General features: G+C 72.6%; 81 protein-coding genes. 49 read left to right on the top strand and 32 right to left on the bottom strand.

The window, feature by feature from the left end:
• Positions 1-115: 115 nt before the first annotated feature.
• Positions 116-916, bottom strand: coding sequence for an SDR family NAD(P)-dependent oxidoreductase (locus tag GIS00_RS17840; RefSeq protein ID WP_196073341.1), 801 nt, complete (start codon positions 914-916; stop codon positions 116-118).
• Positions 917-997: 81 nt separating this feature from the next.
• On the opposite strand from GIS00_RS17840, the gene GIS00_RS17835 reads away from it, so the two are divergent.
• The 4 genes from GIS00_RS17835 to GIS00_RS17820 all read left to right on the top strand — a co-directional run bounded on the left by GIS00_RS17835 (position 998) and on the right by GIS00_RS17820 (position 4,553).
• On the top strand, positions 998-1,708 hold the full coding sequence (locus tag GIS00_RS17835; RefSeq protein WP_322098087.1) for an HAD family hydrolase: 711 nt from the start codon (positions 998-1,000) through the stop codon (positions 1,706-1,708).
• A gap of 81 nt (positions 1,709-1,789) precedes the next feature.
• On the top strand, positions 1,790-2,080 hold the full coding sequence (locus GIS00_RS17830) for a metal-sensitive transcriptional regulator (protein ID WP_154769819.1): 291 nt from the start codon (positions 1,790-1,792) through the stop codon (positions 2,078-2,080).
• Between the two features lie 60 nt (positions 2,081-2,140).
• Complete coding sequence (locus tag GIS00_RS17825) at positions 2,141-2,344, top strand: heavy-metal-associated domain-containing protein (protein ID WP_154769818.1); 204 nt, start codon at positions 2,141-2,143, stop codon at positions 2,342-2,344.
• Position 2,345: 1 nt separating this feature from the next.
• The gene (locus GIS00_RS17820) at positions 2,346-4,553 is read left to right on the top strand and encodes a heavy metal translocating P-type ATPase (protein WP_154769817.1); all 2,208 of its coding nucleotides are present in this window, start codon (positions 2,346-2,348) and stop codon (positions 4,551-4,553) included.
• 48 nt (positions 4,554-4,601) lie between these two features.
• On the opposite strand, the gene GIS00_RS17815 is transcribed toward GIS00_RS17820, so the two are convergent.
• Positions 4,602-5,039, bottom strand: a complete 438-nt coding sequence (locus GIS00_RS17815) for a MarR family winged helix-turn-helix transcriptional regulator (protein ID WP_196073340.1) — start codon at positions 5,037-5,039, stop codon at positions 4,602-4,604.
• A 72-nt stretch (positions 5,040-5,111) separates the two neighbouring features.
• Here GIS00_RS17815 and GIS00_RS17810 point away from each other — a divergent pair, with 72 nt between their 5' ends.
• The 7 genes from GIS00_RS17810 (at position 5,112) to GIS00_RS17780 (ending at position 11,744) form a co-directional block, all read left to right on the top strand.
• Positions 5,112-5,753, top strand: coding sequence for an MBL fold metallo-hydrolase (locus GIS00_RS17810; protein WP_154769815.1), 642 nt, complete (start codon positions 5,112-5,114; stop codon positions 5,751-5,753).
• Between the two features lie 75 nt (positions 5,754-5,828).
• Complete coding sequence (locus GIS00_RS17805) at positions 5,829-6,182, top strand: VOC family protein (protein WP_407666883.1); 354 nt, start codon at positions 5,829-5,831, stop codon at positions 6,180-6,182.
• Positions 6,183-6,278: 96 nt separating this feature from the next.
• Entirely contained in the window at positions 6,279-7,469 is a 1,191-nt protein-coding gene (locus GIS00_RS17800; protein WP_154769813.1) for a CapA family protein, read from the top strand.
• Positions 7,470-7,513: 44 nt separating this feature from the next.
• On the top strand, positions 7,514-8,455 hold the full coding sequence (locus GIS00_RS17795) for a quinone oxidoreductase family protein (protein ID WP_154769812.1): 942 nt from the start codon (positions 7,514-7,516) through the stop codon (positions 8,453-8,455).
• Positions 8,456-8,542: 87 nt separating this feature from the next.
• A complete protein-coding gene (locus tag GIS00_RS17790; RefSeq protein ID WP_154769811.1) occupies positions 8,543-8,908 on the top strand; it encodes a YciI family protein in 366 nt (121 codons plus the stop codon).
• A gap of 13 nt (positions 8,909-8,921) precedes the next feature.
• Entirely contained in the window at positions 8,922-10,166 is a 1,245-nt protein-coding gene (locus GIS00_RS17785) for an RNA polymerase sigma factor (RefSeq protein WP_322098085.1), read from the top strand.
• 63 nt (positions 10,167-10,229) lie between these two features.
• Positions 10,230-11,744 carry a dihydrolipoyl dehydrogenase family protein gene (locus GIS00_RS17780; protein ID WP_154769809.1) on the top strand — a complete coding sequence of 505 codons (1,515 nt, stop codon included), beginning with the start codon at positions 10,230-10,232 and terminating at the stop codon, positions 11,742-11,744.
• A 14-nt stretch (positions 11,745-11,758) separates the two neighbouring features.
• On the opposite strand, the gene GIS00_RS17775 is transcribed toward GIS00_RS17780, so the two are convergent.
• On the bottom strand, positions 11,759-13,234 hold the full coding sequence (locus tag GIS00_RS17775) for a glycosyltransferase family 39 protein (RefSeq protein WP_154769808.1): 1,476 nt from the start codon (positions 13,232-13,234) through the stop codon (positions 11,759-11,761).
• A 74-nt stretch (positions 13,235-13,308) separates the two neighbouring features.
• On the bottom strand, positions 13,309-14,364 hold the full coding sequence (locus tag GIS00_RS17770; protein WP_154769807.1) for a glutathione S-transferase family protein: 1,056 nt from the start codon (positions 14,362-14,364) through the stop codon (positions 13,309-13,311).
• A 367-nt stretch (positions 14,365-14,731) separates the two neighbouring features.
• Between GIS00_RS17770 and GIS00_RS17765 the strand changes: the two genes are divergently transcribed.
• Positions 14,732-14,947 (top strand): hypothetical protein, encoded by a 216-nt coding sequence (locus GIS00_RS17765; RefSeq protein ID WP_154769806.1) that lies wholly within the window; start codon positions 14,732-14,734, stop codon positions 14,945-14,947.
• Positions 14,948-15,014: 67 nt separating this feature from the next.
• Here the strand turns inward: GIS00_RS17765 and GIS00_RS26975 are convergent, their stop codons facing one another.
• Positions 15,015-15,962: a DMT family transporter gene (locus GIS00_RS26975; RefSeq protein ID WP_196073339.1), complete on the bottom strand. Its 948-nt coding sequence runs from the start codon at positions 15,960-15,962 to the stop codon at positions 15,015-15,017.
• A gap of 516 nt (positions 15,963-16,478) precedes the next feature.
• On the opposite strand from GIS00_RS26975, the gene GIS00_RS17755 reads away from it, so the two are divergent.
• Positions 16,479-19,562 carry a helix-turn-helix transcriptional regulator gene (locus GIS00_RS17755; RefSeq protein WP_154769804.1) on the top strand — a complete coding sequence of 1,028 codons (3,084 nt, stop codon included), beginning with the start codon at positions 16,479-16,481 and terminating at the stop codon, positions 19,560-19,562.
• On the opposite strand, the gene GIS00_RS17750 is transcribed toward GIS00_RS17755, so the two are convergent.
• A complete protein-coding gene (locus tag GIS00_RS17750; RefSeq protein WP_154769803.1) occupies positions 19,544-22,558 on the bottom strand; it encodes a helix-turn-helix transcriptional regulator in 3,015 nt (1,004 codons plus the stop codon). The two genes, GIS00_RS17755 and GIS00_RS17750, sit on opposite strands and share 19 nt — an antisense overlap.
• A 159-nt stretch (positions 22,559-22,717) precedes the next feature.
• Between GIS00_RS17750 and GIS00_RS17745 the strand changes: the two genes are divergently transcribed.
• Together GIS00_RS17745 and GIS00_RS17740 are read left to right on the top strand one after the other, a co-directional pair.
• Positions 22,718-24,649: a M13 family metallopeptidase gene (locus GIS00_RS17745; protein WP_154769802.1), complete on the top strand. Its 1,932-nt coding sequence runs from the start codon at positions 22,718-22,720 to the stop codon at positions 24,647-24,649.
• A 367-nt stretch (positions 24,650-25,016) separates the two neighbouring features.
• The gene (locus GIS00_RS17740) at positions 25,017-25,220 is read left to right on the top strand and encodes a cold-shock protein (protein WP_154769801.1); all 204 of its coding nucleotides are present in this window, start codon (positions 25,017-25,019) and stop codon (positions 25,218-25,220) included.
• 77 nt (positions 25,221-25,297) lie between these two features.
• Here GIS00_RS17740 and GIS00_RS17735 read toward each other — a convergent pair whose 3' ends face one another.
• A complete protein-coding gene (locus GIS00_RS17735) occupies positions 25,298-26,089 on the bottom strand; it encodes an Fpg/Nei family DNA glycosylase (RefSeq protein WP_322098084.1) in 792 nt (263 codons plus the stop codon).
• Positions 26,090-26,305: 216 nt separating this feature from the next.
• Positions 26,306-27,802 carry a dihydroorotase gene (locus GIS00_RS29055; protein WP_322098083.1) on the bottom strand — a complete coding sequence of 499 codons (1,497 nt, stop codon included), beginning with the start codon at positions 27,800-27,802 and terminating at the stop codon, positions 26,306-26,308.
• A gap of 163 nt (positions 27,803-27,965) precedes the next feature.
• Between GIS00_RS29055 and GIS00_RS17725 the strand changes: the two genes are divergently transcribed.
• From GIS00_RS17725 to GIS00_RS17640, 18 genes are all read left to right on the top strand, one after another.
• The gene (locus tag GIS00_RS17725; protein ID WP_154769800.1) at positions 27,966-29,414 is read left to right on the top strand and encodes an FAD-dependent oxidoreductase; all 1,449 of its coding nucleotides are present in this window, start codon (positions 27,966-27,968) and stop codon (positions 29,412-29,414) included.
• Between the two features lie 182 nt (positions 29,415-29,596).
• Entirely contained in the window at positions 29,597-30,661 is a 1,065-nt protein-coding gene (locus GIS00_RS17720; protein WP_154769799.1) for a class I SAM-dependent methyltransferase, read from the top strand.
• A 61-nt stretch (positions 30,662-30,722) separates the two neighbouring features.
• Complete coding sequence (locus GIS00_RS17715; protein WP_154769798.1) at positions 30,723-30,989, top strand: hypothetical protein; 267 nt, start codon at positions 30,723-30,725, stop codon at positions 30,987-30,989.
• The gene (locus tag GIS00_RS17710) at positions 30,986-31,774 is read left to right on the top strand and encodes an SDR family NAD(P)-dependent oxidoreductase (RefSeq protein ID WP_154769797.1); all 789 of its coding nucleotides are present in this window, start codon (positions 30,986-30,988) and stop codon (positions 31,772-31,774) included. Before GIS00_RS17715 ends, GIS00_RS17710 begins: the two co-directional genes overlap by 4 nt.
• Positions 31,775-31,908: 134 nt before the next feature.
• Complete coding sequence (locus GIS00_RS28480; protein ID WP_196073338.1) at positions 31,909-33,273, top strand: Rid family hydrolase; 1,365 nt, start codon at positions 31,909-31,911, stop codon at positions 33,271-33,273.
• A gap of 97 nt (positions 33,274-33,370) precedes the next feature.
• Entirely contained in the window at positions 33,371-33,736 is a 366-nt protein-coding gene (locus tag GIS00_RS17700) for a VOC family protein (protein ID WP_154769795.1), read from the top strand.
• Position 33,737: 1 nt separating this feature from the next.
• Complete coding sequence (locus GIS00_RS17695; protein WP_154769794.1) at positions 33,738-35,186, top strand: amidohydrolase family protein; 1,449 nt, start codon at positions 33,738-33,740, stop codon at positions 35,184-35,186.
• Positions 35,171-36,712, top strand: a complete 1,542-nt coding sequence (locus tag GIS00_RS17690; RefSeq protein ID WP_196073337.1) for a class I adenylate-forming enzyme family protein — start codon at positions 35,171-35,173, stop codon at positions 36,710-36,712. Before GIS00_RS17695 ends, GIS00_RS17690 begins: the two co-directional genes overlap by 16 nt.
• Positions 36,709-37,407, top strand: a complete 699-nt coding sequence (locus tag GIS00_RS17685; RefSeq protein ID WP_154769792.1) for an aspartate/glutamate racemase family protein — start codon at positions 36,709-36,711, stop codon at positions 37,405-37,407. The genes GIS00_RS17690 and GIS00_RS17685 overlap by 4 nt, the downstream gene beginning before the upstream one ends.
• A 124-nt stretch (positions 37,408-37,531) precedes the next feature.
• A complete protein-coding gene (locus tag GIS00_RS17680) occupies positions 37,532-39,271 on the top strand; it encodes an ABC transporter substrate-binding protein (RefSeq protein ID WP_154769791.1) in 1,740 nt (579 codons plus the stop codon).
• A gap of 25 nt (positions 39,272-39,296) precedes the next feature.
• On the top strand, positions 39,297-39,824 hold the full coding sequence (locus GIS00_RS17675) for a carboxymuconolactone decarboxylase family protein (protein ID WP_196073336.1): 528 nt from the start codon (positions 39,297-39,299) through the stop codon (positions 39,822-39,824).
• Position 39,825: 1 nt separating this feature from the next.
• Entirely contained in the window at positions 39,826-40,548 is a 723-nt protein-coding gene (locus tag GIS00_RS17670; protein ID WP_154769789.1) for an alpha/beta fold hydrolase, read from the top strand.
• A complete protein-coding gene (locus tag GIS00_RS17665; protein ID WP_154769788.1) occupies positions 40,545-41,345 on the top strand; it encodes an alpha/beta fold hydrolase in 801 nt (266 codons plus the stop codon). Before GIS00_RS17670 ends, GIS00_RS17665 begins: the two co-directional genes overlap by 4 nt.
• Positions 41,342-42,394, top strand: coding sequence for an ABC transporter permease (locus GIS00_RS17660; RefSeq protein ID WP_154769787.1), 1,053 nt, complete (start codon positions 41,342-41,344; stop codon positions 42,392-42,394). Before GIS00_RS17665 ends, GIS00_RS17660 begins: the two co-directional genes overlap by 4 nt.
• A complete protein-coding gene (locus tag GIS00_RS17655) occupies positions 42,394-43,320 on the top strand; it encodes an ABC transporter permease (protein ID WP_154769786.1) in 927 nt (308 codons plus the stop codon). The genes GIS00_RS17660 and GIS00_RS17655 overlap by 1 nt, the downstream gene beginning before the upstream one ends.
• A 95-nt stretch (positions 43,321-43,415) precedes the next feature.
• Entirely contained in the window at positions 43,416-45,515 is a 2,100-nt protein-coding gene (locus GIS00_RS17650) for an ABC transporter ATP-binding protein (protein WP_154769785.1), read from the top strand.
• A 64-nt stretch (positions 45,516-45,579) separates the two neighbouring features.
• On the top strand, positions 45,580-47,031 hold the full coding sequence (locus GIS00_RS17645; protein ID WP_154769784.1) for an amidohydrolase family protein: 1,452 nt from the start codon (positions 45,580-45,582) through the stop codon (positions 47,029-47,031).
• 91 nt (positions 47,032-47,122) lie between these two features.
• Positions 47,123-47,983, top strand: coding sequence for an IclR family transcriptional regulator (locus GIS00_RS17640; protein WP_154769783.1), 861 nt, complete (start codon positions 47,123-47,125; stop codon positions 47,981-47,983).
• A gap of 765 nt (positions 47,984-48,748) precedes the next feature.
• Here the strand turns inward: GIS00_RS17640 and GIS00_RS17635 are convergent.
• On the bottom strand, positions 48,749-50,236 hold the full coding sequence (locus GIS00_RS17635) for an MmgE/PrpD family protein (RefSeq protein ID WP_154769782.1): 1,488 nt from the start codon (positions 50,234-50,236) through the stop codon (positions 48,749-48,751).
• Positions 50,233-51,066 carry a cyclase family protein gene (locus GIS00_RS17630; protein WP_407666884.1) on the bottom strand — a complete coding sequence of 278 codons (834 nt, stop codon included), beginning with the start codon at positions 51,064-51,066 and terminating at the stop codon, positions 50,233-50,235. The genes GIS00_RS17635 and GIS00_RS17630 overlap by 4 nt, the downstream gene beginning before the upstream one ends.
• A 242-nt stretch (positions 51,067-51,308) precedes the next feature.
• Between GIS00_RS17630 and GIS00_RS17625 the strand changes: the two genes are divergently transcribed.
• On the top strand, positions 51,309-52,562 hold the full coding sequence (locus GIS00_RS17625; protein ID WP_154769781.1) for a CaiB/BaiF CoA transferase family protein: 1,254 nt from the start codon (positions 51,309-51,311) through the stop codon (positions 52,560-52,562).
• 20 nt (positions 52,563-52,582) lie between these two features.
• On the opposite strand, the gene GIS00_RS17620 is transcribed toward GIS00_RS17625, so the two are convergent.
• Complete coding sequence (locus GIS00_RS17620; protein ID WP_154769780.1) at positions 52,583-53,452, bottom strand: HpcH/HpaI aldolase/citrate lyase family protein; 870 nt, start codon at positions 53,450-53,452, stop codon at positions 52,583-52,585.
• Positions 53,453-53,511: 59 nt separating this feature from the next.
• Here GIS00_RS17620 and GIS00_RS17615 point away from each other — a divergent pair, with 59 nt between their 5' ends.
• A complete protein-coding gene (locus GIS00_RS17615) occupies positions 53,512-54,711 on the top strand; it encodes an MFS transporter (protein WP_154769779.1) in 1,200 nt (399 codons plus the stop codon).
• Between the two features lie 28 nt (positions 54,712-54,739).
• On the opposite strand, the gene GIS00_RS17610 is transcribed toward GIS00_RS17615, so the two are convergent.
• The 3 genes from GIS00_RS17610 to GIS00_RS17600 are packed head-to-tail and all read right to left on the bottom strand — an operon-like array spanning position 54,740 to position 58,295.
• Positions 54,740-55,750: a zinc-dependent alcohol dehydrogenase family protein gene (locus GIS00_RS17610; protein ID WP_322098081.1), complete on the bottom strand. Its 1,011-nt coding sequence runs from the start codon at positions 55,748-55,750 to the stop codon at positions 54,740-54,742.
• Positions 55,751-55,800: 50 nt separating this feature from the next.
• Complete coding sequence (locus GIS00_RS17605) at positions 55,801-57,099, bottom strand: xylulokinase (protein WP_154769778.1); 1,299 nt, start codon at positions 57,097-57,099, stop codon at positions 55,801-55,803.
• A complete protein-coding gene (locus GIS00_RS17600; RefSeq protein ID WP_154769777.1) occupies positions 57,096-58,295 on the bottom strand; it encodes a winged helix DNA-binding domain-containing protein in 1,200 nt (399 codons plus the stop codon). The genes GIS00_RS17605 and GIS00_RS17600 overlap by 4 nt, the downstream gene beginning before the upstream one ends.
• Positions 58,296-58,350: 55 nt before the next feature.
• Between GIS00_RS17600 and GIS00_RS17595 the strand changes: the two genes are divergently transcribed.
• Positions 58,351-58,698, top strand: coding sequence for a hypothetical protein (locus GIS00_RS17595; protein ID WP_154769776.1), 348 nt, complete (start codon positions 58,351-58,353; stop codon positions 58,696-58,698).
• On the opposite strand, the gene GIS00_RS17590 is transcribed toward GIS00_RS17595, so the two are convergent.
• The 3 genes from GIS00_RS17590 to GIS00_RS17580 all read right to left on the bottom strand — a co-directional run bounded on the left by GIS00_RS17590 (position 58,682) and on the right by GIS00_RS17580 (position 61,615).
• Positions 58,682-59,980, bottom strand: a complete 1,299-nt coding sequence (locus GIS00_RS17590; RefSeq protein ID WP_154769775.1) for an RNA polymerase sigma factor — start codon at positions 59,978-59,980, stop codon at positions 58,682-58,684. The two genes, GIS00_RS17595 and GIS00_RS17590, sit on opposite strands and share 17 nt — an antisense overlap.
• Positions 59,981-59,985: 5 nt before the next feature.
• Entirely contained in the window at positions 59,986-60,345 is a 360-nt protein-coding gene (locus GIS00_RS17585) for a YciI family protein (protein WP_154769774.1), read from the bottom strand.
• Between the two features lie 166 nt (positions 60,346-60,511).
• Positions 60,512-61,615: a TerC family protein gene (locus GIS00_RS17580; protein WP_154769773.1), complete on the bottom strand. Its 1,104-nt coding sequence runs from the start codon at positions 61,613-61,615 to the stop codon at positions 60,512-60,514.
• 373 nt (positions 61,616-61,988) lie between these two features.
• On the opposite strand from GIS00_RS17580, the gene GIS00_RS17575 reads away from it, so the two are divergent.
• On the top strand, positions 61,989-62,555 hold the full coding sequence (locus GIS00_RS17575; RefSeq protein ID WP_154769772.1) for a YceI family protein: 567 nt from the start codon (positions 61,989-61,991) through the stop codon (positions 62,553-62,555).
• A 134-nt stretch (positions 62,556-62,689) separates the two neighbouring features.
• Here the strand turns inward: GIS00_RS17575 and GIS00_RS17570 are convergent, their stop codons facing one another.
• From GIS00_RS17570 to GIS00_RS17540, 7 genes are all read right to left on the bottom strand, one after another.
• The gene (locus GIS00_RS17570; protein ID WP_322098080.1) at positions 62,690-63,853 is read right to left on the bottom strand and encodes a PucR family transcriptional regulator; all 1,164 of its coding nucleotides are present in this window, start codon (positions 63,851-63,853) and stop codon (positions 62,690-62,692) included.
• Between the two features lie 10 nt (positions 63,854-63,863).
• Positions 63,864-64,877 carry a zinc-dependent alcohol dehydrogenase gene (locus tag GIS00_RS17565; protein ID WP_154769771.1) on the bottom strand — a complete coding sequence of 338 codons (1,014 nt, stop codon included), beginning with the start codon at positions 64,875-64,877 and terminating at the stop codon, positions 63,864-63,866.
• A 45-nt stretch (positions 64,878-64,922) separates the two neighbouring features.
• Complete coding sequence (locus tag GIS00_RS17560; RefSeq protein ID WP_154769770.1) at positions 64,923-66,152, bottom strand: hypothetical protein; 1,230 nt, start codon at positions 66,150-66,152, stop codon at positions 64,923-64,925.
• 470 nt (positions 66,153-66,622) lie between these two features.
• The gene (locus GIS00_RS17555) at positions 66,623-68,257 is read right to left on the bottom strand and encodes a hypothetical protein (protein ID WP_154769769.1); all 1,635 of its coding nucleotides are present in this window, start codon (positions 68,255-68,257) and stop codon (positions 66,623-66,625) included.
• Complete coding sequence (locus GIS00_RS17550; protein ID WP_322098079.1) at positions 68,254-69,159, bottom strand: FAD:protein FMN transferase; 906 nt, start codon at positions 69,157-69,159, stop codon at positions 68,254-68,256. The genes GIS00_RS17555 and GIS00_RS17550 overlap by 4 nt, the downstream gene beginning before the upstream one ends.
• Positions 69,160-69,161: 2 nt before the next feature.
• Entirely contained in the window at positions 69,162-69,740 is a 579-nt protein-coding gene (locus GIS00_RS17545; RefSeq protein WP_230313776.1) for an FMN-binding protein, read from the bottom strand.
• 333 nt (positions 69,741-70,073) lie between these two features.
• Positions 70,074-70,853: an aminoglycoside 3'-phosphotransferase gene (locus tag GIS00_RS17540; RefSeq protein ID WP_322098078.1), complete on the bottom strand. Its 780-nt coding sequence runs from the start codon at positions 70,851-70,853 to the stop codon at positions 70,074-70,076.
• A gap of 82 nt (positions 70,854-70,935) precedes the next feature.
• Between GIS00_RS17540 and GIS00_RS17535 the strand changes: the two genes are divergently transcribed.
• The 3 genes from GIS00_RS17535 to GIS00_RS17525 all read left to right on the top strand — a co-directional run bounded on the left by GIS00_RS17535 (position 70,936) and on the right by GIS00_RS17525 (position 72,842).
• Positions 70,936-71,682, top strand: coding sequence for a type 1 glutamine amidotransferase family protein (locus tag GIS00_RS17535; protein WP_154769766.1), 747 nt, complete (start codon positions 70,936-70,938; stop codon positions 71,680-71,682).
• An 18-nt stretch (positions 71,683-71,700) separates the two neighbouring features.
• Positions 71,701-71,940, top strand: a complete 240-nt coding sequence (locus tag GIS00_RS17530; protein ID WP_154769765.1) for a mycoredoxin — start codon at positions 71,701-71,703, stop codon at positions 71,938-71,940.
• Positions 71,941-72,284: 344 nt separating this feature from the next.
• Positions 72,285-72,842, top strand: a complete 558-nt coding sequence (locus GIS00_RS17525; RefSeq protein WP_154769764.1) for an adenylate kinase — start codon at positions 72,285-72,287, stop codon at positions 72,840-72,842.
• A gap of 28 nt (positions 72,843-72,870) precedes the next feature.
• Here the strand turns inward: GIS00_RS17525 and GIS00_RS17520 are convergent, their stop codons facing one another.
• From GIS00_RS17520 to GIS00_RS17510, 3 genes are all read right to left on the bottom strand, one after another.
• A complete protein-coding gene (locus GIS00_RS17520; protein WP_154769763.1) occupies positions 72,871-73,977 on the bottom strand; it encodes an MBL fold metallo-hydrolase in 1,107 nt (368 codons plus the stop codon).
• Between the two features lie 69 nt (positions 73,978-74,046).
• Positions 74,047-74,649: a DUF1003 domain-containing protein gene (locus GIS00_RS17515; protein WP_322098077.1), complete on the bottom strand. Its 603-nt coding sequence runs from the start codon at positions 74,647-74,649 to the stop codon at positions 74,047-74,049.
• 82 nt (positions 74,650-74,731) lie between these two features.
• The gene (locus tag GIS00_RS17510) at positions 74,732-75,541 is read right to left on the bottom strand and encodes an SDR family oxidoreductase (RefSeq protein WP_154769762.1); all 810 of its coding nucleotides are present in this window, start codon (positions 75,539-75,541) and stop codon (positions 74,732-74,734) included.
• Positions 75,542-75,711: 170 nt separating this feature from the next.
• Between GIS00_RS17510 and GIS00_RS17505 the strand changes: the two genes are divergently transcribed.
• From GIS00_RS17505 to GIS00_RS17490, 4 genes are all read left to right on the top strand, one after another.
• On the top strand, positions 75,712-79,311 hold the full coding sequence (locus GIS00_RS17505; RefSeq protein WP_154769761.1) for a S8 family peptidase: 3,600 nt from the start codon (positions 75,712-75,714) through the stop codon (positions 79,309-79,311).
• A 55-nt stretch (positions 79,312-79,366) separates the two neighbouring features.
• Positions 79,367-80,128: an SDR family NAD(P)-dependent oxidoreductase gene (locus GIS00_RS17500; RefSeq protein WP_154769760.1), complete on the top strand. Its 762-nt coding sequence runs from the start codon at positions 79,367-79,369 to the stop codon at positions 80,126-80,128.
• Positions 80,129-80,217: 89 nt separating this feature from the next.
• Positions 80,218-81,954 carry an ABC transporter transmembrane domain-containing protein gene (locus GIS00_RS17495; RefSeq protein ID WP_154769759.1) on the top strand — a complete coding sequence of 579 codons (1,737 nt, stop codon included), beginning with the start codon at positions 80,218-80,220 and terminating at the stop codon, positions 81,952-81,954.
• The gene (locus tag GIS00_RS17490) at positions 81,951-83,723 is read left to right on the top strand and encodes an ABC transporter ATP-binding protein (RefSeq protein ID WP_154769758.1); all 1,773 of its coding nucleotides are present in this window, start codon (positions 81,951-81,953) and stop codon (positions 83,721-83,723) included. Before GIS00_RS17495 ends, GIS00_RS17490 begins: the two co-directional genes overlap by 4 nt.
• 16 nt (positions 83,724-83,739) lie before the next feature.
• Here GIS00_RS17490 and GIS00_RS17485 read toward each other — a convergent pair whose 3' ends face one another.
• From GIS00_RS17485 to GIS00_RS17470, 4 genes are all read right to left on the bottom strand, one after another.
• On the bottom strand, positions 83,740-85,452 hold the full coding sequence (locus tag GIS00_RS17485) for a signal peptidase I (protein ID WP_154769757.1): 1,713 nt from the start codon (positions 85,450-85,452) through the stop codon (positions 83,740-83,742).
• A 67-nt stretch (positions 85,453-85,519) separates the two neighbouring features.
• Positions 85,520-86,161, bottom strand: a complete 642-nt coding sequence (locus GIS00_RS17480) for a hypothetical protein (RefSeq protein WP_154769756.1) — start codon at positions 86,159-86,161, stop codon at positions 85,520-85,522.
• 362 nt (positions 86,162-86,523) lie between these two features.
• Positions 86,524-87,168, bottom strand: a complete 645-nt coding sequence (locus GIS00_RS17475) for a VOC family protein (RefSeq protein WP_154769755.1) — start codon at positions 87,166-87,168, stop codon at positions 86,524-86,526.
• 4 nt (positions 87,169-87,172) lie between these two features.
• Positions 87,173-87,718 (bottom strand): VanZ family protein, encoded by a 546-nt coding sequence (locus GIS00_RS17470; RefSeq protein ID WP_154769754.1) that lies wholly within the window; start codon positions 87,716-87,718, stop codon positions 87,173-87,175.
• Between the two features lie 121 nt (positions 87,719-87,839).
• On the opposite strand from GIS00_RS17470, the gene GIS00_RS17465 reads away from it, so the two are divergent.
• Both GIS00_RS17465 and GIS00_RS17460 read left to right on the top strand, forming a co-directional pair.
• Positions 87,840-88,226 carry a VOC family protein gene (locus GIS00_RS17465; RefSeq protein ID WP_196073335.1) on the top strand — a complete coding sequence of 129 codons (387 nt, stop codon included), beginning with the start codon at positions 87,840-87,842 and terminating at the stop codon, positions 88,224-88,226.
• Positions 88,227-88,246: 20 nt separating this feature from the next.
• Complete coding sequence (locus tag GIS00_RS17460) at positions 88,247-88,588, top strand: DUF2200 domain-containing protein (RefSeq protein WP_322098076.1); 342 nt, start codon at positions 88,247-88,249, stop codon at positions 88,586-88,588.
• A 17-nt stretch (positions 88,589-88,605) separates the two neighbouring features.
• Here GIS00_RS17460 and GIS00_RS17455 read toward each other — a convergent pair whose 3' ends face one another.
• Positions 88,606-89,697: a carboxylate-amine ligase gene (locus tag GIS00_RS17455; protein WP_154769752.1), complete on the bottom strand. Its 1,092-nt coding sequence runs from the start codon at positions 89,695-89,697 to the stop codon at positions 88,606-88,608.
• 61 nt (positions 89,698-89,758) lie between these two features.
• Between GIS00_RS17455 and GIS00_RS29050 the strand changes: the two genes are divergently transcribed.
• From GIS00_RS29050 to GIS00_RS17440, 3 genes are all read left to right on the top strand, one after another.
• Positions 89,759-90,424, top strand: a complete 666-nt coding sequence (locus GIS00_RS29050) for a helix-turn-helix domain-containing protein (protein WP_322098075.1) — start codon at positions 89,759-89,761, stop codon at positions 90,422-90,424.
• A 216-nt stretch (positions 90,425-90,640) separates the two neighbouring features.
• Positions 90,641-92,044, top strand: a complete 1,404-nt coding sequence (locus tag GIS00_RS17445) for a hemolysin family protein (protein ID WP_154769751.1) — start codon at positions 90,641-90,643, stop codon at positions 92,042-92,044.
• Entirely contained in the window at positions 92,041-93,087 is a 1,047-nt protein-coding gene (locus tag GIS00_RS17440) for a hemolysin family protein (RefSeq protein WP_154769750.1), read from the top strand. Before GIS00_RS17445 ends, GIS00_RS17440 begins: the two co-directional genes overlap by 4 nt.
• The last annotated feature ends 186 nt before the right edge of the window (positions 93,088-93,273 follow it).

The raw sequence follows: 93,273 nt of genomic DNA, 5'->3' as shown, positions 1-93,273 counted from the left end.
AATGACCACGAGTGTCAGCGAAGTATTGACACATCAAGTGTCAGCGAAGTCGTGACACAACACAGTGAGCTATAACTCACTGGGTGCAGGACGTTGGCGCAGGTTAGGGCGGCTGTCAGTCGGCGAAGAGGGCGGGGGTCACCGACACCTGGCTGAAGCCGCCGTCGACCGGGAGGTTGATGCCGTGGATGTGCCGGGCGCCGTCGGAGACCAGGAAGAGCAGCGCGCCGGCGACGTCCTGCGGGGTGCCGATGGAGCGGTCCGGAGTGGCCTCGGTGACGGTCGCTGCCAGCACCTTGTCGGCCATGGACGCGGCGATCATCGGGGTGTCGGTGAAGCCGGGGGAGAGCGCGTTGACCCGGATGCCCTGCGGCGCCAGCTCGGCGGCGAGGGAGGCAGCCAGCGTGGCGATGCCGGCCTTCGACGCGGCGTAGACGCCCTGGTAGCCGGTCGGTCCGAGGGAGGTGCCGGAGGCGATCAGCACCACCGCGGATCCCGGCGCGAGATGCGGTTTCGCCGCGCCGACCAGGAACACCGGCGCCTTGAGGTTCACCCCGATGACCCGGTCGAAGCTCTCCGGGGTGACGTCCTCGACGGCTGCCGTCTCGAAGATCCCGGCGCAGCAGGCGAGGATGTGCAGCCCGCCGAACGCCTCCAGCGCGGCCGCCACGATCGCCTGCGGTGCCGACGGGTCGAGCAGGTCGGCCGGGAAGGTCCGGACGTCGAACTCCCCGGTGGCGGCAGCCAGCGCGTCCAGGCCGGTCGGGTCCCGGTCGGTGGCCAGCACCTGTGCACCGGCCGCGGCCAGGTTCATCGCCACGGCGAGCCCGATGCCGGAGGCGGCCCCGGTCACCACCGCCACCTTGCCGCGCAGGTCGACGGACATCGGGGACACGGGTGGGTAGGACGCGGTCACAGGCTCTCCTCCGGGCTCGACGATCATGGTATGCAGGCAATCCGCTGTCGCCGCGGGGCGGATCCGGAGTACAAACGTGCCGTGGACATCCCCGGCGGCCTGCGGCAACCCGGCCAGACACTCATCTTCGACGCCGACGACACGCTCTGGGAGAACAACAAGCTGTTCGAGCAGGTCATCGCCGACTTCATCGGCTGGCTCGACCACCCGACCCTGGACCGGGACGCGATCCGGGCCATCCTGGACGACATCGAGCGCGCCGACACCGCCGTGCACGGCTACGGCAGCGCCGTTTTCCTGCAGTCCCTCGCCGCCTGCTTCCGCACCCTGCGGGAGCGCCCGGCCAGCAGCGAGGAGATCGCGCACATCGAGGAACTGGCGGTGGCCTTGCTGGAGCACCGCATCGAGCTGATGCCGGGGGTGGCCGACACGCTGACCCTGCTCGGCGGCCGGCACCACCTGATGATGCTGACCAAGGGCGCGCAGGCCGAGCAGCAGGCCAAGATCGACGTGTCCGGGCTGGCCCCGCACTTCCGCAGCGTGCACATCGTCCGGGAGAAGGACGAGCACACCTATCGCTCGCTGCTCGGCGAGCGGTCCCTGGACCCGGCCACCACCTGGATGATCGGCAACTCGCCGCGCTCGGACATCCTGCCGGCGCGGGCCGTCGGCATGCGCGCCGTGCATCTGCCCAACGTGCACACCTGGGTGCTGGACCACGCCGACCTCGACCCGGCCGACACCGGCATCCTCACCCTCACCCGGTTCACCGACCTGGCCGACCACTTCTGACCCTCCCCGGCCGGGCGTTCCCGGCGGGCCTGTTCCGGAGGTCACTGGCGATCCATACCCTAGGGGGGTATGGTGTGCGGCATGGCAGCGCATCCCGGGTACATGGGCCAGAAGGACGACTACCTCAAGCGACTCCGGCGCATCGAGGGGCAGGCCCGTGGCCTGCAGCGGATGGTCGAGAACGAGGAGTACTGCATCGACATCCTCACCCAGGTGTCGGCGATGACGAAGGCACTGCAGTCGGTCGCCCTGGGCCTGCTCGACGAGCACATGAACCACTGCCTGGTCGAGGCGGCGGTGGCCGGCGGGGCGGAGAAGGACGCCAAGCTCAAGGAGGCGTCCGACGCCATCGCCCGGCTGGTCCGTTCCTGAGACCGCTGTTCCTGCCCTGACCGGGCGCACCACCATTCACGAGACGAGAGAGGCACGACCATGACTGTTGCGACCTACACCGTGACCGGGATGACCTGCGGGCACTGCGTGTCCGCGGTGACCGAGGAGGTCTCGGCGATCCCGGGTGTCAGCGGCGTCGAGATCGACCTGTCCACCGGCGCTGTCGTCGTCACCTCCGAGCACGACCTCGAGCGGACCGCGGTGGCCGCGGCCGTCGACGAGGCCGGGTACCGGTTGGTGTGACATGACCCCGGTCGAACTCGACATCCAGGGCATGACCTGCACCAGCTGTGCGGCCCGGATCGAGAAGAAGCTGAACCGGATGGACGGCGTACAGGCCACGGTCAACTACGCCACCGAGCGGGCGACCGTGACGTTCGACCACATCACGGTTCCCACCGAGGATCTCATCGCCACCGTCGCGAAAGCCGGTTATTCGGCGTCGGTCCCGGAGCCGGAGGCCGAGGACGACTCCGGCGCGGAGATCGCCGGTCTGCGACGCCGACTGGTGGTCACGGCCGCGCTGTCGGTGCCGGTCGTGGTGCTGGCGATGGTCCCCGCCTGGCAGTTCGACTACTGGCAGTGGCTCTCGCTGGCGCTGGCGCTGCCGGCGGTGCTGTGGGGCGGCTGGCCGTTCCACAAGGCCGCCGCGGTCAACGCCCGGCACGGCGCCTCCACCATGGACACCCTGGTCAGCATCGGCACTCTCGCCGCACTGGCCTGGTCGGTGTACGCGCTGGTCTGGGGGCACGCCGGCATGATCGGCATGACCCACGGCTTCGAGTTCACCCTGCAACGGGGTGACGGCGCCGGGCAGATCTACCTGGAGGCCGCCGCCGGCGTGACCACCTTCCTGTTGACCGGCCGGTACCTCGAGGCCCGGGCCAAGCGGCGGTCGGGTGCGGCGCTGCAGGCGCTGCTGCACCTGGGGGCGAAGGAGGCCCTGCTGCTGCCCGACGGTCCCGGCTCGACGGCCGAGATCAGCGTGCCGGTGGAGCGTCTCGCCGTCGGCGACCACTTCGTGGTGCGGCCCGGTGCGGCGATCGCAACGGACGGCGTGGTGGTCAGCGGGCACTCCGCGATCGACACCTCGCTGCTCACCGGTGAGTCGGTGCCGGTCGAGGTCGCGGCCGGGGACACGGTGATCGGTGCGACGGTGAACACCGGCGGCCGGTTGGTGGTGCGGGCCACCCGGGTCGGCAAGGACACCCAGCTGTCCCGGATCGCGACCCTGGTGGAGCAGGCGCAGAGCGGCAAGGCGCGGGTCCAGCGGTTGGCGGACCGGATCTCCGGCATCTTCGTACCGGTGGTGCTGGGCATCACCGTGCTGACCTTCGCGGTGTGGCTGCTGGCCGGCGGCGGAGTCGGCGGAGCGTTCACCGCCGCGGTGGCCGTGCTGATCATCGCCTGCCCCTGTGCGCTCGGGCTGGCGACGCCGACCGCGTTGCTGGTCGGTACCGGCCGCGGCGCCCAGCTCGGGATCCTGATCAAGGGGCCGGAGGTGCTGGAGTCCACCCGGGAGGTGGACACCGTGGTGCTGGACAAGACCGGCACGGTGACCACCGGGGTGATGACGCTGCACGAGGTCATCGGCGAGGACAGGGATCTCGTGCTGGCGGTCGCCGCCGCGGCGGAGCAGGGATCGGAGCACCCGATCGCCCGCGCGGTGGTCACGGCGGCGCAGACCTCCGGGCTCGCCCTGCCGGTGGTCCACGACTTCACCTCCACCGCCGGCCTGGGCGTGCGCGCCGCCGTCGACGGGACCGGTGAGGTGCTGGTCGGCCGGCCGCAGTTGCTGACCGACGCGGGCCTCGACCTGCCCGCCGACCTCGCCGCCGCCTTCGAGGAGGCCGGACGCAGTGGCCGCACCGTGGTCGCCGTGGGCTGGTCCGGTCGGGTCCGGGGTCTGCTGGTGGTCGGCGACGAGATCAAAGCCGATGCGGCACAGGCGGTCCACCGGCTGCGCGCGCTGGGGCTGACGCCTGTGCTGTTGACCGGTGACCACGCGGCCGCCGCGCAGGCGGTGGCCCGCGAGCTCGGCATCGACGAGGTGGTCGCCGGGGTGCTGCCGGAGGGCAAGGTCGCCGAGATCGAGCGGTTGCAGGCGCAGGGCCGCACCGTCGCGATGGTCGGTGACGGGGTGAACGACGCCGCGGCGCTGGCCACCGCCGACCTGGGGATCGCCATGGGCACCGGGGCCGACGCCGCCATCGAGGCGGCCGACCTGACCCTGGTCCGCGGCGAGCCCGGGCTGGTCGCGGACGCGATCCGGCTGTCCCGCCGCACCCTCGCGGTGATCAAGGGCAACCTGTTCTGGGCCTTCGCCTACAACGTCGCCGGCATCCCGCTGGCCGCGCTCGGCCTGCTGAACCCCATGTTCGCCGGGGCGGCGATGGCGTTCAGCTCGGTCTTCGTGGTGACCAACAGTCTGCGACTGCGCCGCTTCCGGTAGCACCATGACCGTTGCCCGGCACCGACTTTTGTTGTCGGGCAACGGTTGTCACTCCGGCATCAGACCGCCGGCCAGCCGGTGCAGCAGGTCCGGCACCTGTTCGAGCACTGCCCGCTGATCGGCGTCCAGGTGGTGTTCGATGGCGGCCGCGATCAGGCCCGCCCGCCGGTCCAGCTCCAGGCGCAGCGTCGCCAGCCCCCCATCCGTGAGCACCACCAGGCGGGCGCGCTGGTCCCGCGGATCGGGCTCCCGCCGCACCAGCCCCTCGGCCTCCAGGTCGGGGATGGTCGCCTGCAGCGTCTGGTGCCGGACCTGCCGCCGGTCCGCGAGCTCGGCCACGGTCAGCGGCCCCTCACGCATGAGGAACCCCAGCGTCTGCGCGCGGTGCTCCGGCATGGCGCCGGGCCGGCCGCGCCCGGCCCGCACGAAGGCACCCACCGCGGCGCGCAACCGGTCGGCGAGATCGTCGGTCCCGGTGCTCGGCATGCGGTGACGATAGTCGGCCCGGACGCAGACGTACAGTTGACCTGTATACAGCTCGCCTGTATACATGAGGTCATGGTTGCCGTCACGAAACATGCCCATGCCACCGTCGTCCTCGGAAGTGCCGGGTGCACACTGCTTCTCGATCCCGGCGTGTTCACCACGAACGCCGCCGACCTGCTCGCCACCGCCGACGCGGTGCTGATCACCCACGACCATCCCGACCACATCGATCCGGCGGTGATCTCGGCAGCGCTGGCCGACCGCCCGGAGCTGCCGCTCTACGCGCCGGCCGCGGCCGCCGCGCTACTCGGCGACCTGGCCGGCCGCGCCACCGTCGTCACCCCGGGCGACACCTTCGATGTCGCCGGGCTCTCGGTGCAGGTGGTCGGCAGCGGCGCGCACGCCGTCATCCACCGCGACCTGCCGCCGATGTCCAACGTCGGCTACCTGGTGGACGGCGTCTACCACCCGGGCGACTCCTACGACGTGCCCGATGCCGAGGTCGACACCCTGCTGCTGCCGACCAGCGGCCCGTGGACCAAGCTCGGCGAGGCCGTCGACTTCGTCCGCGCGGTCGGCCCGCGGCGCAGCGTGCAGATCCACGACGGCATGTACAACGAGATCGGCCGTGGGTCGATCGGGAACTTCCTGGCCCCGCTCACCGGCGGCCGCCCGCTGCTCTCGCCGGCGCCCGGGGAGACGATCGAGGACTGACCGGCTGCGGCTGCGGCGGGTCGGGGTGATGATCGATCGGGAGAAACGAACCGATCGAGAACCGAGGTGACGGCCGTGCGGGCCATGAAGATCACGACGAACATCCCGGTGCCGGACATCGAGCAGGCCCGGCCCTTCTGGTCGGACTTCCTCGGCCTGCGGGACGAGGAGTTCAACCTGGGCTGGGTGGCCCGGTTCACCGATCCCGACTCAGGTGCGCACGTCCAGCTGGTCACCGGCGACCGCACCTCACCGGCCGACTCGCAGTTGTCGGTGCACGTCGACGACGTGGACGCCGCCTACGCCGAGGCGCTCGCGGCCGGCTACGAGATCGTGCACCCGCTGACCACGGAGGAGTGGGGCGTGCGGCGGTTCCTGGTCCGGTCGCCGGACGGCACCGTCGTCAACCTGGTGGCCCACCGGTCCTGACCCGGACCGGTGGACCGGCCCGGCGAACGGGTGGGTCCGGCCCGACACACCGGGCGACACGGCGGCGGGCGGCGGCGGGTGTGCCACGGTGCCGGGATGACGCAGCGACGGCGCCCGTGGCCGGCGGCGGTGGTTGCCCTCGCCCTGCTGGCCGCGGGCTGCGGGTCCGGCGCCGCCGGGGAGGCCGGCCCGGTGGTGACGGTGACCGAGCGGACCACGGTCGTGGCGTCCGTCGTGGTGAGCGGGACCAGTTCCACGGCATCAGACGCCGTCGTGGCGACCACCCGGACCCCCTCGTCGACCCGACCGACTTCCTCGTCCCGCCCGCCGGCCACCAGCACCGCTCCGCCGGAGGGCACCTTCACCCTCGCGCTGGCCGGGGACGTGAACTTCTCCGAGCGCACCCGCGACCGGCTCGACGACCCGGCCACCGCCTTCGGGGTGGCCGCCGCCGGGCTCGCCAGGGCCGACCTGACGATGCTGAACCTGGAGACCGCCATCACCGAAGCCGGTGAGCAGCAGGACAAGTCGTACACGTTCCGGGCTCCGGCGTCGGCGCTCGACGCATTGTGGGGTGCCGGGGTGGACGTGGCGACGATGGCCAACAACCACGCCGCCGACTACGGCGCGAGCGGCCTGCAGGACACCCTGGCCGCCATCGGGGGCTCCGATCTGCCGGTGATCGGCGTCGGCGCCGACGCAGCCGCGGCGTACGCACCGTTCGAGACCACCGTCCGCGGGGTGCCGCTGTCCGTCTTCGCGGTGACCGCGGTGCGCGAGCAGACCCTGGCCAACTTCACCGCCGGGCCCGACAGTGCCGGGGTGGCCAGTGCTTTCGAGCCGGAGCTGGTCGCCGGGGTGCGGAAGGCCGCGAAGGCCGGCCGGACGGTGGTGGTCTACCTGCACTGGGGCACCGAGTACGAGGCCTGCCCGGACGGTGACCAGCAGGCGCTCGCGAACGAGTTGGCCGCGGCCGGGGCGTCGGCGGTGGTCGGGACGCACGCCCACGTGCTGCAGGGGGCCGGCTGGCGGTCCGACGGCGTCTACGTCGCCTACGGCCTGTCGAACTACCTGTGGTGGCGCTCGTTCGGCAACGAGCAGGACGACAACGGCGTGCTCACGCTGAGCTTCACCGGCAGGAAGGTGACCGCGGCGTCCTTCGCGCCGGCGCACCTGGACGACGCCGGCATCCCCGTCCCGGCGACCGGCGCCACCCGCGAGAGGATCCTGCAGCAGTGGGACGACGACCGGGAGTGCGCCGGCCTGGCCGCGGCGCCGCCGCGCTGAGGGTTCCTTCCCGTCCGGCCGCCCCGGTTCCTAGGGTGGGAACCATGCCCCGCGCGATCACCTACGCCGAGTACGGCGACCCTGATGTGCTGACCCTGGTCGACGAACCCCTGGCCGAGCCGGGCCCGGGGCAGGTGCGGGTGCGGGTGGCCGCCACCGGGGTGAATCCGTTCGACACCAAGCTGCGACGGGGGCTGTTCGCCGGCGGGAAGCCGATGGCCACCCCGAAACGGGTGGGCCGGGACCTGGCCGGCACCGTGGATGCGGTGGGCAGCGGGGTCGACGGGCTCTCCGTCGGTGACCGGGTGGTCGGCAACGTCAACGGCGGGACGTCCGCGGAGTACGTCGTGGTCAAGGCCGACGGCCTGCTGCCGGTACCGGAGGGCATGGACCTGGTCATCGCGGCGGCGATCCCCGGGGCCGGGTCGGCGGCGGTGCGGGCGCTCGGCCTGGCCCGGGTGCAACCCGGGCAGGTGGTGTTGATCCACGCAGCGTCCGGCGGGGTCGGCTCGTTCGCCACCCAGCTCGCGGCGGCCGCCGGCATCACCGTGATCGGCACCGCCTCGGCCGGCAGCCAGGACTACCTCGCGGAGCTCGGGGCGATCCCCGTCGTCTACGGCGACGGCTGGGAGGACCGGGTGCGCGCCGCCGTCCCGGCCGGCGCCGGCATCGACGCGGTCGTCGACCTGGCCGGCACCGGCGTCATCGAGGGATCGCTGGCCCTGGTGACGGCCGGCGGCCCGGTGGTGACGCTGAACGACTTCTCCGCGAAGGGTCCCGGGGTGATCGTGTCCTCCGGCGGCGAGCCCGGCTTCGAGAACGCCCTGCGGGATGCCGTCGACGCGGTGGCCGACGGCCGGGTGACCGTCCGGATCGACCGGACGTTCCCGCTGGAACATTTCGCCGACGCCCACCGCCTCTCCGAGTCCGGGCACGTCAGGGGCAAGATCGTCGTGGCGGTGGCAGCGGATCCTGAGCAATCCTGACCCCACCTGTCGAGAACCGCGACCTCGCTCCGACCAACAGGCGAGAGGCCCGGAGCACCGGGTCCGACCACCACGAGGGAGACGATCATGAAGTACCTGCTGAGCCTGTACGGGAACAAGGAACTGTGGGCCTCGATCCCGGCGGAGGACTGGCCCGGGATCATCGCCACCCAGGACGCGTTCAACGCCAAGTACGCGGCCACCGGCGAGATGATCGCCGCCTACGGCCTGGCCGAGGAGGACCAGGTCAAGGTCATCCGGGTGCGCGACGGGAAGGCCACCGTCACCGACGGGCCGTACGTGGAGGCGAAGGAGTTCATGGGCTCCACCTCCATCCTCGACGTCGAGTCGGAGGAGCGGGCGCTGGAGATCGCCGCCGATGCACCGTTCGCCGCCTTCCGGTCGGTCGAGCTGTGGCCGCTGCTGCACGAGGCCGCGCAGAACCAGCAGTGAACCGACACCAGCAGTGACCGACCGCCGGCTCGAGGACCTGCTGCGCGAACTCGCGCCGCAGGTCCTCGCCGCGATGCTGCGGCGGCACGCCGCCGGCGCGGGCTTCGACGTCTGCGAGGACGCCACCCAGGAGGCGCTGCTCGCGGCGGCGACGCAGTGGCCGGCGCAGGGCGTCCCGGACAATCCGCGGAACTGGCTGGTGGCCGTGGCCGGCCGCCGGGTGATCGACGAAATGCGCAGCGAGAACGCCCGGCGCCGTCGGGAGGACGCCGTGCACGCCGGCCACCCACCGGCCGAGATGGTCGCCGCCGCAGCGGATGCCGCCCGGGCGTACGACGTCGACGACTCGCTGCGGCTGCTCTTCCTCTGCGCCCACCCGGACCTGCCCGAGCCGGGCAGGGTGGCGCTCACCCTGCGGGCGGTCGGCGGCCTGACCACCGCGCAGATCGCCGCGGCGCACCTGGTCCCGGAGGCCACCATGGCGCAGCGGATCAGCCGGGCGAAACAGAAGCTGGCCGGGCGGCGGTTCGAGCTGCCGGCCGAGGCCGACCACCGGGAGCGGCTGGGCACCGTGCTGGCGGTGCTCTACCTGGTGTTCAACGAGGGCTACAGCACCTCGCACGGGAACGCGCTCACCGCCGTCGATCTCAGCGACGAGGCGATCCGGCTGACCCGGATGCTGCACACGCTGCTGCCGTCCGACCCGGAGGTCACCGGGCTGCTGGCGTTGATGCTGCTCACCGACGCCCGGCGGCCGGCGCGGACCGGGGACGACGGCGAGTTCGTGCCGCTGGAGGAGCAGGACCGGACCCGCTGGGACCGGGGCCGGATCGCCGAGGGCACCGCGCTGCTCGATGCGACGTTCGACCGTGGATCGGTCGGGCCGTACGCGGTCCAGGCCGCGATCGCCGCGCTGCACGACGCGGCGGACAGCACCGACGTCACCGACTGGCCGCAGATCCTCGGCCTGTACGCGGTGCTGGAGCGGATCGCTCCGGGCCCGGTGGTCAGCCTGAACAAGGTCGTCGCCGTCGCGCAGGTCCGCGGCGAACGGGCCGCGCTCGAACTGCTCGACACGGTCGCCGCCGATCCGCGACTGGCCGGCAGTCACCGCCCGGCCGCGATCCGGGCCCATCTGCTCGACCGGCTGGGCGATCCGGCGGCGGCGGACGCGTACCGGAGCGCCGCCCGCGGGGCCGGCAACCTCCGGGAGCGCCAGTACCTGCTGCTGAAGGCGGCGCAGGTCGGCAGATCCTGATCCGCCCGGAGGCCCCCGTGCCCGCCCCGTGTCAGGGACCGGAACAGGGATACCGTCAACGGCATGAGCACGAACGGGAATGCCGCCCCCACCGACACCTACGACGTCGTCGTGATCGGCGGCGGGCCGCCCGGGGAGAACGCCGCGCAGTACGCGATCCAGGGCACCGACCGCACCGCGGTGATCGTGGAGAAGGAACTCGTCGGCGGCGAGTGTTCGTACTGGGCCTGCATGCCGAGCAAGGCGCTGCTGCGGCCGTGGGAGGTGCTGGACAACGCCCGGCACCTGCCCGGCGTGCAGTCGCTGGTCGGCGACAAGCCGCTGGACGTCCGGGCGGTGCTGGCCCGCCGCGATTCCATCACCTCGGTCGACAGCGGCAAGCCCTTCGGCCACGACGACGGCTCCCAGGTGCGCTGGGCGAACGGCGCGCACATCGACGTGGTGCGCGGCACCGGGCGGCTCGCCGGCGAGCGGACCGTGACCGTCACCGCGGCCGACGGCACCGAGCGGACCCTGCACGCCCGGCACGCGGTGGTCCTCGCCACCGGCACAACCGCGGCCGTGCCGCCGGTGCCCGGGTTGCGTGAGGCGCTGCCGTGGACCTCCCGCGACGTGACCAACCTGCATCAGGTGCCCGGCCGGATCGCGGTGATCGGCGGTGGTGTGGTGGCCTGCGAGGCGGCGACCTGGCTGCGGGCGCTGGGCGCCGAGGTGACGATCATCGGATCGGCGCCGCGGCTGCTGGCCCGCAACGAGCCGTTCGCCGGAGACCTGGTGGCGCAGCGCTTCTCGGAACTCGGCATCGACGTCCGGCTCGGCGCCTCGGTGGATGCGGTGGAGCGGCCGGCGCCGGAGGACACCGGCGTCGGTCACCTGCACGGCGGCCCGGTGACCGTGCGCTTCGGCGGCGACTCGGTCGAGGTGGACGAGGTGCTGATCGCCGCCGGACGGATCCCGGCCAGCAGCGACATCGGGCTGGACACCGTGGGTCTCGCCGATGCCACCGCCGACTCGAAGGGCTATCTCCCGGTCGACGACCAGCTCGCCGTGGTCGGCGCGACCGGCCAGTGGCTCTACGCCATCGGTGATCTCAACGGCCGGGCGCTGCTCACCCACATGGGCAAGTACCAGGCACGCATCGCCGGCACCGTCATCGCCGCCCGCGCCGAGGGTCGCCCGTCCACCGGCCCGTGGTGCACCGACCGGGCCGACCACGGCATCGTGCCTCAGGTGACCTTCACCGACCCGCAGGTCGGCTCCGTCGGCCACACCGAGAAGGAGGCCAGGGACGCCGGTCTCGACGTGGAGACCGTCGAGTACGACATGGCCTCGCTGTCCGGCACCTACCTGCAGCGCGACGACTACCGCGGCCGGGCGCAGATCGTCATCGACACGCAGCGGGACGTGCTGGTGGGCGCCACCTTCGTCGGACCGGAGATCGCCGACCTGGTGCACGCCGCCACCGTCGCGATCGTCGGCGAGGTGCCGCTGCCGACGCTGTGGCACGCGGTCCCGTCCTACCCGACCCCCAGCGAGATCTGGTTGCGGCTGCTGGAGACCCGGTACAACCCGTCCTGACCGAGTCGCCCCGCTCAGCCGAGATGGGTGAGCAGCGGCCAGATCTCGGACCAGGGCGCGGTGCGGCCGGTGCACAGCACGATCGGTGCCCCCTGCTCCTCGTTGTCCACCCCGACGCCGTTGTCCAGCGTCCCGGCGGTCCGGCACGCACCGAGCAGGGCGGCCGCGGCGGGCGGCGGCGGTTCCCCGACATAGACGGTGGCGGTGGCACTCTCCGGTGGCGGCCCGAGGTCGCCGAGTGCGTTGTGCCCGCTCCACACCTGGGTGATGCCCAGTGCCGGGCCGTACCGGGCCACGGCGCCGGCCTCGCCGTAGTTGACGGTCACCACCACCGTTCCCGGCCCGGAACCCCGCACCACCGCGGCGATCTGCGCCACGTACTCCGGCCAGCCGATGCTGTCCCGGGCGACCTGGTTGATCATCGGCACCGGGGTGCTGCCGACCAGTGACACCGGCACCAGCGGCAGGGCGATCACCGCCGAACCCAGCGTGCTGATCCCGATCGCGGTCCGGGCCGCCGACCGCCACCGGCGCCGGGCGATCACGGCGGCGGCCGGCGCCCAGCCGATCGCCAGCACCACCGACACCAGTCCGAGCGGGTAGTAGAACTGGGCCCCGGAGACGAAGGTCAGCACGACGAGCACCGGCAGCGCGACGGCCAGGGCGCGGATCCGCCGCCAGGCAGCCCGGCGCCACAGGGCGACCAGCCCGACCACCCAGACCACCGTCAGCGGTGGCCCCACCAGCAGTGCCAGGAAGGGCCACATGACCGCTCGGACCTCGCCGGCGTTCCGGTCGGCGAGCGCACCGCCCATCTGCAGCTGCGGCCAGTCGTTGCCGGCCTGGTACAGCAGGTTCGGCACCGCGAGCAGCAGGCCGATCCCGATCCCGGCCCACAGCCACCGGTTCCCCAGCACGCGCCGCGGCCCGGCGACGAGCAGGCCGACGGCCACCGCGGCGAGCAGCATCGCGACCAGCAGCTTGTTGAACGTCGACAGCCCGGCGAGCGCACCGACCGCGAGCCACCACCGCGGGTCCCGCAGCAGGGCCCGGATCACCAGCAGCCCGATCAGCGGCCAGACCAGCAGGTCGACCGTGGCCGTGAGCAGCACGTGCCCGAAGGCGAGCGGGATCGACGCGCCGACCACCGAGGCGGCGCACCACCGCTGCGCCGCCCGGCTGCCGCCCACCTCCCGGGTGATCGCCACCAGCACCGGTACCGACAGCGCCGCGCAGAGCACGGCGGGGAGGCGGAGGAACCAGGGCTCGTCGACGATCGACGCGAGGGTGCGGGCCAGCCAGGGGGTCAGCGGCGGCTGGTCCACGTAGTTCCAGGCCGACGGCAACATCCGGAAGTACAGCTCGTCCCGGTGGTAGCCGTAACCCTGCGCGGTGACCAGCAACACCACGGCCAGCGCGGCGGCGGCCGTCAGGACGGACCCGCGCGGAGCCCGGATCCGTCGGACGGGTGCTGCTGGACCGGCCGCCACCACACCACCTCGCTCGGGCCGAGCGTAGAGCAGGCGATCATGGCCACCGAGCGGCGCGGGGTGTCAGGTACCTGTCAGCCGAGCGGTACCCAGTGGTCGGCGGGCACGATCTCCGACGGGATCGGCGGCGGCGGCGGGGTGCCGTCGCCGAACGGCCGGCCGCTGAGCTCCTCGCGGTGGTGCGGGGTCAGCCAGTTCGTGAGATCCGGTCCGTCCGGCACGATCTGCGTCGGGTTGATGTCGGTGTGCACCACGTAGTAGTGCCGCTTGATGTGCACGAAGTCGATGGAGTCACCGAACCCCGGCGTCTGGAACAGGTCCCGCGCGTAGGCCCACAGCACCGGCATCTCGGACAGCTTCTGCCGGTTGCACTTGAAATGGCCGTGGTAGACGGGATCGAACCGGACCAGGGTGGTGAACAGCCGGACGTCGGCCTCGGTGATGGTGTCGCCCACCAGGTACCGCTGCGTGGCCAGCCGCGCGGTGAGCTGGTCCAGCCGGTCGAACAAGCGGGTGTACGCCTTGTCGTAGGCCTCCTGCGAGCCGGCGAACCCGCAGCGGTAGACGCCGTTGTTGACGTCCTTGAAGATCCCCAGCGCGACCTCGTCGATCTCCGCGCGCAGGTGCTCCGGGTAGAGGTCCGGGGCACCTTCGCGGTGGAAGGCCTTCCACTCGGTGGACAGGTCCAGGGTGATCTGCGGGTAGTCGTTGGTGACGACCGCACCGGTCGGGATGTCGACCATCGCCGGCACCGTGATCCCGCGCGGGTACTCCGGGTCGCGTCGGAAGTAGGCGTCCTGCAACCGCGGGATGCCGAGTACCGGGTCGACCCCGCCGGGGTCGAGATCGAAGGTCCAGCTGCGCTTGTCGTGCGTCGGACCGCAGATGCCCATGGACAGGACGTCCTCCAGGCCGAGCAGCCGGCGGACGATGATCGCCCGGTTCGCCCACGGGCACGCCCGGGCCACCACCAGCCGGTAGCGCCCCGGTTCGACCGGGAAGCCGTCGCGCCCGTCGGCGGTGATCCGGGTGGTGATGTAGTTCGTGTCCCGCTTGAACTCGGTCCCGCCGGTCACGTACGCGCCCTTGGTCGAGAACTCCTGGGTGCCGCTGCTGGTCTCCGTGGTCATGCCCGTCCTTCCGCCCGCTGTCCACCACCAAGTCTATGCGCAGGCATGGAAATTGGCAGCTCGCTGGTCCGGTTCCCCGGGCGGGGTCCCGTCATTCCGGTGCCGCAGGGCACGGGTACGCCGGCCTGGCGTCCCGGCAGCGGAACCGTGGTCGCCGCGTTCTGCTCCCCGAACGAGTGGCCGGGAAGGCGAACGGGTGACCGATTGCACCCGTTCTGCCGGTTCTGGGGTGTGAGAACCCTGATGGGGGGAAGATGGTGTTTGCCCGGAGATCACTGTGTGCAATACCTGCAATTCCTACGTGCAGTGCAGTGCAGTGCGGGTGGGCAACGGGGGACGGCAGGCACAGGGGGACAGGAGCGATCGGATGGAAGCGGACGGCACGAGCGAGGACCGACTCGCGGCCTGGCTCGCCGCGCAGATCAGCGCGCACGACCGGGGTGAGCTCACCGACGACCAGGTGTCCCTGCTGGACCAGACCCTGCCGACCTGGCGGGACCCGCGAACCCGCAGCCTCTACGGACTCCCGCCGGCCGGTCCGGCCGCGCCGCAGGCCCGCGCCGGTGAGGGCATCCCGGACTGAGGGCATCCCGGACTGAGGGGAACGGTCCGTACCGCGGCGGGGCCTGCCCGGTGACGTGGCGGAGCGGTCAGCGGGGCGCGATCGGCGCGACGACCTCGGTGGGTCCCGCTCCTTCCCGGCCGACGGCGGACGGCCCGGTCCGATCCGAAGCGGCGCGTCGTGCCGGCAGCTCGACGACCAGCACGGCACCGATCAGCAGCACCGCCCCGACCACGGTCGAGGTGGTCAGCGGCGCGCCCAGCACGGCGGCAGTGACCCCGGCGACCGCCGGTTCCAGGGCGAGCAGCACGGCCGCCCGGCTCGCCGACACCCGCGCCTGACCCCAGCTGAGCAGCAGCATCGCCGCTGCGGTGGCCAGCACGGCCAGGAACAGGACCGCGGCCCAGGCACCCGGTGCGGACGGCAGCTGCGGCAACGGCCCGGAGCCGGTCAGCGTCCCGCCGACGGCGACCACGGCCAGGGCCAGCACGGCGACCGTCACCACCTGGATGCGGGCGTAGGCGGCGCTGGTGGCCGGGGTGCACCAGCGGGAGAGCAGCACCAGGTGCACACCCCAGAGCGCCGCGGACACCAGGGTGAGCAGCTCACCCGGGCCGAACCCGCCGCTGCGGAAGGAGAGCAGGGCCAGCCCGCCGACGGTGACCAGCACGCCCGTCCAGATGGTCCCGGTGATCCGCTCGCGGAAGACCAGCCAGGCGGTCAGCGGCGCGAACACCACCAGCAGGCTGGTCAGGAAGCCGGACATCAGCGCGTCGGTCATGGTCAGCGCCCACGCCTGCAGCAGGAAGCCGGCACCGAGCACGGCGCCGAGCGCCACCGCCCGCCGGCGGTCCCGGCCGGTGATCCGGGTTGCCCGGCGTCCCCGGGACCTGACCGCTGCGACGGCGACGAGGACGACGGCGCCGAGACCGAACCGCCAGGCCACCAGGTCGGCGGCGGCCATCCCGTCGACGGCGTGCTCGGTGACGGCGAAGGTGACGCCCCAGATCAGCGCGGTCGCCAGCAGCGCGATCACCGGGAACCGCCCCGCGGGCCCTGATCGGCCCGGTCGGCGCAGCGGTCGCCCCGGATCGGGTGGTGCGGGGCGTGCGGGCAGCGGATGGTGCGGCGTCGGACCATGGCCACCAGAGGTGGACCGGGGAGCCCGGTGATACGGCATCGAGCCCACCGGCCCCGGCTGTGGCACCCGGATCACCCGGACGCCGGAGCCGGCCGCGCCGATGACCGGGCGCGCGGCACCGTCCGGAACGGTCCGCACCCGGGCGGGGCGGAAGGCTGCGGCCGGCGGAGTGAGGGTGGCATGCAGCTCCGGTCCGCGGGCGGGGAGCAGCGGGGTGGTGGGCACGGGAGTTCCTCTCGACGACCGGCGGGACCGTCCGCGCCGTGTGCCCACCATCGGTGCCGGGTGCTGCGCGGCGACTGAGCAAGACCTACCCAATTCGTCGAGGGGCAGTGTCCTGACCTGGGCCGGAGCAGTCAGATCCGTGCGCACCACCGTCGGGTCCGGTGAGATCGGGCGAGCATCCACGGCATGGCCCATCCACACCGGCACCCGCTGCCGCAGCCGGTCCCGGCGGCGGTCCACGAGATCGCCGGCCCGTCCGGCCCGGTCCGCCTGCCGCCGTTGGCCGGCCGGCTGCTGGCGGTGCTGCTCGACCGCCCGGGAGCGGAACTGAGTACCGGCGAGATCGCCATGGTGCTGTGGCGGGACACGGACCGGCCCGCCGAACCGGCGGCCGCCGTGCACACGGCGATGGGACGGCTGCGTGCCGCCCTGCCCGCCGGTGCGGTGGCCCGCGGGCGCCGCGGCTACGTCCTGGCCGAGCCGCCCGAGGTGGTCCGCCGGCTGCCCGCACCTGGTGCCCGACCCGTGCCCGGTGCCCGACCGGCGCTCCGCCCGGTCCCGTCCGGCCCGGCGGGCGGGCCGACCACGTCGGCATCCCGGGCCGGGCCGGGATCGGGGCCGGAGCGGCCGTCGGTCGGGCGGGCGGCGGAACGCGAGGACTTCGTCGGGCTGCTGACCACCGGCGGGCCCGGGTTGCTGCTGCGCGGCCCGGCCGGGATCGGCAAGACCCACCTGGCCGAGGACCTGCTGGCGACCGCGGAGTCGCTGGGGTGGCCGACGGTGCTGCTCCGCTGCCGGTCGGCGATCGCCGACGTCCCGCTGGCGGCGTTCGCGCCGCTGCTCGGCGGTGACGGGGTCGCACCCGGTGCCGACGGCGGGCCGCTCGCGCTCCTGCTGGCGGTCCGCGGCGCGATCGGGAGGTGGCGGGGCGCCGGGCGGCTGCTGATCGGCCTCGATGACGTCGACATGCTGGATGCCACCTCGCTGCTGTTGCTGGACCAGCTCATCGCGGAACGCGCGCTCCTCCCGATCGCCACCAGCCGGTCCGGCGCCACCCTGCCGGAGACGGTCGCCCGGTGGTGCGACGAGGGCTCGCTGGTCGTCCGCGAGGTGGCGCCGCTGTCCGCCGGGCAGGCGGCCGAGCTGGGCGCGACGGTCACCGGGGACGCATTGAGCCCGGACGAGTCGGCGCGGCTGCACCGACTGGCCGGCGGCAACCCGCTGCATGCGCTGGCGGTCATCCGGGCCGGTGCGCACCGTTCCGGGGCGGCGCCCGGGGTCGGCCTGCGGGAGTTCGTCGCCCGGCGGTTGCAGGGGCTCTCCGGCGTCGAGGAGAACGCCCTCCGGCTGATCGCGCTCGGCGAGCCGCTCTCGCCCGCGATGGCCGAGGAACTCGTCGGCGAAGAGGTGCTGACGGTCCTGGAGCGGGACGGGCTGATCGCGGTGGCCGATCACCGGCTGCCCGGGAAGGACGTCCGCAGCACGGATCTCGGGGTCGCCCACCCGCTGTACGGCGAGGTGCTGCGGGCCGGTACCTCGCCGCTGGCCGCCCGCGCCGCGTACCGCCGCTTGCTCTCCGCTGCGGAGCGCGTCCCGGAGGCCGGCCGGCCCGGCCCGCTGCGCCGGGCCGGCTGGGCGTCGGAGTCTGGCCTCGGCTGCCCGCCGGAGGTGCTCGCCGCCGCTGTCGCCGAGGCGGCGCGGGCCGGCGATGCCGATGCCGTGGAACAGCTCTCGCGGCTCGCCTGGGTCGACCACCAGGTCATCGGGGCCGGCGTCCGGTGGCTGTCCACCGCGCTCGACCGGCATCCGGTCGACGCCGACCGGCGGTCCGCCCGGATCGCGGTGCTGGCAGCCGCCCGCCGCGGCGGGGCGGAGGACCGGATGGCGGCCGAGCTGCTGCGGTTCCGGGAACTGCTCTGGTGCGTCGGCGACGTCCCCGCGGCCGGTCAGCTGGTCCGGGACTGGTCGGCCAGGGCCGGCGCCGAGGGCGGGATGGGCAGGGCTGCAAGCGCTCTCGCGCTGGCGCTGCAGGGTCGGGCGGAACGGGCCCTGGACCTGTCGCTGCCACTGGTCGATGCCGAGCGGCCGGCGGTCCGTGCGGCGGCGTCCCTCGCCGCCGTCCGGTCGCACACCCATCTCGGTGCTTTCGACGCCGCGCTGCAGCTCATCGACGGGTACGAACGGGCGGGCCGCTCCGACGGGGTCGAGGACGACCACTGGTCCGGTGCCCTGCTCGGCGAGGCGGCCGCGGGCCTGGACATCGCTGCGGCACAGGTGCTCCCGCTGATCCAGGCCGGTCGCTGCCGTGAGGCGGAGACCGTCGCGGCCGAGGTGCACGAGCGGGCCCGGACGACCGGCAACCGGGTGGCCCGCGGGACGGCGGCGCTGATGTGGGGGGAGGCACTGGCCTTCCGTGGCCTGCTGGTCCCCGGTCTCGCGCGGCAGCTCGAGGCGGTGTCGCTGTTCCGGGTGGCCGGGCACCGGGTCCGGGAGCGCTGGGCCTGCGAGTTCGCCGTGCTGCTCGCCGCGACCATCCGTGAGGACGCCACCGTGGATGCCCTGCTGCAGCGCATCTCGGAGTTGGTGGAGCTACCCGGGATCTGGGGTCACCGCGTCGATTTCGCCCGCGCCGAGCAGTCCGCGTCCCGGCGGGACATGTCCGGTGCGGTGACCCACCAACGCCTGGCGGTGATCGGAGCGAGGAGGAACGGTGCCGTTTTCGAAGAGTCCTACATGGCCGATGCGATCGTGTACTTCGGTGACCCGGGGGAGGTGGTCGGCCGGATGTCGGAGCTGGGCGACCGGCTCGGCGGGCTGGCGGCCGTGCTGGCCGGTGCCGCACGTGGCATGCACCGCCGGGATCCCGCAGTGCTGCAGGAGTTCTCGATGCAGTTGCACGACTGCGGGGTCGAGGACTACGCGGTCCGGGCGGCCGCCTGCACGGCGGAGGCATGGGCCGCCGCCGGTGACCAGCGCTCCGCCACCGGGTGGGCCGGACGGGCCGCCGAGTGGATGGCGGTGTGCGAACTCGGCAACGCGACGGTGCCCGCGCCGCTGCTGCTGGTCGAGCCGTTGACCTCCCGGGAGCGGGAGATCGCCGACCTGGCCGCCGGTGGCGCCGGTTCCCGGGCGATCGCGGAGCGGTTGATGCTGTCCCCGCGCACGGTCGACAACCATCTGGCCCGGGCCTACGACAAACTCGGCATCAGGTCCCGGACGCAGCTGGCCGGGGTGATCGGCGCGCCCGGTGGCTACAGCACCGGACGCTGAGCGTGCCGACCCGCCTGCTCCCGCCGGGCGAGCGAGACCTCCCGACCCAACTCGGATCTCGAGTTGATGCCGAGCTTGCCGAAGATCCGCCGGAGATGGTTGTCCACCGTCCGCTGCGACAGGAAGAGGGTGCTGCCGATCTCCCTGCTGGTCATCCGGTCCGCGACCAGCTCGGCGATCTGCCGCTCCCGGTCGGTCAACGCCTGCAACAGGCTGCCGCCGTGGGAGCCGGTGGGGGACCCGCCGTCCTCGGACCGGCCGGGGCGGACCACGGTCGGCCGGGACAGCGCGGCCCGGGCCTGGCCGGCGGACACCTGTGCTCCGCAGCGTTCCAGCACGTCGGCGGCCGAGGCGAACGCACGGTCGGCCTCTGCCCGTCGTCCGGCGGCCGCGAGCACCCGGCCGAGCACCGTGCGGCTGCGTGCCGCCTCCACCGGCGTACCGGCGGCCGCGGCCGACTCCTCGGAGGCACGGGCCTCGGCGAGCGCCCGGTCGGCGTCGCCCCGCGCGAGGTGGAGCAGGGCGCCCGCCCGGTGCGCCCACACCGGGCCCAGGCCCGGGCCGACCTGCGCGGCCACGGACGAGGCCGCAGCGGCGGCCGCCGCCGCGGCATCCAGGTCCCCGCGGCCGATCTCGGCGGCGGTCAGCTCGCAGAGCGCGGCGCACCGCCAGAACCCGCCGATGGCCATCACCTCCGGGCCGCCGCACTCGGCCAGCAGCAGGTCGGCGGCGGCCGCCGGGTGGCCCTCGTCCTGCAACACCCCGGCGAGCACGAAGGCCGGGTACCCGCTCAGTACGTTGTCCTGCAGGGCGGTCATCAGCGCCCGGCTCTCCTCGGCGTGCCGGCGGGCCGCGACCAGGTCGCCGGCGACGAGGTCGGCGAAGGCGAGGTTCATCAGGGTCCAGGACAACCGGAAGCCGTCGCCGGACAACCGGGTCGTCTCCACGGCGCGGCGGAGTCGTTCCAGTGCGTCGTCGAGCCTGCCGAGCATGGTCTCGGCGAAACCCCGTCCCAGCTCCAGCACCGGGATCGCCGGCCGGCGGCCGGACAGCCCGGCCACCCGGACCCCTCGGTCGGCCAGTTCCACCAGGTCCTGCCAACGCTCCAGGTACATCGCGGCGAAGACCAGGAAGACCAGGGTGTCGTGCTGCCCGCCCAACCCGGCATCCGGCAGCACGGCGACCAGCGCCAGCGCGTCGTCGAAGGCCGCCCCCGATTCCTCCTGCGGCCGCCCGGTGAACGCCAGGTCGAAGGCGACGAGGGCCAGCCCGGCCGCCAGTGCGCCGCGATCGTCCAGCTCCCGGGCGGTGGCCACCACCCGTGGCGCCCACCGCGTGCGGGCCGGGTTGTGCCGGAAGAAGTCGCCCGTGGCCAGGCCGAGCATCACCTGCAGCGCCGCGGGTGACGACGGGTCCGGCAGCCGGCGCAGGGTGTCCTGCAGCCGCGCCTCCGCCTCGGCCCCGCGCCCGAGCAGGTACTCGAGCTCCGCACAGCGCAGGTCGATCCCGACACCGACCGGGTCGACCGGGCCAGTGTCTGTCGGGGCTGTCGGGGCTGTCGGGCCTGTCGTGGCGGCCGGGGCGTGCCGGACCCGGTGCAGGTCGGCGGCGGTGATCAGCCGATCCCGGGCCGCCTCCAGCCGCCCGGCCGCGGCCTCCGCAGTGGCCAGCTCGACCAGGACCGGCACCTTCTCCGGGTGCCCGTCGCCGAGCAGGCCGGCGGCGGAGGACAGTCGTGCGACGGCGGTCCGCGGGGCGGTGGACAGGGCAGCGGCGGCGGCACGCCGCAGCACCTGCACCGCCTGCAGGTCGCCGGGTGCCGCGCACAGCGCCAGGTGATGTGCGGCCACCGCGTCGCCCAGGCCGGCGGCGAGGGCGTGGTCGGCGATCCGCCGGTGCGCCGCCAGCCGCCACCCCGGGCCGGTCCCGTCGTAGACGGCTGCCCGGATCAGCGGGTGCCGGGACGAGAAGCGGCGCAACGTCAGTGCGGCATCGGCGGGCCGGATCAGGTCGGCCTCGACCAGCACGTCGATCGCCACCCGGGTGCGGTCCGACCCGGGATCCAGACCGGCGGCGACGGCGGCCGGGCCGATGTCGAACGGGTCACCGGCGACCGCGGCGCCGCGCAGCAGTGCGACGGCGTCCTCCGGCAGCCGGTGCAACTCGCCGTCGACGAGTGCGGCGACCGCCGCCGGGGTGCCGACGGGGTCGTCGACGGTCTCCGGTCCGGGCGGCCCCGCCGGCCCCGCCGGCCCGCGGGTCAGGGCCTCCACCAGCAACGGCACCCCGCCGCTGAGCCGGTGCAGCCGGCGGGCCGCCCGTTCGTCGCCCTCCCCGGCCAGCGCTGCCGACTCCTGGACGTTCAGCGGCGCGAGATCCCACCGCCGGCCGCGTGATCCACCCACGGCCGCGGCGATCTCCTGGGCCAGGTTCTCCGGCAGCGGGGTGCGGCGTGCGGCCACCACGAACAGCACCCGGCCGCCCGGCGGCCGGCGGAGCAGGGCGGCCAGCAGATCCGCCGAGGCCGGGTCCGCCCACTGGACGTCGTCGAGCAGTACGACGCACGGCCGGCGCCGGCCGCGGACGGAGAGCAGGGATCGCACCGCCTCCTGGATGCGCAGCCGGTCCTCGGCGCCCGCAGGCCCGCCGCCACCCTCCGCGGTACCGGCCACCGGGTCGGTCAGGAAGAGATCGAGATCGGCCCGCAGCGCCGTCGCCCGGCTGCCGAGGGCGTGGGCCGACGGCCCGAGCGCGTCGATCCAGCAGGCGTACGGCAGCTCCTGCTCGTACTGCGACGAGCGGGCGCCGACCACCGCGATGCCGCGGTCCCGGGCCTGGTCCCGGATCACCTCCAACAGCCGCGTCTTGCCGATGCCGGGCTCGCCGGACACCAGCACCACCGTCGGGGCCGTCCCGTCCAGCAGCGTCCGCAGCACCTCGTCGATCCGGCGCAGCTCCGACGCGCGGCCGAGCAGCGGCCGGTCCGGGGCGTCCATGAGGACATCCTGATCATGGAGCCGACTGTTGTCACCCCTCGCCCGCCCGGTTGTCACCCCTCGCCCCACCGGTGTCAGCTTCACCCCGCCGGGACCGGCGGTAGCGTGACGGACAGGACGGCCCGTGGACGTTCCGGGCCGAGCGAGAGGAGCACCGGCATGACCCAGGGCACCACCGTGCGCCCGCAGGACGACCTGTTCGCCGCGGTCAACGCGGACTGGACGGCATCCACCGAGATCCCCGACGACCAGTCGATCCACGGAGCGATCCACGAGCTGCGGGACGCGGCCGAGGACGCCTGCCGGACGATCATCGAGCAGTGCGCGGCGGCCCCCGGCGCGCCCGGCGGCCCGTCGCAGCTGATCGGCGACCTGTGGACCAGCTTCATGGACGTGGCCGCGGTCGAGGAGCGCGGCTTCGCGCCGATCGCCGACGACCTGGCGAAGGTGCGGTCGCTCACCGACGTGGTCGGCTTCCTGCGGCTGCTCGGCGAGCTGCAGACCGGCGGCGTGTCCGGCGTCTTCGGCTATGCCGTGGACAACGACGCCGACGACCCGGAGCACTACCTCCCGCACCTCTACCAGGGCGGCCTCGGGCTGCCCGACGAGTCCTTCTACAAGGCCGACGAGTACGCCGCCATCCGGACCGCCTACGTCGGCCACATCGAGCGGGCGCTGACCCTGGCCGGTATCCCGGACGCCGCCGACGTTGCCGCCGACATCATGGCGCTGGAAACGGATCTCGCGGCCGGGCACTGGGACCGGGTGCGCTCCCGTGACCGCAGCCAGACGCACAACCCGATGACCTACGAGCAGCTCACCGACCTGCTGCCGGCGGAGTACTGGACGGCCTGGCGGGAGGGCATCGCCGCGGGCGAGAAGGCGCTGTCCCGGGTCGAGGTGATGCAGCCCGGCTTCTTCGAGGTGCTGCGCACGCTGCTGGTCGACGAACGGCTGGGGCAGTGGAAGAACTGGCTCACCTTCAAGGTGGTCCGCAGCCTGGCGCCGTACGGGCCGGCCGCGCTGGTCGAGGAGAACTTCGACTTCTACGGGCGCACCCTGTCCGGCACCCCGCAGCTGCGCGAGCGGTGGAAACGCGGGGTCGCGCTGGTCGAGGGCGCGGTCGGCGAGGCGCTCGGCGAACTCTATGTGCAGCAGCACTTCTCGCCGACCGCCAAGGAGCGGATGGACGAGCTGGTAGGTCACCTGTTGGCGGCCTACCGGCACAACATCGTCGCGCTGCCGTGGATGACCGAGGCCACCAAGGAACGGGCGCTGGACAAGCTGGCCACGTTCAACCCGAAGATCGGCTATCCCACCACCTTCCGTGACTACGCCGGACTGGTGATCGCGGCCGACGACCTGCTGGGCAACGTCCGCCGGTCGACCGCGGGCGAGTGGGCGCGCGAGCAGGACAAGCTCGGCACCGAGGTGGACCGCGACGAGTGGTTCATGACCCCGCAGACGGTCAACGCCTACTACAACCCCGGGATGAACGAGATCGTCTTCCCGGCGGCGATCCTGCAGGCCCCGTTCTTCGACCCGTCCGCGTCGGACGCGGTGAACTTCGGCGGGATCGGCGCGGTCATCGGCCACGAGATCGGGCACGGCTTCGACGACCAGGGCTCCAAGTACGACGGCACCGGTGCGCTCAAGGACTGGTGGACCGGCGACGACCGGGCCGCCTTCGAGGCCCTGACCGGGCGGTTGATCGCGCAGTACGACGCGCTGTCGCCGGCCGGGGCGGACGGCCGGCACGTGAACGGATCCCTGACCATCGGCGAGAACATCGGCGACCTGGGCGGACTGGGCATCGCCTTCCAGGCCTGGCGGATGGCCGCCGGCATCCCGGACGGCGATCCGGTGGACGCGACCCAGGCGCAGGCCTTCTTCGCCAACTGGGCCCGGGCCTGGCGGACGAAGACCCGTCCGGAGGAGGTCCAGCGGCGGCTCGCGCTCGACCCGCACTCGCCGCCGGAGTTCCGCTGCAACCAGGTGGTGCGCAACCTCGACGAGTTCTACGCGGCGTTCGACGTACAGCCGGACGACGAACTGTGGCTGGATCCGGCGGAGCGCGTGCGGATCTGGTGAGGTCCGGCTCCTGCGCCGCTGGGCCTCGCTCCCGGTGCGCTGTGCCGCCCGTCACGCCGTTTCGGCAGGTACGGGCGTCGGAGCGGCGTACCGTGGGGTGAGGCAGAGGTCGACGCGGCGCCGGTGCGCACCCGACCGGTCGCAGTGCGCCATCGCCCGGCCTCGCCATCCGTCGCGGGTTGTGCGACACTGTTCACAGTTGGAACAGCAGGATCCGTGTTCTTCTTTGTTTTTCCGTGTCACACGCCGTGACCCCCCGGGGCCAGGGTGCAGCGCCGATGAATCTCGAAGACCTCGACATCGATGGCCAACTACCGATTCCGGGCAAGGTGCCCGGATGACATCGATCTCTCAAGGAGATTCAGCAATGGCACAGGGAACTGTGAAGTGGTTCAACGCGGAGAAGGGCTACGGCTTCATCACCCCCGATGACGGCAGCGCCGACGTCTTCGTGCACTACTCGGAGATCCAGACCACGGGTTACCGCACCCTGGAGGAGAACCAGAAGGTCACCTACACCGTCGGCCAGGGCAACAAGGGCCCGCAGGCCACCGCGGTCAGCGTCGTCTGAGACATCTGATCTGATCGGGAGCCCCGGTCGCCGGTCCACACGGACCGCGACCGGGGCTTCCGGCGTTTCCGGGACCGTCAGACGGCCTGGCAGCGGGGGCACCAGAAGAGGTTCCGGCCGACCATCACCTCGGTGGCGACCGGCGTGCCGCACAGTCGGCAGGGCAACCCGGTGCGCCGGTACACGTAGACCGCCTCGGCCCGGCTCAGCGCGCCGCGCTTGCGCGGCCGGTCCTCCGGGCGGACGGTGACGATCCGGCCGGACCGCACCCCGGCCTTCATCAGGACGACCAGGTCCTCCCACATCGCGTCCCAGGTCCCGCGATCCAGCAGCTTCCCGGCGCGGAACGGGTTCACCCCGTGCCGGAAGAGGATCTCGGCCCGGTAGACGTTGCCGATCCCGGCGACCACCTTCTGGTCCATCAGCAGCGCGCCGATCGCCGTGCTGCTGCGCGAGATCCGGTGGAACGCACGATCCGGCTCGGCATCGGCGCGCAGCGGGTCCGGTCCCAGCCGGGCGAGCAGCGCGGTGAGCTGCAGCGGGTCGACCATCTCGCAGGCGGTGGGCCCACGGAGGTCGGTCCAGGCGTCCTCGGTGGTCAGCCGCAGGCGCAGGGCGCCGCGGGGGTCCGGCGGTTCGCCGGTGCCGGCGGTGAACTTGCCGAACAGGCCGAGGTGGATGTGCAGCACCTGCCCGCCGCTGTAGTGGTGGAACAGGTGCTTGCCGACGGCCTCGGCCCGGTGCAGCGTGTGCCCGTCGATCGATGCCGGATCGAAACGGCCCTGCGGACTCTCGGCGTGCACGACCTGCCCGCCGAACACCTTCCGGTGCTCGCGGGCCAGCCGGTGCAGCGTGTGCCCCTCAGGCACGGTCGCCCCGGTCCGGGCGCCCGGCCCCGCAGTTCTCGATCACCCCGGCACTCTAGGTGCTCCCCCCGACACCCCGCCCCCACCCGCCCCCGGCGCGAGGATCTTCTTCGCAAGCGCGCACGAAAGTGGCGACTCCTGCCCCACCCGTCCCATTTCGCGCAACTTCACACGCGTCGAGGATCTTGATCCTCGCGGGACGGGTGGGGGGGAGGAGGGTCAGCGGCCGGTGGGGCGGTGCAGGTACTGGCCGACGGGCTCGCCGACGACCACGCCGTCGGTGACGATCCGGGTGCCGCGGAGGAAGACGTCGTCGACCCGGGCGGTCATCGGGATGCCCTCGAAAGGCGTGTAGCCCTGGGTGCTCTCGGAGTCGGCGGCGTGCACGGTCCAGGAGGTCGACGGGTCGACCAGCACCACGTCGGCGTCCTTGCCGACCTCGATCGCGCCCTTGGTGGGCAGGCCGTACCGGGCCGCCGGGTTCGCCGAGAGCAGCTTCGCCATCTTCCCGTAGGACAGGCCGCGCTTGGAGCCTTCGGTGACCAGGGCCGGCAGCAGGTACTCGGTACCGCCGAAGCCGGACTTCGCCAGCCAGACGTCCTCGGTGTCCTCGCCGAACTTCGACTCCGCCTTGCAGCACGCGTGGTCGGAGACGACCCAGTCGACATCACCCGCCAGCACGTGCGTCCAGAGCGCCTCGACATCGGCCGACGAGCGGAGCGGCGGGTTCACCTTGCCGCCGACGCCGTGCGCGGTGTCGTAGCTGGTGACCAGGTGGCCGATGGTCACCTCGCGGCGGAAGTCGACGTGCGGGAAGGTCGCCTGCATCAGCATCGCGGCCTCCATGGCCACCGCCGAGGACAGGTGCAGCAGGTTGATCGTCGGCAGCCCGGTGGCGTGCGCCAGGTACGAGGCGATGGTGACGGCCAGTCCCTCGGAATGCGGCGGCCGGGAGGCGCTGTAGGCCTCCAGGCCGGTCAGCGAGCCGTCCTCCTCGACGATCTTCGTGTAGGCGCGCATGATCTCGGCCGTCTCGCAGTGCAGCGATAGCGAGACCTGGTCCGCGACATCGGCCGGCAGCGCCTCGCGGGCCGCCTGGATGCCGCGCATGACGAACTCGAAGTGGGCGTAGTCGTACGACTCGTCCTCCGGGATCATCAGGAACGAGGACTGGCTGGACGACCGGCCGTGCAGCCCGTGGCTGCCGTAGAACATGAAGATCTTGAACGACGTGATGCCGTGCTCGGAGATCAGCGCCGGGATCTCCGAGATGTGCTCCTTGGACATGGGTGCCAGGTGGAAGGCGTAGTCCACGTGGGCGCGACCCTGCGCCAGGGACAGCATCTCGGGCACCAGGTCGGCGTACGCGCCGCCCTTGTTGAGGTAGTACTGCCCGGACCGGAAGTAGGTCAGGCCGGTGGTCACGCCGCCCTGCGCCGCCGCCCGCGACTCGGTCGCGGTGTCCTCCTCGAGCGGGTTGTAGATGCCCCAGTGCTGGTGGGCGTCCACCACGCCGGGGAAGGCCAGCCGGCCGCGACCGTCGACGACGGTGGTCGAGGGACCGGCGGCCAGGTCCGGCCCGATCTCCGTGATCACCCCGCCGGAGATGGCGATGTCGCCGGCCGCCGGCTCGTCGCTGCCGTGGTGCACCACGAGCACGTTGCGGATGACGGTGTCCGGGACCGATGCGGGTTCCGGGCTCACTGCTGCAGACACGTTCCTACCTCCTGGGGGCGATCTGGGGTCGATGGTGGGCCATATCGGCGCGATTTGTCACGCTGTGCGGGACGCTGTTTCGACAGCCGTAACAAATGGGAGGTTAGCTGTCCTCAGTGAACGGCGGATCACCCGCCCCCGCACACACCGAGGAGAAACACGGATGAAGCCGGACGAGGGCCCGGATCTGCTGGTGGCGGGCGCGGGTGGCGGGCTCGCCGGCGCGCTGCGGGCCCACGGACTGGGCCTGTCGGTGCTCGTCGTCGAGGCGGGCGCGGCATTCCGGCGCAGCAACAACACATCGATGTCCACTGCGATGATCCCCGGCCCGGGCTCCCGCTTCCAACGTGAAGCCGGTCTCACCGACTCCCCGGAGACCTTCCTGGCCGACGTGCGGCGCAAGACGCACGACGACGTCGACGAGGTGGTGGCCACGACGGTCGCCGGCGTGGGCGCCCGGCTCGTCGAGTGGCTGGCCGACGACATCGGTCTGCCCATCGAGCTCGTCACCGACTTCGACTACCCGGGGCACAGCGTGCACCGCTGCCACACCGTGCCCGGCCGCTCCGGCGCGTCGATGCTCGGCATGCTGGCCGACGCCGTGGAGCAGGCCGGCATCGACGTGCTGGCCCCCGCGCGGCTGGTCGACGTCGCCCCGGCGGTCGACGGGGTGACCGTCGCGACGCTGGAGTACCCGGACGGCAGCACCGAGCAGATCGGGTGCGGTGCGGTGCTTCTCGCCACCAACGGCTACGGTGCCGACCAGGAGCTGGTGCAGCGGCACATCCCGGAGATCGCCGGCGCCGTCTACCACGGCAGCGAGCACTCGCGGGGGGACGCGCTGCGCATCGGCGAGCGGCTGGGAGCGGCCACCGGCTACCTGGACGGGTACCAGGGGCACGGCGGGCTGACCGCCGGCACCGGCACGCTGACCACCTGGGCCACCGTGATGCTCGGCGGGGTGGTGGTGAACCGGGACGGCGAGCGGTTCGCCGACGAGACCCAGGGCTACTCGGAGTTCGCCCGGCTCGAGCTCGGTCAGCCGGACGCCTTCGCCGCCGTGGTCTTCGACGAACGGATCCACCTGGCCTGCAGCGTGTTCGAGGACTACCGGCAGACGCAGCTGATGAACGGGCTGCGCAGCGCCGACACCCTGGCCGGCCTCGCGGAGCAGCTCGGCGTCCCGGCCGGGTCACTCACCGCGACCCTCGAGCAGGTGGCCACCGTGGTCACCGGCGGTGCGGCCGATCCGCACGGCCGCACCGGCTGGCCGGCGGCACCCCTGCAGGGACCCTGGTACGGCGTCCGGGTGCAGCCGGCGCTGTTCCACACCCAGGGCGGCCTGCGGGTCGACGACGGCGCGCGGGTGCTGGACGGGGCCGGGGCCCCGATCCCGGGTCTGTACGCGGCCGGCGGCGCCGCCGTCGGCATCTCCGGCCACGGTCCGGCCGGATATCTGGCCGGCAACGGCCTGCTGACCGCGCTCGGGCTGAGCTTCGTTGCCGCCGAGACCGCTGCGCAGGCCGCCGCTGTCGTCGCCGATCCGGCAGGCGGCGCGACCGGCGTCACCCCGGACGTTACGTCTGGGTTACCGCTCGCCCGCAGCCGTTGACCTGACGGTCGCGAAGGTCCAGTCTCAAATTTGGAACAGCGTTCCACAGGCGGGAACGAATCCGGACGAATCGGAAAGTCTGTCGACCGGCACCGAGGCCGGGCGGCGGGACCAGCACCACCAGCAAGCACCGAGCACCAACCCGGGCACACCGGGCCACGGTCGTGGAGAAGGGTCGATCCATGAAGACAGGTCTCACCCAGCGCGGACGCGCTCACTTCGCCTTCCTGGCAGAGATGGCCGGCTGGTCCGGGCGTGAGCTGCAGAAGGCGGCCGCGGCCGACCTGGCCACCGCCCTGGAGAGCGTCGAGCTGCCGGAGAACACGCAGGCGAAGCTGAAGAAGGGCTACGAGCTGCTGGAGCCCTCCGCTGCCTTCGCCTGGGACCGCTTCTACACGCGGGTCTCCGGTGAGCACCAGTACGTCGCCGCGCTGGAGGCCTACGAGGACGGGGTCACGGCGATCGAGGCCGAGTACGCCGACCAGGCCGACGCCGGCGGCACTCTCGTGCTGGACGAGTCCGTCGCGGCACCGAAGTACTGGACCGACACGGAGTTCCACCTCGCGCCCGGCGGCTGGGAGGGCCACCCGCGGATGGGCTTCATGATCCACGACTACATCTACGACCTGCTCTTCGCCACCGGCGGTGTCGGCGCGGTCAAGCCGGGCGAGAGCTTCGCCGACCAGCGCTACGTCACCGCCAAGGAGGGCCGCAAGGACTCCTATCGCAACATCCTGGAGCTCGGCGTCGGCACCGGGCGCATGGCCTCCGCGCTGCAGCGCGCCTGGCCGGACGCGCAGATCCACGGCGTCGACCTGGGCGAGAGCGAGCTGCGGCACGCCAAGCTGATCGCGGCGCGCAACGGCTGGAAGTGGGACCTGCGCCAGGCCGCGGCCGAGGAGCTGCCCTACGACGAGGGCACCTTCGACATGGTCGCCGCCTTCATCCTGCTGCACGAGGTCCCGGTCCCGGTCGCCAAGCAGATCATCGGCGAGGCCTTCCGGGTGCTGGAACCGGGCGGCGAGCTGATCATCGGCGACGTCGCCCCGTACACCCAGCAGGAGTCGCTGTTCCGATCCGTCGTCCTTGACTGGGAGACCGACCACCGCTGCGAGCCGTTCTGGCGCGGCGCGCTCCTCATCGACCGCGGCCAGATCTTCCGCGACGCCGGCTTCGTCGAGGTCGAGGAGTACGGCGTCGGCCCGGGCAACTACCCGTGGGTGACCCGCGGCGTCAAGCCCGCCTGACCCGACGCTTCGCAGTTCTGCCAGAAATAGCGACAACACAGACAGAGAAGGAAGTCCCGGTATGGTGCGCACCGCGCCGAGTTACCTGCACCAGGCCACGGTGGAGGACGTCGCCCGCATGGTCGAGTCCCTCACCGAGGAGCTGTGGATCCTGCGCGACCGGGTGGTCGTGCTCGAGGAGCTGCTCGAGGCCAAGGATGTCGTGAAGGTCGCCGAGATTGACGGGTTCGAGCCCGACGAGAAGGCGCACGCCCGGCTCGCCAAGGACCGGTCCCGTCTGGTCCGCCGCGTCCTCGGCGCCCCGCTGGCCCGGCAGGAGTGGTCGTGACCTCCACCGTTCCCGCCGAGCTGTCCCCGGCCCTGGGCAGCGCCCTGGACCTGGCCGGCCGTACCGTGGTCATCACCGGCGCCAACAGCGGCATCGGCGCGGCCGTCGCCCTCGGTCTGGGCCGGATGGGCATGAACGTGGTCGGCGTCGCCCGCCGCACCGACAAGCTGGAGGCCGTCGGCCTGGCCGCCAAGGAACAGGGCAGCACGTTCCTGGCCGTCGGTGCCGATGTGACCGACGAGGACCAGCTGGCCGCCGCCATGGACCGGACGGTCGAGACCTTCGGTGGCATCGACTGTGTCGTCGCCAATGCCGGTATCGCCGCGGTCCAGCCGGCGCTGGACATGCCGGCCGAGGACTTCCGGTCGGTGCTGGACGTCAACATCAGCGGTGTCTTCCTCACCGCGCGCACGGCCGCCCGCCGGATGACCGGCGGCGGCACCATGGTGCTGACCAGCTCCAGCTTCGCCAAGCGCGGCTTCAACGACTGGGCCCCGTACAACGCCTCGAAGGCCGCGGTGAGCATGCTGGCGCAGACGCTGACCCAGGAGTGGGTGGCCAAGGGCATCCGGGTCAACGCGATCGCCCCGACCGCCACCCTCACCGACGTCAACCGGGCGCTGTTCGAGAACCCGGACTTCTCCGCCGGTGTCGTGGCCGGGATCCCCAGCGGCCGGATCATGCAGACCGAGGAGCTGGTGCTGCCGGTCGCCTTCCTGCTCAGCCCGCGCAACCAGATGATGATCGGCCAGACCTTGTTCGTCGACGGCGGCCAGGCGCTGTAACGCCTGGCGCAGCCGACCTCGGGAGTGCCCGCCGCTCCCGGGGTGATGCCGCCGTGCCCGCACCACCCTGTACCACCCCGCCATATGCCGTACCAGCACCACATCCGCACATGAGATCCCAGGAGCCAGCACAGGTGTCCAGCAAGCGCGTCGCGCACAACGTCCCCGGGGCGGACTTCCCCGAGTGGTACCCGAGCAGCTCGGTGGTCACCGCCGGGCCGTACGCCTTCACCGCCTCGATGAGCGCGGTCGATTTCGCCACCGGCGTCGCACCGGCCGCCTCGGTGTCCCCGGGCCTGCCGCGCACCACCGGGCACCCGGTCAAGCTGCAGGTCCGGGAGACCTACCGCCGGCTGTCCGCCGCCCTCGGTGCGGTGGGATCCTCGCTGGAGGCCGGTGTCTCGATCAACCAGTGGCAGCCGACCTTCCGCGGTGACGCCGTCCGCGACGACTCCGCGCAGAACGCATACGTCGAGCACTGGGAGGCCTGGCGGGACGTCGCGCACGCGTACATCCAGGGCCGCAACGAGTTCCTGATCGACGACCGCCCGGCCAGCTGCCTGCTGCCGGTGGACCGGCTGGTGGCCAAGGACTCGCTGATCGAGATCCAGCTGGTCTCGCTGCTGGACGACTCCGGGATCAGCAAGCGGGCCTACGCGCACGACGTGCACAACCCGCTGGGCGGCTACTCGGTCGGCATGGAGGCCGGCCCACTGCTGTTCAGTGCCGGCTTCATCCCCACCGACTTCGAGTCCGGCCTGCACCCGAATGCTCGCGTGCCGCAGCACATCTGGTACGGCAACCAGGTCGCGGCGGAGACCGCGGAGACGCTCCGGCAGATCCGTATCACCATGGAGTCGGCCGGCGCCGACTGGGCCGACGTGGTCAAGGTGGTGCTGTACCTGACCCCGGAGGGCATGCGGAACCTTCCCGCCGTGGAGGAGGTCTGGCAGCAGAACTGGCCGGACAGCCCGCCGGCCCGGGCCATCGTCCCGGTCAGCGGCATCGGCGGGGTCAAGGGCGGCAACGTCGAGATCTTCGTGATCGTCGCCCGCCGCGACGCCGGTGGCGACCGCGAGGTCATCACCGCGCCGGACGCGTTGCCGGCCATCGGCCACCAGGTGCAGGCCATCCGGTCCGGCGAGTTCCTGTTCCTGTCCACCCAGCTCGGCCGGTCGGCCGACGGTCCGCTGCCGGCGGCGGTGGCCGCGCAGGACGGACTGCCGTTCACCCGGCGCGCGCTGGTGGACCAGGTGCGGGCCATCCACGAGGACGTCGCGAAGATCTGCGCCGCAGCGGGCACCTCGATCGAGAACACCGTCAAGGCCGACCTGTACCTCACCGACTTCGGTGACCTGGCCACGCTTTTCGAGGTCTGGCCGGAGCCGTTCACCGACGGCCTGCCGGCCGCCGGCTTCTTCGAGGTCCCGCCGGGATCGCTCGAGGTGCCCGGCTGCACGGTCGCCGCCGACATCATCGTGCACTGCCCGCAGGGCTGAACCGGCGCCGGCGACGCACCGAAGAGCACAACAACTCCACGAGACACCCCGTACAGCAAGCACTTCCGGTACCACCCCCCGAGAGGACAGCACAGCAGTGATCAAGGCCATCCGCGGCATCAACATCAAGGTCCGCGACCAGGACAAGGCGAAGGCGTTCTGGACCGAGCAGGTCGGACTCGAGGCCATCTCGGACACCCCGATGCCGGACTTCCTGCCCAAGCGCTGGCTGGAGACCCGCGGTGTCGACGGCGGCGCGATGATGGTGCTCAACTGGCCGATCTTCGACGAGGTCGAGTTCTTCTCCGGCATCACCTTCATCTGCGACGACGTGCTCGCCACCGTCGAGGAGCTGACCGCCAAGGGCGTCGAGATCGTCACCGCCCCGATCAAGGCCGGGTTCGGCTGGTGGGCCACGTTCAAGGACCTCGACGGCAACGTCTTCGTCCTGCGCGAGGGCTGAGATGGGCGACCGCCGGCTGTTCCGGCCGAAGTGGGTGCTCACCCCGGACGGGATCCGGGAGGGCGCGAGCGTGCTCGTCGAGGACAACCGCATCACCGCGGTGCTCGACGCCGGCGCCGACCTGTCCGGGATCGACGCCGAGGTGGTGGAGCTGGCCGACCAGCTGCTGATGCCCGGCCTGGTGAACACCCACACCCACGTGGGTGCCGGACCGGTCGGCCGCGGCATCTCCGAGGACTACCCGCTGCCGGACGGCATGCCGTTCTACGTCCCGCTGTCCCGGCTGTGGCGATGGGCGTACCAGGAGCGGTTCCGGGAGAGCTTCCGGGCCGTCATGGAGTGGGACACGCTGGGCATGCTGCGCAGCGGCACCACCACCATCGTCAACCACGCCTCCACCGACATCCACGGCTACCTGGACATCGCCGCCCGCAGCGGCATCCGGACCTGGACCGGGCCGACCATCCCGCTGGACGTCACGCACCGGCTGGGCCAGCTGGACCGCACCGCCGGCGACGGCAGCGCGGAGCGGCCGGACAGCATCAGCGGTGACAAGCAGAACTCCGAGCTCGCCGAGCTGGAGGAGATGTTCGCGACCTGGGACGGCGCCGCCGACGGCCGGATCCGCATGCTGCTCGGCCCAGCGGCCGTGCACACCGACGAGTTCTCGGTGCTGCAGGGCGTCGCCGAGGCCGCGCAGCGGCTGGACTGCCTGGTCACCACCCACCTGTGCCAGGCACCGGGCGAGCTGGCCGAGACGCAGCGCAAGTACGGCACCACCCCGCTGCGGGTGCTGGAGCGGGCCGGGCTGGCCGACGACCGGCTCATCGCCGCGCACGCCACCTACCTGCCGGTCGAGGACTACGAGCTCGCCGCGAGCTCGGGCATCACCATCGCCCACTGCGCCTCGCGCAAGGCGAAGGAGGCGCTCACCTCACCGTTCCAGGTCTTCCGGGACGCCGGCATCAAGGTGTCCCTCGGTACCGACGGCTTCAGCTGCGACATGGTCGAGGAACTCACCCTGGCCACGACTCTCGGCAAGATCGCCACCGGTCGGCTGCACACCCCGGCCTCGGCCGAGGTGCTGGAGATCGCCACCGCCGGCGGCGGCCGGGCACTGCACCGCCCCGACCTCGGCGTCATCGAGGCCGGTGCCCTGGCCGACCTGGTCGGCATCTCGCTGGCCGACGCCGCCACCTGGCCGGTGTTCGACCCGATCCAGACGGTCGCGCTGTACGCCAGCGGCCGTGACGTCCGGCTGGTCGTCGTGGACGGCGAGATCCGGGTCCGCGACGGGGCCGTCGTGGGTACCGACATCGCCGCCCTGCGTGCGGCCGCGGACACCGCCCTGCAGGAGATCTGGTCCACCGCGGTGGACGAGGGCCTGCTCACCGAGGTGCTGCCCAGCACTTCCCGACGGAACGGAGCCGTGCCGTGCCCGACCTCCTGACCCGGGTCGCCGCCAACGCCCACCGGCTGGCCGACGCCCCGGCCATCGACAGCCCGTCCGAGGGCCGGCTCACCTGGGGCGACCTGGGTGTCCGGATGGACGAGCTGGTGGCCGGTTTCCGCGCCCGTGGCCGGGTGCCCGGCGAGGCGATCGGCATCGGCGTCTACCGCGGCACCATCGGCATCCAGCTGTACCTGGCCGCGCAGGCGGCCGGGCTGCGCCCGGTGCTGCTCGGCATCGGCCTCGGCGAGCACCTGGTCGGCGCCATCCGCACCGCCGGCATCACCGAGCTGTTCTGCGGCCCGGAGCTGACCGGCGCGCCGGAAGCCGCTGCGGCGACGGGCATCCCGCTGTTCACCGTGGACGGACCGGCGGTCCTGGCGCAGGTGTCCGGCACCCCGGACGCCACCCGCAACTGGGTGGAGCGCACCGATGACGAGGTGTCCGCGATCCAGTACTCGACCGGCACCACCGGTGTGCCCAAGGGCATGGTGCGCAGCGTCGGCGCGGACTTCTGGGACGCGGTGAACCGGAACCTCTGCATGCGCACCCGGCACTCCGAGCGGTGGATCTGCGCCAGCCCGACCAACATCAACGTGGCCATCGGCGCGCTGCGCTGCATGATCCTGATGGGCGGCTGCATCGTCGCGCTGGACGAGGTCTCCCCGGAGACCATCGAGCTCGCCTCCCGCGACGGGGTCACCATCCTGCCGCTGCAGGCCCCGGGCTGGCGGTCGCTGCTCGCCTCCGGCGTCGCCGACCTGCTGCCGGAACGTGGTCTGCGGGTGGCGGTCTCGACCGGCCAGCGGACGCCGGGCCCGATCATGGACGCCCTCGGCGCCCTGGTCGGCGACCGTGGTGAGGTGGTCAACAGCTACGGGCTGACCGAGACCAGCACCATCGCCACGCTGACCAGCTCGATGCCGGCCTACGGTGCGGACTTCGTCGCCGGCACCCCGGCGCCGCTGGCGAACGTCGAGGTCGCGCCGTTCTCCGGTGCGGTCGCCGATGCGGGCTCCCGCGGTGAGATCCGGGTGCGCGGCGTCGCCGTCAGCCCGGGCTACGTGCTGCCGACCGAGGAGGGCCAGTCGAACGTCGGGACCGCCGCCGACGGCTGGTTCTACACCGGCGACGTCGGCGACTGGAACCCGGACGGCACACTGTCGGTGCTCGGCCGCTGGAAGGACGCGTTGGTCGTCGCCGGCAAGTACGTCTTCCCGTACGAGCTGGAGACGCTGGTCGGCAACCTGCCCGGCGTCGACGAGGTCGTCGTGCTGGACGACGGACACGGCCTGGCCGTGGTCGTGCAGCCGGCGGCCGGCGCGGTGATCGACGCCGCCGCGGTGCGCGACGCCGTGGCCGGCCGGGCCCCGGTGGTGCCGTCGGTGTCGGTCATCGACATCATGCCGCGCAACTCGTCCAGCAAGATCAACCGCGGTGACCTGCGGGAGCTGTTGCTGGCCGGGTCGTCCCGGCTGTCCCCGCTGACCGACCCGGAGCAGTCCACCGTGGGGGCCGGCGCGTGACCGGCCCGCTGCGGCTCCGGGTGATCGCCCCCGTCCGGCTGCCGGACGAGGCGATCGGTGCGCGCCAGGCCCGTTACCGGGAACTGGCCGGCCCCGGCTTGCAGGTCGACCTCGACCCGCTGACCGGACCGGACGCCCCGCGGGCCCTGGACGACGCCGCCGCGGTGGAGGCCTCGATCGCCTGCGTGCGTGCGCAGGCCGAGGCGGTGACCCCGGACGTCGCCGACATCGTGCTGCCGGACTGCGTGCTCGACCCCGGTGTGATCCCGGGGGCGGCGTCGCAGGTACCGGTGCTCGGCATCCTGCAGCTGGTCGGGTCGCACCTGGCCGCGCTGCAGCAGCCGTTCACCGCGGTCACCCGGAACCGTCCGATCGCGGACGAGCTGCACCGCAAGGCCGGTGAGTACGGCTTCGGGCACCTGCTGCTCGAGACCGACGTCATCGACGGTGGTATCGAGCTGATCTCGGACGAACCCGAGTGGGTGCGTCGGCTCTCCGCCGTCGCGGTCCGCCGGGCCGCCGAGGGCATCGGCACCGTCTTCAACGGCTGCTCCGCCGTCGCCGTCCCGCCGGGACTGGCCGCCGGGGTCGCCGTCATCGACCCGACAGCGCTGGCCCTGCAACTGCTCTCGCTGTCCCGCTCGACCGGCCTGCTGCCGGTCGTGCACCCCGCTGCGCAGCCGGTCCCGGCCTGACAGCACCCGTACTGCCGTTACCCCGTACTGCCGCCCTGCCGCGCCACCAGCACCACCTCTGCAGTACCCCGAGCACCCGCCCTGTCCCCATCCCCGTCTCACCCGCACCGGAGGACACCACCCGATGACGATCAACGCGCGCGCGGTCAACCGTCGCCGCTTCTTCCAGCTCGGCGCCGCCGCCACCGGCACCCTGCTGCTCGCCGCCTGCGGCGGCACGACCGACACGCCTGCCGCCACCGGAACCGGGACCTCCGGCGGGGCATCGGGTTCCGGCACCGCTGCCGCCGGCACCAGCAGCTCCGTCGCCCCCAGCGAGCTGGTCTCGGTCGACACCAGCCCGATGACCGGTGTCCCGTCCGGCGTGCAGCTCGCGCCGACCCAGGAGGCCAGCTTCGCGCTCAGCAACCTGCCGGCGTCGATCGACCCGCACGTCACCGGCGGCTACCCCCGTCGGTTCGACATGTACGAGATGCTCACCGACGTCAAGCCGGACACCGGCGCGCCCCGGCCGTTCCTGGCCACCGAGTGGGAGCAGATCGACGACACCACCTGGGAGTTCACCCTCCGCGACGGTGTCAAGTTCCACGACGGCAGCCCGCTGACCGCCGAGGACGTGGTGTTCAGCTGGACCCGTGCCTCCGGCGAGAACTACGCGATCAAGTCGCAGATCAGCACCTTCAAGTCGGCGACCGCGGTGGACGACACCACGGTGCGCATCGTCACCTCGTCGCCGGACCTGCTGATGCCCAAGCGCGCGGCGCAGATCGGCATCATCCCCAAGGCCTACTACGAGGGCCTGGGCGCCGATGCCGAGGCGCGGGACGCGGCCTTCGCCGCCGCCCCGGTCGGCTCCGGCCCGTACAAGTTCGTCGAGTACTCCACCGAGCGCGCGGTGGTCGAGAAGGCCGACACCACCTGGCGCACACCGACCCTCACGAAGATCACCTTCCTGTCGGTGACCGACACCGGGTCGCAGATGAACAGCCTGCTGGCCGGCGACGTGCAGTACGTCAACATCATGCCGCTGACCAGCATCGCCCCGCTGACCGCGGGCGGCGCCACGCTGATCAACATCACCAAGGGCAACGACCTCGGCGCGTTCATGGACGAGGTCGACATGAACGGTGCGGTGAAGACCGGCCCGATGGGCAACGCCACCGTGCGGCAGGCGTTCCAGCACGCCATCAACAAGAAGGAACTCGTCGAGCAGGTCCTGAAGAACTCGACCTACAACGACAACGGCCAGCTGATCGGTCCCGGCCTGACCGGGTTCAACGACGCGCTGTCCGAGTTCGCCTACGACCCGGAGAAGGCCAAGTCCATGCTGGACGAGGCCGGCTTCCCGGCCCCGGCCGACGGCAGCCCGCGGTTCACGATCACCATGGCCTCCGCCTTCGCCGGCCCGGGCTCGGTGCGCCGGCTGGTCGGCGAGTACTTCGCCAACGCCATCACCCAGCTCGGCGTGCAGGTGGACTACACCGCGCTCACCGACTCCACCCTGCAGCTGGACTACTTCTACAACCGCCAGCAGCGGCCGGACATCTACCACTTCGGGCTCTTCACCCGGCCCTACATGGACGCCGCCCGCGCCTACACCTACTTCACCACCGACGGTGGCGGCCTGCACATGACCGACGACGAGTTCGACGAGCTGTACACCAAGCAGCTCTCGCAGTTCGACGAGGCGGAGCGGGCCGAGACCCTCGACCGGATGGCCGAGATCATGCAGGAGAAGTCCTGCTTCCTCTTCGCCTGCGGTGACGTCTGGATCGACGCCGCCGGCAAGGGCCTGCGTGGCCTGACCCAGTGCGACGCCCAGACCGACCAGTACTACAGCGCGCTGTACATGGTCGAGGCCTGAGATGACGGCAGGACGCGTGGGGGTCGTGCCCAGGGTCACGGACTGGTCCGTGGACCCGGAGACCGCGGAGGCGGAGGCGAAGGCGGTGGCCCTGTTCGGTCACGTCTCGGACCTGTTCGCCGCGCTCGGGCACGCCCCCACCGTCCTGTCCGGATGGATCGACCTTGTCCGCCGGCTGCGCACCGATCTCTCGGTCGACCCGCGGCTGCACGAGCTGGTGGTGGTGCGGGTGGCCGGGTCGATCGGCGCCACCTATGCCGAGACCGCGCACCGCCGACTGGCTCTGAAGGCGGGCGTGCGACAGGAGCAACTGGACGCGATCGACCTGACGGCGACCGCGCAGACCTCGGCGGAGTTCGACGACACCGAGCGGGCGGCCCTGCTGCTGGCGGCCAAGGTGGCGGCCGCCACCGCCGGGCCGGACGACGTGCTGACCCTGATGGAGCTGATCGGCGAGCGGGACGCCACCGAACTCCTGGTGATCGCGGCGTTCTACTGCTGCGTCGGCCGGATCACCAACGCTCTCGGCGTCGTCCCGATGGGCGGCGGGTGACATGAGCGCCGCCCCGGCCACACCGACGGTCGTGCTGCTGCACGGCTGGCTCTGCGACGCCACCGACATGCGGCCGCTGGCCGCACGGCTGGTGCCGCACCTCGCGGTGACGGTGCCGGACCTGCCCGGGCACGGTGCCCGGGCCGCGCTGCGGTCGGAGAACCCCTGCACCATCGCCGATCTCGCTGACGCGGTGCTCCGCGGGCTGCCCGGTCCGGGCCCGCTGTTGGTGGTCGGGCACAGCCTCGGCGGTGCCGTCGCGCTGGAGATCGCCGCGCGCGTGCCGGAGCGGATGACCGGCCTCGTGCTGCTGGACACCACCTGGGCCGTGGTGCCGCCCGCGCCCGAGGTGATCGCGGCCCCGCTGGAGGGCGACGGCTACTTCGCCCGCCGGCAGGCGTTGCAGCACAAGCGGATGGACCTGCACCCGGCCGGAACCGCCCTGCCCGCGGCCGATCCCGGTACGGCCGCGGACATCTTCCGCGACCTGATGACCTGGCCCGGCCCGCAGCGATTGCGGACGGCGGGCTGCCCGGTGCTCGCGGTGTTCTCCGGCGCGCACCGGGCCGCCGCCGTGACCGCGGACCAACTGCCCGGCGTCCGCGCGAGGGTGCTCCCGGACTCCGGACACTGGCTGATGCTGGAGCGCCCGGACGAGGTCGCCGCTCTGGTCCTGGATCTCGCCGCCGATCACCGGCGCCCGGCGGTCGGGGCCGGCGCATGAGCGGCCCGATCGTCCTGGTGCACGGTGCCCAGCACGGCGGCTGGTGCTGGCGACGGGTGCTGCCCGGCCTGCGCTCCGCCGGCCACGAGGTGCATGCGCCGACCCTCACCGGGCTCGCCGACCGCGCCCACCTGCTCACCGCCTCCACCGGTCTGTCCACCCACATCGATGACGTCGCAGCACATCTGGAGGCCGAGGAACTGACCGACGTCACCCTGGTCGGGCACAGCTACGGCGCACTCGTCGTCACCGGCGTGGCCGACCGGCTGCCCGGGAAGGTGCGCACCGTCGTGCTCTTCGACGGGCCGGTGGCCCGGGCCGGCGAGTCCGGGGTGGACCTGCACCCCGCGGCGCACGTGTTCCTCTCGCGGGAGACCGTGGTGGACGGCATCCCGGTGATCCCGCCGTCCGACGGCAGCTCCCTCGGCCTGGACCCGGACGATCTGGCCTGGGTGCGCCGCCGGTTGACCCCGCAGCCCGCCCGCGCCGTCCGGGAAGGTCTGCCGCACAGCGGGACCGACCGCACCTCGACGATCCGGCACTGCTTCATCCGGACGCAGCGGGCCGACGGGTCGGACTCCGCTCTCCCGGACCGGGCCGCCGGGCCGGGATGGACGGTCCGCACCGTCCCCGGCGGTCACGACGCGATGATCACCCGCCCCGGCGAGGTCGTCGCCGTCCTGCACGAGCTCGCGGAGCTGCCGCCGCCCGACACCGCCGAACCCACGCACCAGCACCAGCCGCACGAGTTGTTCGACCGGACACCCGCCGAGTCCGCCACCGGAGGTACCGCATGACCATGACCGCGCCGCCCGGGAGCACGGGCGACCCGCTCGCCACGCTCGCCGAGGAGAACGTCACCGCCGCGCAGCGCCGGGCCGTCCGCCGCGCCCGGTTCCGCGGCGGATCCGGGTGGGTGTTCGCCGCCCGCACCGTCGGCCGGCTGATCCTGGTCATCTTCGGCGTGCTGACGCTGCTGTTCTTCCTGCTGCGGGTCAGCGGTGACCCGGCCTCCTCGCTGGCCGGTCCCGACGCCACCGCCGCCGAGGTGGAGGCGGTCCGGGTCCGGCTCGGGCTGGACGCGCCGCTGTGGGGGCAGTACATCGACTTCCTGCGCGGCGCCGTCGTCCTCGACTTCGGCAACTCCTACCGGATGTCCGGCGACTCGCTCTCGCTGGTGCTGGAGAAGCTCCCCGCCACCATCGGTCTCATCGCCGTGTCCTACCTCTTCGCGATCCTGGTGGCGCTGCCGCTCGGCATGATCGCAGCGCTCACCCGCAGCCGGATCTACGCCCGGTTCGTCGACACGGTGGTCGTCGTCGGCCAGTCCGTCCCGGTCTTCGCCGTCGCCGTGGTGCTGGTCTACCTGCTCGGCGTCGAGGCCGGACTGGTGCCGACGCTGGCGGACGAGGGCTTCTCCTCCGGGTTCGCCGCGCTGATCGTCCCGGTCTTCTGCCTGGCCATGCACCCCATCGCGCAGCTCCTCGAGCTCACCCGGGCCGGCCTGCAGGAGTCCATGCGGGAGGACTTCATCCGCACCGCCGAGTCCAAGGGTGTCGCCCCGTGGCGGGTCGTCTCCCGGCACGCCATGCGCCCGGTCGGTACCGCCCTGCTCAACGTCACCGGGCTGGACCTGGCCGCGATGCTGAGCGGCGGCGTGGTGGTCGAGTCGATCTTCGCCTGGCCCGGCATCGGTCCGGTGCTGGTGTCCTCGGTCTCCAACCGCGACTACCCGATGGTCGCCGCCGCCACCTTCGTCGTCGCCGTGCTCGTCGTGCTCATCAACTTCGTGGTCGACCTGATCTGCCGCCGGCTCGACCCCCGCACCCGGAAGGCGGACGCCTGATGGTCACCGTGCTCCCCACCCCCGATCCCGCCCCGGCCGCGCCGCCGCCCGCCGCGGCCACCGATGCCGTCCCGCACCGCTCGCAGACCGCGGCCCGCGCCTTCTTCACCCGCCCCAGCGGGGTCATCCCGCTGGTCGTGCTCGCCGTGATCGGGCTGTCCGCGATCTTCGCGCCGCTGATCACCCCGTACGACCCGAACCACCAGGACCTGATCAACCCGCTGCTGCCGCCGTCCTGGCTGCCCGGCGGGTCGTCGACGCACCTTCTCGGCACCGACGAGCTCGGCCGGGACATGGCCACCCGGCTCGTCTACGGCGCCCGCACCGCACTGGCCCTGTCGCTGTCCGCCGCGACCATCAGCGCGATCGTCGGCACCATCGTCGGCCTGCTGGCCGGCATGTACCCGAAGTGGGTCGGCTCGGTCGTCATGTGGCTGGCCGACTCGCAGATGGCCTTCCCCTACGTCGTGCTCGCCCTCGTCGTCATCACCGTGCAGGGCAACTCGATCCCGTCGCTGCTGTTCGTGCTGACGCTGTTCGGCTGGGTGCAGTTCGCCCGGGTGGTGCGGGCCGAGGTGCTGCGGGTCAAACACGCGGACTACGTGCTCGCCGCCCGGGCGGCCGGCAGTTCCGGGATGAAGATCGTCTTCCGGCACGTGTTGCCCAACGTCAGCTCCCCGGCGCTGGTGCTGTGGACCTTCCAGGTGGCCGGCGTGCTGCTGCTGGAGAGTGCGCTGTCCTTCCTGGGTCTGGGCATCCAGCCGCCGACGGCGGACTGGGGCACGATGTTCGCCTCCGGCCGGGCCTTCATCATCACCAACCCGTGGAACTGCATCCTGCCGGGGCTGGCCGTGATGATCGCGGTGCTCTGCGCCAACCTGCTCGGCCGCACCCTGCGCACCGTGCTCAACCCGAGACTCCGATGACCGCCGCCACGACCTCCGGTCCGGCCACCGCCGGAGCCGGGACCGCGCCACGATCCCGCCGCCGCGGGCGGAGCACGAGTGAGGACCCCAGCACCATGAACACGTCGACCACCTCCGCGACCACCGCAGTCCTCGAGCCGGACAAGGGAGCGGGCACCCTGCTCGCCGTCGAGGACCTGCACACCGTCATCGACCGACGCGGCCGCAGCACCAGTGCGGTGGACGGGGTCTCGCTGACGGTGGCGCCCGGCGAGGTGGTCGCCCTGGTCGGCGAGACCGGGTCCGGCAAGTCGCTCACCGCGCTGTCGGTGCTCCGCCTGCTGCGCGCGCCGGTGCGGCTGGCGTCCGGCCGGATCACCTTCGACGGCAAGGATCTGGCGACCATGTCGCCGCGCCAGGTGCGGGCCGTGCGCGGCAACGGCATCGGCATGGTCTTCCAGGACCCGATGACCGCGCTGAACCCGTACCACACCGTCGGTGCGCAGCTGGCGGAGACGATCCGGCTGCACCGCCGCGTCCCGCGGGCCGAGCTGCAGCCGCTGATGGTCTCGCTGCTCACCGAGGTCGGCATCGTCAACCCGGCGCTGCGACTCACCCAGTACCCGCACGAGCTGTCCGGCGGCACCCAGCAGCGGGTGATGATCGCGATGGCGCTGGCGAACCGCCCCAAGCTGCTGATCGCCGACGAGCCGACCACCGGCCTGGACGCCACCGTGCAGGCGCAGATCCTGGAACTGATCAAGGATCTCGCGGCGGCGCGGGACATGGGCGTGCTGATCATCACCCATGACCTGGGCGTGGTCGCCGGGATCAGCGACCGCACCGTCGTGATGTACGCCGGGCAGGTCGTCGAGTCCGGCGCCACCCGGGCGGTGCTGCGCGCGGCACGGCACCCGTACACCCGGGCCCTGCTCGAGGCGACCCCCCGGCTGGACGAACGGGCCGGCCGGCTCGCCTCCATCCCGGGCAGCCCGCCGGAGATCGGCCGGTTCCCGCAGGGCTGCCGGTTCGCCCCGCGCTGCGGCCGGGTGCAGGACCGGTGCCACACCGAGATGCCGCTGCTGCAGCTGGGTGTCGCCACGGCGGAGGGCACCGTCGCGCGGGACCAGGTGCGCTGCCACTTCCCGGAGGCCGAGGCGGTGCCGGTGGTGGACGCACCGATCTCCCCGGAGTCCGGTCTGCCCGAGGTCGAGGCCCCCGCCACACCCTCGCTCGAGAAGGACGCCGCGTCCGACGACCGTCCGGTCGCCGTCGACGCCGCCGGCGTGCAGCGGTACTTCACCACCCGGCGCGGCGTCACCAAGGCCGTCGACGGGATCGACCTGAGGATCCGGGTCGGCGAGACCCTGGGCATCGTCGGCGAATCCGGCTGCGGCAAGTCCACCTTCGCCAAGCTGCTGGCCGGGCTGGACCGGCCCACCGGCGGCGAGGTCGCGCTGCACCCGGGGGAGCCGGCGCCGGCCGGGCGGGCCGGGGACCGCGCGTACGTGCAGTTCGTCTTCCAGGAAACCTTCGGCTCGCTGGACCCGAGACGGACGGTGGCGCAGACCATCTCCGAGCCGCTGGAGAACCTCACCGATCTCGACAAGAAGGCCCGCGCCGACGCGATCGCCGAGGTGATGGCCGCCTGCGGTCTGCCCGCGGGCGTGGCCGGTCGTTACCCGCACGAGCTCTCCGGCGGCCAGCGACAGCGGGTCGGGATCTCGCGCGCGCTGGTCACCCGGCCGACCGTGGTGGTGATGGACGAACCCATGTCGGGGCTGGACGTCTCGGTGCAGGCGCAGATCGTCAACCTGCTGCAGGACCTGCGCGAGGAGTACGGCATGACCACCGTGCTGGTCTCGCACGACGTCGGCGTCATCCGGCACCTGGCCGACCGGGTCGCGGTGATGTACCTGGGCCGGGTGGTCGAGGTGGGCGAGGCGGAGCAGCTGCTCACCCACCCGCAGCACCCGTACACCGCTGCGCTGATCTCGGCCGTGCCGCTGCCCGATCCGGAGCTCGAGGCCGCCCGCACCCCGATCCCGTTGCGCGGCGACGTCGGCGATGTCAACCCGCACGCGGGTTGCCCGTTCTCCGCCCGCTGCCCGGCGGCGACCCAGGTCTGTCTCGACACCCGGCCCGTACTGGCCGATGTCGGGTCCGGGGTGATGGCCGCCTGCCACCACCCCGGGTCGGTCACCGTCTCCTCCTGACCTGCTGCTCCGCTCCTGATCTACAGAGTTTTCCCTCCGTCACGAGAAATAGGAACCGCCTGCGATGCCCGACGACCTCGAACAGACCGAGAACACCTGCGACCTGCTGCTGCGCGGCACCGTGCTCACCGTCGACCCGGAACGCCGGGTGCTCACCGACGGCTGGGTGGCGATCCGGGCCGGCATCATCGTCGGGGTGGGCAGCGGGGAGTCCCCGTTCGTCGCGGCCGAGACCGCCGGCAGCGCCGGGCATCTGATCATGCCGGGCCTGGTCAACACGCACACCCACCTGGTGCAGGGCTGCATCCGGTCGATGGCCGAGGGCACCCGGTTCGAGGAGCGACTGTTCGGCTTCTACTACCCGATGACCGGCGCCGCCGGGCAGCAGGACTCCTACTGGTCCGCGATGACCCCGGTGCTCGACCTGCTCCGCTCCGGCGTCACCACCACCGCCGACGACCACTTCACCCACGTCGACACCCGTTCCATGGACGGTGTTCTCGGTGCTCTCACCGATGCCGGCCTGCGGGCGCGGGCGGCCCGGCTGACGGTCAACGACGAGAACGCGGTGCCGCCGGGGATGCGGGAGAGCGTCGACGTCGGGCTGGCCGAGACCGACCGGCTGGCGGCCGAGTGGAACTCGCCGACCCTGTCGGTGACCGCCACCTCGATCGGCATCACCTACGTGACGCCGGACGACCTGCACCGCCTCTACGACTGGACCGTGGCGCACGGCGAGCAGTTCGACATCCACGTGCCGTCGATGATGGACAAGAAGTACCTGGCCGAGAAGCGCGGCTGGCACGGCGGTTCCATCGAATGGCTGGCCAAGGAGGACATGCTCGGGCCGAACACCATCGCCATCCACGCCCAGGGCATCCGCGAGGGCGAGGCGCAGCTGATGGCCGACGCCGGCGCCGCGGTCTCGCTGGTGCCGGACATGGAGCTGGTGCTGGGCATGGTCACCTTCGACTCGCGGGCCTACCAGGCCGCGGGCGTCACCATCGGCCTCGGCCTGGACGGCCCGGTCGTCGCCTACGGCCACAACATGTGGCTGGCGCTGCGCGGCTACCTGATGGCGCAGCGGATCGGCGACTCGGCCCGCAAGCTGGTCGGCGGCGACGCCGGGCGGTTCGGTGACGAGATCCTCTTCGGGATCGCCGAGAAGGCGATCGAGCTGGGTACCCTGGGCGGCGCGCAGGCACTGGGCCTCGCCGACCGGATCGGTTCGGTCGAGGTCGGGAAGGACGCGGACCTGCTGCTCATCGACCTGGGCAACGCCACCACGCTCGCCCCGTCCGGCATGCTGCTCGCCAACCTGGTGTGGGCCGGCGGTCCGGGGCCGGACGTGATCGAGCGGGTGCTGGTGCGCGGCCGCACGGTGATGCGGAACGGCGTCAGCACCGCGATCGACCACCGCGAGGCCGTCACCAAGGCCAACGAGGTGCAGTCGCGGCTGCTCACGGCCACCGGCAGCGATCGTTTCCTGGGCCGGGGGTCGACGTGGCGGTGGTAGCGTCCCTGGGTCCGTTTCTGATGGTGCACGGTCCGAAGTCGCACGGTCCGGTGGCACACCGGCCGGTCCACCGGGGTGGGAGGTCGTCCGCATGAGCGCCGTCGACGGCATCGCCCCCAACGGCACCGACACCGGACCGCTGACCCCGGTCGGCGCCGGGGCGCCGGAGGAGCAGCGGGGCAGCCAGACCGTGGCCGCGGTCGAGCGGGCGGCGGACGTGCTCCTCTACTTCACCCGCGGCAACGGCCCCTCGCTGGGTATCACCGACATCGCCGCCGGGCTGGGCCTGTCCAAGGCCGCCGTGCACCGGGTGCTGGCCTCGCTGCGCACCCGTGACCTGGTGGAACTCGACGAGAACACCCGCAAGTACTCCCTGGGCCCGATGGCCGTCGTGCTCGGCCTGGCCGGACTGGACCGGCTCGACGTGCGCCGCACGGCCGCCGCCGAACTGCCGGCGCTGTCCGCCGCGACCGGGGAGACGGCGACGCTGTCCATCCGGGCCGGCGGGACCCGGGTGTACGTGGACCAGGTCACCCCGGCCCGCGAGATGATCATGTCGGTGTCCATCGGGGTGCCCTACCCGCTGCACGCCGGCGCGTCGTCCAAGGCGTTCCTGGCGTTCCTGTCCGACGAGGAGATCCAGGACTACCTGGGTGCCGGAGGCGGGGCGCTGACGCCGATCACGCCGTCCACGGTGACCGACGTGCCGAAGCTGCTCGCCGACCTGGAACTGATCCGCGAACGCGGCTGGGCGGACTCCACCGGGGAGCGCCAGTCCGGCGCCGCCTCCGTCGCCGCGCCCGTCCGTGACCGCACCGGCAAGCCCGCCGCGGTGATCAGCGTGTGCGGCCCCGCCGCCCGCTTCGCCGAGGAGAAGGACCGCGCGGTCAGCGAGCTCCTCGCCTCCACCGAGCGGCTCTCCATGACGCTCGGGTTCCGCCGGCCCTCCTGATCCCCGGGCGCGGCTAGTTCGGCGTTCCAGCTGGAACGCCGGGTCGCCCTTCGGGTGGTCCGGCCCAGGACGCCCCTGATCAGGGGTTGGCAGCGGGGAAACGCTGTCGGTCCGGTCGCCTCTGGGGTAGGCCGGTCCAGGGAGTCCCTGAACAGATCGAGTGTGGGATGGCCGGGTATTCGGGTCGCCGCTCGTGGTGGTCGGGGTCAGGGACGCCCTGACCAGGTGCAGTGTGGGGTGGCCGGGTGCCCGGGTCGCCACTGGTGGTGGTCGGGTTCGGGGAGGCCCTGACCAGGTGGAGTGGGGGGTCGCCCGGGCCTTTCGGGTCACCTGCGGTGCTGGTAGGGCCGGGCACCTGACGTCAGTGGCCGTTCAGCGACAGTGGCCGTAGTTCAGGGGACCGGGAAGGGGCGAAGCCTCGTTCGGGACCTTCCTGGGCCCTGCAGCGACAGGGTGTTTCGGTTCCGGGGCCTTCTCGAGCCCGCAGCGGGTCTGGAGAGCCCGGGAACTCACCGATGCCCCTGGCCGGCCGACTTCCGGACTCGTGCTCCGGAGCCCGACCTCCGCAACCCGCCTCCGGCGCGTCTTCCAGGCGTAGTTCTCCCTGAACCCCGACCACTGCGCGCGGCGAGAGGCCATCCTCTGGTGAGACTCCCCGTTCGTTGGCCCGAAAACCGTGTGCAGCACGGTGAAATGGCCAACGAACCCTAGCTCCGCCGCTGTCCGGGCCGCCCGGAGAAGCAGCCGGCCGGCCCCCGGGAGCGGTCAGGAAGCGGTGTCGGGGACGGCGGTGAGGGCGGCGTCCAGGGCGTCGAGGCCGGCGCCGGGGAGTTGGAAGACAGCATCCGAGATGGCAGTCGCCGCACCGGCTCCCAGCCCGCCGGCGGTGCAGTTGTCGGTGAACTTGGTGCGCAGCTCGGCGTCGGTCAGCGGGTTGCCGGGGCCACCACGGTTCTCCAGGACCTGGACCGTCAGCTCGCGACCGTCGACCGTGCGCACCCGGGCGATCGCCGGGAACTGGTGCGGGTAGATCGCGTCACAGGTGGCGTCGCCGCGCACGGTGACGGTGGCCATCAGCGCCCGGCGGGCCGGGTCCTGGGCGAGGGCGTCGGTGTAGTCGGACAGCCCGGCACCGAGCCCGCTGCCGCCGAACAACCCCACCGCGAAGGCGTACGGACCGGAGAACTGTGCCTGGTAGGCGGTCTCGGGCCGCTGCTTGACCTCCAGCGGCTCGCCGATGGTGCGGACGATGGCCGACGGCACACCGATCTCCACCGCCGCCACGTCCCCCGGGCGCAGTCCCTGCGCGGCCAGCTCGCGGCCGGCGTCGACCACGGTGTGGGTGAAGTGGTTGGCGGGGTAGGGCTTGAAGAACACCCCGGGCACCGCCCAGTCCGTGCCGAGGCCGGCGATCACCGCGGCCGGATCGGCGGCATCCCGGAGGAACGCCTCGAAAAGCCCGAACCGGCCCTCCAGCGCGGTCGGTGGCCCGGTCAGCCCGCGCCGGGCGAGATCGGCGGCCACCACACCGGAGTGGGCGGCCCAGCCGCAGTGCAGGCGCTTGACGGTGCCGCCGGTGCGGTTCGCCTCGATGATCCCGCTGGCGGTGGACGCGGCGACGGCCAGGGCGTGCGCGACGATGTCGCGGACCTCGGCATCCGGCATCCCGGCCGGAGCACCGGCCACGGCGGCCGCCGCGGCACTGCCAAGGGCACCGCAGATCGACGTGGCGTGCTGGCCGTGGTCGAACCAGAGGTTGGCGCCGGCGTTCTGGTCGTAGCCGGCCATGCCGATCCGGATGCACACCTCGATGCCGACCGCGATGGCCGTCAGCAGGGTGTCACCATCCGCGTCGGCGGCCTGAGCGGCGGCGAGAGCGGCCGGGACGACCGAGGCCGACGGGTGCAGCACCGACGGCAGGTGGGTGTCGTCGTAGTCGAGACTGTGTGCCAGCACACCGTTACCGAACGCGGCCCAGGACGCGGAGGTGCGGCCGGCACCGATCGCCAGCGCCCGCGCCGGGCCGCCCTGGTCCCGCACGAAGTCCAGCGCCGCGGCCGAGGTCGGCAGCGGCAGGGCGGCGACGCACAGGCCGAGCACGTCCAGCAGCCGGCCCTGCACCGAGGTCGCGACCTCGTCGGGGATGCCGCGCCGCAGGGCGTCGGTGGCGAAACCGGCCAGCGCGTCGACCAGGCCGGCGTCCGGGAGTTCTTGTGCGGCACCGGCTGTCGGGCCCGGCAGGCTCACCGTCATCGGAGCACCACGGCCAGCGGCCGGACCGGGGAACCGGTGGCGCCGACCAGGTGCAGCGGGATCGCGACGAACAGGAACTCGTGGTCCCCGGCGGCGGCGATGCCCTCCAGGTCCATGGTCTCGATCAGGTTGATGCCGTGCTCGACCAGCAGCACCCGGTGCGCCGGCAGCAGTCCGTGGCCGGCGCCCGGTGCCAGCATCTCGAAGGCGATCGAATCGGCGCCCAGGGCCGACGGCGAGAACGACGCCAGGTACTCCGCTCCCGCCGTGGAGATGCCGGGTACGCCGGTGGCGTGACCGACGTAGGCGTCCCCTTGGTCCCAGAGCTTCCCCCAGCCGCTGCGGATCAGCACCGCGTCGCCCGGGCGGGGGCGCACGCCCTGTCGCTCGAAGGTGGCATCCAGCTGCTCGACGGTGATCTCGTGCCCACCGGGCAGCTGGTCCAGTCCGAGGGCGGCCGGGACGTCCAGCAGCAGACCGCGGGTGAGCAGCGGGCGCACCGCGTGGATGCCGAGATCGGTGAAGAGTCCACCGGTCTGGGCGGTCGCCGCGTCGGCACCGCCGAACAGCTTGCCGTCCTGCGAGACGTGCGCCACGGCGTCCATGTGGGTGCCGACGTGCGTGCCCATGCTGATGATGTCCGCCGCGGCGGAAGCGCCGTCGGCGCGGCACATGTCGCCGTGCCGGCGGGTCAACGCGTGGGTGTACTTCGGGTGGTTGGGCGACTGCGGCATGCCGGTCCGGTAGGGACGTGCCAGGTCGTGCACCGTCGCCGATCCCAGCGGGCCGAGCACCTTCTCGAGCGGGCTCGGGTCGAGATCTGTCAGCACGTCCGTCACGCACGAACTCCTTCGGGGGCGGGAGACCGGGTCGGGCGGGCGGTGCCAGCGGCGACGGGATCGCCGCTCCACCCCCGTGTTCCACTTGTTGGAACAGTGTCCCGTTCTCTGTGACAACGCTAGCGGTTTGCTTCCCTCAGGACAACAGTCTGTGATCCACTGTGTGGAACGTCGTTCCAATCCTGCGCGGGTGGTCGATCAGCCGCCAGGAATCCCCGAGGAGAGCGCCCCGCATGTCGTCGTCCGTCACCCAGCAGGATCCCGCCCTCCCGGAGCCGGCGGTGACCGTGCCGTCCGACGGACCGCTGGCCGGCCTGCGGGTGCTGGACATCTCCACCATCCTGGCCGGGCCGCTGGCCTGCCAGATCCTGGGTGACTTCGGCGCCGATGTGATCAAGATCGAGCACCCGCAGCGCGGCGACGGGATGCGCGGGCACGGTCCGGCCAAGGATGGCGTGCAGCTCTGGTGGAAGATGGTCGCCCGCAACAAGCGCACAGTGGCCCTCGATCTCGGCAAGCCCGAGGGTGCCGAGGTCTTCCGGGCGCTGGCCGCCACCGCGGACGTCGTCGTGGAGAACTTCCGGCCCGGCACGCTGGAGCGCTGGGGGCTGGGGTACGACCGGCTCACCGAGCAGAACCCGGGCCTGATCCTGCTGCGCATCACCGGTTTCGGGCAGACCGGGCCGTACTCCGCGCGGCCGGCCTTCGGCACCCTGGTCGAGTCGATGAGCGGTTTCGCCGCACTGACCGGGCAGCCCGACGGCCCGCCCACCCTGCCGTCCTTCGGCCTGGCGGACTCGATCGCGGCCATGGCCGGATCCTCGGCGGTGCTGACCGCGCTCTACCACCGGGACGCCCGCGGCGGCACCGGTCAGGTGATCGACCTCTCGCTGCTGGAGCCGATGATGACCGCCGTCGGGCCCGGTGTGCTGATCGCCGACCAGCTGGGCACCGACCAGCCGCGCACCGGCAACCGGTCGGTCAACAACTCCCCGCGCGACGTCTACCGCACCCGGGACGACAGCTGGGTGGCCATCTCCACCAGTGCGGACACCATCGCGGCCCGGGTCATGCACCTGGTCGGCGGCGGCGCGTTGACCGAGGAACCGTGGTTCGCCACCGGCCGGCAGCGGGCCGAGCACGCCGATGAGCTCGACGCCTACGTCGTGCCGTGGATCGCCGCCCGGGACCGGGACGAGGTGATCGCCGCGTTCGCCGCCGCCGGTGCGGCCGCGGCACCGATCTACCTTCCGTCCGATCTGCTGGACGACCCCCAGGTGGCGGCCCGCGAGATGATCACCACCGTCGAGGATCCCGAGCTCGGGCCACTGCGGATGCAGAACGTGCTGTGGCGGATGTCGGAGACGCCGGGCCGGGTCCGGCACACCGGCCGGCCGATCGGCGAGGACACCACGTCGGTGCTCGCCGAGGTCGGGATCAGCGGGGAAGCGGTGGAGGACCTGCGGGCCGCCGGGATCGTCCGCTGACCGCGGTGCCCGCGACCGGCTCAGCGGCCCGGCCCGAGCAGGGTCTGCGCCGCGCGCACCACGGCCAGGTCGATCATCGTGCCGTCGGCGCCGACCACCGCACCGCGACCGTCCGCATCGGCGCGACGGAACTCGTCGACCAACGCTCGCGCAGCGGCGATCGCGGCCTCGTCCGGGGTGAAGGTGGCCCGCAGGACCGGCAGCTGGGCCGGGTGGATCGCGGTCCGGGCGCCGAAGCCGAGCGCGCGCAACCGGGCGGTGGTCACGGCGAGTCGGTCCAGGTCGCGGAAGTCGGTGCTGGTCGATCCGATCGGCGCGGGCAGGCCCGCCGCCGCGGCGGCGACCACCACGGCGGACCGTGCGGGCAGCAGCTCGATCTCGTCCGGGCCGGGCAGCAGGCGCAGCTGCGCGCGCAGGTCCGCCTCGCCCATGCCGAGCCGGCGGACCCGCGGGCAGCGGGCGATCGCCGCCACCGCGAGCAGCCCGGCGGCCGACTCGATCAGCGGGACCAGGCCGACGGTGCCCTCGGCCAGTCCGGCCGCGGACTCCAGGCCGGACAGCCGGACGTCGAGTTCCAGCAGGTCACGCGGGTCCTCCGGTTTCGGCACGAACAGCCCGGCCAGCCGCGGGTGGACCAGCAGCGGCAGGTCCGTGCCGATCCGCGACGGGTCGATCCGCACCCAGATCTGCGGCTCGCCGATGCCGCCGGGCTGCTGCAGGAACGCGGCCACTGCGGCGACCGCGGCCTCCTTCGCCGCCGGCGCCACCCCGTCCTCGAGATCCAGCACCAGCGCGTCCGCGCCCTTGGTCAGTGCGCCGGCGAAGCGGGCGGGTGCATCACCGGGGACGTAGAGGTAGCTCAGCGGCTCGGACGCGGCGGCGGCAGACATTGGAACAGTGTTCCATCCTCAGGAACGCGACGGAACATCGCCGGAAAGGGTCGGATGAGATGACGACAACACCGACCCGGACCACCGCGCTGCGGGGTCCGGTGGTGCTGCTGTTCGCGGTGGTCACCGCGGTGGCGGCCGGAACCCTGTACTTCGGGCAGCCGCTGGTGGAGGAGATCCGGGCCGATCTCGGGGTCAGCGAGCAGGCGGTCTCGATCACCATCGCGCTGACCCAGATCGGATATGTGGTCGGGCTGCTGCTGCTGGTGCCGCTCGGCGACCGGGTGGACCGGCGCAAGGCGCTCGGCGTGCTGCTCGGACTGCTGGCGTTGGCCCAGGTCGGGGTGGCGCTGGCACCGTCGCTGGTGCTGCTGGACATCGCCGTGGTGCTGGTCGGGCTGACCGCCTGCGTGGCCCAGCTGACGGTGGCGACCGCAGCCAACATGGCGCCCGAGCAGACCCGGGGCCGGGTGGTCGGCACGGTGATGAGCGGTCTGCTGCTCGGCATCCTGCTGGCCCGCACGGTGGCCGGCTGGATCGGCGAGTGGGGCGGTTGGCGCGCGGTCTACTTCGTCGGCGCCGGACTGGTGCTGGTCACCGGAGCGGCGGCGCTGCGGGTGGTCCCGCGGTCGAAGCCGCTGGTCACCGGCAGCTACCGGGCGCTGCTCGCATCGATCGGGGCGCTGGTCCGCGACCTGCCGGTGCTGCGGGTCCGGGCGGCGCTGGGTTTCGCGCTCTTCGGCGGGTTCAGCGTGCTGTGGACGCCGCTCGGGTTCCTGCTGAGCGCGGAGCCCTACGGCTACAGCACCGCGGTGATCGGCTCCTTCGGGCTGATCGGGGCCGGTGGCGCGGCGGCGGCGATGGTGGCGGGCCGGATCACCGACCGGTTCGGCCCGGTGGTGCTGACCCTGGTCACCACCACCGTCCTGGTCCTGGCCTGGGCCCCGCTGCTGCTCGGCGGCACGCACCTCTGGGCGCTGATCGTCGGCATCCTGGTGCTCGATCTGGCGGCGATGGGCCTGCACATCACCAACCAGAGCGAGATCTACGCGCTCGACCCGGCGGCCCGCAGCCGGCTGACCGCGGCCTACATGGCGACCTACTTCCTCGGCGGCGTGGTCGGCTCGGCGGTCGCCGGACTCGCCTGGACGCACGGCGGCTGGGGTGCGGTGTGCGCGGTCGGTGCCGGGTTCGGCGTGCTGGCCGTGCTGCTCGGCCTGCTCGCCGTCCGGATGCGGCGGCGCGCGCTCAGCCGGTGACGGTGCTGGGCCGGCCGGCGGCGCGCGCTCAGCCGGTGACCACCTGCACCTTGCGGCCGGTGCCGGCCCGGAACAGGTCGACCGCCGCGGCGTAGTCGGCCATCGGGATCCGGTGGGTGATGAAGTCGGCCGGGTCGATCACCCCGGTGGCGAACAGGTCCGCCGCCCGCTCGAAGCTGTGCAGCACCGCCATCGACCCGGCGATGGTGATCTCCTGGTGGTACACGGTATACGGGTTGAACCGTGCCACTGCGTCCGTCGCGGAGACGCCGAACTGCAGGTAGGTGCCGCCGCGACCGACCCGGGTCAGGCCGTCCTCGATCGCCGGGACCGCGCCGGAGCAGTCGATCACCACGTCCCACCCGCGCGGGTGGTCCCCGGCCACCTCGTCGGCCGAGGTCGCCGTCGCCGTGCAGCCGAGATCCGCTGCGCCGGCGAGTCTCCCGGTGTTCCGGTCGAGCACGGTCACGGTGGCCGCGCCGGCCTTCTTGGCCAGCTGCAGCATCATCAGGCCCATCGTGCCGGCGCCGTAGATCAGCACGTGGTCCGCCAGTGCCATCCGCAGCACGTCGTACCCCCGGATGGCGCACGCCAGCGGCTCGATCAGCGGGGCGTCCCGGGTGTCGACGTGCTCCGGCAGTCGGACGCAGTTCGCTGCCGGGGCGGCGACCAGTTCGGCGGCGCCACCCGGTGCGGTCACCCCGAGCGAACCCCAGCGCTCGCACTGGTTCCCGCGGGCGCGGCGGCACTGGTAGCACTGCCCGCAGTACAGCGACGGGTCGACCGCGACCCGGTCGCCGACCGTGATCCCGAACAGGTCGTCCTTGTCGCCCGCGCCGACGGCGACCACGGTGCCGGCGAACTCGTGGCCGGGCACCGTCGGCCAGGACCGGGCGAGATCACCTTCCAGGATGTGGATGTCGGTACCGCAGATGCCCGCGGCGGCCGGCGCGACGATCACCTCGCCGGGGCCTGGGGTCGGGTCCGGCAGCTCGCCGATCTCGATGGTCTCCGGCGCGGTGAACAGGACGGCCTTCACGGGGGTGCTCCTTCGTTGCTGGTGTGGCGGGGTGGTGGTGTGACTGCGCGTCAGAGGTCCGCATGACCGGCGAGCAGGGCAGCACCGTCGGCGGAATCCCCGTCGGCCGGCAGGATCTCGCGGCCCAGTGCGGCGCCGAGCAGCGATCGCCACAGCGGTGAGGAGGCGCCGCGGCCGCCGGCCGCTACCCGCGCCGGCAGCACGCCGTCGGTGACAGCGGCGGCCAGGCCGGTCATCTCGCCGGCCACCCCGGCCAGGACGGCACGGGTCAGGTCGGCCCGCGTGTGATCGGCGCGCAGCCCGGTGAAGGATCCGCCCGCGGCGTGGTCGCCGTCCCGGCCGCCCTGCAGGTGCGGCACGAACACCGGACCGCCCGTGCCCGCGCCGGCCACCTCCGCCAGCAGGTCGTCCACGCTGCGTCCGGCGATCCCGGACCACCAGGTCAGCGCCAGACCGGCGGCGTGGATGGAGTCCAGGCGCAGCCAGGTGTCGGGGAGCGCATGCCGGAAGGCGCCGGGCACGGCGTGGTCGCTCGCCGAGATCGCGACTCCGGAGGTGCCGAGCGAGAGTCCCAGCGCACCAGGTGCTGTCACGTCCAGGGCGATGCCGAGGGCGGCCTGGTCCCCCGCCCCGCCGACCACCGGGGAGCCGAGCAGCCGGCGCAGCACCGGGTCGCCGTCCGGGAGCGCCGCGATCTCGCCGGTCACCGCGGCCGAGGGCAGCACCGGCGGCAGCCGGTCGAGGTCGATCCCGCAGCCGGCGGCCAGATCGGAGTCCCACTGCCCGGACCGGGTGTCCAGCAGGGCGGTCGCGGAGGCGTCCGCCGGCTCGGTGGCGTACCCGGCGCCCAGCCGCAGCCGGACGAGATCCTTGGGCACCAGCACCTTCCGGGTCCGGCTCAGCACCTCCGGTTCGTGCGCCCGGAGCCAGCGCAGGTGGGCCGCGGTGAAGGCGGCCAGCAGCGGATTGCCGGTGACGTCGACGTGCTCCGGGTGCGCCGCGTTGTACGCCGCACACAGCTCGGCGGCCCGGCGGTCGGACCACAGGATCGCCGGACGCAGCGGCCGGTCGTCGGCGCTCAGCAGCGTGGTGGTGTGCATCTGGCCGGTCAGCCCGATGACCGAGTTGCCGGCGGTGACCGCGGGATGGTGGTGCAGCAGCGCGGTGAGCGCCTCACCCACCGCCCGCCACCAGTCGTCCTGGTCCTGCTCGACCCGGTCCGGTGCGGGATGGGCGGAGGGGTAGTGCGAGGAGCGGAATGCGGTGCGCTGCTGCGACTCCTGGTCGTGCAGGGCGACCTTCACCGAGCTGGTGCCGATGTCGACGCCCAGCCGGAAACGTCGGGTCATCCGGCGAGCTCCTTCTCCAGCGGTGTCCGGAAGGACGGTACGACACCGCGGCCACCCAGCCGAACCTGCAGGTCCGCCACCTGCGCGGCGACGGCCGCGGTGCCGGCCCGGCCGATCCGGGTCAGCAGCCGGTGCGCCACCTCGCCGTCCTTGCGGACTGTCCACCCGCCGACCACGCCGCCGTTCCACCAGATCGTCGGCCCGATGTTGCCGTTGCGGTCGAAGAGCGGCGTGCGGTCGATGTCGAAGTAGAAGTCCCGGTCCTTCCACCCCATCGCAGTCGGGTCCAGGGCCGGCAGCAGGTTCGCCACCGGTGCGGGTGTCGGCTCCGGATCCAGGTCGCCGGGCAGCACGAAGCCCGGCGCACTGCCCTCCAGTTCGACCTCGACGGCGCCGAGAGCGGCCAGGGCGGCGCGGGTCTCGCCCAGGTTCCAGCCGGTCCACCACTTCACGTCGGCCTCGGTGGCCGGGCCGAACCGTCGCAGGTACAACCCGGCCAGGTCCCGCCGGGCGTCCGCCGGGTCGAGCTCGGGCAGCCCGTCCGGCCAGAACGCGCGGCCCGGTTCCCAGCGGTGCCGGCGCGAGGCCCAGTCGCCCTGCGGCCGGCCGCGGACGATCCGGCCCTCGCAGCCCAGCCCGACCAGCACCATGCTGGTGATAGCCTGCCGGGCGTCCCACGGCTGGTTGCCGGTCGGCAGCATCGCGGTGCGCAGACGTGGCTCCAGGGCGACGATCTCGGCCGCGGTGGCCACGCCCAGCTGCTCCACCGCGGCCGCCGCGCCGTCGGCCACCGACCGGATCCAGGCGGTGAGGTCGATGTCGCCGAGCTCCGGATCCGTGGGCCCGCGCAGCAGCGACTCCAGGCGCCGCCATGTGCGGGCGGCCACCCCCAGCGACGCACCGGCGTGCACCACCGGCACCGAGGCCATCGGCACCACGAACAGCGTGCGGCGCATCGCCATCATCCGGACCACGGACCGGTCGTCGTGCAGCGCCGTGCCGACGCCCTCGATCGTCAGGTGGGGATCGCGGGCCAGCACCGACAGCGAGATGGACGCCGGGTCGGTCGCGTGCAGCCCCAGCACGCCGTCGGCGGCGGCGAGGACGGAACCGGCCGGGTGCTCGGCGGCGAGGTGGTGCCGGGTCAGCAGCCGGGCGCGTCGGGCGGTGGTGGTGAACACGGGCGACCTGGGCATCGGGTCCGATCATGCCGGACCCTGCCGTCCGGCCACCGCAGGGTTACCGTCGCACATGACCGTTGCCGAGTCGCCCGGGACGGGCCCCGGCTGGGTGCCGTCCGCGTGCACCCTGCCGACCACCGAGCAGCCGCTGCGCGCGGCGGAGTTCGACGAGGTGTTCGCCACTGATGTGCTGGCCGTGCACGCCGGGCCGGACGAGGTGCGCCTGGAGCTGCGCCCGGACGCCGGAGTGGCGGCCCGGGTGGCGGGGCTCGCGGTGCGGGAGACCTCCTGCTGCTCCTTCTTCACCTTCGACCTGCACGCCGCGGACGGCCGGGTGGAGCTGACGATCCGCACCGGACCGGCCCACCGTGAGGTGCTGTCGGCGCTGGCCGACCGGGCGGTCAGCCGCAGTCGCTGATCCGCCGGCGCAGGTGCCGCACCTCGGCAGGGTTGCGGGCCAGGTCCAGTGCCGTCCGCAGGGCAGCACGTGCGTCGTCGGTACGGCCGTCGCGGAGCAGGAGTTCGCCGTGGACGGCGTGGAACAGGTGGTAGTCGTCCAGCTCGCGGATCCCGTCGAGCAGCGCCAGCCCGGCCCGCGGGCCGTCCGCCATCGCCACGGCCACCGCATGGTTCAACGTGACCACCGGTCCCGGACGGACCCGGGCGAGGTGCCGGTAGAACGTCGCGATCGCCGGCCAGTCGGTGTCCGCCGCGGTGCGTGCGATCGCGTGCTGCTCGGCGATCAGCGCCTGCAGCTGGAACGGTCCGGGACTGCGCCGGTGCAGGGCCGCGGCCAGCACCCGCCGTGCCCGGTCGATCATCGGCAGGTCCCAGCGGGTGCGGTCCTGGTCGTCCAGCAGCACCAGCTCGTCGCCGGACACCCGGGTCGCCGACCGCGCCTGCAGGAACAGTTGCAGGGCCAGCAGCCCCTCCACCTCGGCCAGTGCTCCTGCGGCGGTGGCGGTGTCGGGGTCGAGTTGGTCCCGCAGCAGCGCGGTCAGCCGGATCGCCTCGTCGGTCAGCGACACCCTGGTCACCGCACCGTCCCCACGGGACAGGTAGCCCTCGTTGCAGATCAGGTACAGCACGTCGAGCAGCGCACCGATCCGCTCGGTCGGATCGGCCGGCACCACCAGCGGGATGCGGGCGTCCCGGATCTTCTTCTTTGCCCGGACGATGCGCTGCGCCATGGTGGCGGTCGGCACCAGGAACGCCGCGGCGATCTCCTCCGTGCTCAGGCCGCCGACCAGGCGCAGCGTCAGCGCCACCTGCACGTCGGCGGCCAGCGCCGGGTGCGCACAGAGCAGCATCAGCCGCAGTCGCTCGTCCCCGGTCTCCCGGTGGTCCTCGATCTGCACCGGAACCACCTCCCCGGCCGCGAAGTCGTCGGTGTCGGAGTCGTACAGGTCGGGCGCGGCCGCCGCCCACCTGCGCCGGGCGGCGGCCGCCCGGCGGAGCAGGTCGATCGCCCGGTGCGCGGCCACCGTGTGCAGCCAGGCCACCGGCCGGCCCGGGACGCCGTCGGCGGGCCAGCGCTCGGCGGCCGTGATCACTGCGTCCTGGAAGGCCTCGTCGGCCAGGTGCAGGTCGCCGAACCGCGCCGTGAGCAGGGCGATCAACCGCCCGCCGTCCTCCCGGACCGCGGCAGTGAGGGCCTGGTGGGTGGTTCCCGGCGCCGCCGGCCCCTGGTCGGCCGGCATCCGGTTCAGCCGGCGTCCGGCCGGTAGGTCAGCGGCCGGACCTCCACGAGAGCGTCCGGCAGCGGTACTGCCTTCGCCAGCTCGAGCGCAGCGTCCAGATCGTCCGCCCTCACCAGGTAGAAGCCGCCGAGCTGTTCCTTGGTCTCGGCGTAGGGGCCGTCCAGCAGGGTGTCCACCGCGCCGCCGGACCGGCGCACGGTCGTCGCGCTGGTGCTGAGCTGCAGGCCGCCGCCGGTCACCCAGTGGCCGCTGTCGATCAGCTGCTGGTTGAAGGCCAGCCAGCCGGCCATCATCTGCCCGTGCTCGGGCGTGCCCGGCTCCGGCGCGTCCGTCTCCTCGCGGTAGATCAGGATCATGTACTCCATGGCGGGTCTCCTCCATCGCGATGTGCCGGGCCGTGCGGCCCGTCCGCACCCATGACGCAGCGCCGGTTCCGGATCGACAGCCGTTCTGCACCGAATTCTGCTCCTGCCCCCGGAACGCCGAACGGGCCGCTCCCGGTGAGGGAACGGCCCGTTCGGATCGTGTGGACTACTCGCGCGAGGGCGGCGTCTTGGTCAGACCCGGCCCGCCGGGGTTGACCCCGCTGCCCGGCAGATCGGCGCCGGGTCCGTCGCCGGCCGAGGTGATCGCACCACCACCGCCGTCCGGCCCGTCGGGTCCGGCGAGTTGTTCGGTCCCGGTGTCCTCGTCCTCCTCCTCGGGGAGGGGCTTGAGGATCGACCAGACGATGGAGACCGCCAGGGCCACCACGATCACGATCAAGGAGACCCAGGACGGGATCTCCGGGATCGAGGTGGAGATCATCTTGTGCGAGGCCTGCAGGATCAGCTTCACGCCGATGAAGGCGAGGATGAATGCCAGACCCTTGCCCAGGTAGTGGAACTTCTTCAACAGCCCGGCGAGCAGGAAGTACAGCGCCCGCAGGCCCAGGATCGCGAAGGCGTTCGAGCTGTAGATGATGAAGGTGTTGTCGCTGACCGCCAGCACCGCGGGGACGCTGTCGACGGCGAAGATCAGGTCGGCGGCCTCGATGGCGGCGACCACCGCGAGCAGCGGGGTGGCGACCCGCTTGCCGGCCTCCTTGATGAAGAACTTCGTGCCGTGGTACTCGTCCGACACCGGGTAGAACTTGCGCAGCAGGCGCACGCCGATGTTCTTGCTCATGTCGGCGTCCTCGTCGTCCTGCTCGCGCAGCAGCTTGAAGGCGCTGTAGATGAGGACCGCCGCGAAGACGAACAGGATCACCGTGAACTGGTTGACGATCGCGACGCCGGCGGCGAGGAAGATGCCGCGGAAGATCAGCGCGCCGATGACGCCGTAGAACAGGACCCGGTGCTGGTACTCACGGGGCACCGCGAAGTACCCGAAGATCAGGGCGAAGACAAACAGGTTGTCGACGGAGAGCGATTTCTCCAGCAACCAGGCGGTGGTGAACTCGACACCCGCCTCGGAGCCCATGGTGGCGAAGATGACGCCGGCGAAGATCAGCGAGAGGCCCACCCAGACGGCGGACCAGATCGCGGCTTCCTTGAACTTGATGACATGTGCGCCGCGGTGGGCGAGCAGGTCGATCGTCAACATGATGACGACGACCGCGCCGAACGCGAGCCAGCCCCACAGCGGGACGGTCATGTGGCTGCTCCTTCTCGGATGCTGGGGAACTCTCGGATGACTGGGGGATCTGTTGGATCTGGTGGATCTGGTGGATCCGCGGCCCGGGACCGGGGCACCGGCCGCTCACCTGACCCAGGATGCCTGCCGACAGCTTGCGGAACCAGCGCAACATCCGGCTGACATCGTCGGGTCGGACTGCCGGAGTCCGGCAAGATGACCGGAGCCCGTGGGGCCGTCGACGCACGCGCCGGTATCAGCGACGGCGACCGGCGCTCCTGATCCGCGTCGGAAAGTACGAGCCGGGACGGAACCGAACCCGGGTGTCACGAGTCCGATCACCACCAGCCGGGAGCACCGGCGCACCACCGATCGAGCTGCAGGAGGCACCACCATGGCGCGTACCGCCACCGTCGACCGCACGGTCACCGCCTGCTCCGTCCAGGGGCTGACCGCCGGCCGCTGGACGATCGAGTGCTCCCGGTCCGCGCTCAAGGTGTCGGTCAAGGTCGGCATCTTCGCCACCGCCACCGGCCGGTTCGGCCGGGTCACCGGCCAGGTCGAGCTGGCCGAGGACCACCTGGCCAGCACCGTCGAGGTCGCCGTCGACACCCGCTCGCTGACCAGCGGCAGCTCGTCCATGGATGCCCTGCTGCACGGCGCCGGGATCATCGACAGCGAGGCCAACCCGACCATCAGCTTCGTCTCCCGCGCCCTGCGGCCGGCCGGTCAGGACGGCCGCTGGCTGCTCGACGGCCTGCTGACCACCGACGGCGCCGTCCTCGACGTCACGCTCGACATGGCCGACCCGACCCTGGCCGCCGACGGCGCCCTCGAACTGCATGCCGTCGGCCAGCTCTCCAGCAAGGACGCCGTCCGCCTGCTCTCCCACCCCGGCGTCGAGAAGATCCTCGGCCGCACCATGGCCCTCGACCTCGTGGTCGTGGTGGTCAAGGACTGAGCCCACCCCCCACCCGGCGCGAGGATCATCATCGCCTGCGCGTGTGATCGTGCCCCTTTTGGTACAGGTGGGACGGTTGTCGCCATTTTCCTACGCGCAAGCGATGAAGATCCTCGCGCGGGGGCGGGTGGGGGTCAGGGCCAGCCGAGCAGGCGGGCGCCGAGGACGGCGGTCTGCAGCGTGAATCGTTCGGCGGGATCGGCCGGGTCGTGGCCGAGCAGGGCGGCGATCCGCTCCAGCCGGTAGGTGAAAGCGCGCACCGACAGGTGCAGACGGCGGGCGGCGGCGGTGGCGTTGCCGCCCTCCGCGAAGTACGCCTCCATGGTCTGCAGCAACGGTTCCGGGCCGCCGCGCGCGGTGCGCAGCGGGTCGAGAACGGCGGTCACCAGGTCGCGCATGGCCGGCTCGTCGCGGACCAGTACCCGGTGCACCAGCAGCTGTGCGGCGTCGAACACCGGGCCCTGCCCACCGAGTCGGTCACCGAGATCCAGCGCTTCCAGGGCTTCTTCGTAGGCGAGTCGGACGCCGGGGGGACCGGGCCGGGGGCGGCCGACGCCCATCCGCCAGTCGCCGACCGCAGCGGTTCGCGACAATCTGACCGCTCCACCGGTTCTCGGCAGCACGTCGGTCAGCCGGTCGACGACGAAGTCGATGGCCTCCCGGTCCGGCGCCGCGAAGATCACCACCAGTCGGTCGTCCTTGGTCGCGACCAGGGCATCGGCGTCCGCCTTCGCGCCGAGCAGTGACCGCTCGATCAGTGCGGTCAGCGGGGAGGCGTCGGTGAACGGCTGCTCCGCCGAGACCACCGCCACCGTCTGCGGTCCCGCGAGATCGAGACCGAACTGGGACGCCCGGTCGAGCAGTGCCGGGACCGCATGGCTGCCGCCGAGCAGCAGGTCGTCCACCAGCTCGCGACGCGCCGCCACCTGGGCCCGGACGAGATCCCGTCGGGCCAACTGGAATCCCTCGATGACCGCGGCGGTCACCTCCGAGACCCCGCGCAGCATCACCTCTCCCGCGCGCGCCACCACCTTCGGGTCGTCGGCGGACACCTCCGGCAGCCGCCGCCACAGCCGCCAGGCCGCCGACAGGTAGAGGTCGATCAGCGAGCGGAGCACCACACCGCGGCCCGCGGCATGCTTGCCGATCTCCGAGAAGGTGCCGAGATCCCTTTTCCTGATCCGGGTCCCGGACGCCACAGCGACCGACAGCACCGGCAGCAGATCGCCGAGCAGGGCCGGGTCCAGGTCCTCGGCGTCCCGGGCGGCGGCGCGGGCGACCGCGTCGACGTCGATCACCGGGCCGGCCTCACCGGCGCGGGTCGATGTGCATCTTGGGCCCGGGGCCGGCGTCTTCGGGCCGCCACCCCTCGAGCACGTCGGCCGCCCGCTCCAGCGGGACGGTCGCGGCGACCAGCGGCTCCGGGTCGACGGTGCCGTCGGCGAAGGCGCCGACGGTGAACTCCGCCGCGGGGGAACCGGACAGGTCGCCGATCATCGTCACGTCCTTGAACACCAGCTCGCGGACGTCGATCGCGGTCGGCTCGCCGGCGATCCCGGCCAGCACGACCCGGCCGCCGGGCTCCACGAGATCGAATGCCCGGCGCGGCATCCCGACCCCGCTGGACATGTCGATCACCACCTGGAACTCCAGTGCGGGGACGTCGTCGACCCGGTGCACCCCGGCCACCCCGAGGCCGCGGGCCAGGTCGAGCCCGCCGGCGGAGCGGCCCAGCACGTGCACCTCGGCGCCGGCGGCCCGGGCGAAGTCGGCGGCCAGCAGGCCGAGGGTGCCGGGCCCGATCACCGCGACGCGCTCGCCGGCGGCGACCCCGGCGCGCAGCACCGCGCGGGCGGAGTTGCCGCCGGGCTCCACCATGGCGCCGGCGCCGTCGGACACGCTGTCCGGCAACGGTTGCAGGCTGGTCACCGGCACCAGCACCTGCTCGGCCAGCGCGCCGTGCCACCCGCCCAGCACACCGACCTCGAACCGGTCGGCGCAGACGTGCTGCAGTCCGCGGGCACACCGGTCGCACCGCCGGCACCCGAGCATCGTGTCGCCGGACACCCGGCGACCGGTCCAGGACTCGTCGACACCCGGTCCGACCGACGAGACCGCGCCGCACCACTCGTGTCCCGGCCGGAGGGGGTAGACCGCCTGGCCGGTCGCCAGGTACGGCATGGTGCCGCGCAGGAAGGCCACGTCGGTGCCGCACACCCCCACCCGGTGCACGTCGACGACGACCTGTCCGGGGCCGGCCACCGGCGCGGGGACGTCGCGGACGTCCGCCTTCCCCGGCCCGGTGAGCACCAGTGCGCGCATGATCCCGAGCCTAACGGCCCCGGCCGGATCGCAGCAGGGCACCGGTCAGTGCACGTACCGCTGCTGCAACCACTCCCGCCAGTCCTTCTCCGCGGCGGCCGGTGCCAGGGTGGCGCCCTCCCGGTCCGGGTCGGGGAAGTAGGCGAAGGGAGTGCGGCCGTTGCCGGAGTACACGGAGCGCGCCACGTCCAGCATGGTGCGGGTGCCCTCGGTGTCGGCGAGGTAGAGGAACACCGTGCCGGACAACGCGTACCAGTTGTTCCGTTCCCGGACGTCCTGCTGGTAGAGCAGGGTCCGGTCGGGCAGCGCCGCCGCCACGTGCTCGCGGATCCAGGTCGGGTCCACGTTGTCCAGGTCGTCCGGCAGCGGGTAGACGTCGTTGCGGTCGGTGCCGTTGCGGCGGTGCAGCACCTCCATCGCCACCGCGATGCCCTCGATGGTCCAGAGTGCCAGCGGTTCCTCGCCGACCTTGTAGGTCAGCGCCGAGTTTCGGGTCATCAGCTGGTGGGTCATCTCGTGCACCAGCACGTCCTGGGCGTAGATGGCGCCGGCGCCCCACGGGTGCAGCACCTCGCCGGCCGAGTCGGCGAGCATGAGCACGATCCTCGAGTCCGGTGACGCCCTCGTCCCCGGGTAGCGACCGGCGGCCTCGGCCAGCGAGAAGGTGCCGTTGGAGACCTGGGTCCCGGCGGCGGCGGAGGAGAACCAGCGATAGGGCGCGGATGCCAGGAAGACGACGGTGCCGCGGGGGGCCCGCAGGCCGGTCCCGTCCAGCCGCTCGCCGATCCAGTCCCGGGCCCGGCCGGCCTTCTGCGCGACCTCGTCCGGCCAGCCCTGCAGCGTGCTGTCGTCGCGCCGGCTGACCACCGCGACCTCGTCGCCACGGGTCACCTCCAGCACGCAGTCGCAGTTCATCGGGTCGTCGACGTAGGTGGGGGCGAACCCGGTGATCCGCCGGACGCCGTCGGTGCTGCCGACCGTCAGCCGGTAGGACAGCCCCGGCAGCGATCCGCGGTCGTCGTACGGGCTGCGGATGCCGAGGACCACCGTGCGCTGCAGCTCCTTGCCCTGCCCGTCGCCGGTGAGTCCGCCGGGCAGCGTGGAGAAGGTCGCCGCCTCCACGCCGAGGGCGCGCTGGTTGTCGAACCAATGGCCGGCCCGGGCACGCAGCTCCGCGCCGAACCGGGCGACGAAGTCGTCGCGCCGGCCGGACAGCAGGTCGGCGGCGAGGGCATCGGCCACCGACCGGACCACCTCGTCCCCGGCGGCGATCAACTGCGCCTCGTCCGGCGTGGGAGAAGGCGTCGTACCGCTCGGAGTACTCGGCACACTCGGGGTGGCGGACGTGGAGCTGTCGACGGCCGGTGCCGGACGGGAGGTCGGGGAGGTGACCGGCGCGCTGCTGCTCCTCGCCGGCGCGGGATCCGTCGGGGAGGCGGGCGCCGGGGACGCCGGGCTGCAGGCGCCGACGACCAGGGCCGGGAGCAGGAGAAGGAGGACCGGGAACGACCGGGCCCGGGCGCGGCGACGCCCCGGATCCGTCCGAGCCACTCGACCCACCCGCCGTCCCGACACCGTTCCTGATCGGCGGGAACGGTACGGCACCGACCACCCCGGTGACGCCTGCACGTGCCCGCCGCCGACAGTTCCACCCGGTACCCGGGAGTCACCGGTCCCACACGGGGCGTGGTCACACCGTCGGCGGCACCGGAGGGCGCCGCCGACGGTGGAGCCGGGGGAGGCGATCAGTAGCCGGTGAAGGCGTCCGTGTGCACCCGGCGGGCGCCGGCCTGCTTCGCCGACCGCCGTACGGCCGCGACCATCGCCGGGGGACCGGACACGTAGACCGACCGCTCGGCGAGGTCGGGCACGGACTGCTCCAGCGCATCCTTGCCGACGAACGGCGCCTGGTGCCAGCTCCAGCCGGCGGGCAGCGCCGGCGGCCGGTCGGGGCTGACGACGACGCCGGGCACCCCGCCCAACTCGTCCAGGTAGGCCAGGTCGCTGGTGGACGCGGTCGCGTAGATCATCACCACGTCGCGGTGCTCACCGGTCTCCCGCAGGTGCCGGACCTGCGCGACGAACGGGGTGACACCGATCCCGCCGGCGACCAGGGCGACCTTGCGGTCCAGCCGCCGCGGCAGCAGGAAGTCGCCGGCGACACCGGTGGCCCGCACCTGCTGGCCCGGCTCCAGTCCGGCCAGCGCCTGCTTGTACGTCGACGACTTCTCCGCCGGCACCCGGGTGGCGATCGCGACGTCGTCCGAGTTCGGCGAGCTGACCAGGCTGAACACCCGTCGCGTGCCGCGGCTGTCGGCGCGGTGCGGCAGCTGCAGCTCGAGGTACTGGCCGGCCCTGCTGCGCAGCTTGCGGCGGCTGGAGAAGGTCAGCTCGTGCAGGCCCGGGGCGATCTCCTTGCGCTCGCGCAATGTCAGGTCCAGGCCCTTGCGCTGGCCGAAGCAGAACGCGATGACGTTGCCGACGACCAGGGCCAGCTCCGGGGTGAAGCTGATGAACAGGTCGGGGAAGTACAGGGGCTGCACGTAAAGGAACGCGACGACCAGGGCCACCACCGCCCGCTGCCAGCGGAGCGGTGCCTGGGTCAGCGGCTCGCTGAGCATGAAGCCGGCCAGGAACAGGATCGGCGCCGAGTAGAGCGCGGTCTCGATGCCGGCGCCCAGGGTGGCGCCGAAGTCGGTCTGCGCCTTGATCGTCATCAGCAGCGCGGGGATCACGAAGATCAGCGCGAAGCCGAGGCGGCGGGTGCGGAACAGCACCAGCAGGGCGCCGACCAGGGTCGGCCAGAACAGTGCCTCGCTCGCCACCCACCAGACGCTCGCGCCCTGGCCGATGACGGTCACCAGCACGACGCCGATCGCCGCGGGGTTGGCGATGTGCCGGCCGCGCCAGGCGAGGACGAACTTGCTGAGCCCGGCGAAGACGCCGGCCAGTGCGACCGCCAGCAGGTACCCGCCGGACAGGTCCGGCCACAGCAGGAAGAACAGCAGCAGCGCGGTGATCAGCGAGGACTCGAGGTGGGTGTGCGCGCCGACCACCTTCGCCGCGATCCAGCTGCTGCCGTAGACGGTCACCGCCGCGATGGCCAGGCTCACCAGCATCGCGCCGGGACTGAAGAACAGCACGTCGAACGCGGCCAGCACGATCGAGTAGACGGCGAGCACCGCCAGCACGATCAGCACCAGCCGGTACATGGTGACCCTGCCGAGCATGCGGTCCAGTCTGCCCAGCAGCGTGGTGCCGCCGGCAATCACCTTGTTGGGTGCCTTCAACGCAGTGCCGGGGGCCGCTGATGTGCCTGTGGCCGTGGTGCCTGTGCCAGGAGTGCCCGTGGGCGTGCCGGTGGCGGGTGTGGTGGTCATCGGAATACCTCCCCGGGAAGGCCCGCGTCGTGGGTCACGACCCCGCGGGCGGTCATCCGGACGTAGTGGAAATGGGGCGCCGGTGTGGTGCCTGCTGCTGCTTCTCGAAGTCCTGCCTGCAGTGCGGGGCCGGTGGCGAAGAAGAGTGCCGTGGCCAGACCGTCGGCCACCATCGCGGACTGGGCGATCGCCCAGGTGGCGACCACCTCGCCGGTGGGTGCGGCGGTGCCGGTGTCCAGCACGTGGTGCACGGGGCCGGCCGGGTCGTGCCCGCCCCACACCCGGCGGTTGCTCGCCGACGCGCAGATCGCCGCGTCGCGCAGCTCGACCACCCCGATGGCCCGGGTCGGGTCGGCGGGGTGTTCCAGCGCCACCCGGACCGGGGTGGGCCCGCGGTGCAGCATGTCCCCGCCGGCGTCGACCAGGAAGCTGTCGACGCCGCCGTCGGCGAGGGCCTGGCCGACCAGGTCGACCAGCAGGCCCTTCCCGGCGGCGCCGACGTCGAGCAGGGTGTCGTCCGCGACGGCGAGAGTGCTGCCGTCCCAGTCGATCCGCTCGGCCCAGGCCGGGACCGGCACGGTGCCCGGCCGCGGCCGCAGGCTGTACGACGCGTCGTACCCGAGGTGCTCCAGCGTCCGGCCCACCAACGGGCTGACCGCGCCGCCGGTCGCCCGGTAGAGCAGGTCGTAGAAGTCGAGCATCCGGGCACCGTCCGCGTCCGGTGCCCAGTCGGTCGGCCCGGCGGCGAGCCGGGTGACGATGGAGTCGGACCGGAAGCGGGACCAGGTGCGATCGAAGTCCTCGATCAGGTCGTGCACCCGCGCCTCGAGGCCGGCGCCCACTGGCAGATCGGTGTCGATCTGCCAGTGGGTGCCGATGGCCTCGAAGGCGAGGGTGGGCACGGTCAGGCCTGGGTGGCTTCGGTCTTGATCTGCTCGATGGCCGCGTTGAAACCGCCGCTGGTCAGCGACGAGCCGGCGACCTTGGAGACCGCGAGCTCGTCGATGCTCTTGCCGACGACCTCGGACGACACGTTCTCGGCGAACATCGTCTGGTACTGCACCGAGTTCGGGTTCGAGGCCTGCGGGGTCACGGTGACCTCGGTGACCACGTCGTCGGTCAGGGTGACCTCGACCTCGACGCTCTCCTGCCCGGCCGGCGACTGGTACGTGCCGGTCGCCGTGTAGCTGCCGTCGGCGTAGGTGCCGTCGTCGGCGGCCGCGGTCGAGCTGTCGGCCGGGGCCGCGGTGCTGTCCGCCGAGGACGCGGTGTCCTCCGACGACCCCGCGGACTCGGCACTGCTGACGGTGATCGATCCCGAGGAGAGGTCCTCGCTGCTGCCTGCGGACGTGGCGGCCGCCGAGGTCTCGGCGGCGGCGGTGGTGCCGGCGGTGGTCGTGGTGGTGGCGGCCTGCTGGGCGGTGCAGGCCGACAACGCCCCGATCACGGCCGCTCCGGCCAGTGCTGCTCGGATGTGTCTCATGCGCATCGCGGTCATGTGTCGCGTCCCATCGTTCGTCGTCTCGGACATCTCGTCGAACCCGGCTCCGGTGGCGGCCGTTCGAGGAACAGCTCACCGGAACCGCTGCGGAATCACACAGGGAGAACCTGAGTGCATCCCATGAATCGTTGAAGGCTCAAGATCGAACCCTCTTCGTTATCGAACGACGCGGGCCCGGGAATGGTTGGGAGACCCGGGTCACTTTCTTCGACCGATCGGCGTCGCCGCAGGTCAGAGGCCTCTACGGCTGACGATTCGCGAACGGTCGATGAGCCGCGTCGCGGCCGTTCGGGAGGTCTGTCCGGAACGCCCGGGTCAGGGTCCGAGATCCCAGAGCAACCGGTAGTACGCGATCCGCCGCGGGTCCCAGTCGACTCCGTAGGACTCGACCAGCAGCTCCTCGAAGCCCGGCCCGTAGTTCCAGGTGCAGCTCAGCGAGGCGATCGCCAGGTCCGCCCACCGGTCACCGGTGCCGAGCCGGCCGAGGTCGACGTGGGCGACCGGGGTGCCGTCCTCGTCGAGCAGGGTGTTCGGCGCGCAGGCGTCGCCGTGGCAGACGACCGGTCCGTCCACCGGCGGCGGGTCCGCCAGCAGCCGCCGGGCGGCGGGGAAGTCCAGATGCCGGTGCTCCTGCCCCCAGTCGTCCGGGTCGCGGTGCCCGAGTCCGGCGTCGATCTCGCCCAGTCGCAGGTCCAGGTCCCAGCGGAACGGGCAGTCGTCGACCGGCAGGGCCTCGTGCAGCTCGCGCAGCCCGCGCCCGATGGCCGGCACCGCCGTCGACGCCCGGAGGGTCCAGTCCGGATCGACCGCGGACCGCCCCGCGACGGTGCGGGTGACCAGCCACTCACCGGTCCCGTCGGACCGGTGCTCCAGTGGCTCCGGGACCGTGGTGAACGGTGCGGCCCAGATCAGTCGCTCCTGCTCACGGCGCAGATCAGGGCCACCGATGGGGCTCCACTTGATGTGGACGCCGTGCCCGCGCAGGGTGATCCCGCCGGCTTCGTTGCGCCACACCGGGGTGGCGTCGTGGATCCGGGCGATCTCGACGACGGCGGCGGGCAGCTCCCGGTCGGCGTCGGGCGGTCCGGCGATCACCGGATCCAGCCTGCCACGTACTTCGGTGGCGCCCGGGCGCTCCTGAGCGCGGTACTACCGGCAGGACGAGAGGACGAGGGACATGAGTGGTCATCTGATCGGCGGCGGGTGGGACCCGCAGTGGCGGGACGCGGTGTGGGGGCCGTTCGTTGCCGATGCCCGGGACGCGGCGGGCGGCGCGGTGCCGCGGATCGCCTGCGCGGTGTTCGACGAGGGCGACGGGTCGGAGCAGTTCCGGCGCTGGGCGGATGTGCTGACCGCGACCGCTGACTGCACGCCGGTGCCGGTGCTGTTCACCGACGTGGTGCCGGAGGAGGCGCTGCGCACGGTGGAGGCTGCCGACGCGCTGCTGGTCTGCGGTGGGTTGACCCCGGCCTATGCCGCGGCGCTGGCCCCGGTGGCCGATCGGCTCCGGGTCTTCCTGGGCACACATCCGTACGCCGGCTTCTCCGCGGGCGCGGCGATCGCCGCGGGTCGGGCCGTCGTCGGCGGCTGGGTGCTCGACGGCCGGCCGGTCTGCCCGGAGGACGCCGGGGAGGACCTGGACGAGCTGTCGGTCGTCGACGGGCTCGGGCTGCTCGGCCCGGCGGTCGACGTGCATGCCGCGCAGTGGGGCACGCTCGGCCGGCTGGTCGCGGCGGCGGCCGCCGGTCTGGTGGGCAGCGGTGTGGCGATCGACGAGAACACCGCGCTGCGGCCCGACGGCACGGTGGTCGGCGCCGGCCGGGTCACCCTGGTCCGTTCGGACGAGTCGGGCGAGGTGTCGGGGCTGGTGTCGGTCGCGGCATTCATGGCCGGGCAGATCATGCCGGGAATCGACCGCGGCTGAGCAGGTGTTGCACCGGGCATGAGCGATCTGACCGTGTACTCGGCGAGCTGGTGCCCGTTCTCCCAGATGCTGTTGGCGGACCTGCAGGAGGCCGGCATCGACTACACGGAGATCGACGTGGACCACGACGACGCCGCGGCCGAGTTGGTGAAGAGCCTCAACAACGGCAACCGCACCGTGCCGACCGTGGTCTTCGCCGACGGCAGCTCGCTGACCAACCCACCGGTGGACCAGGTGGCCGCCCGACTCGGTGTCTGACCGGGACGAGGGTGATCCGGTCGACGTGACGGCGCTCACGGTGACGGGAGTCCCGACACCGGATTCCGCACACCGATGATCATGACCGCACCGGATCGAACAGGCCGGGGCGGCGAAGTCTGGTGTCCTGCACCACCTTTTACGATTCAGTGAAACAGGCGACAGCACAAGATCGATCATCGCCTGGTTATCGTCGCTGCCAACCCACTTGACCGGCCGTCACGGGGGACCGGAACGGCCGAGCAGGACCGGAGTCCGACGAGGGACGGGCCGACAGCGGTCGGCGGAGCGTTCCCGGTGCGGGCAGGTGACTCCGGTCGTGCCCGAACGGAAGGCGCTCGACGATGAGGCTGTTGATCTTCGGTCCGCAGGGTGTCGGCAAGGGCACCCAGGCGCAGCTGCTGGCCCCGCATTTCGGTGTCCCGCACATCTCCACCGGTGACCTGTTCCGCGAGAACATCGCCGCCGGAACCCATCTCGGCAAGCAGGCGCAGGCAGCGCTGACCGCCGGCGAGCTGGTGTCCGACGGGATCACCCAGGCCATGCTCGCCGACCGGCTGCGGGAGGACGACGCCCGGAACGGGTTCATCCTGGACGGCTTCCCGCGCACGCCGGAGCAGGCCGACTGGCTGGACGCGATGCTGATCGGCGGAGCCCCGGTCGACGCCGCGATCGTGCTGACCGCGCCGTACGAGGTGCTGGTCGAGCGGGCGTTGGTACGTGGCCGGTCGGACGACACCACCGAGGCGATCGAGCGCCGGCTGGCGATCTACCGCGAGCGCACCCAGCCGCTGCTGTCGTTCTACGGCTCGGTGGTCGAGACGGTGGACGCAGACCAGCCGGTGCAGCTGGTGCACCAGGACATCCTGGCCCGGGTCAGCGAGCGCACCGGGGTGCTGTAGCCCCCCTGGCGGTGGAACTCCGTGTGGCTCAGGCGATCTCGCGCCACCACGGCCCCGGGTCGGCAGGCGCGAGCACGTCGAAGCGTTCCCCCGGGCGCGGGACGACGATCGTCGAGCGGCGGTCCTCGCCGGCGGCGGTGAGCAGCCTTTCGATCGGTTCCGACCAGGTGTGGAACGCGAGATCGAAGGTGCCCCAGTGGATCGGGACGAAAGTACGGCCGCCGAGGTCGCCGTGCGCGCGCCAGGCCTCCTCGGGGTCCAGGTGGATGTCCGGCCACTGCGGGCCGTAGGCGCCGACCGGCATCAGCGTCACGTCGAAACCGCCGAACCGGGCGCCGATCTCGGCAAACCCGGGGTGGTAGCCGGTGTCGCCGCCGAAGAACACGGTGTGCCGTGGGCCACGCAGCGCCCAGGACGACCAGAGTGTGGTGTTCCGGCTCAGTCCGCGGCCCGAGAAATGGCGCGCCTCCACACATGTCAGGGTGATGCCGGCGATCTCCACCTCGCCGTCCCAGTCCAGCTCGACGATCCGGTCCTCGGGTACGCCCCAGCCGCGCAGGTGCGCGCCGATGCCGGCCGGCACCACGAACGGCGCCTGCTGCGTGTGCAGTAGGGTGCGGACGGTCGGTAGGTCGAGATGGTCGTAGTGGTCGTGGGAGAGCAACACGGCATCAACCGTCGGCAGCGCCGCGACGCCCGGCGGCACGGGATGCATGCGATGCGGCCCGACCACCGCCGACGGCGAGACCCGGTCGCCCCACACCGGATCGGCCAGGATCCGGGCGCCGTCGATCTCGATCAGCGCGCTGGCGTGGCCGAACCAGGTGACCGCCAGGTCGCCCGCCTCGACCGGCACCACGCCGCTGCCGACCGGGATCGGCCGGGCGGGCTTGCCCTGGCCACGGTGGGCGCGCGCCTGCCGCAGCATCGCCGGCAGAGACGACAGGCCGACCACCTCGCTGGGCATCCGGTTGCGGAACGCCGTGCCGTCGAAGGCGCGGCTGGTCCGGGCGACCGGCGCGATGCGCCGGCGGGAGGCGCCGAGTGCGGCGGGCAGTCCCCAGGCTGCGCGGGTGAGCTGCGCGGCGGCGGCCACACCGGCCGCGGTGAGCAGCAGGGGCAGGACACGGGGCATGTGGTGGTCCTCGGTCGGGTTCTGGGTGGGGCGGGTCTGTCGGCGTGGCCGGGTCGGTCGGCGGGCGGGTCAGTCGGCGGGTGCCGGTTCCGGAGCGGGCGCCTTCTTCGCCTTGGCCTGCGGCTTCGCCGGCGGCGGGTCCACCTTCGCGGTCAGTGCCAGCACCGCCTGCTCGATCCGGTCCAGCCGATCGTTGAGCTCCTTGTCCCGGGCGGAGAACTTCTTGCGGGACAACGCGTTCCGGTTGGACATGTTGATGTCCATGGACAGGTCGTTGAGCTTGCGCTGCATCTCGGAGAGCTCGCGGGCCAGGAAGGAGTTGATCTCCACTCCCATCGCGGCGCGTTCCCGGTCGATCCGCGCCTCGGTGCGGTCCCGGTCGTCCTGCCGGTTCTGCGCCAGCAGGATCAGCGGGGCGGCGTAACTCGCCTGCAGGCTGAGCAGCAGGGTCAGGAAGGTGAAGGTGTAGGGGTCGAACCGCCAGTCGGTGGGCGCCAGCGAGTTCCACGCCAGCCAGCCGGCGATGAACAGCGACATCTGCAGCAGGAACTTCGAGGTGCCCATGTACCGGGCGAACTGTTCGCTCAGCGTGCCGAAGGAGTCCGCGTCGAGGATGTGCGGCCGGGAGAACCGGTTCGCCTTGGGGGTGCTCAGGGAGCGGGTGGCGGGCACGATGGCTCCTCTCGTGGCGAGAGCGGCGGGCGGTCGGCGGGCCGCACACCAGGCCGGGGCCGTCCGGACCGCCGGTGCGACGTTACCCGTCGCCGGTGTCGGAACGTTCCCGCGAGGACCGGAGCCGGCGGCGCGCGAGGTAGGTCGCGAAGTCCGGACCGTCGGTGCGGTGCTCCGGCGTCAGATTGCCGCCCTGGAGCAGCGCCCGGACCGCGCTGCCCGGCAGGCGGGGCCGGACGATCCGCCGGTGCTTCCCGAGGGCCTGCAGGTGGGTGGTGGCCAGGTCGGCGAGGTCCTCCACCTGCGGCCCGCCGATCTCCCCGATCCGACGGGTGGGGTCGCCGCCGGCGAGGTCGAGCAGGGCCGCGGCGACGACGGTGGTGTCGATCGGCTGGAAGCGGATCCCGGCCGGCACCGGCAGGACGAGCGGCACCTTCTCCAGCACCCGGAGCAGGGTGTCGACCAGGCTGTGGAACTGCGTGGCCCGCAGGATCGAGAACGGCAGCCCGGATCGCTGCAGGTCCTGCTCGGCCTGCAGTTTCGCGCGGTAGTAGCCGAGCGGGATGCGGTCCACCCCGACGATCGAGATGTACACCAGGTGCGGCGGATCGGGCCGGCCGCCCGCGACCTCGAGCAGCGCGGCCATCGTCTCCCGCTCACCGGACGGTGACCCGCTCGCACAGTGGATGACTGTGGTGACTCCGGTCAGCGCGGCGAGCAGCCCGGCGCCGGAGGTCCAGTCCACCGTCGCGAACTCGTCCGGTGAGGTTCCGACGGGTGCGGGGCGTCGGCTCGCGATCCGCACCGACGTCCCGGCCTCCCGCGCCAGCCGCACCACCTCCCGCCCCAGCCCGCCCGTGCCGCCGGTGACCAGCACGGTTCCTGTGGTCATACGGGCCTCCGTGGTTCTGTGACGGTGGTGCCGATCATCCGGGCATCGGTCGAGCGACGCCACGTCAGCTTCCTGTTGGCTACGGTGCGGGTTTCACTGGATACTCTCTGCAATCGAGCCCGGGCGGAGCAGTCGTCCGGGTGATCGCACCGCTCCCCTGATGAGGTCTGATGCGCACACCCGGACGAGCGCGGCGCACCGCCGGCCGCACCGCCACCACCCTGCTGGCGATGGTCCTCGCGGCGACCGCCACCGCCACCCCCGTGCTCGCGGCCGCGACCGGCCCGTCGTCGACCGTGGTGGTGACGTTGCGGGACCAGCTGGCCGGGACCCCGGTGACGGACCGCTCCGCTGACCTGCTCGCGCAGCAGCAGGCGGTGCTGGCCGGACTGCAGGGAGCGGCGCCGACCGACGTCCGGCACCTGCGGACCGCCAACGTCATGGTGGCCACGATGACCGCGGCGCAGCAGCGGCAGCTGGCCGCCGATCCGCGCGTGGCCGGGGTCGCCCCGGACCAGGTGATCAGCGCCGGGGTCAGCCCGGCGAAGCGGGTCACCCCGCGGCCGCAGGCACCGGCCGCCACCCCGCCGAGCCTGCCGCCGACGGCCGCGCCGGCCGACGCCTGCACCGGGACCGAGACCGAGCCGCAGCTCGAGCCGGAGGCGCTGAGCACCATGCGGGTCCGCTCCGACGATGCCGGCGAGCCCACCGCGCACGCGCTGGGCTACGACGGCGACGGTGTCACGGTCGGCATCGTCACCACCAACATCGACCCGGAGAACCCGGACTTCCAGCGGGCCGACGGCACGTCGGCGATCACCGACTACGTGAGCTTCGGGGCCGACGGCCTGAACGGTTCCGGCGAGGCGGCGGAGGCGTTCGGCGACGTGTCGTCGATCGTCGCCCAGGGCCGGGTCACCTACGACGTCGCCGACGTGATCAACCCGCTGGCCGTCACCCTGCCCGACGGGCACTGCTGGATCCGCATCGAGGGAGTTGCCCCCGAGGCCGACGTGCTGGTCGCGGACAGCCAGGACCAGGGCAACCTCACCACCGGTGGCCTGGTCCAGGGCATCGACTGGGCCGTGGCCAACGGTGCCGACGTGCTGAGCGAGTCCTTCGGCGGACCGGTGGTCCCGGACCGTTCCGCACTGCTCGCCGTGCAGGCCGCCAACGACGCCGCCCTCGACGCGGGCGTCACCGTGGTGGTCTCGTCCGGCGACTCCGGCACCACCTCGACCATCGGCAGCCCGGCCGCCGATCCGCGGATCATCTCGGTGGGCGCCTCGATCACCGGCCGGCTCGCCAGCCAGGTGGGCGGCTATGGGATGACCCGGTTCGGCTCCGGCGGCTGGCCGGACGCGACGATCGCCGACTTCTCCTCGTCCGGCACCACGGTCGGCGGCGGCACCATCGACCTGGTGGCGCCGGGCGACGCCGGCTGGAGTGCGTGCTCCACCGCCCCGCAGTACGAGAAGTGCGACGAGGTCGGCAACCGCGACACCCCGTCGAACCTGCTCGCCTTCGCCGGGACCAGCGAGTCGGCGCCGTTCGTGGCCGGCATCGCCTCCCTGGTCATCGAGGCGTACCGGGAAGGACACGGCGGGGCCTCGCCCACCCCGGAGCAGGTGCGGCTGATCCTCACCGGCACCGCCTCCGACCTCGGACTGCCCGCCGACCAGCAGGGCGCCGGCCTGGTCGACGCCCGGGCCGCGGTGATCGCCGCCCGCAATCTCCCGGACCCGGCACCGACCTCGCCGGACCTTCCTGCCGGCCCGGTCGAGGACTCGCTGATCGCCGGAGACGCCCAGCTGCAGGCAGCGGCCACCGGCAGCACCGAGCTGGAGACGACCGTCACCAACGCCGGCCCGACGCCGGTCGATCTGTCCGATGCCCGGATCACCGTCGAGGACAGCACCGACGGCGGCCACTTCCCGATCGCCTTCGACCCCGCGGCCGAGACCTACGCCGACGGCTACTGGGGCGGCACGTTGGTCGCGGCCACCCAGGAGGTGGAGATCCCGGCGGGCACGGCCTGGGCATCGGTCCGGGTGGCCGTCGCGCCCGGCGACCCGGACGTCGAGTCGACCGCGGAGATCGTCGCGCTCGATCCGGACGGCACGCCGGTGGCCTGGGGCTGGAGCCAGCGCGGGTTGCGCATCTGGCTGCCCGCACCGGAGGCCGGCACCTGGACCTTCGTGCTGCAGGCCGGCGCCGACAACCCGTGGACCGGCGAACTGGCCGTCGACCTCGGCGTCCGCCGGACCCTGGCGGCAGCGGCGGCGGACACGACCGTGCTCGCGCCCGGCGCCACCACCACCGTCCGGGCCACGGTGCCGATGCCGTCCGCCCCGGGTGACGTCGCCGCGATGCTCCGGGTGGACGACCAGCTGACCGTGCCGGTCGTGCTGCGCACCCCGGCCGACCTGAGCGCCGGCCCGGTCGAACTGACCGGGCTCGCCTTCACCGGCAACGGGCGCAGCCCGAACCAGGTCATCACCCGGGAGGTCGACGTGCCGAACGGCACCATCTCCCTCACCGCCGCGACCACCTTCGACGACGGGTTCGTCGGCGACGTCCTCGGCATGCTGGTGCGGCCGGACGGCACCGTCGCCTCGGTGACCGGCAACGACCCGAGTTCGAAGACCGCCCCGCGGTCCCTGCAGCAGACGGTTGCTCCACCGGTCGCCGGGCGCTGGACCGTCGTGCTGATGGTGCTCGATGCGCTGACCCTGAAGGCCGACGCCGACATCGGGTACCGGATGGTGCTGTCCACCGACGCCACGGCGCGGACCGCGTCCGGACTCCCGGCCGGTGAGGACATCGTCGCCGGCAGCACCCGGACCGTGCGGCTCTCCGTGACCAACCCGGGGGACACCCCGTTGGAGTTCACCGTCGATCCACGGCTGGCCGGCGAGGTCACCGTCGATCTGCCGGTGGCCTCCGGCAAGGCGGCGCAGACCCTGCCGGTCACCGAGTTCTTCGACCAGCCGATGTTCGTGATCCCGCAGTTCAGCACCGCACTGACGGTGCAGGCGCAGGCGAGCACGCCGATCGTGCTGGAGGCGTCCGGACCGTCCGGCGTCCCGGATCTGCTCACCGCCGCCGGCACCTCGCCGCGGGTGACCGTCGGGGCGCAGGACCTGGTGCCCGGCGCCTGGTCCACCTACCTCGGCCCGGTCGGGCCGGTGGTCGGGACCAGCCCGGCGGGCTCGGCCACCGTCACCGCGCAGGTCCGCACCGCCCGCTTCGACCCGACGGTGACGGACGCGGCCGGGCACGCCTTCGTCTCGGCGACCGGTGAGGTCCCGGACACCGTGCAGATCGTCGAGGTGGCGCCCGGCGCCACCGGCACGATCGAGGTCCGGCTGCAGATCCCGGCGACCGGGGCTCAGGTGGTGTCCGGGTGGTTGGCCCTGATCACCCCGCCGCAGGCCGGCGGACCGACCAGCGGCACCGTCGGCTCCAACACCACCGGCGACGTCCTCGCGCTGTTCTCGTACCGGTACTCGGTGGTGCCGGCCCCGGTGACCACCACGCCACCGCCGCCGACCACCCAGGTTCCGGTCCCGCCGACCACCACCCCGAGCACGAGCACGACCTCCGACACGGTCACCACCCCCACGACGACCGCCACCACCAGCAGCTCGCGCGAGCTGTCGGCCACCGGTGCGCCGGTGGAGACACCCGCGGTGTGGGGCGTGCTGCTGCTCCTGCTCGGCGGTGCCGTGCTGGTGGCGGTCCGGGTGCGGCGACGCGGCGAGCACTGACGGCCGCTGAAGAACACTGAAAGCCGACCCGGTGGAGGGCACCTACGGTGAGCGCATGAGAGGTGTGCTGGTCACCGGGGCGTCCAAGGGCATCGGCCGGGCGATCGCCGTCGCGTTCGCCGCCGCTGGCGACCGGGTGGCCGTGCACTACGGCGGCGATCACGGCGGCGCCGCAACGACTCTCGCCGCACTGGCCGGCGACGGGCACGTCATGGTGCAAGGCGATCTCACGGATCCGGACCGGATCGCCGACCTCGCGGCCGAGGCCGATGCGGCGGTCGGCGGCATCGACGTGCTGGTGAACAACGCAGCGGCGGCGCCGTCGGTGGGCACCGCGCACCCCATCGACACCGCGTCCTACGGCGACTGGCGGCGGAGCTGGCGCGAGATGGTCGAGGTGAACCTGTTCGGCGCCGCCGATCTCACCTTCTGCGTGGCCCGGCGGATGATCGAGCGGGGGGTGCCCGGCCGGATCGTCAACGTCGGCTCCCGCGGGGCCTTCCGTGGCGAGCCGGACTTCCCGGCCTACGGCGCGAGCAAGGCCGCACTGCACGCCTTCGGCCAGTCCATCGCGATCAGCCTTGCCCCGCACGGCATCTCGGTGACATCAGTGGCGCCGGGATTCGTCTCGACCGAACGGCAGCAGGCGAAACTGACCGGCCCGGCCGGTGACGGTCTGCGCGGGCAGAGCCCGTTCGGCCGGGTGGGAACGCCGGAGGAGATCGCTGCCGCGGTGCACTACCTGGCCTCGCCGGACGCGGCCTGGGCGTCCGGGGCGGTGCTCGACCTCAATGGTGCCTCGTACCTGCGCACCTGACAGGCCGCGCAGTCCGGAGCCCATCGTTCGTAGGCTACCCTTACCCGCGCCGGCGCGACCGGCTGTCCCCGAGAACGATGGATGTGCTGATGCGTGACCACCCGCTGCCGGGGCCGGGAGCGGTGTTCCCGCTGCGCACCGGGAACGACCTGTTGCGGCGGACGCTGCGCCGGCACCGGGCGCGACTGGCCGGTGCCTGCGCGCTGATCTCGGTCTGGCAGGTCTGCGAGGCCCTGGTGCCGGTCGCCATCGGCATCGTCATCGACCGCGTGGTGGCCACCGGCGACCTGCCCGGACTGGGCGTCGCGGTGCTCGGCATGGCCGTCCTCTTCGCGGTGCTGAGTTTCTCCTACCGGTTCGGCGCCCGGCTCAGCTGGCGCGTACTGCAGACCGAGACCCACCGCATCCGCACCGAGATCGCCGACCTGGTCCTGTCTCCCGACGGGCTGCGCACCGATCGCAAGCCGGGCGAGGTGCTCTCGCTCGCCACCGGCGACGCCGAGCTGTCCACCTACGTGGTGCGGCAGCTCGCCCAGGCGTTCGCCGCGATCTGCGGCCTCGTCGTCGCGGTGGTGCTGCTGCTGCGGATCGACCTGGTGCTCGGTCTCGTGGTGGCGGTCGGCACCCCCCTGGTCCTGCTCACCACCCGCTGGCTGGCGCCGGCCCTGAGCCGGCGGACCGCCGAGGCGCAGGAGAAGATCGCCGGGGTCTCCGGGCTGGCGACCGATCTGGTCGCCGGGCTGCGGCCGCTGAAGGGCATCGGCGCCGAGCGCACCGCGGTGCGGCGTTACCGGGCGGCGAGCCGGGAGGCCGCCGCCGCCGGGGTGTCGACGGCGCGGTCGCAGGGCCTGCTCTACGGGGTCACCGGCAGTGCTTCCCTCGTCTTCCTCGCGGTGGTCACCCTGCTGGCCGGGTTGGCCGCGGTGGACGGCCGGCTGTCCATCGGCGAGCTGATCGCGGTCATCGGGCTGGCGCAGTTCCTTGCCGAGCCGTTGCAGCAGGCGGCGGGCACCATCTCGGCGCTGGCCGGCTCCCGGGCCGCGGCCGACCGGTTGGTGACCTTCCTGAACTGCCCGCCGTTGGAGACCCACGGTGCTGCGGGCCTGCCGGACCGGGCCGGGCCGGCGGAGCTGCGGCTGGACGAGGTCGTCGCGGGTCCGCTGCGCGGACTGGACCTGCACGCGGCCCCCGGCGAGTTCGTCGCCGTCGTGGCCGACGACCCGGCCGTGGCCGGCGCCGTGCTCGGCCTGCTGCAGGGGGCACAGCTGCCGCAGGACGGCGCCGCATCGCTGGCCGGCATCCCGATCGGTGACCTGGCCTCCACGACACTGCGCTCGCAGCTGCTGGTCTGCCCGCACCGGGTGGACCTGTTCGAGGGCACGTTGCTCGACAACGTCGATCCGGCAGGTGATCTCACTGCCGAGCGGCTGGAGCAGGTGCTGGTCGCCTCGGCCGCCGACGACGTGGTGGCGCTGCAGCCGGAGGGCCTGCAGGCGCACGTGGCGGCGAACGGGGTGACCCTGTCCGGTGGGCAGCAGCAGCGGATCGCGCTCGCCCGCGCGCTGGCGGCCGACCGGCCGGTGCTGGTGCTCGACGACCCGACGACCGCGGTGGACGCGGTCACCGAGGTGCGGATCGCCGAGGGCATCGTGCGGCACCGGCACTCGGGACCCGACCGTCGCACCACCGTGGTGCTGACCACCAGCCCGGCCCTGCTCGCCCGGGCCGACCGGGTCGTGGTGGTGCGTGACGGACGCGCGGTCTCCGTCGGGGTGCACGCGGACCTGGTGCACGACGCCGACTACGCCGGGGCGGTGCTGCGATGAGCGCCGACCTGCTGCCGATCGCGACCTCGCGGGAGGCCGGCCGGATGGCCTGGGCCGCGCTGGCCGGTCGCCGCGGCACCCTGGTGGTCGCCCTGCTGATGTTCGCCCTGTCCGGCCTGGCCGGTGTGGTCGCGCCGCTGGCGTTCGGCGAGATCGTCAACGCGGTGACCGACTCCGCCGCCGATGCCGCGGGCGTCGTCTGGTGGAGCGCGGCCGCGGTGGTCATCGCCGCCGCGGTCGAGTTCGTCGCCACCACCGCGTCGGTCACCTACCTGGCGCGGGCCGGTCAGCCGGCGCTCGCGCAGATCCGGGAGGACGTGCTCGACCGCGCACTGCATCTCGACCACCAGCGGGTGGAGCGGGCCGGGGCGGGTGACCTGCTGTCCCGGGTCGGCGACGACGTCCGGGTGCTGTCCGAGTCCCTGAACGAGGTCTTCCCGCTGCTCATGCGGTCGGTCGTGGCCATCGTCTTCACCGGCGCCGGCATGTTCGCCCTGGACTGGCGGCTCGGCCTCGCCGGGCTGGCCGCGCTGCCGTTCTACGTGTTCGGTCTGCGCTGGTACCTGCCGCGCTCCGGCCCGTTCTACCGGGCGGAGCGGGTGGCGAACGGCGAGCGCGCGGAGGCACTGGTCACCGCGATCCACGGGTCCGGCACGCTCCGTGCCTACGGCCTGGGCTCGCGGCATGCCGCCCGGGTCGCCGACACCTCCTGGCGGGCCGCCAGTCTGACGCTGCGGGTGTGGGACCTGCTGAACCGCTTCGGCCAGCGCAGCAACCGTTCGGAGCTGATCGGACTGCTGCTGATCCTGGGGACCGGGTTCTTCGCCGTCCGTGGCGATCTCGGTGCGCCGGCCACGGTCGGCGCGGTGACCGCGGCGGCGCTGCTGTTCCACCGGCTGTTCAACCCGATCGGTGTCGTGCTGATGGTCTTCGACGAGGTGCAGTCGGCCGGCGCCTCGTTGACGCGGCTGGCCGGGGTCGCCACGCTGCCGCCGGCGCCGGTGCCGGACGGTGTGGTCACCCCGGGGGCGCCTGCGGTCCGGCTGGACGGCATCGGTCACGCCTACGTCGAGGATCGTTGGGTGCTGGAGGATGTCACGCTTGACGTCGGTCCCGGGCAACGCGTCGCCGTGGTCGGGACCACCGGCGCCGGCAAGTCGACGCTGGGCCAGATCGTGGCCGGCCGGATCGTGCCGACCGCCGGTGGGATCACCGTCGGCGACCGGCCGCTGGCCGAGGTGCTGGCGCACCGCGGAGAATCGCTGCCGGTGGCCCTGGTGACCCAGGAGACCCACGTCTTCGCCGGCACCGTCCGGGACAACCTGACGCTGGCCGCTCCCACCGCCGACGACGAGCGGCTGTGGGCCGTGCTGGACCGGCTCGGTGCGGCCGGCTGGGTGCGCGGCCTGGGCGCCGGGGACCGGTCCGGCCTGGATCACCACATCGGCGACGGTGGCAGCCTTCTCACCCCCGCCCAGGCCCAGCACCTGGCGCTGGCCCGGGTGGATCTCGCGGCGCCGGGCGTCGTGGTGCTGGACGAGGCGACCGCCGAGGCGGGGTCCGCCGGTGCCCGGCAGCTGGAGCGGGCGGCCGGTCTGGTGACGGACGGCCGCACCACGCTGACCATCGCGCACCGGCTGACCCAGGCCGAGACCGCCGACCGGGTGCTGGTGATGGAGCACGGCCGGGTCATCGAGTCCGGCACGCATGCAGAGCTTCTCGACCTCGACGGTGTCTACGCCTCGCTGTGGAGCGCCTGGAAGAGCTGAGTGCTCCGACCGGGCCTCAGCGGCCGGCGGCGTAGTGCTGCCGCACCTGGGTGGCGGTCAGCGCCGTGGTGTACACCGCGGCGTAGGCCAGGCTGCCGAGGAAGGCGAAGTTCGTCGGCGTGTTGGTGCCCCAGCCACTGAGGTTGTCCCAGCCGACACGCCAGTAACCGGTGAAGTTCTCGTGCGTGGTCGCGGTCGCGTCGGACGCGACCAGGGAGCCGTCGACGTACAGCCGCATCCCCGCCGACGAGAGCGTGGTGACGGCCTGGTGCCAGGTGTTGTCGGCGTAGGTCGCGGGGCTGACGACCACCCTGACACCACCGTTGTAGATGCCGAAGACCAGCTGCCCGGAGTTGTTCATGAACAGGTGACGATCGTACTGACCGGAGGTGGTACCGGTCCGTACGTTGCCGAACCCGATCAGCCGGCCGCCGGGAGTGCCTGTCCGGAACCAGATCTCCTGCGAGAAGACGGTCGGGTTGACCACGGCGGTGTTCGGGGTGGCGACGTAGCCGGGCATGGTGATGGAGGTGAAGTTCACCGAGCCGGTGGTGTCCCGGGCGCATCCCTTGGTGGTCGACGCGCTGCCGGCGCCGCCGTACGTACCGGTGCGGTTGTTGCCGGAGACATCGGCCGCCGACCCGCCCATGGTGAAATCGCCGAGCGGGTAGGCGAAGTACGCGCCGGTGCCGATATACGCGGCCCGGCAGGTGAACCACGGGTTCGCCGCTGCGGTGTTCGCGGTGTTCGTCACCGCCGCCGAGAACGCGGCTGCGGTCGCCGGTGTCGCCACGGCAACGACTGCGATGACCGCCACCGCACCGACCCCGGCCCGTCGGGCCCCCCGTCTCCCGCTCGCGGCCCGATGCCGCCCCGGGGTGAATCGCGGCCGGTCGGTGCCGTCACCGACGAGCAGTGCCCACCACAGCGGGGTGAGCCAGAGCAGCACCAGCAGCGCCCACCAACCCCAGCTCAGGTGCACGGTGGCGGTCAGGTGCACGGTGTCGATCCCCTCGGCGGGGTCGGTGACGACGGTGCCGACCCGGCCGTCGATCAGGTCGACATGGCCGCCGGTGTCGGCCGAGACCCGCACAGGGATGAGGCCTGTCGAGACGACCGAGAGGTGCATGCCGTCGGCGTCCTGGTAGTTCTCGATGCCCACCACCCGGACGAACGGCTCGTACAGGTAGGCGGCGACCGCGAACAGCAGCGAGCTGCCCATCACCCGGATCGGCGACCGGGTGCGCGGCCCGGCCCAGCGGGCGGTGGCGAACCGCAGCACGATGCCGCCGACCAGCAGCACCGGTAGCGCGCGGACGAACCAGCCGACGCCCCAGACGTTCCCGACCACCAGGCCGACCAGATCAGCGGTGTGCAGGGTCCACGGATCCTCGGCCGGATTGACGTCGCCCTTGGTGTGCAGGCCACCGGAGGCGTCGATCGAGACGACCCGGTGGGTGTAGGTGGTGCCGGCCTTGATCGGCGAGTGGTAGGTGACGATGTCGCCGACGGAGATCTCCGCGGCATCGACAGGCCGGGTGATCAGCAGGCTGCCGACGGGCGCGGCCTCGCCCATCGACGGGGTGGAGACGATCAGCCAGTTCCCGCCGGCCAGCCGCCAGCCGAGGCCGGCCAGGGCGAGGACCAGCACCCCGACGCCCAGCAGCAGGTAGGGCATCCGCATCCGGGGAACCGGGAACGACCGCCGCTGCGTGGTGGTCGGGATCATCCGTGGTTCCTCCTTCTCGTTTGCCGTGGGTGCCGTGGGTGCTGTGGCTGGTGCGGTTGCTGCGGGATCAGGAGGCGAGGGTCCAGACCAGCGGCTGCGAGGCCTGCAGGCCCTGGAAGGTGTTGTCGGCGGTGCTGTCCAGCCACACGGTGAAGGTGACCGCGACGGTGCTGCCGGCGTTCGCGGTGGGCACGGTGACGGCGATCGGAGTGGCGGCGGTCTGGGTGGCCAGCGCGGTCGCGGTGCCGTTGAACAGGGTGGTGGCGCCGGTGGCGATCTTGACGTTGAGCTTGCTGCAGAAGGTGGTGGCGGTGCCGGTGCCGGACTGCGTGCAGGCGTTGGCCTTCAGCGTGAAGGACGCCGCGGTCGCGGTACCGGTGTTGGTGAAGTTCACGGTGGTGGTGGAGACGCCGGTGACGCCGTCGCTCGGGACGAGTGTCGTGCTGCCGCCGTACTTGTTGATGGTGGCGCAGCTGGCGGTGGAGTCGGAGCTGACACACGAGTTCGCGCCGCCGACCTCCCGCAGGATCAGCGTGCCGGAGCCGGCGGTGTTGGTGGTGTTGGTGATGGCCGCGGTGAACGCCGACAGCGTGCCGGTCATCGAGAGCGACAGCAGCAGCGCGCCGACGATGCCGGCGACGACCATCATCGGCGCGAAACGGCGGCCGGCGGAGCGGTCTGCGGAACGGGGGAGGGAGTGCTGGGACATGGAGTGCCTTTCGGGGCCGGAGGGTGCGACATCGGTGATGACGCGGCGCGGCCGTGGTCATCACGCAACGGTGTTTCGCAACGCTCCGTATCTCTGACGCCTCACCCGGTTCCGGTCACCGGGCGTGTGCAGATCGGCCACCTGTTCGTGGCGTATCGGTCGGCGTCACGCGGAACAGTGACGCGATCGAGGGAGGGCTCCGGAGCGCGCGGTGAGCGTTCGCGGATCACGCCCCCTGTACGGGCGAAAATCGTGCATTTCCGTCGTCGAACGACGTTCTGATACGCGACGTGTTCAGTCGGATACGTAACGTCGTTTACTTCGCTGCACGAAGTGTCTGTGGCCGAAAGGCCTGACAGCCGTCACCCGCCCGCGTCACGCGCGCCGGCGAGGGACCGGATCCGGTCGTGCACCGTGGTCGCCCGCGCCTGGTCACCGCTGCGGACCAGCAGTTCGGCGAGGTACTCCAGCACCGGGAGCAGGTCCGCCGGCGCGGCGTCCGGGTGCCGGCGCAGACCTGCCTCCAGCACACCGATCGCCGCGGGGACGTCGCCCCGGGCATCGCCCTGTCGTGCCGCGTTCTGCAGCACACGGTCGAACAGACCGGGCGGGCTTTCGGGCTCCGGCCGGGTGGCGGTGACCCGCAGCCAGTTGCCGCCGGGATCCACCACGGTGAACCCGCCGCCGATGCCTTGCTTGACCCGGGGGCGGGTGATGCGTGGTGTCCCGGTGATCGGCAGCCGGCCGTACTCCGCGCGCAGACCGGCGGCGAACGCCTCGAACAGTGCATGGGTGTCCTCGGTCAACAGCAGCACGCTGCCCAGCGAGGTCTCCGGGTCGAGGGCGGGGACGCCGGCGAAGTGCAGATCGAGGCCCTCGCGGACCATCGCCAGATAGGGGTTGGGTCGCTGCTGCCGGTAGGTGCGCCGGAAACCCAGCGCCAGGTAGAAGGTCTCGAGCACGTCGAGATCGGGGGCCGCGAGGATCGGTACCGCCCGGACGGTCACCGGGTCAGGCTACCGCCCGCACCCCCGCCGCCGGGCGGACCATCGTCCGGACCAGCGCGAACAGGCCGGCGGCGACTGCGGCGCCGAGCACGTTGCAGAACACGTCACCGACCGAGCTGACCCGGCCGACACCGATCAGGTACTGGACCGCCTCGACGGTGACACTGACCACGGCACAGACGAGGACGGAGCCGACGGCGCCGATCCGGCGGGAGGCCAGCGGCAGCAGAACGGCCAGCCAGGTGAGCAGCAGCAGGTTCCCGACGAACTGGTAGGCCAGCACGCGGTGCTGCGTGGCGCCCTCGATGGTCTGCCAGAGGTCGAGGTCCAGCGCCCGGGGCGCCTCGGTCCGGCCGACCGGACTGAACAACAGCACTGCGCAGACCAGCGCCCCGACCACGATCCCGGTGCGGGCGAGGATCCGGACCCGGTCGGAGCCGGACCGTGGCCCGGAGCAGGCGACCACCAACCCGATCCCGATCGCGAGGACGGAGAGCAGCGCCGCGGCGGCGCCCAGGGACCCGCCGAGCAGGCGCACGATGTCTGGCACGGCAACTGGACGCCCTGCCCGGCCACCGGGTTGCTCGGCGTGTTCCTGTGCCCCGCCTGTCGATGACCTGCCTGTCCGATCCGTTCAAGACAGGCCGCGTCCCGGCTCCTAGGTTGGGCCCATGGAACTCATCCCCGATGCCTTCGGCCTGGTCGTCACCGACATGGCGACCACTCTCGCCTTCTACCGCGCCCTCGGCCTGGAGATCCCGGCCGAGTCGGACTCCGCCCCGCACGCCGAGGCGGTGCTGCCCAGCGGGATGCGGCTGATGTTCGACACCGAGGACGTCGCGCGGTCGTTGCACGGCGATGTGCCACCGGCCGGTCCGGGCCGTGCCGGGCTGGCATTCCGGGCCGCCGACCCGGCGGCGGTGAACGAGGCGTACGCGTCGATGACCGCGGCCGGGTACGCCGGCGCCCTGGAACCGTTCGACGCGCCCTGGGGCCAGCGCTACGCGAGCCTGACCGACCCGGACGGGTTCGGCGTCGACCTGTACGCCGCCCTCTGACGGGACCTAGGCTGGCGGGCGTGCACAGGATCTTCACGACCGCGGTCAAGGACGTCTATCCGCTCTACGTGACCAAGCTGGAGCGCAAGGGTCACACCAGCGCGGAGTTGGACGAGATCATCGAGTGGCTCACCGGTTTCGACGACGCGACGCTGCGGCGTCACCTCGACTCCGGGACCACCTTCCAGGACTTCTTCGCCGCCGCGACGATGAACGAGAACGTCGGTCAGATCAAGGGTGTCATCTGCGGGATGCGGGTCGAGGAGATCGAGGACCCGCTGATGCAGCAGATCCGGTATCTCGACAAGCTGGTCGACGAGCTCTACAAGGGCAAGAAGATGGAGAAGGTGCTGCGCGCCTGACGCTCTCCGGCGCGTCGTCAGCCGACGGTGCGGTCGGCGGCGTCGGCGACCACGGCGGACAGCTCGCCCGTCGCGTCGTGCACGGCGAGCTGGCGGGACGCGCCGGTGCCGTCGGCGAGCAGCCGGGCCAGCCCCGCCCGGGCGTACTCCAGGTCACCGGTGCGGTCCAGTTCCGGGGTCAGGTGCTGCAGCAGGGTGCCGAGCAGTTCCGCGGCCGGCACGGTGGTCCGGGCCGCGACGTCCACCAGCTGCCCGGACAGGCCGAACCTCGCCGCCCGCCATGCGGCGCCCTGCAGCAGGTCGGTGCGCACGTCCGGGGCCGGTCGTCCGTCCTGCCAGTCGTTGATCGCGGTGGAGACCAGGGCCCGGCAGAGCACCGCGATCAGCACCGAGTCGCGGACGTCGGTGCACACATCGGCGACCCGGATCTCCAGCGTCGGGTACTTCGCGGACAGCCGGGCGTCGAAGTAGATCATCCCGTCGTCCATCGCCGCGCCGGAGGCGATGAGCTCGGCGATGGCCCGGTCGTAGCCGGCCGGGTCGCCGAAGAGTTCGGTCGGGCCCGACGTCGGCCACAGGCTCCAGGCCAGCGTCCGGTAGCTGTGGTAGCCCGACGGCCGGCCCTGCCAGAACGGCGAGTTCGCCGACAGCGCCACCACTGTCGCCAGCCACGGCCGGATCCGGTCCAGCGCGGCGACGCCCTCCTCGCGCGAGGAGATGCCGACGTGCACGTGCTGCCCGCAGGTCAGCTGCTGCCGCGCCACCCAGCCGAACTCCGCGGTCATCCGCAGGTACCGCTCGTCCGCGGTCGGGGTCGGCCGGACCGGGAAGGGATGGGTGGCCAGCGCCGCGATCCTGGCGCCCACACCCTCGGCGACCTCCGCTGCACGTCGCCGTCGGGCGCGCAGGTCGTCGAGCAGTTCCGCGGCGGTGGTCCGGGGATCCGACCCGATCTCCGCCTGCTCCCGTTTGAACTCGTGCTCGATGCCGAAGGCCTCCGGGTCCATCGACGCCGCCTGCACCACCTGGTCGCCCAACGGGGCCGGGCTCCCGTCGGCCGGGTGCACCAGCAGCAGCTCTTCCTCGACCCCGAAGGTCCTGATCGGCATGTGCGGTCAGTGACCGGTGGTCGGCACGGTCACACCTGCTGGAAAGGGGAACACTGGTGACGTGTACCTCGAACGTCCGTCCCGGATCCCCGGCGCCGTGCGCTGGAGCCGCACCGCTGGGGCGCCAGGGCAGGCCCGGGTGCTGCCGGACGGGTGCATGGATCTGATGATGGTCGGAGATGTGCTGAAGGTGGCCGGACCCGACCTGTCCGCGCAGGTCACGCCATTGGCGAGCGACGAGGAGTACCTGGCGCTGCGGCTGCCACCGGGGACCGCGCCCGGCGCCCTCGGTGTCCCGGCCTCGGCCCTGCGGGACGCCCGGGTGCCGCTCGCCGACCTCTGGCCGGCCTCCCGGGTGCGCCGGCTGCGCGACCGGCTGCTGGCGGGCGATCCGTACGAGGTGTTGGAGTCCCTGGTGCCTCCGACCACCCCGTGGATCGTGCACACCCGCCGCGTCATGGCCGGTGGCGGGTCGGTCGGTGCCCTGGCCGACGACCTGGGGTGGAGCCCCCGGCAGTTGCTGCGCGAGTCGGACCGGGTGTTCGGCTACGGCCCGCGGGTGCTGGCCAGGATCCTGCGCTTCCGCCGGGCGGTCCGCCTCGGGACGGCCGACGGCGCCCCGGCGCTGGCCGATCTCGCCCGCTCCGCCGGCTACAGCGACCAGGCACACCTGTCCCGCGAGGTGAAGCAGTTCGCCGGCGTCACCCCGAGCACCTTGTTCGCGTGATCTTCTTCGGTGCGGGAACCCACGGGGACGCTCCGCCGTTGCGCGGATGAAGGGCCGACAGCCGGCCCGGACCATTGCGAAAGGCGACATGGGCGAGGGCAGCAGTACCGGACCGTCCCTGGAGGACGCCAGCAGCACCGGCGAGGGTTCCGCCGACGAAGGACCCGGGAGTACCCAGCCGCCCCGGGCGGCCGGTCGCGGGGGTGAGTTCCCCCGATGATCTGGCCGCTGTCACTGCTGGTCGGCCTGCTGATCGTGCTCGCGATCACCGCCGCCACCGCCTACTTCGTGGCGCAGGAATTCGCGTACATGTCGGTCGACCGGTCGCGCCTCAAGGCCGCCGCCGCTGCCGGTGATCCCGGCGCCGCCCGCGCCCTTGCCGTCACCCGCCGCACCTCGTTCATGCTCTCCGGGGCGCAGCTCGGCATCACCGTCACCGGCCTGCTGGTGGGGTACGTCGCCGAGCCGCTGATCGGCGAGGCCGTCGGGTCGGCGCTCGGCGGCGTGCAGGTGCCGGAGGCCATCGGCATCACCATCGGCACGATCCTGGCGCTGGGCCTGTCCACCTTCATCCAGATGCTCTTCGGCGAGCTCTTCCCGAAGAATCTGTCGATCGCGAGACCCGAGCCGATCGCGGTCGCGCTGTCCCGCTCGACCAAGATCTACCTGGCCGTCTTCGGCTGGTTGATCTCGGTGTTCGACCACGCGTCGAACCTGCTGCTCAAGGCGCTGCGGATCGAGCCGGTGCACGACGTCGAGCACTCGGCCACCCAGCGCGACCTCGAGCACATCGTCGCCGACTCGCGGGAGAGCGGCGACCTGCCGCCGGAGCTGTCGATGCTGCTCGACCGGGTGCTGGACTTCCCCGAGCGCACCGTCGAGCACGCGATGATCCCGCGGTCCCGGACCGGCACCCTGGCGCCGGACGTGCCGCTGTCCACCGTGCTGGAACGCATGCAGGAGGGGCACTCCCGCTACCCGGTGCTGGACGACGAGGACCGGGTGCTCGGTGTGGTCATGCTGCAGGACGTGCTGGCGCACCGCCTGGACGGCGGGACCGCCCGCACCGCCGGTGATCTCGCGCGCCCGCCGCTGCTGCTGCCGGACACCATGCGGCTGCCCGACGCGCTGACCCAGCTCGTCTCCACCCGCAACCAGCTGGCCTGCGTGATCGACGAGTACGGCGGCTTCGCCGGCGTGCTGGCCGCCGAAGACCTCGCCGAGGAACTGGTCGGCGAGATCGGTGACGAGCACGACGGTCCGGACGAGACCGATTCCGCCGCACCGGAGGCCGACGGATCGCGGACGGTCGCCGGTGACCTGCCGCTCGACGAGCTGGAGCGGCTGATCGGCCACGACCTGCCGGAGACCGACCAGGAGACCGTCGCCGGCCTGGTCATCGAGGCGAACGGCACCTTCCCCGCGCTCGGCCAGGTGGTCGAGGTCGAGCTGCCGCCGGATCCCGCCGACTTCGCGCACGACGACGAGCCGGTGGCGCCGGTGCTGCGGGTCGAGGTGCTGGAGATCGACCGGCACGTGCCGTCGTCCGTCCGTATCTCACTGGAACTGCCCGGTCCGGTGGTCGACGTGGAAGAGCCTTCGCAGGAGGTGTCCCGATGAGCAACCCCTGGGTGGTCACCGCGGTGACCGCGCTGATCATCGTGCTCAGTGCCTTCTTCGTCGCGGTCGAGTTCGCGTTGCTCGCCGCGAAGCGGCACCGGCTGGAGGACGCGGCGGTGACCAGCCGGTCGGCGCGTGCCGCGCTGCGCAGCTCCGCGGAGCTGACCGTGGTGCTGGCCGGATCCCAGCTGGGCATCACCGCGTGCACGCTGGCGCTGGGTGCGCTGACGAAACCTGCGGTGCACCATGCCCTCACGCCGGTGTTCGAGGCCTGGGGCATCGCGCTCTGGGTGGCCGACGTGCTGGCGTTCGTGCTGGCGCTGATCCTGGTCACCTTCCTGCACCTGGTGGTCGGCGAGATGGCCCCGAAGTCGTGGGCGATCGCGCACCCGGAACGGTCCTCGATCCTGCTGGCGATCCCCATGCGCGCCTTCATGTTCGTCTTCCGGCCCGCGCTGATCGCGCTCAACCGGATGGCGAACTGGTGCGTCCGCAAGGTGGGTGTGGAGCCGGTGGAGGAGGCCGCCACGGGTCAGGACGCCAGTGGGCTGCGCGCGCTGGTGGAGCACTCGGCAAACGTCGGTGCACTGTCCGCCGGATACTCCGAGAGACTCTCCGGCGCACTGGACCTCACCGAGCTGACGGTCGGCGACCTGCTCGACCCGGCCCGCCGGCCGACCGCGGTGGCGGCGGACGCGACAGTGGGCGAGGTGCAACGGCTGTCGCTGGACTCCGGGCACCTGCGGATCCTGGTGCGGGCTGCCCGCCGGACCGACGGGACGACCATCGGCGGGTTGGTGCACGTCCGCGACACCCTTACCGACCCCGCCGATCGGCCCGCTGCCGACCATCTGCGCCCGGTGCTGGAACTGCCCGCGGACACGCCGATCTCGTCCGGTCTGGAGACGATGCGCCGCACCCGCAACCACCTCGCGGTGGTCACCGGTGCTGCAGGCTCCGACCCGGCGGCCGGGTTCCTCGGCGTGGTCACCATGTCCGACCTCCTCCGCACCCTCTTCCCCGAGGCCGCCGCCGCCCGCTGAGTTCTTGTTGCCGCCGAGGCCCCGTCACTGCTCCTTGCGGTGACGGGGCTTTCGTCGTTCTCGGTGCGGTGCGGTGCGGTGCGGTGCGGTGCGGTGCGGTGGCGGTGGCGGTGGCGGTGGCGTGCGGTGCGGCGCGGTGCGGCGGCGGTGGCGGTGGCGGTGGCGGTGGCGGTGGCGTGCGGTGCG

Origin of the sequence: Nakamurella alba (genome assembly GCF_009707545.1) — a bacterium.
Classification (GTDB): domain Bacteria; phylum Actinomycetota; class Actinomycetes; order Mycobacteriales; family Nakamurellaceae; genus Nakamurella; species Nakamurella alba.
The sequence above is the reverse complement of the archived record's forward strand: the minus strand, read 5'-3'. Positions and strand labels throughout refer to the sequence as shown.

What these genes read in the sequence shown, in the direction of transcription:
- GIS00_RS17745 (WP_154769802.1), top strand. Translation starts at nt 22,718, where the DNA reads ATGACCCAGGGCACCACCGTGCGCCCGCAGGACGACCTGTTCGCCGCG.
- GIS00_RS17770 (WP_154769807.1), bottom strand. Translation starts at nt 14,364, where the DNA reads ATGACCACGGAGACCAGCAGCGGCACCCAGGAGTTCTCGACCAAGGGC.
- GIS00_RS17455 (WP_154769752.1), bottom strand. Translation starts at nt 89,697, where the DNA reads ATGCCGATCAGGACCTTCGGGGTCGAGGAAGAGCTGCTGCTGGTGCAC.
- GIS00_RS17795 (WP_154769812.1), top strand. Translation starts at nt 7,514, where the DNA reads ATGCCCCGCGCGATCACCTACGCCGAGTACGGCGACCCTGATGTGCTG.
- GIS00_RS17750 (WP_154769803.1), bottom strand. Translation starts at nt 22,558, where the DNA reads ATGGACGCCCCGGACCGGCCGCTGCTCGGCCGCGCGTCGGAGCTGCGC.
- GIS00_RS17725 (WP_154769800.1), top strand. Translation starts at nt 27,966, where the DNA reads ATGAAGCCGGACGAGGGCCCGGATCTGCTGGTGGCGGGCGCGGGTGGC.
- GIS00_RS17800 (WP_154769813.1), top strand. Translation starts at nt 6,279, where the DNA reads ATGACGCAGCGACGGCGCCCGTGGCCGGCGGCGGTGGTTGCCCTCGCC.
- GIS00_RS17565 (WP_154769771.1), bottom strand. Translation starts at nt 64,877, where the DNA reads ATGCGCGCACTGGTGCTCACCGGGCCGGGGAAGGCGGACGTCCGCGAC.
- GIS00_RS17605 (WP_154769778.1), bottom strand. Translation starts at nt 57,099, where the DNA reads ATGACCCGACGTTTCCGGCTGGGCGTCGACATCGGCACCAGCTCGGTG.
- GIS00_RS17640 (WP_154769783.1), top strand. Translation starts at nt 47,123, where the DNA reads ATGAGCGCCGTCGACGGCATCGCCCCCAACGGCACCGACACCGGACCG.
- GIS00_RS17620 (WP_154769780.1), bottom strand. Translation starts at nt 53,452, where the DNA reads ATGTCTGCCGCCGCCGCGTCCGAGCCGCTGAGCTACCTCTACGTCCCC.
- GIS00_RS17520 (WP_154769763.1), bottom strand. Translation starts at nt 73,977, where the DNA reads ATGCCCCGTGTCCTGCCCCTGCTGCTCACCGCGGCCGGTGTGGCCGCC.
- GIS00_RS17790 (WP_154769811.1), top strand. Translation starts at nt 8,543, where the DNA reads ATGAAGTACCTGCTGAGCCTGTACGGGAACAAGGAACTGTGGGCCTCG.
- GIS00_RS17635 (WP_154769782.1), bottom strand. Translation starts at nt 50,236, where the DNA reads ATGACGGTGAGCCTGCCGGGCCCGACAGCCGGTGCCGCACAAGAACTC.
- GIS00_RS17830 (WP_154769819.1), top strand. Translation starts at nt 1,790, where the DNA reads ATGGCAGCGCATCCCGGGTACATGGGCCAGAAGGACGACTACCTCAAG.
- GIS00_RS17740 (WP_154769801.1), top strand. Translation starts at nt 25,017, where the DNA reads ATGGCACAGGGAACTGTGAAGTGGTTCAACGCGGAGAAGGGCTACGGC.
- GIS00_RS17720 (WP_154769799.1), top strand. Translation starts at nt 29,597, where the DNA reads ATGAAGACAGGTCTCACCCAGCGCGGACGCGCTCACTTCGCCTTCCTG.
- GIS00_RS17485 (WP_154769757.1), bottom strand. Translation starts at nt 85,452, where the DNA reads ATGATCCCGACCACCACGCAGCGGCGGTCGTTCCCGGTTCCCCGGATG.
- GIS00_RS17595 (WP_154769776.1), top strand. Translation starts at nt 58,351, where the DNA reads ATGACCGTTGCCGAGTCGCCCGGGACGGGCCCCGGCTGGGTGCCGTCC.
- GIS00_RS17660 (WP_154769787.1), top strand. Translation starts at nt 41,342, where the DNA reads ATGACCATGACCGCGCCGCCCGGGAGCACGGGCGACCCGCTCGCCACG.
- GIS00_RS17535 (WP_154769766.1), top strand. Translation starts at nt 70,936, where the DNA reads ATGAGTGGTCATCTGATCGGCGGCGGGTGGGACCCGCAGTGGCGGGAC.
- GIS00_RS17510 (WP_154769762.1), bottom strand. Translation starts at nt 75,541, where the DNA reads ATGACCACAGGAACCGTGCTGGTCACCGGCGGCACGGGCGGGCTGGGG.
- GIS00_RS17530 (WP_154769765.1), top strand. Translation starts at nt 71,701, where the DNA reads ATGAGCGATCTGACCGTGTACTCGGCGAGCTGGTGCCCGTTCTCCCAG.
- GIS00_RS17645 (WP_154769784.1), top strand. Translation starts at nt 45,580, where the DNA reads ATGCCCGACGACCTCGAACAGACCGAGAACACCTGCGACCTGCTGCTG.
- GIS00_RS17625 (WP_154769781.1), top strand. Translation starts at nt 51,309, where the DNA reads ATGTCGTCGTCCGTCACCCAGCAGGATCCCGCCCTCCCGGAGCCGGCG.
- GIS00_RS17480 (WP_154769756.1), bottom strand. Translation starts at nt 86,161, where the DNA reads ATGTCCCAGCACTCCCTCCCCCGTTCCGCAGACCGCTCCGCCGGCCGC.
- GIS00_RS17810 (WP_154769815.1), top strand. Translation starts at nt 5,112, where the DNA reads ATGGTTGCCGTCACGAAACATGCCCATGCCACCGTCGTCCTCGGAAGT.
- GIS00_RS17600 (WP_154769777.1), bottom strand. Translation starts at nt 58,295, where the DNA reads ATGCCCAGGTCGCCCGTGTTCACCACCACCGCCCGACGCGCCCGGCTG.
- GIS00_RS17820 (WP_154769817.1), top strand. Translation starts at nt 2,346, where the DNA reads ATGACCCCGGTCGAACTCGACATCCAGGGCATGACCTGCACCAGCTGT.
- GIS00_RS17765 (WP_154769806.1), top strand. Translation starts at nt 14,732, where the DNA reads ATGGAAGCGGACGGCACGAGCGAGGACCGACTCGCGGCCTGGCTCGCC.
- GIS00_RS17575 (WP_154769772.1), top strand. Translation starts at nt 61,989, where the DNA reads ATGGCGCGTACCGCCACCGTCGACCGCACGGTCACCGCCTGCTCCGTC.
- GIS00_RS17825 (WP_154769818.1), top strand. Translation starts at nt 2,141, where the DNA reads ATGACTGTTGCGACCTACACCGTGACCGGGATGACCTGCGGGCACTGC.
- GIS00_RS17615 (WP_154769779.1), top strand. Translation starts at nt 53,512, where the DNA reads ATGACGACAACACCGACCCGGACCACCGCGCTGCGGGGTCCGGTGGTG.
- GIS00_RS17580 (WP_154769773.1), bottom strand. Translation starts at nt 61,615, where the DNA reads ATGACCGTCCCGCTGTGGGGCTGGCTCGCGTTCGGCGCGGTCGTCGTC.
- GIS00_RS17680 (WP_154769791.1), top strand. Translation starts at nt 37,532, where the DNA reads ATGACGATCAACGCGCGCGCGGTCAACCGTCGCCGCTTCTTCCAGCTC.
- GIS00_RS17590 (WP_154769775.1), bottom strand. Translation starts at nt 59,980, where the DNA reads ATGCCGGCCGACCAGGGGCCGGCGGCGCCGGGAACCACCCACCAGGCC.
- GIS00_RS17445 (WP_154769751.1), top strand. Translation starts at nt 90,641, where the DNA reads ATGATCTGGCCGCTGTCACTGCTGGTCGGCCTGCTGATCGTGCTCGCG.
- GIS00_RS17755 (WP_154769804.1), top strand. Translation starts at nt 16,479, where the DNA reads ATGGCCCATCCACACCGGCACCCGCTGCCGCAGCCGGTCCCGGCGGCG.
- GIS00_RS17490 (WP_154769758.1), top strand. Translation starts at nt 81,951, where the DNA reads ATGAGCGCCGACCTGCTGCCGATCGCGACCTCGCGGGAGGCCGGCCGG.
- GIS00_RS17650 (WP_154769785.1), top strand. Translation starts at nt 43,416, where the DNA reads ATGAACACGTCGACCACCTCCGCGACCACCGCAGTCCTCGAGCCGGAC.
- GIS00_RS17655 (WP_154769786.1), top strand. Translation starts at nt 42,394, where the DNA reads ATGGTCACCGTGCTCCCCACCCCCGATCCCGCCCCGGCCGCGCCGCCG.
- GIS00_RS17670 (WP_154769789.1), top strand. Translation starts at nt 39,826, where the DNA reads ATGAGCGCCGCCCCGGCCACACCGACGGTCGTGCTGCTGCACGGCTGG.
- GIS00_RS17715 (WP_154769798.1), top strand. Translation starts at nt 30,723, where the DNA reads ATGGTGCGCACCGCGCCGAGTTACCTGCACCAGGCCACGGTGGAGGAC.
- GIS00_RS17465 (WP_196073335.1), top strand. Translation starts at nt 87,840, where the DNA reads ATGGAACTCATCCCCGATGCCTTCGGCCTGGTCGTCACCGACATGGCG.
- GIS00_RS17505 (WP_154769761.1), top strand. Translation starts at nt 75,712, where the DNA reads ATGCGCACACCCGGACGAGCGCGGCGCACCGCCGGCCGCACCGCCACC.
- GIS00_RS17495 (WP_154769759.1), top strand. Translation starts at nt 80,218, where the DNA reads ATGCGTGACCACCCGCTGCCGGGGCCGGGAGCGGTGTTCCCGCTGCGC.
- GIS00_RS17545 (WP_230313776.1), bottom strand. Translation starts at nt 69,740, where the DNA reads ATGAGACACATCCGAGCAGCACTGGCCGGAGCGGCCGTGATCGGGGCG.
- GIS00_RS17695 (WP_154769794.1), top strand. Translation starts at nt 33,738, where the DNA reads ATGGGCGACCGCCGGCTGTTCCGGCCGAAGTGGGTGCTCACCCCGGAC.
- GIS00_RS17815 (WP_196073340.1), bottom strand. Translation starts at nt 5,039, where the DNA reads ATGCCGAGCACCGGGACCGACGATCTCGCCGACCGGTTGCGCGCCGCG.
- GIS00_RS17555 (WP_154769769.1), bottom strand. Translation starts at nt 68,257, where the DNA reads ATGACCACCACACCCGCCACCGGCACGCCCACGGGCACTCCTGGCACA.
- GIS00_RS17440 (WP_154769750.1), top strand. Translation starts at nt 92,041, where the DNA reads ATGAGCAACCCCTGGGTGGTCACCGCGGTGACCGCGCTGATCATCGTG.
- GIS00_RS17525 (WP_154769764.1), top strand. Translation starts at nt 72,285, where the DNA reads ATGAGGCTGTTGATCTTCGGTCCGCAGGGTGTCGGCAAGGGCACCCAG.
- GIS00_RS17780 (WP_154769809.1), top strand. Translation starts at nt 10,230, where the DNA reads ATGAGCACGAACGGGAATGCCGCCCCCACCGACACCTACGACGTCGTC.
- GIS00_RS17500 (WP_154769760.1), top strand. Translation starts at nt 79,367, where the DNA reads ATGAGAGGTGTGCTGGTCACCGGGGCGTCCAAGGGCATCGGCCGGGCG.
- GIS00_RS17665 (WP_154769788.1), top strand. Translation starts at nt 40,545, where the DNA reads ATGAGCGGCCCGATCGTCCTGGTGCACGGTGCCCAGCACGGCGGCTGG.
- GIS00_RS17585 (WP_154769774.1), bottom strand. Translation starts at nt 60,345, where the DNA reads ATGGAGTACATGATCCTGATCTACCGCGAGGAGACGGACGCGCCGGAG.